At 68.4% G+C, this 114,764-nt stretch carries 107 protein-coding genes and 2 pseudogenes (2 of these 109 cut by a window edge); 32 read left to right on the forward strand and 77 right to left on the reverse strand.

Translation table 11 applies throughout. The annotated features are described in order from the left end of the window. The 6 genes in view from AC0VYP_RS18645 to AC0VYP_RS18670 are tightly spaced (at most 27 nt apart) and all read right to left on the reverse strand, a layout consistent with a single transcriptional unit that may run on beyond the window. On the reverse strand, positions 1-447 hold the start of the coding sequence (locus AC0VYP_RS18645) for an adenine deaminase C-terminal domain-containing protein (RefSeq protein WP_475470967.1). It extends 1,257 nt beyond the left edge of the window; the window shows 447 of its 1,704 coding nt (coding positions 1-447); it begins with the start codon at positions 445-447; the stop codon falls past the left edge of the window. A 17-nt stretch (positions 448-464) separates the two neighbouring features. Then, complete coding sequence (locus tag AC0VYP_RS18650) at positions 465-1,427, reverse strand: nucleoside hydrolase (protein WP_475470969.1); 963 nt, start codon at positions 1,425-1,427, stop codon at positions 465-467. Then, positions 1,424-2,470 (reverse strand): ABC transporter substrate-binding protein, encoded by a 1,047-nt coding sequence (locus AC0VYP_RS18655; protein WP_475470971.1) that lies wholly within the window; start codon positions 2,468-2,470, stop codon positions 1,424-1,426. The genes AC0VYP_RS18650 and AC0VYP_RS18655 overlap by 4 nt, the downstream gene beginning before the upstream one ends. Beyond that, on the reverse strand, positions 2,467-3,489 hold the full coding sequence (locus tag AC0VYP_RS18660) for an ABC transporter ATP-binding protein (RefSeq protein WP_285757363.1): 1,023 nt from the start codon (positions 3,487-3,489) through the stop codon (positions 2,467-2,469). The genes AC0VYP_RS18655 and AC0VYP_RS18660 overlap by 4 nt, the downstream gene beginning before the upstream one ends. 27 nt (positions 3,490-3,516) lie before the next feature. Continuing rightward, positions 3,517-4,305, reverse strand: coding sequence for an ABC transporter permease (locus tag AC0VYP_RS18665; RefSeq protein WP_285757364.1), 789 nt, complete (start codon positions 4,303-4,305; stop codon positions 3,517-3,519). Continuing rightward, a complete protein-coding gene (locus tag AC0VYP_RS18670) occupies positions 4,302-5,129 on the reverse strand; it encodes an ABC transporter permease (protein ID WP_475470974.1) in 828 nt (275 codons plus the stop codon). The genes AC0VYP_RS18665 and AC0VYP_RS18670 overlap by 4 nt, the downstream gene beginning before the upstream one ends. A gap of 188 nt (positions 5,130-5,317) precedes the next feature. On the opposite strand from AC0VYP_RS18670, the gene AC0VYP_RS18675 reads away from it, so the two are divergent. After that, positions 5,318-6,394 (forward strand): LacI family DNA-binding transcriptional regulator, encoded by a 1,077-nt coding sequence (locus AC0VYP_RS18675; protein ID WP_285757366.1) that lies wholly within the window; start codon positions 5,318-5,320, stop codon positions 6,392-6,394. Here AC0VYP_RS18675 and AC0VYP_RS18680 read toward each other — a convergent pair. Continuing rightward, complete coding sequence (locus AC0VYP_RS18680) at positions 6,323-7,615, reverse strand: hypothetical protein (RefSeq protein WP_285757367.1); 1,293 nt, start codon at positions 7,613-7,615, stop codon at positions 6,323-6,325. The genes AC0VYP_RS18675 and AC0VYP_RS18680 overlap by 72 nt on opposite strands. Here AC0VYP_RS18680 and AC0VYP_RS18685 point away from each other — a divergent pair. After that, a complete protein-coding gene (locus tag AC0VYP_RS18685) occupies positions 7,614-8,393 on the forward strand; it encodes a hypothetical protein (RefSeq protein WP_475470976.1) in 780 nt (259 codons plus the stop codon). The genes AC0VYP_RS18680 and AC0VYP_RS18685 overlap by 2 nt on opposite strands. Here AC0VYP_RS18685 and AC0VYP_RS18690 read toward each other — a convergent pair. Both AC0VYP_RS18690 and AC0VYP_RS18695 read right to left on the reverse strand, forming a co-directional pair. Continuing rightward, a complete protein-coding gene (locus tag AC0VYP_RS18690) occupies positions 8,348-10,291 on the reverse strand; it encodes an ABC transporter ATP-binding protein (RefSeq protein ID WP_285757369.1) in 1,944 nt (647 codons plus the stop codon). The two genes, AC0VYP_RS18685 and AC0VYP_RS18690, sit on opposite strands and share 46 nt — an antisense overlap. A 234-nt stretch (positions 10,292-10,525) precedes the next feature. Next, positions 10,526-11,062 carry an NUDIX hydrolase family protein gene (locus AC0VYP_RS18695; protein ID WP_285757370.1) on the reverse strand — a complete coding sequence of 179 codons (537 nt, stop codon included), beginning with the start codon at positions 11,060-11,062 and terminating at the stop codon, positions 10,526-10,528. 507 nt (positions 11,063-11,569) lie between these two features. On the opposite strand from AC0VYP_RS18695, the gene AC0VYP_RS18700 reads away from it, so the two are divergent. Together AC0VYP_RS18700 and AC0VYP_RS18705 are read left to right on the forward strand one after the other, a co-directional pair. Continuing rightward, complete coding sequence (locus AC0VYP_RS18700) at positions 11,570-11,980, forward strand: hypothetical protein (protein WP_285757371.1); 411 nt, start codon at positions 11,570-11,572, stop codon at positions 11,978-11,980. A 114-nt stretch (positions 11,981-12,094) separates the two neighbouring features. Beyond that, positions 12,095-13,375 (forward strand): helix-turn-helix domain-containing protein, encoded by a 1,281-nt coding sequence (locus tag AC0VYP_RS18705; protein ID WP_475470979.1) that lies wholly within the window; start codon positions 12,095-12,097, stop codon positions 13,373-13,375. Between the two features lie 41 nt (positions 13,376-13,416). On the opposite strand, the gene AC0VYP_RS18710 is transcribed toward AC0VYP_RS18705, so the two are convergent. Genes AC0VYP_RS18710 through AC0VYP_RS18720 form a run of 3 tightly spaced genes read right to left on the reverse strand, consistent with a single transcriptional unit; the run spans position 13,417 to position 17,448 of the window. Further along, complete coding sequence (locus tag AC0VYP_RS18710) at positions 13,417-14,607, reverse strand: hypothetical protein (RefSeq protein WP_475470981.1); 1,191 nt, start codon at positions 14,605-14,607, stop codon at positions 13,417-13,419. A gap of 1 nt (position 14,608) precedes the next feature. Beyond that, a complete protein-coding gene (locus tag AC0VYP_RS18715; protein WP_285757374.1) occupies positions 14,609-16,675 on the reverse strand; it encodes a hypothetical protein in 2,067 nt (688 codons plus the stop codon). Then, on the reverse strand, positions 16,672-17,448 hold the full coding sequence (locus AC0VYP_RS18720; RefSeq protein ID WP_475470983.1) for a toll/interleukin-1 receptor domain-containing protein: 777 nt from the start codon (positions 17,446-17,448) through the stop codon (positions 16,672-16,674). The genes AC0VYP_RS18715 and AC0VYP_RS18720 overlap by 4 nt, the downstream gene beginning before the upstream one ends. Before the next feature lie 632 nt (positions 17,449-18,080). Here AC0VYP_RS18720 and AC0VYP_RS18725 point away from each other — a divergent pair. Continuing rightward, the gene (locus tag AC0VYP_RS18725) at positions 18,081-19,637 is read left to right on the forward strand and encodes a hypothetical protein (RefSeq protein WP_475470985.1); all 1,557 of its coding nucleotides are present in this window, start codon (positions 18,081-18,083) and stop codon (positions 19,635-19,637) included. Next, positions 19,634-20,023: a hypothetical protein gene (locus tag AC0VYP_RS18730; RefSeq protein ID WP_475470987.1), complete on the forward strand. Its 390-nt coding sequence runs from the start codon at positions 19,634-19,636 to the stop codon at positions 20,021-20,023. The genes AC0VYP_RS18725 and AC0VYP_RS18730 overlap by 4 nt, the downstream gene beginning before the upstream one ends. A gap of 497 nt (positions 20,024-20,520) precedes the next feature. Here the strand turns inward: AC0VYP_RS18730 and AC0VYP_RS18735 are convergent, their stop codons facing one another. From AC0VYP_RS18735 to AC0VYP_RS18775, 9 genes are all read right to left on the reverse strand, one after another. Then, the gene (locus AC0VYP_RS18735) at positions 20,521-21,768 is read right to left on the reverse strand and encodes a serine/threonine-protein kinase (protein WP_285757378.1); all 1,248 of its coding nucleotides are present in this window, start codon (positions 21,766-21,768) and stop codon (positions 20,521-20,523) included. Between the two features lie 160 nt (positions 21,769-21,928). Further along, positions 21,929-24,064 carry an ATP-binding protein gene (locus tag AC0VYP_RS18740; protein ID WP_475470989.1) on the reverse strand — a complete coding sequence of 712 codons (2,136 nt, stop codon included), beginning with the start codon at positions 24,062-24,064 and terminating at the stop codon, positions 21,929-21,931. A 19-nt stretch (positions 24,065-24,083) separates the two neighbouring features. Next, on the reverse strand, positions 24,084-24,662 hold the full coding sequence (locus tag AC0VYP_RS18745) for a DUF6879 family protein (protein ID WP_475470991.1): 579 nt from the start codon (positions 24,660-24,662) through the stop codon (positions 24,084-24,086). Positions 24,663-24,679: 17 nt separating this feature from the next. Next, a complete protein-coding gene (locus tag AC0VYP_RS18750) occupies positions 24,680-24,901 on the reverse strand; it encodes a hypothetical protein (protein WP_285757381.1) in 222 nt (73 codons plus the stop codon). Positions 24,902-25,564: 663 nt separating this feature from the next. After that, a complete protein-coding gene (locus tag AC0VYP_RS18755; protein ID WP_475470993.1) occupies positions 25,565-25,891 on the reverse strand; it encodes an SEC-C domain-containing protein in 327 nt (108 codons plus the stop codon). Next, the gene (locus AC0VYP_RS18760; RefSeq protein WP_475470994.1) at positions 25,867-26,478 is read right to left on the reverse strand and encodes a hypothetical protein; all 612 of its coding nucleotides are present in this window, start codon (positions 26,476-26,478) and stop codon (positions 25,867-25,869) included. The genes AC0VYP_RS18755 and AC0VYP_RS18760 overlap by 25 nt, the downstream gene beginning before the upstream one ends. Positions 26,479-26,613: 135 nt before the next feature. Further along, a complete protein-coding gene (locus tag AC0VYP_RS18765; RefSeq protein WP_475470996.1) occupies positions 26,614-27,525 on the reverse strand; it encodes a methionyl-tRNA formyltransferase in 912 nt (303 codons plus the stop codon). A 48-nt stretch (positions 27,526-27,573) separates the two neighbouring features. Next, positions 27,574-28,101 carry a DUF6879 family protein gene (locus AC0VYP_RS18770; protein ID WP_475470998.1) on the reverse strand — a complete coding sequence of 176 codons (528 nt, stop codon included), beginning with the start codon at positions 28,099-28,101 and terminating at the stop codon, positions 27,574-27,576. Further along, positions 28,088-28,303, reverse strand: a complete 216-nt coding sequence (locus AC0VYP_RS18775; RefSeq protein WP_475470999.1) for a hypothetical protein — start codon at positions 28,301-28,303, stop codon at positions 28,088-28,090. Before AC0VYP_RS18775 ends, AC0VYP_RS18770 begins: the two co-directional genes overlap by 14 nt. Positions 28,304-28,542: 239 nt before the next feature. Between AC0VYP_RS18775 and AC0VYP_RS18780 the strand changes: the two genes are divergently transcribed. From AC0VYP_RS18780 to AC0VYP_RS18805, 6 genes are all read left to right on the forward strand, one after another. Beyond that, the gene (locus tag AC0VYP_RS18780) at positions 28,543-30,990 is read left to right on the forward strand and encodes an ATP-binding protein (protein ID WP_475471001.1); all 2,448 of its coding nucleotides are present in this window, start codon (positions 28,543-28,545) and stop codon (positions 30,988-30,990) included. Positions 30,991-31,398: 408 nt separating this feature from the next. Beyond that, a complete protein-coding gene (locus AC0VYP_RS18785) occupies positions 31,399-32,208 on the forward strand; it encodes a sigma factor-like helix-turn-helix DNA-binding protein (protein WP_475471003.1) in 810 nt (269 codons plus the stop codon). Positions 32,209-32,735: 527 nt separating this feature from the next. Continuing rightward, on the forward strand, positions 32,736-32,975 hold the full coding sequence (locus AC0VYP_RS18790) for a hypothetical protein (RefSeq protein WP_475471004.1): 240 nt from the start codon (positions 32,736-32,738) through the stop codon (positions 32,973-32,975). A 482-nt stretch (positions 32,976-33,457) separates the two neighbouring features. Next, on the forward strand, positions 33,458-33,916 hold the full coding sequence (locus AC0VYP_RS18795; protein WP_475471005.1) for a hypothetical protein: 459 nt from the start codon (positions 33,458-33,460) through the stop codon (positions 33,914-33,916). 498 nt (positions 33,917-34,414) lie between these two features. Further along, positions 34,415-35,164, forward strand: a complete 750-nt coding sequence (locus AC0VYP_RS18800; protein ID WP_475471007.1) for a hypothetical protein — start codon at positions 34,415-34,417, stop codon at positions 35,162-35,164. Positions 35,165-35,377: 213 nt separating this feature from the next. Then, positions 35,378-36,850 carry a nitronate monooxygenase gene (locus AC0VYP_RS18805; protein WP_285757387.1) on the forward strand — a complete coding sequence of 491 codons (1,473 nt, stop codon included), beginning with the start codon at positions 35,378-35,380 and terminating at the stop codon, positions 36,848-36,850. 315 nt (positions 36,851-37,165) lie between these two features. Here the strand turns inward: AC0VYP_RS18805 and AC0VYP_RS18810 are convergent, their stop codons facing one another. Then, positions 37,166-37,624, reverse strand: a complete 459-nt coding sequence (locus AC0VYP_RS18810; RefSeq protein WP_475471009.1) for a DIP1984 family protein — start codon at positions 37,622-37,624, stop codon at positions 37,166-37,168. A 360-nt stretch (positions 37,625-37,984) separates the two neighbouring features. On the opposite strand from AC0VYP_RS18810, the gene AC0VYP_RS18815 reads away from it, so the two are divergent. Next, positions 37,985-38,782, forward strand: a complete 798-nt coding sequence (locus AC0VYP_RS18815) for a type I restriction enzyme HsdR N-terminal domain-containing protein (RefSeq protein ID WP_475471011.1) — start codon at positions 37,985-37,987, stop codon at positions 38,780-38,782. A gap of 30 nt (positions 38,783-38,812) precedes the next feature. Here the strand turns inward: AC0VYP_RS18815 and AC0VYP_RS18820 are convergent, their stop codons facing one another. From AC0VYP_RS18820 to AC0VYP_RS18830, 3 genes are all read right to left on the reverse strand, one after another. Beyond that, positions 38,813-39,607 (reverse strand): SDR family NAD(P)-dependent oxidoreductase, encoded by a 795-nt coding sequence (locus AC0VYP_RS18820; RefSeq protein ID WP_285757390.1) that lies wholly within the window; start codon positions 39,605-39,607, stop codon positions 38,813-38,815. A 70-nt stretch (positions 39,608-39,677) separates the two neighbouring features. Further along, entirely contained in the window at positions 39,678-41,405 is a 1,728-nt protein-coding gene (locus AC0VYP_RS18825) for a hypothetical protein (RefSeq protein WP_475471013.1), read from the reverse strand. 265 nt (positions 41,406-41,670) lie between these two features. Beyond that, the gene (locus tag AC0VYP_RS18830; protein ID WP_285757392.1) at positions 41,671-42,096 is read right to left on the reverse strand and encodes an OsmC family protein; all 426 of its coding nucleotides are present in this window, start codon (positions 42,094-42,096) and stop codon (positions 41,671-41,673) included. 271 nt (positions 42,097-42,367) lie between these two features. On the opposite strand from AC0VYP_RS18830, the gene AC0VYP_RS18835 reads away from it, so the two are divergent. Further along, positions 42,368-42,739, forward strand: a complete 372-nt coding sequence (locus tag AC0VYP_RS18835) for a hypothetical protein (RefSeq protein ID WP_475471015.1) — start codon at positions 42,368-42,370, stop codon at positions 42,737-42,739. A gap of 75 nt (positions 42,740-42,814) precedes the next feature. Here the strand turns inward: AC0VYP_RS18835 and AC0VYP_RS18840 are convergent, their stop codons facing one another. Further along, a complete protein-coding gene (locus tag AC0VYP_RS18840; protein WP_475471017.1) occupies positions 42,815-43,933 on the reverse strand; it encodes a chitinase in 1,119 nt (372 codons plus the stop codon). Positions 43,934-44,154: 221 nt separating this feature from the next. Further along, entirely contained in the window at positions 44,155-44,493 is a 339-nt protein-coding gene (locus AC0VYP_RS18845; RefSeq protein ID WP_285757395.1) for a nucleotide pyrophosphohydrolase, read from the reverse strand. Between the two features lie 301 nt (positions 44,494-44,794). On the opposite strand from AC0VYP_RS18845, the gene AC0VYP_RS18850 reads away from it, so the two are divergent. Next, positions 44,795-46,027 carry an MFS transporter gene (locus AC0VYP_RS18850; RefSeq protein WP_475471019.1) on the forward strand — a complete coding sequence of 411 codons (1,233 nt, stop codon included), beginning with the start codon at positions 44,795-44,797 and terminating at the stop codon, positions 46,025-46,027. Here AC0VYP_RS18850 and AC0VYP_RS18855 read toward each other — a convergent pair. Beyond that, a complete protein-coding gene (locus AC0VYP_RS18855; RefSeq protein WP_285757397.1) occupies positions 46,007-46,708 on the reverse strand; it encodes a GntR family transcriptional regulator in 702 nt (233 codons plus the stop codon). The genes AC0VYP_RS18850 and AC0VYP_RS18855 overlap by 21 nt on opposite strands. Before the next feature lie 294 nt (positions 46,709-47,002). On the opposite strand from AC0VYP_RS18855, the gene AC0VYP_RS18860 reads away from it, so the two are divergent. The 4 genes from AC0VYP_RS18860 to AC0VYP_RS18875 all read left to right on the forward strand — a co-directional run bounded on the left by AC0VYP_RS18860 (position 47,003) and on the right by AC0VYP_RS18875 (position 49,927). Beyond that, positions 47,003-47,386 carry an LURP-one-related family protein gene (locus tag AC0VYP_RS18860; protein WP_475471021.1) on the forward strand — a complete coding sequence of 128 codons (384 nt, stop codon included), beginning with the start codon at positions 47,003-47,005 and terminating at the stop codon, positions 47,384-47,386. A 155-nt stretch (positions 47,387-47,541) separates the two neighbouring features. Then, entirely contained in the window at positions 47,542-48,009 is a 468-nt protein-coding gene (locus AC0VYP_RS18865) for a hypothetical protein (protein ID WP_475471023.1), read from the forward strand. 153 nt (positions 48,010-48,162) lie between these two features. After that, positions 48,163-49,254: a PI-PLC domain-containing protein gene (locus tag AC0VYP_RS18870; protein ID WP_285757400.1), complete on the forward strand. Its 1,092-nt coding sequence runs from the start codon at positions 48,163-48,165 to the stop codon at positions 49,252-49,254. A 142-nt stretch (positions 49,255-49,396) separates the two neighbouring features. Next, positions 49,397-49,927, forward strand: a complete 531-nt coding sequence (locus AC0VYP_RS18875) for a phospholipase (protein WP_285757401.1) — start codon at positions 49,397-49,399, stop codon at positions 49,925-49,927. A 52-nt stretch (positions 49,928-49,979) separates the two neighbouring features. On the opposite strand, the gene AC0VYP_RS18880 is transcribed toward AC0VYP_RS18875, so the two are convergent. Both AC0VYP_RS18880 and AC0VYP_RS18885 read right to left on the reverse strand, forming a co-directional pair. Beyond that, positions 49,980-50,633, reverse strand: coding sequence for a YceI family protein (locus AC0VYP_RS18880; protein WP_475471025.1), 654 nt, complete (start codon positions 50,631-50,633; stop codon positions 49,980-49,982). A gap of 182 nt (positions 50,634-50,815) precedes the next feature. Next, the gene (locus tag AC0VYP_RS18885; RefSeq protein ID WP_285757403.1) at positions 50,816-51,697 is read right to left on the reverse strand and encodes an Fpg/Nei family DNA glycosylase; all 882 of its coding nucleotides are present in this window, start codon (positions 51,695-51,697) and stop codon (positions 50,816-50,818) included. Positions 51,698-51,947: 250 nt separating this feature from the next. Here AC0VYP_RS18885 and AC0VYP_RS18890 point away from each other — a divergent pair, with 250 nt between their 5' ends. The 3 genes from AC0VYP_RS18890 (at position 51,948) to AC0VYP_RS18900 (ending at position 53,999) form a co-directional block, all read left to right on the forward strand. Beyond that, the gene (locus AC0VYP_RS18890) at positions 51,948-52,709 is read left to right on the forward strand and encodes a DeoR/GlpR family DNA-binding transcription regulator (RefSeq protein ID WP_475471026.1); all 762 of its coding nucleotides are present in this window, start codon (positions 51,948-51,950) and stop codon (positions 52,707-52,709) included. Then, on the forward strand, positions 52,706-53,656 hold the full coding sequence (pfkB, locus tag AC0VYP_RS18895; protein WP_475471028.1) for a 1-phosphofructokinase: 951 nt from the start codon (positions 52,706-52,708) through the stop codon (positions 53,654-53,656). The genes AC0VYP_RS18890 and pfkB overlap by 4 nt, the downstream gene beginning before the upstream one ends. Positions 53,657-53,729: 73 nt before the next feature. Further along, the gene (locus AC0VYP_RS18900; protein WP_285757406.1) at positions 53,730-53,999 is read left to right on the forward strand and encodes an HPr family phosphocarrier protein; all 270 of its coding nucleotides are present in this window, start codon (positions 53,730-53,732) and stop codon (positions 53,997-53,999) included. A 22-nt stretch (positions 54,000-54,021) separates the two neighbouring features. On the opposite strand, the gene AC0VYP_RS18905 is transcribed toward AC0VYP_RS18900, so the two are convergent. The 4 genes from AC0VYP_RS18905 to AC0VYP_RS18920 form a co-directional block, all read right to left on the reverse strand. Beyond that, complete coding sequence (locus AC0VYP_RS18905) at positions 54,022-57,987, reverse strand: hypothetical protein (RefSeq protein ID WP_475471029.1); 3,966 nt, start codon at positions 57,985-57,987, stop codon at positions 54,022-54,024. 314 nt (positions 57,988-58,301) lie between these two features. Beyond that, on the reverse strand, positions 58,302-58,673 hold the full coding sequence (locus tag AC0VYP_RS18910) for a hypothetical protein (RefSeq protein ID WP_475471031.1): 372 nt from the start codon (positions 58,671-58,673) through the stop codon (positions 58,302-58,304). Between the two features lie 107 nt (positions 58,674-58,780). Beyond that, on the reverse strand, positions 58,781-59,200 hold the full coding sequence (locus AC0VYP_RS18915) for a hypothetical protein (RefSeq protein WP_285757409.1): 420 nt from the start codon (positions 59,198-59,200) through the stop codon (positions 58,781-58,783). 852 nt (positions 59,201-60,052) lie between these two features. Continuing rightward, a complete protein-coding gene (locus AC0VYP_RS18920) occupies positions 60,053-61,576 on the reverse strand; it encodes a PucR family transcriptional regulator ligand-binding domain-containing protein (protein ID WP_475471033.1) in 1,524 nt (507 codons plus the stop codon). A gap of 179 nt (positions 61,577-61,755) precedes the next feature. Between AC0VYP_RS18920 and gabT the strand changes: the two genes are divergently transcribed. Beyond that, a complete protein-coding gene (gene gabT / locus AC0VYP_RS18925; protein WP_285757410.1) occupies positions 61,756-63,102 on the forward strand; it encodes a 4-aminobutyrate--2-oxoglutarate transaminase in 1,347 nt (448 codons plus the stop codon). A 624-nt stretch (positions 63,103-63,726) separates the two neighbouring features. On the opposite strand, the gene AC0VYP_RS18930 is transcribed toward gabT, so the two are convergent. Together AC0VYP_RS18930 and AC0VYP_RS18935 are read right to left on the reverse strand one after the other, a co-directional pair. Further along, positions 63,727-64,656 carry an amidohydrolase family protein gene (locus AC0VYP_RS18930; protein ID WP_475471034.1) on the reverse strand — a complete coding sequence of 310 codons (930 nt, stop codon included), beginning with the start codon at positions 64,654-64,656 and terminating at the stop codon, positions 63,727-63,729. A gap of 41 nt (positions 64,657-64,697) precedes the next feature. Continuing rightward, positions 64,698-65,441 carry an SDR family oxidoreductase gene (locus AC0VYP_RS18935; protein ID WP_285757412.1) on the reverse strand — a complete coding sequence of 248 codons (744 nt, stop codon included), beginning with the start codon at positions 65,439-65,441 and terminating at the stop codon, positions 64,698-64,700. Positions 65,442-65,643: 202 nt separating this feature from the next. On the opposite strand from AC0VYP_RS18935, the gene AC0VYP_RS18940 reads away from it, so the two are divergent. Both AC0VYP_RS18940 and AC0VYP_RS18945 read left to right on the forward strand, forming a co-directional pair. Beyond that, a complete protein-coding gene (locus AC0VYP_RS18940) occupies positions 65,644-66,573 on the forward strand; it encodes a LysR family transcriptional regulator (protein WP_475471036.1) in 930 nt (309 codons plus the stop codon). An 883-nt stretch (positions 66,574-67,456) separates the two neighbouring features. After that, positions 67,457-67,702: a hypothetical protein gene (locus tag AC0VYP_RS18945; RefSeq protein WP_285757414.1), complete on the forward strand. Its 246-nt coding sequence runs from the start codon at positions 67,457-67,459 to the stop codon at positions 67,700-67,702. A 317-nt stretch (positions 67,703-68,019) separates the two neighbouring features. Here the strand turns inward: AC0VYP_RS18945 and AC0VYP_RS18950 are convergent, their stop codons facing one another. Both AC0VYP_RS18950 and AC0VYP_RS18955 read right to left on the reverse strand, forming a co-directional pair. Next, entirely contained in the window at positions 68,020-69,522 is a 1,503-nt protein-coding gene (locus AC0VYP_RS18950; RefSeq protein ID WP_285757415.1) for a CoA-acylating methylmalonate-semialdehyde dehydrogenase, read from the reverse strand. 106 nt (positions 69,523-69,628) lie between these two features. Then, the gene (locus AC0VYP_RS18955; RefSeq protein ID WP_475474291.1) at positions 69,629-70,921 is read right to left on the reverse strand and encodes an aspartate aminotransferase family protein; all 1,293 of its coding nucleotides are present in this window, start codon (positions 70,919-70,921) and stop codon (positions 69,629-69,631) included. A gap of 171 nt (positions 70,922-71,092) precedes the next feature. Between AC0VYP_RS18955 and AC0VYP_RS18960 the strand changes: the two genes are divergently transcribed. Continuing rightward, positions 71,093-72,703: a PucR family transcriptional regulator gene (locus tag AC0VYP_RS18960; protein ID WP_475471038.1), complete on the forward strand. Its 1,611-nt coding sequence runs from the start codon at positions 71,093-71,095 to the stop codon at positions 72,701-72,703. A 119-nt stretch (positions 72,704-72,822) separates the two neighbouring features. Further along, positions 72,823-73,320 (forward strand): annotated as a pseudogene (locus AC0VYP_RS18965) (Lrp/AsnC family transcriptional regulator). Between the two features lie 36 nt (positions 73,321-73,356). Here the strand turns inward: AC0VYP_RS18965 and AC0VYP_RS18970 are convergent. Together AC0VYP_RS18970 and rlmN are read right to left on the reverse strand one after the other, a co-directional pair. Beyond that, complete coding sequence (locus tag AC0VYP_RS18970) at positions 73,357-73,824, reverse strand: VTT domain-containing protein (RefSeq protein WP_285757419.1); 468 nt, start codon at positions 73,822-73,824, stop codon at positions 73,357-73,359. A 33-nt stretch (positions 73,825-73,857) separates the two neighbouring features. Further along, entirely contained in the window at positions 73,858-74,955 is a 1,098-nt protein-coding gene (rlmN, locus tag AC0VYP_RS18975) for a dual-specificity RNA methyltransferase RlmN (protein WP_285757420.1), read from the reverse strand. A gap of 195 nt (positions 74,956-75,150) precedes the next feature. Between rlmN and AC0VYP_RS18980 the strand changes: the two genes are divergently transcribed. Together AC0VYP_RS18980 and AC0VYP_RS18985 are read left to right on the forward strand one after the other, a co-directional pair. Further along, positions 75,151-76,236 (forward strand): suppressor of fused domain protein, encoded by a 1,086-nt coding sequence (locus AC0VYP_RS18980; RefSeq protein WP_285757421.1) that lies wholly within the window; start codon positions 75,151-75,153, stop codon positions 76,234-76,236. Between the two features lie 94 nt (positions 76,237-76,330). After that, positions 76,331-76,723 (forward strand): hypothetical protein, encoded by a 393-nt coding sequence (locus AC0VYP_RS18985; protein WP_475471040.1) that lies wholly within the window; start codon positions 76,331-76,333, stop codon positions 76,721-76,723. 175 nt (positions 76,724-76,898) lie between these two features. Here the strand turns inward: AC0VYP_RS18985 and AC0VYP_RS18990 are convergent, their stop codons facing one another. From AC0VYP_RS18990 to AC0VYP_RS19015, 6 genes are all read right to left on the reverse strand, one after another. Next, positions 76,899-77,840 (reverse strand): phosphatidate cytidylyltransferase, encoded by a 942-nt coding sequence (locus AC0VYP_RS18990; protein WP_475471041.1) that lies wholly within the window; start codon positions 77,838-77,840, stop codon positions 76,899-76,901. 3 nt (positions 77,841-77,843) lie between these two features. Beyond that, positions 77,844-78,401 carry a ribosome recycling factor gene (gene frr, locus AC0VYP_RS18995; protein WP_285757423.1) on the reverse strand — a complete coding sequence of 186 codons (558 nt, stop codon included), beginning with the start codon at positions 78,399-78,401 and terminating at the stop codon, positions 77,844-77,846. Between the two features lie 53 nt (positions 78,402-78,454). Continuing rightward, positions 78,455-79,222 carry a UMP kinase gene (gene pyrH, locus AC0VYP_RS19000; RefSeq protein ID WP_432707417.1) on the reverse strand — a complete coding sequence of 256 codons (768 nt, stop codon included), beginning with the start codon at positions 79,220-79,222 and terminating at the stop codon, positions 78,455-78,457. Positions 79,223-79,358: 136 nt separating this feature from the next. Beyond that, positions 79,359-80,195 carry a translation elongation factor Ts gene (gene tsf, locus AC0VYP_RS19005; protein ID WP_475471043.1) on the reverse strand — a complete coding sequence of 279 codons (837 nt, stop codon included), beginning with the start codon at positions 80,193-80,195 and terminating at the stop codon, positions 79,359-79,361. Between the two features lie 47 nt (positions 80,196-80,242). Continuing rightward, positions 80,243-81,163, reverse strand: a complete 921-nt coding sequence (gene rpsB, locus AC0VYP_RS19010) for a 30S ribosomal protein S2 (RefSeq protein WP_285757425.1) — start codon at positions 81,161-81,163, stop codon at positions 80,243-80,245. A 374-nt stretch (positions 81,164-81,537) separates the two neighbouring features. After that, positions 81,538-81,768 carry a hypothetical protein gene (locus tag AC0VYP_RS19015; RefSeq protein ID WP_285757426.1) on the reverse strand — a complete coding sequence of 77 codons (231 nt, stop codon included), beginning with the start codon at positions 81,766-81,768 and terminating at the stop codon, positions 81,538-81,540. Here AC0VYP_RS19015 and AC0VYP_RS19020 point away from each other — a divergent pair. Continuing rightward, positions 81,697-81,873: pseudogene (locus AC0VYP_RS19020) on the forward strand (M23 family metallopeptidase); the annotation flags it as partial. The gene AC0VYP_RS19015 and the pseudogene AC0VYP_RS19020 overlap by 72 nt on opposite strands. A gap of 114 nt (positions 81,874-81,987) precedes the next feature. Here AC0VYP_RS19020 and AC0VYP_RS19025 read toward each other — a convergent pair. The 29 genes from AC0VYP_RS19025 to recG form a co-directional block, all read right to left on the reverse strand. Then, positions 81,988-82,863, reverse strand: coding sequence for a tyrosine recombinase XerC (locus tag AC0VYP_RS19025; RefSeq protein ID WP_475471045.1), 876 nt, complete (start codon positions 82,861-82,863; stop codon positions 81,988-81,990). Between the two features lie 168 nt (positions 82,864-83,031). Then, complete coding sequence (locus AC0VYP_RS19030) at positions 83,032-83,394, reverse strand: RidA family protein (protein WP_285757428.1); 363 nt, start codon at positions 83,392-83,394, stop codon at positions 83,032-83,034. Between the two features lie 175 nt (positions 83,395-83,569). After that, complete coding sequence (gene dprA / locus AC0VYP_RS19035) at positions 83,570-84,739, reverse strand: DNA-processing protein DprA (protein WP_432707418.1); 1,170 nt, start codon at positions 84,737-84,739, stop codon at positions 83,570-83,572. After that, the gene (locus tag AC0VYP_RS19040) at positions 84,736-86,265 is read right to left on the reverse strand and encodes a YifB family Mg chelatase-like AAA ATPase (protein ID WP_475471047.1); all 1,530 of its coding nucleotides are present in this window, start codon (positions 86,263-86,265) and stop codon (positions 84,736-84,738) included. The genes dprA and AC0VYP_RS19040 overlap by 4 nt, the downstream gene beginning before the upstream one ends. Beyond that, entirely contained in the window at positions 86,266-86,643 is a 378-nt protein-coding gene (locus AC0VYP_RS19045; protein WP_475471049.1) for a YraN family protein, read from the reverse strand. A 138-nt stretch (positions 86,644-86,781) separates the two neighbouring features. Beyond that, positions 86,782-87,162 (reverse strand): hypothetical protein, encoded by a 381-nt coding sequence (locus AC0VYP_RS19050; protein WP_285757431.1) that lies wholly within the window; start codon positions 87,160-87,162, stop codon positions 86,782-86,784. 85 nt (positions 87,163-87,247) lie between these two features. After that, on the reverse strand, positions 87,248-87,580 hold the full coding sequence (locus tag AC0VYP_RS19055) for a DUF2469 domain-containing protein (protein ID WP_285757432.1): 333 nt from the start codon (positions 87,578-87,580) through the stop codon (positions 87,248-87,250). A gap of 116 nt (positions 87,581-87,696) precedes the next feature. Continuing rightward, a complete protein-coding gene (gene lepB, locus AC0VYP_RS19060) occupies positions 87,697-88,704 on the reverse strand; it encodes a signal peptidase I (protein ID WP_432707419.1) in 1,008 nt (335 codons plus the stop codon). A gap of 74 nt (positions 88,705-88,778) precedes the next feature. Further along, on the reverse strand, positions 88,779-89,138 hold the full coding sequence (gene rplS, locus AC0VYP_RS19065; protein WP_285757434.1) for a 50S ribosomal protein L19: 360 nt from the start codon (positions 89,136-89,138) through the stop codon (positions 88,779-88,781). A gap of 152 nt (positions 89,139-89,290) precedes the next feature. After that, the gene (gene trmD / locus AC0VYP_RS19070) at positions 89,291-90,079 is read right to left on the reverse strand and encodes a tRNA (guanosine(37)-N1)-methyltransferase TrmD (RefSeq protein WP_285757435.1); all 789 of its coding nucleotides are present in this window, start codon (positions 90,077-90,079) and stop codon (positions 89,291-89,293) included. Positions 90,080-90,104: 25 nt separating this feature from the next. Further along, on the reverse strand, positions 90,105-90,617 hold the full coding sequence (rimM, locus tag AC0VYP_RS19075) for a ribosome maturation factor RimM (RefSeq protein ID WP_285757436.1): 513 nt from the start codon (positions 90,615-90,617) through the stop codon (positions 90,105-90,107). Between the two features lie 139 nt (positions 90,618-90,756). Continuing rightward, positions 90,757-90,999 (reverse strand): RNA-binding protein, encoded by a 243-nt coding sequence (locus tag AC0VYP_RS19080; RefSeq protein ID WP_285757437.1) that lies wholly within the window; start codon positions 90,997-90,999, stop codon positions 90,757-90,759. Between the two features lies 1 nt (position 91,000). Further along, the gene (gene rpsP / locus AC0VYP_RS19085; RefSeq protein WP_475471053.1) at positions 91,001-91,453 is read right to left on the reverse strand and encodes a 30S ribosomal protein S16; all 453 of its coding nucleotides are present in this window, start codon (positions 91,451-91,453) and stop codon (positions 91,001-91,003) included. A gap of 270 nt (positions 91,454-91,723) precedes the next feature. Then, the gene (ffh, locus tag AC0VYP_RS19090) at positions 91,724-93,331 is read right to left on the reverse strand and encodes a signal recognition particle protein (protein WP_475471055.1); all 1,608 of its coding nucleotides are present in this window, start codon (positions 93,329-93,331) and stop codon (positions 91,724-91,726) included. A 123-nt stretch (positions 93,332-93,454) separates the two neighbouring features. Continuing rightward, positions 93,455-94,654, reverse strand: a complete 1,200-nt coding sequence (locus AC0VYP_RS19095; protein WP_475471056.1) for a LolA-like protein — start codon at positions 94,652-94,654, stop codon at positions 93,455-93,457. 346 nt (positions 94,655-95,000) lie between these two features. After that, positions 95,001-96,320, reverse strand: coding sequence for an ammonium transporter (locus AC0VYP_RS19100; protein WP_475471058.1), 1,320 nt, complete (start codon positions 96,318-96,320; stop codon positions 95,001-95,003). A 461-nt stretch (positions 96,321-96,781) separates the two neighbouring features. Then, positions 96,782-97,966, reverse strand: coding sequence for a signal recognition particle-docking protein FtsY (ftsY, locus tag AC0VYP_RS19105; RefSeq protein WP_475471059.1), 1,185 nt, complete (start codon positions 97,964-97,966; stop codon positions 96,782-96,784). 236 nt (positions 97,967-98,202) lie between these two features. Next, complete coding sequence (locus tag AC0VYP_RS19110; protein ID WP_475471061.1) at positions 98,203-99,249, reverse strand: FecCD family ABC transporter permease; 1,047 nt, start codon at positions 99,247-99,249, stop codon at positions 98,203-98,205. Positions 99,250-99,254: 5 nt separating this feature from the next. Next, positions 99,255-100,193 (reverse strand): ABC transporter substrate-binding protein, encoded by a 939-nt coding sequence (locus AC0VYP_RS19115; protein ID WP_285757443.1) that lies wholly within the window; start codon positions 100,191-100,193, stop codon positions 99,255-99,257. Between the two features lie 306 nt (positions 100,194-100,499). Next, positions 100,500-104,057, reverse strand: a complete 3,558-nt coding sequence (gene smc / locus AC0VYP_RS19120) for a chromosome segregation protein SMC (protein WP_475471063.1) — start codon at positions 104,055-104,057, stop codon at positions 100,500-100,502. 424 nt (positions 104,058-104,481) lie between these two features. Beyond that, the gene (locus AC0VYP_RS19125; protein WP_285757445.1) at positions 104,482-104,673 is read right to left on the reverse strand and encodes a hypothetical protein; all 192 of its coding nucleotides are present in this window, start codon (positions 104,671-104,673) and stop codon (positions 104,482-104,484) included. A gap of 373 nt (positions 104,674-105,046) precedes the next feature. After that, positions 105,047-105,322: an acylphosphatase gene (locus AC0VYP_RS19130; RefSeq protein ID WP_285757446.1), complete on the reverse strand. Its 276-nt coding sequence runs from the start codon at positions 105,320-105,322 to the stop codon at positions 105,047-105,049. Between the two features lie 28 nt (positions 105,323-105,350). After that, positions 105,351-106,238 (reverse strand): bifunctional DNA-formamidopyrimidine glycosylase/DNA-(apurinic or apyrimidinic site) lyase, encoded by an 888-nt coding sequence (mutM, locus tag AC0VYP_RS19135; RefSeq protein WP_285757447.1) that lies wholly within the window; start codon positions 106,236-106,238, stop codon positions 105,351-105,353. Positions 106,239-106,289: 51 nt separating this feature from the next. Then, positions 106,290-107,015 carry a ribonuclease III gene (rnc, locus tag AC0VYP_RS19140; RefSeq protein WP_475471066.1) on the reverse strand — a complete coding sequence of 242 codons (726 nt, stop codon included), beginning with the start codon at positions 107,013-107,015 and terminating at the stop codon, positions 106,290-106,292. A gap of 294 nt (positions 107,016-107,309) precedes the next feature. Next, complete coding sequence (rpmF, locus tag AC0VYP_RS19145; RefSeq protein WP_285757449.1) at positions 107,310-107,489, reverse strand: 50S ribosomal protein L32; 180 nt, start codon at positions 107,487-107,489, stop codon at positions 107,310-107,312. A 194-nt stretch (positions 107,490-107,683) separates the two neighbouring features. Further along, positions 107,684-108,238: a YceD family protein gene (locus AC0VYP_RS19150; protein WP_475471068.1), complete on the reverse strand. Its 555-nt coding sequence runs from the start codon at positions 108,236-108,238 to the stop codon at positions 107,684-107,686. A 255-nt stretch (positions 108,239-108,493) separates the two neighbouring features. Beyond that, positions 108,494-108,982, reverse strand: coding sequence for a pantetheine-phosphate adenylyltransferase (gene coaD, locus AC0VYP_RS19155; RefSeq protein WP_475471070.1), 489 nt, complete (start codon positions 108,980-108,982; stop codon positions 108,494-108,496). 87 nt (positions 108,983-109,069) lie between these two features. After that, positions 109,070-109,651 carry a 16S rRNA (guanine(966)-N(2))-methyltransferase RsmD gene (gene rsmD / locus AC0VYP_RS19160; protein WP_475471072.1) on the reverse strand — a complete coding sequence of 194 codons (582 nt, stop codon included), beginning with the start codon at positions 109,649-109,651 and terminating at the stop codon, positions 109,070-109,072. A 116-nt stretch (positions 109,652-109,767) separates the two neighbouring features. Next, the gene (recG, locus tag AC0VYP_RS19165; RefSeq protein WP_475471074.1) at positions 109,768-111,957 is read right to left on the reverse strand and encodes an ATP-dependent DNA helicase RecG; all 2,190 of its coding nucleotides are present in this window, start codon (positions 111,955-111,957) and stop codon (positions 109,768-109,770) included. A 391-nt stretch (positions 111,958-112,348) separates the two neighbouring features. Here recG and rpmB point away from each other — a divergent pair, with 391 nt between their 5' ends. Further along, complete coding sequence (gene rpmB, locus AC0VYP_RS19170; protein WP_475471076.1) at positions 112,349-112,534, forward strand: 50S ribosomal protein L28; 186 nt, start codon at positions 112,349-112,351, stop codon at positions 112,532-112,534. A gap of 171 nt (positions 112,535-112,705) precedes the next feature. On the opposite strand, the gene AC0VYP_RS19175 is transcribed toward rpmB, so the two are convergent. Together AC0VYP_RS19175 and AC0VYP_RS19180 are read right to left on the reverse strand one after the other, a co-directional pair. Further along, entirely contained in the window at positions 112,706-113,455 is a 750-nt protein-coding gene (locus AC0VYP_RS19175) for a cellulose binding domain-containing protein (protein WP_285757455.1), read from the reverse strand. 151 nt (positions 113,456-113,606) lie between these two features. Further along, positions 113,607-114,578, reverse strand: coding sequence for a thiamine-phosphate kinase (locus AC0VYP_RS19180; RefSeq protein WP_285757456.1), 972 nt, complete (start codon positions 114,576-114,578; stop codon positions 113,607-113,609). Between the two features lie 148 nt (positions 114,579-114,726). Here AC0VYP_RS19180 and AC0VYP_RS19185 point away from each other — a divergent pair, with 148 nt between their 5' ends. Continuing rightward, positions 114,727-114,764, forward strand: the beginning of a protein-coding gene (locus AC0VYP_RS19185) for an Lrp/AsnC family transcriptional regulator (RefSeq protein ID WP_285757457.1). It continues 196 nt past the right edge of the window; only the first 38 of its 234 coding nucleotides appear in the window; its start codon is at positions 114,727-114,729; its stop codon lies off the right edge, out of view.

A 114,764-nucleotide genomic window follows, 5' to 3' on the forward strand; every position in this document is an offset into this window, starting at 1 on the left:
CGCGATATCGGCGGCGTCGAGGCGGGCCCCGGCAGTCTCGAACCCGTCGAGGGCGGGAACGCAGGACGGGACGGCCCAGCGCATCGTCTGCGCGGTGTCGCGCCCCTGCTCGATCATCCATGCCTGGGCGTCGCGTCCGGCGACGTTGACGATCTCGTGGGCGTCGGCCAGGACGGTCGTGGTGCCGCGCGGCAGGGTCACCCGGGCGAATTCACGGGGGGCCAGCAGCGAGCTCTCGATGTGCATGTGTGCGTCAACGTAACCGGGCGCGACGAGCAGTCCGGTCGCGTCGATCACCTCGGCCGCCGTGACCGGGGTTCCCGGTTCCAGCACGGCCCGGATCGCGTCGCCGGTGATGGCGACGTCGGCGGCCCAGACCTCTCCGGTCTGCACCGACACCACGCTGCCGCCGCTGATGAGCAGGTTGACGGGGTCGGACGGGTTCATGTGGGGTTCCTCGTTCGTCATGGTCGGTCGGCGGTGGGCCGGGTGCGGGCGTAGGCGGCGAGCCGTTCGGTGAGCAGCCGGGTGAAACCGTCGGCGTCCACCGTGCGGGCGACGCGCACGTCGCGCGCACGGCCGGGGGTGCGCAGGTCGGCGACGAGGGCGCCGCGCGTCACCTCGCCCGCGCATTCCACGGTGGCCGTACCGCTGTCGTAGCCGAGAAGCCCGGGGTGGGTGACCGCGGCGACCGCCAGCGCGTCGTGGACGGGGACGGCCGCGACGCCGAAACGGTCCTGGTAGCGCTGCACGAAACCGCGCAACAGGGTTCCGGCCGCACCGGCGGCACCGGGCAGTGCCGCCAGTCGTTCGGCCGGCTCCAACGGAAACAGCGCCGCTCGGGTGACGTCCAGTCCCACGACGCGCACCGCCAGGCCCGATTCCAGGACCCGGCGGGCCGCCTCGGGGTCGGCGAAGAAGTTGAACTCGGCGGCGGGGGTGACGTTGCCCTGGCAGCGGGCGGCCCCGCCCATGACGACGATGCCGCGCAGCGCGGGGCCCGCCTCGGGGTGCCGGGCCACCATCGCGGCGACGTTGGACAGCGGCCCCAGGGCGACCAGGGTCAGTTCGCCGGGGGCGGCCAGGATCTGCTCGGCCAGCCAGTTGACGGCGTGTTCCCGGCCGGGGGCACGTAGGGAGCCGGGCAGGTCGAGCCCGCCCAGGCCCCCTGCTCCGTGCATCGGCTCGTCGGGGATGCGGGCCGTGCGGGCGATCGGCCCGGCGAGGCCGGCGACCAGGGGCAGGTCCGCGGGCGCGCCGGCCAGGTCCAGCACCTGGGCGGCGTTGCGGGTGACCTGGTCCAGTCCGGCGTTGCCGGCGACCGTGGTCACCCCGCGCACATCGAGCTCGGGAGAGGCCAGGGCGTAGAGCAGGGCGAGGGCGTCGTTGACTCCGGGGTCGCAGTCGATGACAACGGGAATGCTCATCTGGCCACCTGCTCGACGAAGCGGTCCAGCCAGGCCGAGCGCTCGGTGGCGATGAGTTCGAGGTCGCCCTGGTGGTAGCCGTTGCCGGCCGGGTCCACGGCGGCGTCCCCGGAAACCTCGGTCATGAGGTCGGTGACCTCGGCGTCGGGATGGACCGGTTTGTCGTAGATGACCCGTGCGACCTCCGACTGCACGTCCGGGTCGAGCAGGAAGTCCACGAACTTCTCGGCACCGGCCCGGTTGGGGGCTCCCGCGACGATCTGGGCGGTGTTGGCCGTCATGACCCGGCCTTCCTCCGGAACCGCGAAACCGATGGGCTGCCCCGCCTCGACCGCGTTCATGGCGAAGTTGTCCAGGCCGGGGGCCATTGCGATCTCGCCACGCTCCAGAAGGCTGGTGAGTTCGGTGGACCCCGTGTAGAACTGCAGCGCGTCGGGCCCGATCTCGGCGAGCCGGTCGAAACCGGTGTCGGCGTCCGTGGGGCCCGATCCGTACGCTTCCCCGGTGGCCAGGACGAGCATGGGGCCGGCCGACACCGAGATGTCGGGCAGCGCGAACCCGCCGGGCAGATCCGACTGGTAGAGGGCGTCCCACGAGGCGGGTTCCTCGGTGACCATGTCGGTCCGATACATCATGCCCAGGAGCTGGAACGTGTAGGCCGGCCCGTAGCCGTCGGGGTCCAGCGCCCAGGGGCGGATCTGGTCCAGGGTGGGGACCGCGGCCGGATCGACCTGTTGGAACAGCTCCATCTGCTTGCCGATCTCGGCGTAGTAGTCGGAGATGAGGACGACGTCGGTATCGGGGTTGTCCTTCTTGATCCGCAGTTTGGTGAGCCGGGTGGCGTTGTTCCCCGTGTCCAGGACGACCTTGATTCCGGTCTCCTGTTCGAAGGGTTGACCGATGACCTGCATGAACTCTTCGGTGGCGAAGGCGAAGGTGCTCACCACGAGGGTGGTGGTGTCGTTCTGCCGGGTGGCCGCGCAGGAGGTCAGGGCCATGACCGCGGCCAGGGTTACCGCTGCTGCGGCGACCGCGCGTCTCATCGGGCACCGGCCGGGGTGTGCGCGTCGGCCAGCTCCACGAGGCGGTGGCGGGGCAGCAGTATGCGCACCGCCTCACCGGGCCGGAAGTCGTCGCCGGGGTGTACGCAGTTCAGGCGGCCACCCGCCGTGTCCACGCCGATCAGGCAGTGGCTGCCCTGGTAGGTGACATCGGCGACGGTGCCCGCCAGCTCCACGGAGTCGGTGGCGGCCTCCTCACCGGTGACGGCCGCGGTCAGCCGGACGTGCTCGGGGCGGATCGTCACCGGTCCGAAGCCGGGAACCTCGGGGAAGTTGTCGTATCCGAGGAATTGGGCGACGAAGCGATTGGCGGGCGCGGGAAAGACCGTACGCGGGTCGCCCTGCTGCTCCAGCCGTCCGCCGTTGAGGATGACCATCGTGTCGGAGAGCTGAAGCGCCTCGTCCTGGTCGTGGGTGACCAGGATCGCGGTCAGTCCGGTTTCGCGCTGCACGCGCAGCAGTTCCTGGCGCATCTGCACGCGCAGGCGGGCGTCGAGGTTGGACAGCGGTTCGTCCAGCAGCAGCACCGACGGTTCGATGGCGACGGCGCGGGCCAGGGCCACCCGCTGCTGCTGACCGCCCGACAGCTCGCCGGGCTTGCGGTCGGCGGCGTGGGACAGCCCCACGAGTTCCAGTGCCTCACCGGCACGTTTCCTGACCTCGGCCGCGGGCCGCCTGCGGGCCCGCAGGCCGAAGCCGACGTTGTCGGTGAGCGTCATGTGCGGGAACAGGGCGTAGGACTGGAAGACCATGCCGATGTTGCGGCGCTCGGGCGGGGTGTCGGTGGCGTCCGTCCCTTCCAGCAGGATGCGCCCGGACGTGGGACGGATGAACCCGGCGATCATCCGCAGGGTCGTGGTCTTGCCGCAGCCGCTGGGGCCCAGCAGGGTGGTGAAGGTGCCGCGGCGTACCGCGAGGTCGAGGTCGCTGACGGCGGCGACGCCGTTGGCCGCGCTTCCGAAACGGTGGCCCACCCCGTCGAGTTGGACTACAGGTGTCATTTCTCGATGTCTCCTTGAACCCGGCCGCTAGCGGCCGAAGACCTTGTTGAATCCGACGAGGCGCTCGGTGAGTAGGGCTACCGCGACGCTGAGCGCCAACAGGACGACGCTGACCGCGGCGACCACCGGATCGAACGAGGACTGCACGTAGTTGAGCATCTCCACCGGGAGGGTGGCCACGCCCGGCCCGGTCAGCAGCAGCGACAGCGGAACGTTGTTGAGCGAGGTGATGAAGGCCAGGATCGTGGCGGAGATGATTCCCGGGCGCATGACCGGGACCGTCACCGAGAAGAAGGTACGTACCGGTCCCGCGCCCAGGCCGCGGGCGGCCTCCTCCAGGCGGGGGTCGGCCAGGGCGAGCGAGGCCCCAACGACGCGCACCGTGTAAGGCAGCAGCAGGACGGTGTGCCCGATGACCAGGGTCCCCAGGGCCGTGATGTTGAAGCCCACCATGAGCTGCTGGAACAGGGCCAGGCCCAGCACCAGTTCGGGAACGATGATCGGGGTCATGAACAGGTTCTCGATGAACGCCTTGCCCGGGACGGCCCCGCGTTGCAGCGCCAGCGTCGCGGGGATTCCCAGGGCCAGGGCCGCGGCGGTGGAGAGCACCGCGACGACGAGGCTGGTCCCCAGGGAGTCGATGAAGGGCCGGTACTCCAGGGCCGCGGCGAACCACCGCAGGGACAGTCCTTCGGGCGGGAAGGTCAGCGTGCTGCCCGCGGTGAAGGCGACTCCCAGCAGGATCACCACCGGACCGAGCATGATGACGAAGGCGATCGCGCTGAGCAGGGACAGCAAGGGGCGTCTGAGGATCATGAGGTGGTGCTCCCTCGCTTGCTCAACCGGCCCGACAGTGCGGCCACGACGAGCACCAGGACCGTCATGACCAGGGCGACGGCGCTGGCCGCGGGCCAGTCGAGGCTGACGTTGACCCGGCTGTAGAGCAGGGTGGACAGGATGCGCTCGCGGGAACCGCCGAGCAGTTGGGGGGTGGTGAAGGCGGTGACGGCTCCGGCGAAGACCAGGGTGCAGCCCACCAGTGCCCCTGGCAGAGCGAGAGGGAACACGACCTGGCGAAAGACCCTGGACGGCCCGGCTCCCAGGCCGCGGGCGGCATCCTCCAGGCGGGGGTCCTGCTGGGACAGGCTGGAGTAGCTGGACAGGATCATCAGGGGCAGGAACAACTGGACCAGGCCGAGCACGATCGCGGTCTCGGTGTAGAGCAGTTGGACGGGGCCCAGGCCCAACGCCTGGGAAGCGGTGCTGAGCACCCCGTTGCCGCCGAGGACGACGATCCATCCGTAAGTGCGCACAACGGTGTTGAGCATGAGCGGAAAGATCGCCAGCGCCAGGAGTTTTCCGGACCATTGGGCGGGTGCGCGGGAGATCAGATAGGCCGTGGGAAAGCCCAGGACCAGGCAGATCAGTGTGGTCAGCACCGAGACCCGGATGGTGCGGGCGATCACCGGCAGCAGGTTGGGGTCGGTGAGCAGCGCCCCGGTCTCACGGACGACTGTGGCCGGATCCCCGTCCGGTGGGGCCGCCAGGGTGGCCGCCACCGGATAGAGGAAGGCGAACAGCAGCACGGCCAGACCGGGGAGCAGCAGTAGGCGCACGGTGTTGCGGCTGTTCAACTCCACCCCCGAAAGGTCGGCGTCCGGCCATGCCGGTACGCAGGATTACAAACTATGTCGGCTTTGAACAGGTCTAATACCTGCAAACGCTTCTGCAAGCGCTTGCAGCATCGTAGCCTTTGCTCGGACATGTCGGCCAGACAGGGTGTGTTAAGAAGCGGTGAAGCCATCCGGCACCGAGGAACGGAGACACAGTGGCGGGACTAGAGGACGTGGCCCGGATCGCCGGTGTGTCGGCCTCGACGGTGTCACGGGCCATGAGCCGGCCCGGCATGGTGGCGCCCACCACTCTGGAACGGGTGCGCACCGCCGCCGAACAGGCGGGGTTTCGGGCCAACCCGGCTGCGCGGGCACTGACCACCGGACGCACCGGATTCCTGGCGATGCTCGTTCCCAGCATCGACAACCCCTTCTACGCGGGCAGCATCGCCGGTGCACAGGCCGCGGCCGAGGCGAGCGGCCGATGGCTGATCATCGCGGTAACCGACGGCAGCGCCGAGCGCGAGGCCGCCGCGCTGCGCGACCTGGAGAGCCAGGTGGACGGCTTCGTCCTGTTGATGCCGCTCGCCGGGGCAGGGGAACTGAAGCGGGTGCACGAGCGCAAACCGGTGGTCGTCATCAACCGCAAAGTGCCCGGCCTGACCTCGTTCACCGTGGACACCCCGGGCGGCCTGGCCCGGATCTACGACCGGCTGGTCGAACTCGGCCACACCCGGGTCGCCTATCTCGCGGGACCGCCGGGTTCGTGGATGGACCGGCGTCGGCGCCAGGTCCTGTCCGAGCACTCCGACCGTCCCGGCCTGAGCGTACGGGTCCTGGGGCCCATGCCCCCGGAGTTCAGCGAGGGCGCCTCCCACGCCGACGCCGTCCTGGACTCCGGCTGCACAGCAGCCCTGGCCTACAACAGCTCGGTCCTGCTGGGCCTCGTCTTCGAACTGGGACGCCGCGGGGTACGGGTGCCCGACGACCTCAGTGTGGCCGCCGCCGACGACATGGCCTTCGCCGACCTCCCCGGTTCCCCGTTGACCGCGGTCGGCGTACCGGTGGCCGACCTCGGCCGGCGGGCGGTGGCGGCACTGGACGACCTCATCGGCGCCGCCCCGGGCAGTCCACGACCGGCCAGCCGGATGCTGTCCACCACGGTCCGGCTGACCGGGTCGTTGGCCGCGCCGCGCCTGCGGCGGGTGCGCTCCGCCGGGTCAACGGCGCCCGAACAGGAAGCGCACCATCCCTCTTCGCAGCGGGAGCTCGGCTCCGGTGAAGACGCGTAGTTCCCCACGGTGGGCGGGAAGCCGGTGGGCCTCCAGCAACGTGTGCAGGCCGGGCGCGCAGTCCCACTTCGCAGCGGACAGTCCGGCGATGGCCGACAGCACCGTTCGCTGGTCGTCGGTGAGACTGCTGTAGGGCGACGGCGCCCAGGAGGTCGCACCGGGCCGACCGAAGACCGCGGCCAACAGGCTCTCGGCGGCCGGTTCGACGTCCCAGTTGCGGGCGAAGAAATCGGTGCAGGCGGCAATACGTGCCTTATCCAGAGCGGGGCCCATCCCGGACAGGGCCAGCCAACCCAGTTCCTCGGCGCTGGAGTCGGCGAAGGAGGGCCAGCCCCGCCACAACCGCGCGTCCTCGGTCGGCAGGCGGGTTCCGATCACCCGCAGGGCCTTGTCGGGAATCTCGGCACCACGCATGCAGCCCAGCGCGAGGGCCGCGGCGAAGTCCGCATCGTCGGTGGCGTCCAGCAACAGCACCAGGTGACGGGCCGTGGCGACGTCGTCGGGGCGGGCGACCCTGCCCAGGGCGTAGACCGCGGAGCGCAGAGGGGCGGCCGTCCCGGGCTCGCACACCCGGCGCAGCGGGCCCACCAGCGTCCCGGCGTCCTCACCGAACCACGACAGAACCCAGGCGGCCAGGTCGGCGACCCGGTGGCCGGCGAACTCCCCCCGCTCCTCCAGCAGCGGGAACAAGCCGGGCAGTAGCGGCCGCAGCGCCTCGTGGGCAGCCAGCTCGGCTCTGAGGATTTCGGGCCCGCGCTCCAGAGCCAACGCGTCCAGCCGGGTGTGTGCGATGCGACGGGCCTGCTCGTCCTGGGCCGCCGCCAGCCACGCACGGTAGTGCTCCCGGGCCCTGTCCGCCCCGACCTGGGCGATCCACGCCATCTCGTCACGCCACAACAGCGGGTCGCGCCGCCGCGGAAGGTGGTCGGCGGGGGCGGTGTCGAGGAGCTCGTGCAGGCACAGCAGCGCGGCGAACCGACCCGGAACTCCTGGGTCGGCGGCCATCCGGGCGAGAACCGGTGCCAGCCCCGGAGCAGCGGTGAAATACGGGCCGGGGAAGGACAGCAGGAGCTCGAAGTCGCCGATGACATGGCTGTCCTCGTCGGCGACGGCGACCTCCTCCAGCATCCGCGGGATCTGCTCGCCCGAGCCGGGGGCGAGCGCCTCCCAGTCAACGTCGGCGGCTTCTGGGGCGTGGGAGTTGCCGGAATGCTCTGGCATGGGGCCATTATCCGCGGGACGGGTCCGCGCGGCCCGGCTGTCGGGAGTGGTGGCCGGTTCGGGCCACTGGCCCGTTGTCCACCGGGAGGAGGCATGGCGACCGCGCCGGTTCGCCTACAGTCGTGCGGATTTGGTTGATTCGAGCGAAACCGGAGGCCCCATGGACGGCGCGGTTCTCGGCCTGTTGACAGCACTCACCGGTATCGCCGGCACCCTGGCTTCGGCCTTCATGGTCCAGCGCGGAGCGGAGCGGAGCAAAGCCCGCGAACTCGAGCACGCCGAACGCATGCGGGCGGAGGAGCGTCGGCACGCCGACGAGCGGACCGCGCTCGACACAAGGCGATCGTGCTATGTCGCTCTCAACACCGCGGCCAGGTATTACCACATCGTCCTGACCGACTGTCGTCACGCGCTCCAGGCAGATCTCATGACCGAGGAGCTCCGGTCACGGCTCGACGAGGCACGCGTCAACCACAGGGCGCAGCACGCCGAAGCGCAGATGGTGCTCCCCGACACCGTTCTGGGAGCGGCAGGGGGCGTCAACCGCGGTTTGAACTCGGTGTACGGAATCGTGAAGCGCCTGGACTCCGGCTCTCACCCAGCGGGGGAATCAGTCCTCGACGTCGAACACGGACTGAGCGGCGCGTGGGGGCACTTGGTGGCCATGCGCACCGTGATGCGCGCCGACCTGGGCATTTCGGAGAGCGGCGGCAAACCTGCCGACGAGGTTGTTCAAAGAGAGGCCGACTCCTCCACTTCTCCTGAGCCTCCCCGGTAGGCCTCGGCCTGGATCGAGTACAGCTCCGCGTACAGGCCGTGCACGGACATGAGCTGATCGTGGGTGCCCTCCTCGACCACACGACCCCGGTCGAGGACGTAGACGCGGTCGGCCATGCGCACGCTCGCCAGGCGGTGGGTGATGAGCACGACTGCGCTGCGAGTGCGCCGGGCGTGCTCGTGGATCGAGGCGAAGAGCCGCTGTTCGGCACGGGCGTCCAGAGCGGCGGTCGGCTCGTCGCAGATCAACAGGGGCGCGTCCCGGTAGAAGCCGCGAGCGGCGGCGACCCGCTGCCATTGCCCGCCGGAGAGCTCCTGCCCCTCGGCGAACCGGCGGTCCAGGAGGGTGTCCCAGCCGTGCGGCAGTTCGTCGACGATCTCCCGGGCGCCGGAGACCCTCGCCGCCTCGTCGAGCCGTCCGGGATCGTCGGGGCTGCTCATCGTGACGTTGCGGCGGGCGGAGAAGGGCCAGTGCGTGTGGTCCTGGGCGATGATCGCGATGCGCCCGCGCAGCGCGTGGGCGTCCACTCCGGCGAGGTCGGTCCCGTCCCAGCACACCCGGCCCCGGACAGGGGTGTAGAGGCCGGCCAGGAGCTTGGACAGGGTGGTCTTGCCCGACCCGTTCTCCCCGACCAGCGCGATCGTCTCGCCGCGCCCCACCCGCAGGCTCACTCCGTCCAGGGCGTGGTCGTCCTTGCCCGGGTAGCCGAACACCACGTCCTCGACGGTGATCGACTCGACCGCGTCGGGCGGGGCGGCGAGGCCGCTCGGTGGCAGCCACGCCTTCGCGCGGTCGCAGAAGTCCAGGAAGTCACGGAAGTACAGTCCCGACTCGTAAGCGCTGTTGACGGCCATGAGGGTGGTCGCGAGCGCGGACTGGCCGGTGCGAATCGCGATGACCGCCGCTCCGGCGACCGCCAGCGGCATCATGTCGTTGACCAGCAGCAGGCCCAGGACAACGTAGGTGAGCAGGGTGGCCGTGCCGCCCAGGGCCTCCCCGGCCAGGCGCACCAGCGCCTGGCGGCGGGCGAGGACGAGCTGCACGTCGCGCTCGTGGCCGGCGATCGCGTCGAACTCCGCCAGGAGCGGACCGCGCATCGTGAAGGAACGGACCTCGGCGCAGGAGGCGCGCGAGGTCATCAGGTCGTCGAGCATCCCCTTGCGGCGGCGGCTCTCGGTGATCGCGAGGATCCAGGCATAGCGCATCCGCGCCGCAAGGGACGCGGCCCACCCCTCGGGCAGGACGGTGAGCAACAGGAGCGGGATGAGCAGCGGGTGCAGTATGCCCAGCACACCAGCTGCGGCGATGATCCCGATCAGCCCGGTGAGGATGTCGATGGAGTAGGTGACGACCCGCTTGGCCTCGTCCGCCCCGCGGATCGTGGCGCGAAACATCCGGTCGTGGAAGTCGTTGTCGTCGAAGGCCAGGACCCGGACTCCGGTGGCGAGTTCAGCCAGGCGCAGCTCCGAGACCCGTTCCACCTGCGGCTCCAATCTGGCCTGGGCCCAGCCGGCCGCGGCCGAGAGCGCCCCGCGCATGAGCGCGGCCCCACCCACCACCGCCAGGGCGGGCAGCGCGGCCAGGACCCGGTCGGTGGTCGGGCCCGCGGTCAACAGCTCTTCCAGGACGCCCGCCGTACCCACCAGGACCACGGCGGTGAAGACACCGGCGGCCACGTTGAACACCGCGGTGGCCAGCAGGTCGCGGGGGGACGCCCGCCACGCCAGGCCGACGGCCTGGGCCAGCAGGCCGGGAAGCCGCCAGGCCACGCTCCGCCAACCGGCCTGGGCCGCCTCCTCCTCGTAGCGGCGCCATTTGGGCGGCGCCAGCGGGGGCAGCGTCAACCCGGTGGCCGCGCCCGCCCGCCCCTCCTCATCCTTGGTCGCCTTCACTCGCACGTGCGCCTCCAGCGTGGTCGGGGATCGCCCCGATCATCACCGAGGACAGCGGTGGAACGCACCGGGCTGTCCGCCTCCGGCCGTGTTGCGGCCACGCCGAATCACCCGGATCACCACCGGGTATGCACCTCGGCCACGTGTCCGGACCCCACACGGTACGGTGCTGCCGGTCCGCACTCTCCCCCCGCGGACCGGCCGTGAGCGGCCCCGCCGAAACCGTCAACGGAGCCGCGCTCAGGGCAGTTGGCCGACGTAGGCCAACGCCTGACGCAACAGCACCCCCTGGCCGCCGGTCATCTCCGCCTGGACCTCGGGGCTGGCGGCCTCCTCGACGCTGAACCAGACCAGGTCCAGCGCGTCCTGACGGGGCTGGCAGTCGCCCGCCACCGGCACGACGTAGGCCAGCGACACCGCGTGCTGGCGGGGATCGTGGAACTTCGTCACCCCCGGCGTCGGGAAGTACTCGGCGATGGTGAACGGCTGCGGCGAGACGGGGATCTGCGGGAGCGCCATCGGACCGAGGTCCTTCTCCAGATGGCGCAGCAGGGCGTCCCGGATGCGCTCGTGGTAGAGCACCCGGCCCGAGACCAGCGCACGGCTGATCGACCCGTCGGGCGCCACGCGCAACAGCAGGCCGACGTGGGTCACCGCCCCCGAGTCGTCGGTGCGCACCGGTACCGCGTCAACATAGAGGATCGGCAGCCGCCCGCGGACCGCTTCGAGCTCGTCACGGGAGAACCACTCGGGCGTGGTGTCGGTCGTTTCGGTCATTTGGCCGTTGTACCCCATGAGGCTGTTGTGGCACCTACGGGCCCCTATCGGTTCGTACCGGGAGGTTGATCTGCGTCACGCCGGAGCAGGCGGGAAGGCGGGCGATGGTGCCGCCTGGACGTCCGGTTCGGCGGCTGGGACGGGACTTCGGGCGCAGGCCCGGCACGAAGGGAGCAGCAGCCGCCGGTGCGGGCCGACCGTGTCACCGGCCTCCCGCGTGGAAGTGCTCGCCCGCCCCGTCCGATGCCCCTGCCGGCTGACACGAATCGAACGGTCGGGCCACGCTGTGCCCGACCGTCAACCGACCCGCTCGCCGCATTGCCCCGGCCGGACAACGGGCGACACACGGCCGCCCCGTACCGGAGCCGCCAGGACAGCCCTTTCATTCCCACCAGTCACTCCCGCCCCGTCGGCACCAAAAAGCCGTCGATTCACCAGGAAAACGAGAATCAAGCGGCAACGGCCAACGATTGTCCGGCCGCCGGTCCACGGAGAAGAATTTTCTCCATGGCGAAGAAAAGAAAAAAGAGCGCCCTTTGGCGCTATTGGGGATATCTGCCCTTCACCGGTGCACTGCTGGGCTGGCTCAACCCCGAGATCGGCCCGGCCGTGGTCATGGGGCTGGCCGCTGTCTCGACCGTCTATTTCCTCTTCCAGGCCCCGACCCCCTGCGGCGCACCCAATCGGAAGGCCGGCCAGAGCTGCCGCAACAACGCGTCGGGGCTCCTGCTCGGCTGCTACCTCCAGGACCACAAGTGGCGCAGGGCGGGAATGCTGGCGCACCGCCACCGGTGGGCGGAACTCGCGGCGTCCTTCGGCGGAGGATGGCGAACCGCGCTGCCCGTCCTCGCCGAGACGGCGACGGTCGTCTCCGGCATCTCGGCTGCCATCGTCTACTTCGTGCCCCAAGCAAAATAATCGGTTTCGCGTATTCGGGCTCCACGGGCGGCAATGATTGCGAAGGGCGCGAAGAACTGCTTACGGGGAGCCTTTTCACTGTTCAACCGGAAAACCACACGGCGAGGAATGACAATGAGCGACGAAACCAGTTCCTTCGGCACCGAACTCCGCCGGCAGCGCGTCGCGGCGGGGCTGTCCCTTTCCGGGCTCGCCGAGGCCACGCACTACAGCAAGAGCCACCTCAGCAAGGTGGAGACCGGCCGCAAAGCTCCTTCCGGCCCTCTGGCCCGGGCCTGTGACACGGCACTGGGCGCCGGAGGGCGGTTGACAGCCCTGGTCGAGACATCCGGGCGGCGGGCCGCCCCGTCCTCGCCCGAGCCCCCCGGGCACGGCGGACCGTGGACGGCGACGCACGGATTCCCGGCGGCCTCCCTTCCGGGCGCGGCTGCCATCGGCGCGCAGGCGCTACTGGGAACGGGACTGACGGGGAGGGGCCGCGAGCCGTCCTTGCACTCGGCCGACACGCTCAGGGTGTACCGCACGATGTTCGACCACCTTCGGCTCCTCGGCCAGCAGACCAGTCCCGCCACGGTGCTGCCCAGCGTCGTCGCACAGACGCACGCGCTCTCCCTCCTCGCCAAGAACTCCGGCCCCGAGTTGGGCACGGCCGCCCTCATGCTCGCCGCCAGGCACGCCGAGTACAGCGGGTGGATGGCCCAGGAGGCGGGCGACGATCCCGCGGCACTGTGGTGGACCGACCAGGCGGTGGAGATGGCGACGGCATCGGGTGACGGCCGACTGCACGCCTACGCCCTCATCAGGCGCGCCTGCATCGCCATGTACGCCCACGACGGGCTGACGACCATCGAACTGGGGCGGCGCGCGCGGGCCGCCGCCACAGCATCGCCCCGGGTGCGGGCCATAGCCGCCGAACGAGAAGCGCAGGGCCACGCACTGGTGGGCGACTATGACAGCTGCCGACGTGCACTGGACCACGCGGCCACGGCCGCAGAAGGGGATACCGGGGAGGAGGAAGACGCCCCGGTCCTCGGATCATCGACGGTGCGCAACCGGCTCTCCGTCGTCACCGGCTGGTGCATGTACGACGTGGGGCGCCCGGCAGAAGCCGCAGCCGTACTGGAACCGGCCCTGGACCAGATCCCGATGGGCGCGGTACGCGCACGGACCAGGTTCGGAATGCGGCTGGCCCTGGCCCACGCGGGGAGCGGCAGCATCGACCGTGCCTGCGATCTGGCCCACGGGCTGCTCGACGGGGTGGACGCGATCGACTCGGCGACCGTCGCACACGACGTGCGGCAGCTCTCCCGTACCCTCGCCCGCTGGCACACCGATCCGGCGGTGCGGGGGCTCACGCCACGCCTGGCGCGGGCCCTGAACCGGTCGCCCAGGTGAAGCCGTGGGGCGGGGATCGCTCCCCGCCCCACCGTCCGCGGCTAGACGGAAGGGCCGGGTTCCCTGGGATTGTCCCGCCCGGGTTGCTCCGGAACGCTCCCGCTGTCCGGAGCATCGACCGCTGTGTCGTCCTCGTCGTCAACGGCATCGAAAAGGCCGGGCTCTTGTTCGGTGGAAAGTTCGGCCGCCTGGTATTTCTCGCGGAGCTGCCTGGCGAGGTCGGGCTGCCCGTAGACGCTCAACAGACCGGCGAACCGGTCGGTGAAGCCGTCCCGGTCCATCTCGTCCCCGTCTGCCCCGACCTTGTCAACGATCGCGCTGGCGTGGTCCATAACGCTCCAGGACACCCGGGGCGCCTCCTCCCGCGCCAACCACGCGGGGACCGACGCGTCGGCGGGCGACCAGTCCGGGTGCTCCCGCACCGCGTTTGCGCGGAACTCCTCCAGTCGCGCCGAACTGTTCGCGGCAGCCGAGAGTTCACCGAGGATGTCAACCATCTTCACGGTCTCCTCGACCTTCGAGGGGTCCTTGGCGAACCACCACGCGACCGCGTTCTCCTGAGAGGCCAGGACATCACCGCCGTAGTAGGCGCGCTGATCGCGCTCGTGCTCGCGCGTGTGCTTCCAGACGTCGCGTTCCTTGCGGACATCGGCAAACCAGCGCAGCCGCTCGACGTCCCTCTCCGGAAGGACGAGAGCGACATTCTCCGCCCATGCCTCGCACTGGCCGCGGGAGTCGCCCGCCGGCTCACCGAGCAGGGCGGCGAGGCGACGTTCGGCCAGCTCCGGCAGATCGGGCGACAGCGTGGCCGCGAGCTGCGCGGCGCGGCCGAGGACCAGTTCGGCGGCGAGCGCCGCCAGGTTCCGGTGGGCATCCCCCGGAGCAATGCGTTCCTTGTGACAGACGGTCGCCGAGAAGACGAAGACGTAGTCCTCCTGCGCGCTGGGCAGACCGATCTCCCTCATCTGCTTCCGGTGCACCGGATCGGGCTCCGGCAGCGAAACAGCGACGGGGACCGCCTCCACCGGCTCCGGCTCGATATCGAATTGACTCCGCGGTTCCATGTCCGGATCGCCGAGAACCCCGGTTGCCACGACGGTAAGGCCGATCACGACCAGGGCGATCGGGGCCCAGAGCAGGGTCCACCAGGCGAGGAAGAACGCCATGACCAGAGGGACGAGTACGGCGCTGAGCGCCAGCACCACCAGTCCGACCGTTTTCTTCGTTTCCATGTCAACCCACCTCCGCGTTCTCGCGCGCGCTGCTCGTGGGCAGCGGCGCCAATCCCTGCGCCCTGTCAACGCGCTCGATCAGTTCGGCCACGGCGCGGACCCGCTCGCCCTTGTTCGAGTGTTCCGAGGCCAGCGCCCAGCGGCGCGCGACGGCATAGAGGCGGTTGACACGCTCCGCCTCCTGGCCGGCTTCGACGAGTACGTCGAGGAGAAGGCCCGCCGCGCCGTCGGCGGCGCACGCCTCCAGGAAGCGTTCGGTGTAGTGGCGCAAAGCCTCGTCGTCACCCAACGCCGCGGCGATCCCTCTGACCGCATCGGCGCGGACCCGCTGCTCGGTGGCAAACGGGCCGCCTCTGCCCCGGGCGAGCATCCGATCGGGCCGGGTCAACGGCACCAACAGTTCGAGGTCGGCCTGCCGGTGCGCACCGTCGATCGCGGCGGCGATCCGGTTGAGCAGCAGGCGGTACAGGCCCGGTTTCTCCGTGAGCTCCAGGAGCGCGGACACCGCCGACTCCCGGACCTTTGGGTCTTTGTTCCTGGCAAGGTGGTGAAGTCGCACCAGCGCTTCGTCGGGCCAGCGAGAAGCGATCGCGTCCGCCGAGACACCGATAAGGACTTGGGCCAGCTCCGGAGCGAGTGCTTTCTCTGTGGCCCAGGCGTAAACCCGGCGACGCGCGGCCCAACCCGCTTCGGAGTCGGTGAGAAGTCTGGCTAATACGTGGGCGGCCTGTGGAGCAAGGGACTGGCCCCGTCCCTGGCCGACGGCCCAACGCCTTACTTGACCGAAGAGGTCGTCGAGAAATCCGAGACGCAGACATTGGCCGGCGAAACGTTCCGCCACCGCGTCACGATCAGTGGGTGTCAGGCGAGCAACACGTATACACCGATCCACCCACCGTTGGAACACCGGTGTGAGGTCGGGATGACCGTCCCAAAAGCATTCCAGGACAGCCTCGGCGTAACCGAGCCGGGTGAACTCCACGGTCCGATCCGACCGTATCCGTACGTCGAGCGCCACGAGCTGATCAGGAAACAGCCGCCGCTCCAGCGGCGGGGTGTCCGGTACCGGTGTTCGAAGAAATCCCATCAACTCGTGTGCGGCCGCGAAGACCGTCTCGATGTTGCCGCCGTTGAGTAACGCCGCCGACAACAGCACCGCGCGTTCCCAGCTGCTGGCCAGGCCGGCGATCGCCCTTGCTGCCTCACCTCTGCGTTCGGACAGCGCGTCCAACGCGTCGGTGAGCCAACCCTTGGTTCCGGCATTTGGTGCGGCCAGGCAGGCATCGTGAACGAGGCGCGCCAGGTGCGCTACCTCGCCGAGCCGGGCCTCAACCGCCCACTTGGCGACCGGGTGGGATCTCAGCTGTCCGCTGTCGAAGTCGGTGCCGTGGCTGCGCAGATGGCGTTCCAGCACTCGAACCCCGTCCGGGCGCCCCAACCGGGCCACCAGGTGACGGAACTCGTCGGCCACCTCGTAGTCCTGATCATGGGGGATCACGACGACGAGGTAGGCGTCATTGACCCGCAGAGCGTCACGATAGGTCTCCAACCGCGGCTGGATCCCGGAAAATGCGCCCTGCTGATCGCCTGACAAATCGAGCAGGAGGCGGTCGCCCTGACGCAGGGTCTCCGTGTCGAGGACACGCTCCGGCTCGGCAAATCCTGCGGCGCTGTCCTCGGGGAGTTCCCGGAACCCGGCGTCGGAATCGCCTACCGACTCCAGCAGCACCACCGCCGCGGTACGCCGACCGCTTCCGGGTGTTCCGGAGAGGACGACCAAGCGATTCTTCAACAGGATCGAGCGCGCTGTGAGATAGCCGGCAGGTGCGACGAAGTAGGTACTACTGCGGTAACGCTGATCCTGGGTGATCAGACGCAGAGGTTTGTTCCTGCGTACCCGACCATTGACTTCCCTGTAGGAACCACTCAGGCCCAGGAGCTGGAAGGTGTTGTACTGGTCGCCGCTGCCGGTGTGCGCTGGGCCGTCAACCGCCCCGACCGAGGTCATGACGCTCTCGTAGAGCTGCCTGTCGGGGCCGGTCCCGTCTTCGGTCTGCTCAGTGCTCACCGCGTACCGCCGTCGCGCGGCTGCGGGGCGGAAGCGTGGTGCATGCCCCCGTGGTTGTCGCCGGCCACGTAGTTGACGCCGCCGCTCCCGGTGAACTGCGGACCGTTCACCTGCGTTCCGCTTCCGGTGTGCAGGGGGCCGTTCGCGGTACCGATGACGGTGCCGTGGTTGATCCCCACATCACCGGTGCCGCCCGAGCGGTTGTCGATCGAGTCGCGCCCCTGTTTCCCGCTTCCGTGCAGGTCGCGGATCGTGTTCCGATCACCGCGGCCGTCGGATCCGCTATCGGTGCCAGAACTGCGGTCCACCAGGCCCGGTACCGCCTCGGCGACCTTCTCCACGAGCCGTTCGATGTCGGCGTCGGCGTTGCGGTGGCTGAACCTGACGTACTGGCATTTCCTCAACGGCTCCAGGTCCTCGGGGAGGCCGTGTCTCGGCAGGCGCTGCTGCGCACCGATGAACACCGGGACCACCCGGATCCCGTAGGCGAACGCCTCGACGATCTCCCGTCGCGTCCAGTCGCCGGGGTCGTCGAGGGCTCGGCCCCCACGGCCGTCGCCCGCGTCGAACCAGGCCGGACCGATGACGGCCAGCAGCAGATCGCTGCGGCGCACAGCGTTCAGGAGCTCACGCTCGAAATCGTCTCCCGGCCGGATCGACTTGCTGGCGCGAAAGATCTCCCGGGTGCCGAAACGGTGGGAAAGCTCCCGGTCGATGAGGGTGGCGCTGGCCTCCTCGTCCCCGGTCCGGTAGTTGATGAACACTCGGGACACAGCGGTCCCTCCTCTTCTTCGTCGAGACTGCCCGCGGTGGGGCCGGTCCGGCGTGCCCGGGCCTTCCCACCCAACGACACACCCGTGGAACAGCAGAGCCCCGGTGAAACCGTTGTCGGAAAAGCTGCGGTCTTTCAGGCACGGCAATGGCTTTCGGAAGCGGCTCGCGTTGCGGGGAAACGGTCCGCACGCCGTCGGGTCTCACGTTGACAGAAATTGGGAGAAGCACGAACCGGTTTCCCGCACCCTTGTCGATGGCCAACAGGAAACCGCGAAAATCTCCGACTCGATCAACGCATCCCTTCTATATTCACCATTCAGGAAGCACGAAAGCATCTCTGAATCCAGACGAAACGCCCGAAGGCCGCACAGGACGGCGGACGGTCGCCCGTGAACAGGACGGACGCTTCGCAAACGCTCCCTCGAACGGACCGGAACATCCTTGATTCTCCTCCCCGATCCGGTCAATTTTTTCCTCCCACCGACCAGACTCAACGATCGCAAAAGAAACGCTCACTCAAGCAACGATAAAACACCGAAAAGAAGCCAAGAAAGTCGAGTTACTGATGAATCCCCCTCTTTTTTCCACAAGGCGTTCTCCCACCCCCCATCAGACACGTTGACACGACGAGGTGACGCCGCTGCTGTGCGCGACGGCCTTCGCCCGCCCGGACCGGCTCTCGAAAGCGGCCAAGTGGTCGCGTGAACAGGCGCTGCACGCCGCGGAGAAAGTGGGGGACAGGATGCGCGGCAGGTACCGCCTGTTCGCCGTCCTGCGCCCCAAACCGGAACCGGAATTCTCTGTCGGCGACGAACGGACCCGCGACCCCGGGGTCGTGATCGGCGACGCCTACGCTCGGTGGGTCCTGCGCCGGGTGGCGGGGGCCGATCGCCCGGTGCCCGTCATCGGGTTCGACCAGGCCGAGGTTGTCAACGCCTGCCGTCACGGCGCAGCGCTCGGCCGGCAACGCCGACTGTTGATCACGTGTGTTCCGGTCCTGTGCTCAATTGCCCCGGCCGTCGGTGCACTCACCCTTCCCTGGACCGGTGCCGTCCTCCTCGTACTGCTGTGGGCCGTGTTCTTCTCCGACCGGGTCCGGGCCCAGTACGCGGCGCACACCCTGCTGAAGGACTTCGGTTCACGTACTCCGGCGGTTCTCGGTCCGCCCCCGGACAACGGGGTGTCGGCGCTTCCCTACGCGCTGGAGAAGAAGGACAACGGCTACCGGCGGGAGAGCCGGTTCGTCGGCGCCGGCCTGGAGGTGTGGCGGCCGTTGACCATCGCCGTTGACGTCACGAAAGGGCTCCGGGGCCCCAGCCCGCACGACCCCCGCTCCGAGTACACCGAATCCGCGCTCACCGCACTGCTCGACCGGTTCTCCGGCGGCACGACGCTGGAGCCCAAGGATTTCACCCTCACCGAGCTGTACGAGCACGTGGCCCGTGACCTCGCCCGCACGGTGGCCTCCCCGGACAACCCCGCCGACCATCGGGGCGTGGACGTCATCGGCATCTGGGGAACATCCCACGCCGCGTGGGGGGACATCGACGACACGGCCTGGGACGACATGCCCCCGGTGACGGAAGGGCTCGCCCCCGGAGACACCGCCCCCGACAGCAGGATGGCCCGCCCCTATCTGTGGGCGCGCGTCACCAGTTGGTCGGGCTCCCTCACCGTCTCGGTCCTCGTGCGTTTCGTGCGCCGGGAAGAGTACGTGCGCGTCGTGGTGATCCCACAGGTGGTGGCGCCTGTCGTCAACGAGGTCTCCGCCCCGGACGCCGGTTCCCCGTCGCGGCTGCCGTGGCTGGTGACCGCGGCCGCGCAGGCCATTGGAGACGTGGTGGCGCTGGGCGGCAGCCTGGTCGTCCGGCGACCGCCAAGCGCCCCGGAGATCGACTCCGGGGCCGGGCCCGTGAGTCTGCGCGAGGCGTACAGCAAGCGCCGGGTCGAGGACATGCACATGAAGGACGACACCGACTTCCAGGCCGCGACGCTCCAGCGAAGGGTCTTCGCGTCAGTGGACCGGTTCCTTCAGGAGCACGACATCGACGTCGAGGACTACCGGCAGGCGACAACGAACGCGATCGTCAACTTCGGGGTGATCGGCGACAAATTCACCGGACCCGTGCAGAACAACGCGATGGGCGACAACAACACCCAGCACAACCAGCAGGGAGAGGCCGCGTGAAGCCACACCTCGGAGGGGTCGGCGTCAACCACGGCGTGGTGGCCGGCACCGTCAACGGGGCCGTGCAGAACAACCCGTTCGCGCATGGAAGCACCCAGGTCAACCAGGCGGCCGGCGATCCGACCGCGATCCTGACGGCTGCCCGCACGCAGGCCGGGCACGTTCGCGACGCACTGCGCCGACTGGCCGCGGACGGCGACCGCGACGCCTGCCTGGCCCTCGACGATCTCGCGGAGGTGACGGCCCGGCTCACCCCGCCCGTGACCGACCACGGGGCGCTGCACGCGGGACTCGACCGGCTCGTGCGGCGGTGCGCCGTACTGCCGACCGGGGTCGATGCCCTCGGACCGCTACGGGAGGCGGTGGAGGCGGCCGTGCAGGGGTGACGGGCGGACGGCGGACGGTTTCTCCCCCGGCCGTTGGCCTCGCCCCGGTTTCCTGCCCGTCCTGGAACGACCGCTCGTTGTCCGCTTGCCCGGGCCGGCCTTCAAGGCATCGGTGACCTGGGGAACCGTTTTTGCGACCAGGCGGCACGATCACAGCCGCCATCATGGCGTGGTCGGAGCAGGTCCCAGGTTCAGCGGGCCGTCGGGCCGACCCGACCGCGTCGATGTCGCGTTCTTGGAGTCGCGGCAGGAGACCGCGGATACGGGCGTCAGCTTCTTCCCGAACACCGCCTTCATCAAATTTGATGATGAGACCCAGTCCTGATTCACACCACTCCGTTTAGTTGTCAATCAGCGACGAAGCACTCACGCTGAGCTCAAAAATCGCCCGGCCCGAGACTCACTGAACCCCCTCAAAACACACAAAAGCAATAGGCCGCATTCTGGCAGCTTCGGTGCCCTCATCGGGCGAGAGCAGCGGGGAAAGCCGGGCTCCGTCAGAACCGGGAGTCGCGGGCGTAGGCCAGGCGCAACCGGCGGGCGACGTTGCGTGCCCCCGCCGCCCCTGGATGCGACGAGGGGTGGGACTGCCGGGGGCGCCCCGTCCCCTCGGCGGACACCGCTTCCGGGTCCGCCCCGCCGGGCGGGGCGCTCTCGGCGTGGGCGAAGGACAGGGTTGCCTGCGCGGGCGGGAGACCGCCCAGGGGCAGCGTCTCCTGCACGGTGTCCCAGGGCAGAACGGTGTCCCAGGGCAGGATGGTGGAGGGCGCGGCGGGTTCCGTGTCGTCCGGGTCAGCTTCGTCGGCTGCTCCGGTTTCGCGGTCAACGGCGTCCGGCGCCTCGGGGAAGGTCTGGCCGGGGGTGTGGACGTCGGTCGCGGTGGCGGCGACGAGCCGGTAGCGCGCCTCCTGCGGGGTGAGTCCGGCCGCGGCGACGAGCCCCAGTAGTTCGTCGGCCGTCTCGCTCAACGAGGGGCGCCGCGCCGGTTCGTGGTCCAGCATCCGGGCCAGCAGCGGGCGCAGCGCGGCGGGCGCCCCGGTGAGGTCGGGAGCGGTGTCCGGTGTGCCGATCTTGTAGATGAGGGCGATCTGGGTGGCCGCGCTGTAGGGGAACCGTCCGGTGACCGCGAAGTGCAGGCAGACACCGAGGGCGTAGACGTCGGCGGCCGGAGTGAGCTTTTCTCCGTTGACCTGCTCGGGGGCCATGCAGATGGGCGTTCCCACCGGTGCGCCCGTGTGGGTGAGTTTGGCCTTGCGCTCGGCGAGCACCGCCAGACCGAAGTCGATGATCGTCGGGCCGTCCGGAGCGAGCATGATGTTGGCCGGTTTGAGGTCGCGGTGCAGCATCTTCTCCTGGTGCAGCACCCGCAGCCCTTCCACGAGAAGCGCGCCGAGACTGGCCGCCAACTCGACCGTCAGCACCCCCCGCCGGTCAACCTGCTGTTGCAGGGACCTTCCGGGGACGTAGGCCATGGCGAGCCACGGCGTCCGGGCCAACGGATCGGCGTCGATCAGTCCGGCGACGTTGGGCCCGTAGACCTTCTTCATCGCCTCGACCTCCTGCGCGAACCGCGCACGGATCTTGTCCCCGCCGAGACCGTCCCTGATGACCTTGATCGCCACCAGCTGCCCGGCGGGCGACTCCCCGAAGTAGACCTGCCCCATGCCACCGGTTCCGAGCCGGCCCCGCAGCGTGAAGCGCCCGATGGCCGTCGGATCGTCGGGGGCGAGATCGAGGAAGGTCATGGTCTCCAGCCTTGCGGTCCGGTGGGGCGACCGCGTCGTCGGGCCGCGCGGGCGCGGCGCACGCCCAGGGCATTCCTACCAGAGGCGCAAAGCGGGTGCGGCCCGTCGCGGCCGCATCGGGCCGCCCGGCCCTTCGGCGCCCGGCCAGGGCACCGCACCTCTACCGCACGTCCGCGTCGAGCGCCTCCGCGCGCTCCCTGAGGTCGGCGCCCTGTTCGTCGCCGAGGTCGTCCAGGAGTTCCACGGCCGCCCGCAGGTGTCCGCGCGCCTCATCGGTGCGGCCGAGCCCGGCGCAGGCCTCGGCGGTGCCGATGAGCGCGCGGGCCTCGTTGCGGCGGTCACCGAAGGAACGGAAGGCCGAGAGGGAGTGGGCGAGGTGGTCCAGGACCTCGCCCCAGCGTTGGTCGGCGGCCAGGGCGCGGGCCATCGCGCAGCCGCCCCACGCCACGCTCCAGGCGTCGCCGACCTCGCGGAACAACCCGACGGCGCGCGCGTAGCCCGCGACCGCGCCGCCGGTGTCCGAGAGCGCGAGACGGCAGTCGCCCAAGGTGAGCAGCGCCATGCCCGCGCCCCGACGCTCCCCGCCCGACGCGAACACGTCGAGCGCGCGTTGCGCGATATGGGCCGCTTCGGCGTGGTCCCCGCGCTCGTGCAGCAGGACGGCGGTCTGGCGCAGCGCGAAACCCTCCACCCAGCGGTCCCCCGAACGCGCGCCGCCCTCGGCAGCCGCCCGGTAGTCCCCCAGGGCCTCCTCCGTACGTGTGAGCAGCCAGTTGACGTCGCCCAGGCCGAGCCGGTTGCAGGCCAGGCCGTGCTGGTCCCCGACCGCCTCGGCGGCGGTGACCCCCAGCACGTGGACGTCGCGCCACTGGGTCCAGTGTCCGCGCATCTCGAAGAACCCGTACATGACGGCGGGGAGGCGCCAGGCGAGGTCGTGGAACCCGTTGTCCAGGGCTGTGCGAACGGCGGCCACGAGGTTCTCGCGCTCCGTCTCGAACCAGTCCATGGCCTCATCCACGCCGTCGAACCCGAGGGGGCGCCAAGTCCCCTCGTTCTGCGGCAGCGGCACCCGGTGGAAGGCGGGCAGGATGACGCGGTGCCCGCCTTCCACGGTGCCCAGATACCAGACCAGGACGGCGCGCAGCGCCCTTTCGCGATCGTGTGGCTCCTCGTCCAGTTCGGCGCGCTCGGCCGCGTACAGGCGCAGCAGGTCGTGCAGCCGGTAGCGGTCGGCCGTGGTCTCGGTGACGAGGTGCACCCGCACCAGCCGGTCCAGCAGCCGTCCGGCCGTGGGCACGTCCACCTCGGCGAGCGCGGCGCAGGCGTGGACACCGGCCTCCGGCCCGGGGTGGAGGCCGAGCCGGCGGAACAGCCGCGCCGCGTCGGGGTCGAGGTCGCGGTAGGAGGCGGCGAAGACCGCGCGCACGTCACTCAACTCGTCGTCCTCCGTTCGCAGTGCGTCGAGCCGCCGCCGCTGGTCGTCGAGTTCGGCTGCGAAGCGGGCGAGCGAGCGACCGGGGCGGGCGGTGAGTCGCTCGGCGGTGATGCGCAGTGCCAGGGGCAGGAACGCGCAGTGCCGGGCGAGTCGGAGCGCCGCGTTCACATCGGCGTCGATTCGATCGGCCCCGGCCACGTGCCGCAGCAACGCGAGGGACTCCTCGGGGGAAAGGATGTCGAGCACCATTCGGCGAGCCCCTTCCCGTGTGACGAGACCGGCCAGACTGCTCCTGCTGGTGACGATCACCAGACATCCGGGCGAGGCCGGGAGTAGCGGACGGACCTGGTCGGCGCTGGCCGCGTTGTCGATGAGAACGAGAACGCGGCGCCCGGCCAGGAGCGACCGGTACAGCGCGGCACGACCACCGAGGTCGGCCGGTATCCGTTCGGGTGCCACGTCCAGACAGCGCAGGAGCGAGTCCAACGCCTGGGCGGCCTCGACCCGTGGCCCGGGACCGTAACCGCGCATGTCGATGTAGAGGTCGCCGCCGGTGAAGTGGGAGCGCGCGGTGTGGGCCCAGGAGACCGCGAGCGCTGTCTTGCCGACCCCCGGAGTGCCCGCGATGGCGGAGATGGCGGAACCGCGCGGCGCCTCGTTCCCGCCCTCTCCCTCCTGCCGGACGAGCGCGTCGAGCAGGGCGATCTGAACACTGCGGTTGACGAACCCGCGGGTCGCGAGTGGAAGCTGTCGGGGCACCACGACCACGGATTCCGGTGCCCCCAGGTGGATCCCACCGTGGACGACTCCGGCCTGGACCACCGTCCCATCAGCGTCGCCGTGGATCGTGTTGTCGGTCATGGGGTGCTGCTCCGGGCGTTCAGACAGGGGAGGACGCCGGTCTGCGCATCAGGTCGTCGAACCCCGCCGCGTAGTCGGCGAAGGGAACGGACAGGTGGACGGCGTGGTCGCGCGCGGCGTTGGCGGCGACAACCTGGGCGGGATCGGCCACGATCTCGGCCCGGACGAACGCATCATCATCGGCGTAGTCCATGCGCACCAGGAGTGCGGAGTCGAAGAGCCAGTAGTCGAAGCGAGGCATACCCTGCGGCCAGGTTCCTTCGGGCACGGCGACGACACGTACGTCCTCCCCGGCTGCCACCGTGTGCCGGTAACACCACGCGCATTCGAACCGCACGTAGTCCGACAGCGGTTCGGTGACGACGTGCACCCGGTGGAAACGTTTGCCGACGGCGGTGGCCGCCTCGACCCGCTCCGCCCATTCGGCGATTCCGGGAAACGCGCCGCGCGCCTGGCCGGAGCGGAACCGGGCGAACTCCTCCATCTCGTAGGAGACCCCGTACCCCTGCCGGGCTTCGAGGCGATAGGCAGTGTGCGAGAAATCGTCGAACAGTCCCTGGAAACCAGGATCGTCCAGCGACTCGAATACGGTGGCCAATGCCGCTCTCTCCTTGTTTACCCTTGTTGACGGGCCCGGTAGCGCTCGACGGCCCCGATCAGCACCTCGGGAGCGATCCGCACAGCGGTCTCACCGGGCAGCGGGTTCTCCAGCGCGGCGAGGTCGTCCGAGCCGAGCTGGACCCCCTGGACGACCAGCTCACCGGTGTCGGCGAGGTAGACGCTTGGGCACCCCGAGGCGCCCGACCCGCCGTCCTTGAAGAGCATCGTGAGTTCCATCCGGTCCTCTTTTCAGTTGTGTGGTGATCCCGGGCCTATGCCATTCCCGAAACCTGGACGAGGCTAACGGAAACCGCGTAAGAAAAGGACGCTGAGCGACTTCCGAACCGAGTCCGCGCTCATGAATATCCAGGATTGCGCACGACAGACGCGCCCAGCTCCGCCGTCATGTCTTCTTCGGAGTCAAGACATCGATCTGGAAACGCACTGGGCCCTCATCCTCATGACCCAAAACGCCATTCGGGTACGGATATCGCGCGACCGAAACTCAATGACGCGATGGGGAGCACGACCGTGAGCAAGGCTCTCCGCTCCGGTTATCATCACCCCGCTGCACCTGCCTCTTGCGCTCCACCCATTGGTCGGACGTCGATCCCTTCTTCGATAACGCCCCGCCCATCCTTTCCGGCTTCACCATCCCGCGCGGATTAAGGACAAAGCTGCTCGAAATCTGCGTCACGCCTCGATCGACGCGGAAAACGCCAAAGAATCCGATGCGCACTGGCCACTACACTGCGCACGCGGGAAACTGAAGGCACCCGCATCCCGGCGACCTCGTGGAGGGCGACGGGGCGCAGCCGCCCCTCCAGCCCTCTCGGTACCGGCTCCCGAACGGCTGCCCCGAAGAGCCGAGGCAGGGCCGTCCCGGAAGAACTCCTAGGGTCAACCACAGCATTTCTTGTACTTGCGGCCGGACGCGCACCAGCACGACTGGTTGCTCTCGGGCGGCCACACCGGGAAGTCCCCGCCACGCTCGTACACGGTGAGAGTGGCCTCGGACCGGACGTCGGTGGTGAGGGTGTCGATCCCGTGCTCGACGGCGTACTCGTGGATCTTCGCCATGGTCATCGGGACGTCCTCACCCCGGGAGAAATCGGTATCGCGGCGCATCCGCCACCGGTCCAACTCGACCTCGCGGAAGTAGAGGTCGGGCGTCAGGAACACGTCGTCGCCCATTCCGAGGATCAGCCCCTCGGCGTGCGCGGCCATGACGTCGGCCCGGACGATGTGCGACAGGACGGGGCGCCGAGGCCGGACGGCCTCGTCGTCCCACACCTGTTCGGGCCCCACGCCTGGTCGGGGCCGTCCGGCGCCGGCCCCATCCGCGCGCGCAGCCCCGACCGCCATCTGGCGGCCAGCAGGTCCGCCATGTTGCCGATGTCCGTGATGTCGTCCCCCTGGGCGAGCACATCCGCGAGCCCTCGATCGGACCAGCGCAGCGCCTGCCGCAACTCGCCCCGTTCATCCAGGAACTCCGCGACCAGCGCAGCCACATCCCGCATCTCGGCTCCCAGATCCCCCATCCGGTCGAGAAGGGCGTCGGCCTCCTCGTCGCGTCCGAGGGCGTACAGGCTCTCCAGCCGGTGGAGGTAGGCGTACCCAACGTCCGTGGTCCCGGTGTGCTCCTCGATGATCCGGTCGGTCAACGCGATGGCCGACTCGAACAGTCCGATCGACTGCAATTTTCCCGCTGTCTCCACCATGATCTCGGCGGCGGACTCGGGGTACTGCCCGGCCTCGCGTTCCATGTCCCGCAGGAGAGTGGCGTCTTGCTTGTCGTCGGCTCGCTGTCGCATGACCACAGGCCAACGAGGGCGGGCGAGCCCGTGTCCGGCTTCGGGCGAAGCCCCTCGTACGCGTCGCGTGCAGGCGGGTGGAACCACCCGACGGTCTTTGCCGGCCAGGCACCGGGCCGGGCGACCACACCGGGGTCAGTGGGATGACGCAACCGTGCCGTCGGCCTGTTCGTCGGCTTTGCCGTCCTCGTGCGGAGGCCGCGCCGTGACGAACTCCGTGATCCACAGCCGTTTTCCGTCACCGCAGGTGACGGGGAGTCCGTCGGCCGGTTCGAGGCTGGTGCGCTTCACGTGCAGCCAGGTGTCTCCGACCTCGGCGACCGGACGGTCAGGCGAACGCATGAAGCGATGGGTCCGGACCTGGTCGTGGATGGTGCGGGCGTCGTCGGACCAGCGGACGACGGAGAACGCGTCTTCCATGAACCCGGCGTAGCCGGCCCTGGAGTGGTCCTGCGGCTCGCCCGCGTGACCGGCTGTTACCCGGTCCAGCGCTGTACTCAGCAATTCGTGGACGACGGGCATCGCCTCCGCGCAGTAGGCCGCCCAGCTGATGTCGTTGACGAGGGGAACGCCGCCGCGCTGGGCGAGAATGTTGCCGGTGTCGAAATCGGCGTCCATCCGGTGCACGGTGATGCCGCCGGTCGGGTCGCCGTTGCGAATAGCCCACAGCAGTGGGGCCGGTCCGCGATATTCGGGCAGCATCGAGACATGGATGTTGAGCGCGCCGAGTCGTGGAATCTCCAGCACGTTCGGCGGAAGTTTCCACGCGAAACCGAAGACCACCAAAAGGTCGATCCGGTAACTCTTCAGCAGTGAAGCAAGGCCGCTCATGCTCCCGGGGAGGAGGAGGTCCATTCCCGGGGGGACGGAATCGAGAATCGACGCCGCCGTCTCACCGGCGTCGTCGAGATTCGGTCCACCGGAACGCAGGGAACGGCCGTAGAAATAGGCGACCGGAAGATGGCCGGAATCCGTGCACGCCGCATGGATCGTGGAGAATTCGGCGGGCCCCGAAGAAATCACACCGATACGAAGAGGGGACGACATCTCTCTTTTTCCGTACAGAAATGACAGTGGTGGAATTCGGCCCGATCGTCAGGTCACGGTGTACTCGCCGTGCGGGATCCCCAACGCCCAGACCGATTCGAACGCATCGGTACACAGTTGGGCCACCCGGGGATCAGTGCTCAGTTCGTTGCCGATCCAGCCGCCGTCCCCGGTGAAATGGTTGAACAGCACGGTGGTGCCGTCGAAGATCCAGCAGTCGTTGCCCGGCAGCGCCAGGCCCGAGGCGCGGGTGCGGGGCAGCCAGCGGACGTCTTCCCCGGCCGCGATGTTCTGGGGCGTTCCCTCGTGTTCGAACCGGATGTACTCGGTGACCGGTTCGGAGACGATTCGCGCCCGGCGCAGCCGTACCCCGCGTGCCGAAGTGGCCCGCATCAGGTCGAGCCAGCCGGCCTTGCTCTCGGCGTCCTGCTCGGGGCCCCACGCGCCGGCCCGCCACTTCTCGATGTCGGCCCGCTCCTCCGCCACCGCGTAGTGATCGCGCATTTCCAGGTGGCAGGCCGATTCACGACAGGTGGTGAAAAGCCGGGCCCAGCCTTGCGCGTCAAGCGACTCCATTCACATCATCCTTCGGCATGTGGGAGAACAGGGAGGCAGGAACGCGGACGACCGTTTCTCCGTCGGGGATTGTCATCTGTGCGAGATCGGCCGGATCGCTGACCAGGTAGCCCTGCACGATGAAATCGCCGCTTTCCTCGTCTCTGTACAATCGTGGCGAACCGCCTTGACCGGTGGCACCACCGACAAAAGCAATTTTCATGATCGTCTCTCACTATCCGATTTTCCCGGGTCTTCCCACGGTATTACAACAGGAAAACTCGGTCAATCTCCGACCACCCTACCGTTCGGGCCGCCGTCGTAGAGTGTGAATCCTGTATCCCCCGGCCACGATGGGCCAAAAAAGCCACGTGCCCATCCCTCCGATGGATTTCCCGATTCGACACATCTGCTTCAGGGGTCCTCCGGCCGACGATGCGAAACAGGTGAAAGGGAGAGGACGTGACAAAGAGGCGCGGCGGTCCCGAATCCGAACCGGTTCCCGATGCCGGTGCGGCCGCGACGAACGACCTCTCGGGCTCGGCCGACAATGTGGTCCAAGCCGGTGAGATCCGTGGTGGCGTGCACTTCCACTCCGCAGTGCCCGTCCCCAGGAACCGCCCGGCGCAACTGCCGGGCGACGTTCACGGGTTCGTCAACCGCGCCAACGAACTGAGGTCGCTGGACGCCCTGGTGAAGAAGCCATCTGGCACCTGTGACCCCGCATCATGCATCGCCGTCGTCGTCGGCACGGCCGGTGTGGGCAAGACGTCGCTCGTCATCCACTGGGCGCATCGGGTCAAGGATCGCTTTCCTGACGGGCAGTTGTACGTCAACCTGCACGGATACGCTCCAGGACCGCCAGTGGCCGCCACCGATGTCCTCGGCCGGTTCCTGCACGCATTGGAGGTGCCGGTGGAACGCGTCCCCGCCGGCGAGGAGCCACGCGCGGAGCTTTTTCGTTCGGTGACGGCCGGGCGCCGCGTACTCATCGTTTTGGACAACTCGGCCGTAGCAGGCCAGATCCGGCCACTCCTTCCCGGTTCCCCGGACTGCCTGGTGGTCATTACGAGCCGCACGCGGATGTCGGGTTTGGTGATCCGGGAAGGGGCACATCGTGTAAGTGTGGAAACGCTTTCGCTGGCCGAATCCGTGCGGTTGCTGCGCACAGTCATTTCCCACTACCGCACCGATGACGACGACACGGAGCTGGCCGAGCTGGCACGCCTGTGCGCCCGGCTGCCGCTGGCCCTTCGGATCGTGGCCGAACGGGCATCGGCACGGCCCCGCATGCCGTTACGGGACCTGATCACCGACCTGCGCGACGAGTCCGGGCTATGGGACGCACTGTCGGCGGACGGGGAGGGTGAGGAAGCCGACGCGGTACGTGCGGTGTTCGCCTGGTCCTACCGCGCGCTCGCCCCCCACGCCGCACGGATGTTCCGGCTGTTGGGGCTGCACCCCGGGCCTGATCTCGGGGTGGAGGCAGCCGCAGCCCTCATGGCGACCACGCCGGTCCGTGCCAGACGCCACCTCGACACCCTGGCAGGCGCGCATCTGCTGCAAGAGTGCGGTCACGACCGCTACCAGTTCCACGATCTGCTCCGTGCCTACGCAGTCGATCAAGCCCAGCGTGAGGAACCGGCAGAGGACCGGGACGCCGCGCTGGGACGTGTCCTCGGCTGGTATCTGCACTCCGCTGCCGCCGCCGCCCGAGCCGGCTCGTGCATGTACACGATGCCGCTGGTCCTGGAACCGGTGGACGACCGCGTCGAGCCGATGGCCTTCGCGGACGGGAAGGCGGCGATCGCCTGGTACGAGACCGAGCGCGACAACCTCACCAGCGCGGTCCGCGTCGCCGGTGCCGCCGGGATGGACCGGATCGCCTGGCAGGTCCCCGCCGTCCTGACGATGGTCATCGCGGACCGGGAGCCGGCCGACACCTGGCTGCCGATCCAGCGAGCGGCCCTTGAGTCCGCCCGCCGGGCAGGAGACCGGTACGGGGAGGCGATCACCCTGGACAACCTCGGCATCGCCCACCGGCACCTGTACCGACTGACCGAGGCCGCGGAATGCTTCGACGACGCGCTGAGGATCTTCCGGGAACTCGGGGACGTGTTCGGGCACGCCCGAGCCGCCAACGGCCTTGGCGTGACCCACATGTTCGCGCACCGCCTCGACGACGCCACGGCCTGTTTCGAGCGGGCGCTGGAGCAGGTGCGCACACTCGGTGATCCGGTCTTCATCGGCGCCTTCACCCGCAACCTCGGATGGGCGTCCCTCGAACGCGGGGACCTCGACGGGGCCGAAGCGCTGCTGAACCGTTCGGCCGCCGTCCTGGCCGATGCGCGAGAACCGCTGGAGCAGGCCGAAGCACTGACCCTTCTGGCCGCCGTGCACCGGGAAGCGGGACGGCTGGAAGCGGCGAACCGGATGGCGGAGCGGGCGTTGGCCCTCGCGGGCGAGGCCGACGGCACACTGTTCGCTTCCCTCGCCCTCCTGGAACTGGGCCGCATCGCCCTCGCCCGAGGGGAAGGTGTGGAAGCGCTCGGCCATCTCCACCAGGCCGCGGCCCTGTTCCAGCGGGTCGGCCGCCCCGATCTTCAGGCAGCCGCCTGGGACGCGACCGGCGAGGCGTACCTGCTGGTCGGGCGCGTCGAGGACGCCGAAGCGTTTCATCGGCAGGCGTCCTTCGCGTTTCGCGGCAGGGACGACCGCTGGTCCCTGGCGCTCTCCCTGGCCCGCCTGTCGGTGGCGCTGACCAGGCGGGGGTCACTGTCCGAGGCACGGGAACACCGACGTGAGGCCGTTCGACTGCTCGCGGAGTTCCCGGGAACGGCGGCACGGGCGAAGCGGTTCGAGGTGGAGGCCACCCAAGCGGGACCTGAGACTTCCGGGCCCGAGCGCTGACTCCCGGCTCATGACCGGGACCGCAGACCCCGGACGCCTCGACGAGGCGATGTCCGCACGGGCCGGCGGGTGGAGCATGGCGGCCCGGTCCCGGAGCGCCGTTCCGGCGTACCCCGGGGGCAACCGGCAGAACCGATCGCACCCTTGAGGATCTCCTGTCGTTTGAGGCGCCCCTGATCCACCCCTGACCCACCACCGTTTCCACTCATTCCCCTTCCCCGCAGCGCACCGAAGGCGCGGTATCCGCGACGAGAAGCACCGGGCGAGCCTCCACGCAGCGCACCAGCGCGTCAGCCGTCTCCCGCCGCTCGCCCCGTGCGGAGCCACCGGTTCCCCGGCACCGGGTTCCGACAAACGCTCCCCCGCCCCCTTGCAATAGAGCCACCGAACGCCGAAAGCGCCTTCGCCATGCCCTTCTCCGGCTCCGCCGACGCCCGACACGAACCCCTCCGGTACGGGTTCAGCCGACACGACATCGACGACCTCGCCGCGCTGGCCGCGTTGACCGCCCAATGGCCCGGCCACCTGGACTGGTCCACCCGGGCCGAGACGGCGTGGTCCGCCATCGCCGAACACCTCTACGCACGCGACGAGGCCCCCTCGCGGCGGGACCTCGTCGTCGCCGGGTGGGCCGCCATCGGCGACCACGCGCGCCGGGACAACTCGTTCCGGGGCCGCGCCTGGGGCTACGGGCGCGGGGCGACACCCAACTTCGCACGGTTCTGGACCGTGTCCGCCGGCCCTTCACCCGAACCGGAGAACCTGGTCGTGGAGCGAACCGCCCTCGGCCAGATCTGGGCCGCGCTGCCCCAACAGCACCGCCGCGTCCTGCTCGCCCTCGCCCAACACCACCACTACGCCGAGGCCGCCGCTGCCCTGGGCATGACGCAGGGCAGCTACTACTCACTGGTCTCGCGGGCCCGCAAGGCGTTCCTCGCGCTGTGGCACGAGGGCGAGACGCCGTCTCGCCCCTGGGGCAACGACGTGCGCGGGAAAGGGCCGAGGGCCAAGAACGTCACCGTGATCGCGGTGCGCCAACGCCTGCGCGACCGCCGCCCCGCCGACAAACCCAACGGCAGCCGCGCCGGACGCGACATCGGCGTGCCCGACAGCGTGCTCGCCGACCGCTACCGGGCGGGCGAGTCCCTGTCCGCCATCGGCGCGAGCGTGGGCCTCGGCCCCAACGCGGTGGCCGCCCGCGTCCGAAAGCAGCGGTGAGGGCGCGGCGAAAGGGCAGGCGAAGGCCATGGGCCAAGTGGAAGATTGTGGGCAGGGGCATTCACAGGATGCAGGCCGCTGCCCCTCCGTTCACCCTGACCAGAACCCCGACACCGCCACCAGCACATGTGGCGACGCATCAGCGAAGCGAACCCGGCACGTGCCACCGAGGGGAACACCGACCGCGACGCGGTGCGGCGCTGCGATACCTGCGACTCCTGAGGCGGCCCGGCCTTACCGCACGATGCTCTGTCCCGCTCGCGTCGGCCGCTGCGAGCCGGTACAGCACCGGTGATCTCGCGGCGTGAACGGGTCCTGGACGCGCCCCCGATCCGGGAACAACCCCCGAAAGCGTTCGGCGTATGAATCGGCATATAAAGGGGTGTCTTCAGCGGTACATCCGGGCCATCGACGTCGCCGATGTCGCGGGAAACACAGCGCAACCCTGCTCCGAACCGGCCCAGCGTCTTACTCAGCCCAGTCCCGACCGCCCTCGCGGCCCCTGCCGCACGAGGAAAGGATCTCCCGTGGCAATCCTCGTCGCCTTCGCCAGAACGGACGAGACCCCCGGCACCGTCTCCTACGCGTGCGGCTACAGCGGGAACCCTGCGGAGCACCGCTTCATCGTCAACACACGGACCGTGGAACTGCGGCGGACGGAGCCCGATGAGGAGGTTCCGCATGCGGTTCGCTGTGCCTGGACCACGGTGGTGCGCGTGTTCCGCGCGACCGGAACCTGGCCCGCGAGCGGCTCCTACTGCGCCTGACCGCTCCCCTCGGTGGACACGGACCTTCTACGCGGACCTGAGCGGTCTCCGAACCGCTCGGCGGCTTCCCTCTTGGCCGCGCCCCCGTTTCCGCTGGACGGCCGGAAGCGGTCACATCGTCTCTTTCACCGAGAGCCCGCAAAGCTTCTTGGCGAGCCGGTAGTCCGGTCGTCCCTCAAGCGGGGACGGGGGTTCCGCCGACTCGCGCGAACGCTATCCGAATGTCTCCCTGCGAACGGTTCCGCCGCAGGTCGGACAGGCAGGACCGGAGTCTGCGGCCCGACAGGCGATCGTCATAGCGCACCGATGAAAGTCCACCGGGTTCACCGTAAAGGAGAAAAGGGGTGACCGAATACGTCGGTGGCGGCCTTTTTCAGATGGAATGTTCGGGAAAGCCCGCCACCCGTTGTCAGATTGACGTGAATCATCCCCTAACGGTCGGATTCCGGTCGTTCGCCCCCAACAGAAAGCGACCCCTCGCGATGTCCTCTGTCGAACTCGACCACCCTGAATCGACGAACTCACCTGCTCCCTCGCCCGAGAACGACGCCGAGCTCACCGCCTTCCTGGAGGACCAGGAGTCGGAGTGGCTGGCGGAGCAGCTGATGCGGATCGCGGAGGAGGACCCAGTGGTCCGGGCGAGGCTGGCCGCGGCTGCGGGGTTCGACTCCGTGGTAGATGACACGCGCGACCTGTTGACCGGCGCGGTCCTCGCCCACCTTCCCGGTCTCTCGGAGGAGGGCGGCCCAAGCGGCGCCCCCGCTCGGCTCGACCGCACCCTGGAGACCCTGGACGACCTCGTCAACAACGGATACGCCGCCGAGGTACACGAACTCGCACGGGAGGCCCTGGAGCTCTACGCGAAGACCCACGGCGAGGACGAGAGCGAGCAATCGGAGCGTCTGCGCGGGTTCGCCGCCGTGACGGAGGCCGGGGTGTAGGTGCCCCTGATCCTCCTTCCTGGCCCCGCTGCTCCCGGGCCGCGCGGCACTACTGCTCGGCGTGCTCACGGCACCGGCGCGGGGACGCCTCGTCGGCCACCGGCCTGGTGGCCGACGAGGCGTCCCGGACGGCCGTGCTCGGTGCAGCGGTCGGAGGCTCCGCAGCGGACAGACCGGCCCCCGCGAACTGTCGGCCCCGCAGTCAGACGAGGAGACGGGGAGGAGGGGCGGGCCGTCTGCGCGCGAACGACGGACGCCCCGGCGGGAAAGGTCCGGCAGAAGGCTGTGGCAGCAGAGCGGACCGAGGATCGGCTATTCGGAACGGCCGGTGAATCCGCAAACGCTTCGGCATCCTTCGGACCTCGAAAAACAGCACCCGGGTTGCTTTGCGCGGCTTTGCCAGATACCCACCCGGGAGTTATCGTCTTGCTCCGATGGCGCATTCTTCTCGGTGTGCGCGGTGATCCGAAAACGCATAGAACGGGGTTCACCAAACCGATGGACGCGGACGTGACCCAGATCCTGTCCAGGCCGGGCGAATTCGTCAACCCCTGGGAATCCGACGTCCCCCTGTGGGAGTCGGGCGCACGCAACCGGCTGTCGGCGACGGTGGACCGACTGGCCGGCCCGATCGCCGACCTGGAGGAACGCGACGCCAACGAGGGCGACACCCGTTTCCTGGTCACCGATTTCCTCAGCGACGGTCTCGGCTACAGCAAGTACGAGGACCTCACGACCGAGTACCGCACCAAGGGCGAATCGGTTGACTACGGGTTGAAGATCGGTGACTCGGTCTTCGCCCTCGTCGAGGTGAAGCGGGCCGCCCAGAACCTCGACGCGCGCAACCTGCGCCAGGTGCGCCTCAGCGCGGAGAACGAGGGCGTGCAGTGGCTGGTGCTCACCAACGGCCGGGTCTGGCAGGTGCACCACTTGGCCGAAGGGGCCGCGGGCACCGAACTGGTCCTGGAGGTGGACCTGCTCGGCGACGCCGAGAAGGCCGAGAAGCTGGACGGCCTGTTCCACCTGAGCAAGGCCGCGGTCGAGCACGGTCGGCTGGAGAACCTGCGCAAGTGGCGCGAGGCGCTGACCGGGGCTCCACTGGCCGCCGCGGTGTGCAGCGAGGCGGTGGTCGAGGCCGTGCGCGCGGAGGTCCGTCGGCGCACGGGCCACACCGGGCACGCCGGCGACGTCGAGGACGTCCTGCGGGGCCTGCGCGAAGAGGTGGTGGCCAAGGGGCTGCTGGACTGACCGCGCAGCGGCGCGGGCCTCGTCGGCGGGGTGCGCGCCGCCTCCAGACCGGACCGGAAACGCCCGGCCTCGCGTTCAGTCATCCCCTCTCGGGACCTTTTCCGGCCGAGAGGGGTCGTTCGGCCACGCGTAAGAACCTCGTCGGGGTGTGGACTGGGGTTCGGGCTCCCGCAGCGGAACCCCTACAGCTAAAGCGACCGGAAAGGCCGACGGATGACCGTCACCGAACACCCCATCGCCGAGCACGCGCCCGGTGCGGACCGGGGCGTCCTTCCCCGTGTGATCCAGGGCGGGATGGGGGTGGGGGTGTCCGGCCACCGGTTGGCCGCCGCCGTGGCGCGGACCGGTCAGCTCGGTGTCGTCTCCGGTGTGGCGCTGGACCTGCTCCTGGCCCGCAGGCTCCAGCGCGGGGACGCCGACGGCTCGCTGCGTCGGGCCCTGTCGCGTTTTCCCGACCAGGGGATGGTCCGGCGCGCCCTGGACCGTTACCTCGTTCCCGGCGGCATCACGGCCGGGACGCCTTTTCGCCCGGTGCCCCGCCTGGGGTTGCGGGACAACCGACAGCGGACGGAGCTGACCGTCCTGGGCAACTTCGTGGAGGTGTTCCTGGCCAAGGAGGGCCACACCGGTCCGGTGGGGATCAACTACCTGGAGAAGATCCAGTTGGCCACACCGGCCGCGACCTACGGCGCGATGCTGGCGGGGGTGGACTACGTGCTGATGGGCGCGGGCATCCCCGCGGAGATCCCGGCGCTGCTGGACGCGCTGGCCGAGCACCGGCCCGGCGAGGTGTCGGTGACCGTGGAGGGCTCGGCGGCGGGGCAGCGCCATACGGCGTCCCTTGATCCGGCCGAGTTGCTGTCCGGAGCGCACGCGCCGTTGTACCGGCCCCGCTTCCTGGCGATCGTCTCCGCCTCGGTCCTGGCGCAGTACCTGCACCGCTCCCCCGCGACACGTCCGGACGGCTTCGTCGTCGAAGGCCCGTTGGCGGGCGGGCACAGTGCCCCGCCGCGGGGCAGGATGCGCCTGGACGACTGCGGCGAGCCGGTCTACGGCGTCCGTGACGCGGTGGACTCGGCCACGATCGCGGCGCTGGGCCTGCCGTTCTGGCTCGCGGGCGGCTGCGCGACCCCGGAGGCCCTGGCCCGCGCCGAGGCGGAGGGCGCGACCGGGATCCAGGCGGGCACGGTGTTCGCGCTGTGCGCGGAGTCGGGTCTGGAGCCGGCCGTCAAACGGCGCCTGTTGGCCCAGGCGACCGATGGTTCCCTGCGGGTACGCAACGACCCCCTGGCGTCGCCGACGGGCTTCCCGTTCAAGGTCGCCGACGGACCGGGGAGCCCCGCGTTGCGGAGCCTGGAGGAGCGTCCGCGACTGTGCGACCTCGGCTACCTGCGCACGCCCTACCTGAAGGGGAACGGCGCGGTCGGCTACCGCTGCCCGGCCGAGCCGGTGGACGACTACGTCCGCAAGGGCGGCGCGGTCGAGGACACCGAGGGCAGGCACTGCCTGTGCAACGGGCTGCTGTCGGCGATCGGCCTGGGCCAGACCCGCGCCGACGGCTACGCCGAGCCTCCGCTGGTCACGCTCGGCCAGACCCTGGACTTCCTCGCGCGGCTGCGGGAGCGCCACCCCGACGGCTACACGGCGGGGCAGGTGGTGGAGCACCTGCTGGGCGAGCGATGGTGACCCTGCGGGTGGGGACGGCGCGTCCCCAGCGGGTGCGCGGTGGGTGCCCCGAGGTCTCGGGGCACCCACCGGCGGGGCGCCGAATCCCCGTTCCCGCCCTCGGTGCGCGTCCCGGGTCAGCACGCGGTGGTGAAACAGTTCACGGTGCGTGATGCGCATGTGCGCGGTGACGGGCTGCGCCGTATCCGGTCGATCCGGTGATGGGTCGGCCCGTTGACCCTCAGGAGGGTGCCGCTGTTGCCCCTGCGGCACGGTAGGGGTTGTGCTCGCCCCCGGGAGGGTGCGTACCTACCTGCTCGGCACCTCGGTTCGATCCTAGTTGACGAGTTGGGTCGCCCAGTTGGCTTCCTGCACCCTGTTGTCCAGCTCGCGCAGCTCCCGGGCGTGCTCGTCGGCGTCTGCGCGCAGTTGGCGGACGTCGATCGCGGAGATCGTGCGAATTTCGCTGCGACCGTAGCGGGCGGACCGTGCGGTGCCCGCATCGGCCAGTTCGACACGCAGCCGGTGCCGCAGCCGCAGGGCGTCGCGCCGGGCCAGGGCGTCGGTCAGGGTGGAACCGTCGGAGAACCGGGTGGCCAGATTGGTGGCGTTGATCCGGCGCACCAGTGTCTCGAACTCCTGTGCCAAGGCCGTGTGCTCGGCGAGGAGTTCGTTGGGGTCCTCCGCGGGTTCGGTCCCCTCCTGGTAGTGGGCGTTGGCGAGCGCACGCTTGGAGACCTCCGCCATGTGGGTGGCCAGGTGGGCCCGGCGGGAAAGAGCCTCGGCAAGGCGCATGTGCTGTCTCCTTCGCGAACGGGGAAAGGACGATCCTATTACCCCGGACCGGTGGCCGCAGCGGGGGCCGTCGGGCCGCCCGCCGGGAGGACCTGCTGTTCTCGACGGGCTCCGCCGTCCCTGTCCTGCGTCTGGGTGCGGGCACTCCACCGGCGCGGCGTCCACCACTCGAACAGCAAAGCCCTCGATTGGCCACATAGAACCAGATAAAGGACGAATTCTGATCGCTTTGAGCGACGCGAAGAACACCCACTGTTTACTTCGGGAATTCTCTTTCCCTTTTTCGCCATTCCTGTTCCAAAAAGCTTTCCCAGCGGTTAGCGTTTCTTCCGAAAGACGCCATATCCGACCGGAGGACGCATGAGCGAACAGACGTTGAGCACATCAGGCGCCACAGGCGATTCCCCCGAGAACGGTAATGGCGTCATCGTCAAAATGAATGAAAACCCCGGGACGAAAAAATCGTCCACGCCTCGTGCGACCCCCAAGTGGGAGACCGCGGCTCGCGACAGGGTCAAGGCTGCGATCAGGCGCTACTCCAAGCCCCTGGCCGACCTGGTGGCACGCGACGCCAACGAGGGCGACACCCGACTCCTGGTCACCGATTTCCTGTGCGACGGCCTCGGATATGACAAATACGAGGACCTTACGACCGAATACCAGGTCAAAGGCGAATTCGCGGACTACGGCATCCGCATCGACAAGCAACTGGTCGCTTTCATCGAGGTGAAACGCTGCAGCCAGAAGCTCAACGTCCGGCACTTGCGCCAAGTACAGATGTACGCGGTGAACGAGGGCGTGGAATGGATGGTGCTGACCAACGGCCAGGTCTGGCAGGTCTACCACATGACCGGTGGGCTGCCGGTGACGGTCAACCTGGTCTTCGACGTGGACCTGCTCGCGGAGGGCAGTGCCGCCTCGAAGGTGGATTCGCTGTTCTATCTCAGCAAGGACGCGTTCAAGCGCAGACTGATCGACGACCTGTGGAAGGCCCGCGCAGCGACCTCCGGGCGATCGCTGGCACAGGTACTCCAGAGCGACGCGGTCGTTGACGCCATCCGCAAAGAGGTCCGCCGCCAGACCGGGCACAACGCCGAGGGCAAGGAGATCTGCCGCATCCTGCGCGAAGAGGTCATCGGCACCGACCTGTTGACCTGACGTCTTCCTCCGGCCGGCTCCTGTCCCGGACTACCGCGCCAGGTAGCCGCCGTCGATCGGGTAGTAGGCGCCGGTGACGAAACTGGCGGAGTCGCTGGCCAGCCAGCCGACCAGTTCCGCCACCTCGGCGGAGGTGCCGAGCCGGCCGATCGGGTGTTGGGAGATCAGCGCGTGCATCGCGTCCTGGCCGAGGTTGGCGTCCAGCAGTGGGGTCCGGATGAAACCCGGCCCGACGGCGTTGACCCGGATGCCCTGCCCCGAGTACTCCAGCGCCGCGTTCTGGGTGAGCCCCACGACCCCGTGTTTGGCGGCGGCGTAGGCACTGGACATCGGAAAGCCCACCGCTCCCAGCACCGACGCCATGTTGATGATCGAACCGCCCGCACCGCTGTCGAGCATCACCCGCACGGCGGCCCGGGTGCAGTAGAAGACCCCGTCCAGGTTGACACCGAGCACCCTGCGCCAACTGTCGGTGCTGTAGTCGCCCACGGGGAGGGCCTCTCCCCCGATTCCGGCGTTGTTGACGATGACGTGCAGCCCGCCGAACCGCTGGACCGCCTCGGCGACCATGGCGTCCACCGAATCGGGGTCGGCGGTGTCCACCCGGGTGGTGTGCGTCTGCCCGGGAAGGCCGGCGGCCGCGCTCGCGGCGGCGTCCGCGTCGATGTCGGCGAGGACGACCCTGGCACCGGAGGCCGCGAGCACCCGGGCGCACTCCAGGCCGATCCCCGACCCTGCACCGGTGACGATCGCGACCTTGTCGTCGAGTTCGTAGTTCACCATGACGTAGTCCCCCTTGCGCGGCTGTTTCCGCCAGGTAAGCACGGAAGTCTCCGAACAGGGGGAACACGGCTCCGCGTGTCGGTGCGGCCGGCTCGGTGCGAGCACAGCAGGGCTAGCTCCGCTGTCGGCGGTTCCACTCCTCGACCGCCGCGCGGGTGCGCTGCGCGCCGCTGCGGATGCTCACGACGGTGTCGATGTCGTCGGCGGTGCGGTTGCGTTCCTTGAGTTTCTCGTACTCGCGCAGGTGCCGCTGGAGTTTCCGGGGCGGGTTGACGACGGCGGGGGCAGCGGCAGCCAGCTCTTCGCCGAGGCTGGTGATGAGGTTCTCGTTCTCGCTCCTGATCGCGGTGACGCGCTGGGCCTCCTCGGCCCGCATCTGCTCCATGAGCGCTTCGTCCTGGCGCTCGTGGATACGTCGGCGGCGCGCCTGACGCAGGCGCAGCGCGCTCAGGAGCAGTAGCGGGGCCCCCAGGGCCAGTGAGGCGACGACCGCCGCGACGACCCAGCCGGCACCGCTCGTTTGCGGGTCGTCCGCCGGCTGCTGTCCCGTCGGGGTGTGCGCAGGCTCGGCCCCCAGTTGTTCCAGCAGCCCCGACAGGGAGGCCGCCGTTCCGTCGGGGCTGCGGCCGAAGAAGGCCGCGGTGTCCAAGTCATAGGCGCCGCTGGGCCCCGCGCCGCCGACCAGGCTGCCGTGGACGGACTCGTCACGGATCTCTCCCAGACCGTCCACCCCGTAGACCACTACCGGCTGGTCGAGGTCGCGGGCGACGGCCGCGGCGACGGCCGGTTCTCCGGCGTTGACCGCTCCGGCCTCGAAGCCTGCGGCCCCTCTGGGGAGGACGGCGACACGCACGGGTTCGTCGAGCTCGGCGAGTGCCGTGTCGATCCGGTCGCGGGCGGCCTCGTCCACGTCGTGGACGGCGAGCGGATGCAGGTAGAGGTGGGAGTCCGCGAGCCCCCGGGCCGCACTGTCCAGTACGTCGCCGCCGGCGAGCGCGGCGAATTCGGTGAGCAGCGGCTCGACGTCGTCGGCGTCGAGCACGGAACCGCCCGACAGCGCGGAGCCCAGTTCTGCGGGGTCGGGACCGGTGCTCCCGCTGGCGGGGACCGGCCGGAAGCCGTTGTGCTCCCAGACGAGGAGGAGCGCGGTCCCGCTCGGCTCCAGGGGGTCCAGCAGCGCCTCGGCGAACGCGTCGTTGTCCCTGGCCGTGGCGGGCAGGACGGCCACGCGTGCGCTGTTGATGCCGTTGTAGCGCTGGGCGATGCGTTCGGCGTCGATACCGGGCAGCGCGGCGACAGCAGGATGGATGTAGACGGTCTCGGTGTCGGCGGCCTCGCGTACCGCAGGCAGGAGGTCGTCGTCGAGCACGTCGGGCAGTGCGATGAGCTGCGCACCGGTACCACCGGGATAGAAGGTGAAGTGGTGGTCGAGGTCGTCCGGATCCGTCCCGCCGCCGACCACCTGCCATGCCGTCCGGATCGTGGTGGCCCCGGTCGGGGACCGCTCCTCGGTGGTCACCACGTACACCCCGGGATCACCGATCTTCTCGGCGAGGTCGGTGACGAGGACGGATGCGTCGCCTCGGCCCAGGAGCGCGGCCCGGACGGGGGTCCGGGCATCGGCGAGCCTGGCCGCGGCGAGCTCGCGGATGCCGGGATCGAGTTCGGTGGCGTCCGCCGTGTAGAGACCGGGATCGTCGAGCGCGGCGACGGCCTGGTCGAGGACGGCGTCGGCAGAGGCGGCCTGGACCGGAGCGCTCAGGAACGTCCCCCCTGCCACGAGCAGCAGCGCCAGAAGCCGTGCGCCGGCTCGCTGTCGGTCACCTCGCTGATACGCCACTCGACTTCTCCTCTGCCGCCCGCTCTCTCGCGCGGATCACGGGGAACATCCCTCGCAGAGTGGATCATAGGATGCCGAAACAGCAGGGCGCCGACCGGAGGGTGAATCCCGGGCGGTGGAGGATTCCGGCAGCCGACGCGTATCGGGGCGCATCGCGCGGTGAACCTCCCGCACCGCGCGGCCGGAGCGGCGCGGTGCGGGGCGAAGAAGACGACCGCCGGGCAAGGGTGGCTTTCCGACGGCCGCCGGTCAGGGAAGGCTGAGCCTAGTCGAGCGCGGCGTCCAGGGTGATCGTGGTACCGGAGAGAGCCTGACTGACCGGGCAACCGGTCTTGGCGTTCTCTGCCGCTTTGGCGAAGTCGTCAGCGGACAGCCCCGGGACCTGTGCGCGCACGGTCAGGTGGATGCCCTTGATGCCCTCACCGGGCTGGAAGGTCACCTCGGCCTGGGTGGTGACACGGGTGGGCGGGGTGCCGCCCTGGGACAGGGCGTGGCTGAGGGCCATGGAGAAGCAGGACGAGTGGGCCGCCCCGATGAGTTCCTCGGGGCTCGTGAGGCCCCCGTGGGACTCCGCGCGGGCCTTCCAGTTGATGGGCTGGTCGGGCAGCCCCGAGGAGTCGAAGGAGACCGTGCCCTTCCCCTCGGTGAGGCTGCCTTCCCACTGGGTGTGCGCGGTGGAGACGATCGGCATGAGGACTCCTGAGAGTTTCGTTGCTTGTGCATTGTCGGCAGGTCGCCCGCTCGGCGTGCTCTCGAAGCGGGCACGGCAACGATCATGCCCGTTTCGCGGCCACTCATCCACCAACGGGGTGGGTCGCGTGTCCGTGGTGACCGTGAACCCCGTTGTTCGACGGGGTCCGCACACCTGCTGGAGGAGGTGGGCGAACCGCTCACGTGGTGAGTGGCACGATAGCGGGACGGATGGCCGTCCGGCCGCCGTTTCCACGAGACGAGGACGACCTATGAGCCAATCCAGCCCCGCCGTCCCGGCTGAGATCGCGTCCGCGGGCGGTGTCCTGGACTCCGTCGCCGCCCGGTTGGGTGCGGGGGCGTCGGTGTCGGCGGTGTACGGCGACCCCGTGGAGTGCGAGGGTGTCACGGTGATCCCCGTGGCCCGAACCGGTTACCGGTTCGACGGTGCCGCGAACCGGGGGCGGGCCCGCGGAAGGGCGTGGGCGGCGCCCGCCGGCTACATCCGGGTCAAGGATGGCGAGGCGCACTTCACCCCTATTCGCCCTCCGGTGAAATCCCTGGTCGTACCGCTGGTGCTGCCGCTCGCGCTGATCGGGTGCTGTACCGCGGCGGGCATCGTGCGCATGGTCACCCGGCGCTGAGGCGTGGGCGGCCGGGCGTGTCCGTAGTGGACCGGCCCGGTCGCCCGCACCTGCGGACGTGAATACGCAGGGTCCTCAGCGAAGGTAGGCGCCGTGCTCCCTGGCGAACTCGTCGCCGTTGAAGCGGTCCCAGTTGATCGACCACGACATCAGGCCGCGCAGCTCGGGATAGGTCTCCTGGGGCTGGTAGCCGCCGCAGCCGGCCCCTTGCGTCAAGCAGTCCAGGGCTGTGTGCACCTGCGCAACCGGGGTGTGGCCGTTGCCCGCGTTGATGCTGGCGGGCAGGCCGATGGCCACCTGGTCCGGGCGCAGCGGCGGGAAGAACCGTTCGGGGTCGCCCGCGACGGCGAACCCTGCCAGCACCATGTCCGCCATGGCCACGTGGAAGTCTGCCGTGGCCATGGAGTGGTAGGCGCCGTCCAGGCCCATGACGGGACCGGAGTTGTAGTGCTGGACGTGCAGCATGGCGAGGTCGTCGCGCATGGCGTGGATGACGGGGAGATACGCTCCCGCCCGGGGGTCGGCGCCGCCCCATTGGCCGCTGCCGTAGAACTGGTGGCCGACCTGGACGAAGAAGGTCTCGGGAGCCATGGTCAACACGAAGTCGTCGCCGTAGCGCTCGACGAGACCGTCGAGTGCGGCGATCAGGTTGGTGATGACCGGGGTGGTCGGTGCTCGGAAGTCGGTGTCCCCGGTGTCGAGGAAGAGGGAGTGGCCCTCGAAGTTGACGTCGAGGCCGTCGAGGCCGTACTCGTCGATGATGGCGGAGGCCGAGGAGACAAAGGCGTCACGGGCAGCGGGCGTCTCCAACGAGACCTGGCCGTTCTGGCCGCCGACGGACAGCAGGACCTTCTTGCCCGCGTCCTGTTTGGCGCGGATCTGGGCGATGAACTCGGCTTTGTCCGGCACACCGGGGCACTCACTGGCGGGGCACAGCTCGAACTCCAGTTGGCCGGAGGTCGCGGAGGTGGGCTCGGCGAAGGCCAGGTTGATGACGTCCCACTCGTCGGGGACGTCTGCCATGTTGACCCAACCGGACCCGTTGGCGAAACTGGCGTGCAGGTAGCCCACGAGGGCCTTGGGCGGGATAGCGGCGGCATTCGCCGCGTCGGCCGCGGCCGGGGACGCGGACAGGGAGAGCCCCAGGGTGGCCGTGGCGAGCAGGGCGGCACCGCGGAGGAGGGGACTGCGCATTTTCTCGGTCTCCTTCGGTGGGCGAAGCGGGGGGCCGGTGGACGCACCACGCGAGTTGGCCCTGCTCGGCCGCACGCCCCAGCCAAAAAGGAAACATTCCTTACATATTGACCGAAAGTAGCTTCGCCATGGCGCATTGTCAACGGCCGAGGCCGCCGCCCCTGCGGCCATAAGGATTCGGCGGGGTCGTGAAACACCTTCCCGCCCCCTGGGCGAAGAGGTCAGTGCCGCCCCGGCACCTCCCGGACCGCCTCGGGGAAGCGCCCCTCGTTGATCGCGACCTTCTCGCGCAGGGCGGCGTCGAGATCGACGTCGAGGACGTCGGCCAGGCGCAGCAGATAGCTGAGCACGTCGGCCATCTCGTGGCGCACCGCGGTCGCCTTGGCCGGGTCCTCCATCACTCTCGCCGACTCCTCGGAAGTGAGCCACTGGAACTCCGCGGCCAGCTCACCCGCCTCACCGGTCAGTGCCATCGCAAGGTTCTTGGGCGTATGGAAGGGCTCCCAGTCGCGCCGGGCGGCGAAATCGGCCAGAAGGTCCTGCAGGCTCGGGATACTCACCCGCTACACCTACCACCACCGCCACCGGCGTCGTCGCACAGCCATCCCGGAAACCGACGCGGCTCCCCTGCACACCGCCTTCGGTATCCCTTTGCGTATACCGAGGTTGACTCCGTCTCTGCACACGAGGCCGCCGAACAGGGCAGGAAAAGGGGGCGGAGACCCCCATTCGCACCAGAACGTCCTGCGCATGACGAGCACACTTATTTCATCGGAAAGAGCTTGGTGTATACATTTATGCATACGAAAATTGACCGATCTTGACCGCTTCTCCCACCCCCGCGGTCGCGAAAAGGACAGCGTGCACCCGCCACCCGCCTCACCGACGTCTCGCAACTGGTTCCCTTGGCTGCTGGTAGCAGTCGTCCTCCTCCAGACCGCGCACAACCTCGCGCGACCGTTGATGTCCTACCTGGCGATCTCGCTGGGCGCCGGCGAGGTCGCGATCGGACTGCTCACCGTCGCCTACTCACTGGTGGCGGTCCTGGCAGCGGTGCCTCTGGGACGCTTCACCGACCGCTATCCCAGCTCGTCCCTGGTCCTGGGCGCGGGGATCGCGCTGCTGGCCGCCGCCGCCGCGATCCTGGCCGTGGCACCCTCGCTGTGGGTGCTGGCGTTGGGCGGCAGCCTCCTGGGGCTCGGCCACCTCGTCTTCATCATCGCCGGCCAGGGGTTGATCGCCCGGCAATCGCCCGAGCACCTGCTGGACCGCGACTTCGGTTGGTTCACCGCGGCCGTCGCAGTGGGCCAGATGATCGGCCCCGGGGTCGCCGGACTGCTGTTGGGAGACGCCTCCGGCACCGGGCTCACCGACCCCAGTCGGGCGGCACTGTGGATCGCCGTGGCCACGGCCCTGCTGGCCGCGCCCTGCCTGTTGGGCATCGCCGCGCGGCTCGCGCCGAACCGCACCGCGGGTGCGAGCACCGTGGGCACCCAGCCCAAGGTGAGTCTGCCCTCCATCCTGCGCCGTCCGGGGATCCCGTCCGGGCTCCTGGTGAGCATGGCGCTGCTGGCCTCGGTGGACATCCTGGTCGCCTACCTCCCGCTGATCGCCGAACAGCGCGGGATCGCCCCGGTCGTCGCGGGGGCGCTGCTGAGCCTGCGCGCGGTGGCCGCGATCGCGTCGCGCCTGCTCCTTCCCCTGCTGTTGCGCCGTTGGACCAGGCGCACCCTCATCATGCTCAGCGCGGGCGGGGCGGCGCTCGCACTGGCCTGCGTGCCGCTGCCCCAGGCCAACCCGGTGACCATGGGTGCGGCGCTGCTGGTCGGTGGCTTCCTGTTGGGGCTCGGGCAACCCTTGACGATGACCAGCGTGGTACGAGCGGTCCCCGCCTCAGCCCGCAGTACCGCGCTGGCGATCCGGTTGACCAGTAACCGGTTCGGACTGGTGGCGATGCCGGCGGGGGCGGCGCTGATCGCCGGGACCGGCGGTGCCGCCGGGGCCGTGTGGTTCACCTGCGCGGTCCTGGCGCTGGCCGGCGGCGCGGCCGTGCGCACCCCACCGGACCGGGGGTCAACCGCCGACAGCGCGTGAACCGGTGGCGGAGTCCGCACCGAGCAGCACGGAACCCGCCACCTCCTCGACCAGTGCGGCCAGGATCGCGTCCAAGCTGATCCGGATGTGCTCGGCCACCGCGCGGGCCGCACCGTTCTCGTCGTGTTCCCTGATGGCCGCGCAGATGGCCATGTGCTCGGCAGCGGCGTCGAAGGCACGGTCGGGGGTGCGCCGGACGAGACGGCGCAGCCGCACCTGGTGTCCACCGAGTTCGTGCAGCGCGGTACGCAGATAGGAGTTGCGGGTGGCCTCCGCGACGGCGTCGTCGAACTCCTGGCTGAGCGCGTAGTAGGCGGTGAGGTCGCCGACCTCTTCCCTCGGCGTCTCGGCGACCACGCGCAGGCGCTCGTGGAGGTCGGTGAAGACCTCGGGCGAGCCGTTGCGCGCGGCGAGCCGGGTGGCGTAGATCTCCAGCGCCTCACGCATCTGGAACAGCTCCGCAACACCTTCGACCGAGACCTCGGTGACCACCAGTCCGCGCCCCGGCAGCGGGCGCACCAGCCCCTCCCGGACCAGCCTGGCCAACGCCTCCCGGATCGGTGTGCGGGAGGCGCCGACCCTTGAGGCGATCTCGACCTCGGTCAGCAGCGATCCGGGGGCGAGCCGCCAGGAGACGATCTCCTCCTTGAGCGTCTCGTACACCCGCGTGCCCTGGCGCAAGTCGGCTCTCCCCGCCGTCTGGCCCCCCTCAACCGTTAGCACGCTGATGGGAGCGGTCGTATCCGCTCATGCTATTGGCGGGAGCGCACCGAATGTATACATACGGTCTCTTCCAGAACCCCCGCGCGGGTTGGGGCGTCGCACCAAGCCGATCCGCCCGTTGGTCAACCAGTACCAGCTCCACGCCGTGCTCCCCGACGGCAGCGAGGGCCAACCGCCGGCGTTCGCCCAGCAGCAGCGGATGGTCTCAAAGAGCAGGTCACCCTCTACACCGACGGCAGCAAGCGGTGCCCGGTGTTGGGCTTCAAGGCGCACGATGTCATCGACCTGGGTGCCGTTTACGACGTGACCGACCACGCCGGCGCCACGGTCGGCCTGTTTCGCAAGGACTTCAAGCAGTCACTGCTGCGGTTGACCCGGCATGTCGAGCAGCCGGACCTCGGCCGGGTCACCGGCCAGGAGCGCAATGCCGCGATCGGGGTACTGCGCCGCTTCATCGAGGCGTTGTCCTTCGTTCCGTACCGCTTCGCCTTCACCCTGGACGGGCAGACCGTGTTCTTTGTTGACAAGCAGTGGGGGTTGCGCGATCGGTACACCATCGATATCCACCGCCCAGGCGTGGGCCGTCGCCTGGCCATCGCCATGGCGGTGGCACTGGACGCGCTCCAGGGCCGTTAGCGGACCGGCCGTGCCGAGCAGCGCAGAGGGCGCCCCGGACGGTTCTGTCCACGACGCCACCCGCTCTCCATCCCCACCGTCCGGTCCGCTGACGCACCGGTGGGAGCATGGTGCGGTGCCCGGCACCGGCCGGGCGGCAGTCGAGAGGCAAGACCGTGGACGTTCAGGAGTTGGCCGACCGGGTTCGGGCCGCTAGTTACGGGCCGGCCAGCGCGGAGGCGGTGGAGCGACAGCTCACCGCGATCGCGGCCCGGCTCACCGAGTACGCCGAGGACTTCGGGTACTCCCCGGATCTGCTCGGGGAGGAACAGGCCGAGGCCCTGGAGGAGGTCTACCTCTCTGAACGCGACGTCCCCGAAGTGGACGCCGAACTCATCCGGGAGCTCCACGAATCGCACGAGGCGGGCGCGATCCCGCACAACGACGACATGGCGGTCCTGGCCGTCAACCCGGCCTACTGGGACGGTTACGCGGTCTTGAGCGCCGCGGACGCCCAGTACAAGGGGCTCCACGCCGTCTACCAGGCGACCGGACTGGCCGAGCGTCTGGCCGGGGCCGAGCTGACCGAGGAGTTGGCCGAAGAGATCGCCTGGGAGGTCACCAGCGAGGTCTCCCCGCGCTGACGGGCCCGCAGCGATCGGGACGCGGGTGACGGAGCGGCGAAAGTCGTACGGGCTCTTCCCCCTGCACGACAGCGATGGCACCATGAGTTACCAGACGATTCCTTTACGTGCTCGACCGCCATCCTCCCACCCCCGCCTTCCCAGCACCGCGCCGTGGCCAACGCCCGCGCGCCGGCTGCCCCTTTCCTGCTGCTCGGCGGGGCCTTCCCCAAGGAGCTCCCCTTGCCCGCGCGCCCCGCTGCACGCCTCCTCGTCGGCGGCCTGACCGTTGCCGCGCTGCTCGCACCTGGTGCGACCGCTCATGCCGACGGCTCCGCCGACGACGCCGCCTCCGCGACAACGACAGTGGGCCTTCACAACGCCTACGAGAAAGCCAAGTTCGACTACCTCGCCGACGCACTGGACTCCGGCTCGGGACTGGTGGAGATCGACGTATGGACCGATGACCTGATCGGCGCATGGCGGGTCAACCACGACCTGGTGGGCCAACAGAACAATTGTGTCGGCGCCACCGATCCGGCCGGACTCCGCTCGGGGAACGCCAACGGTAATCTGCGGGCCTGCCTGACCGACATGCGCACCTGGCACGAAGCGACCCCCGATCACCAGGCCGTCGTGGTCAAGGTCGAGATGAAGGACGGGTTCTACGGCCGGGGCGGACTGGGTCCCGCCGAATTCGACGACCTGGTGGCCGCGACGCTCGGCGACGCCGTCTATCGACCGGCGGACCTGCTGGGCGACCACCCCGATCTGGATTCCGCGGCCCGATCGGGCGACTGGGACTCCCTGGCCGGCCGGTTCCTGATCGAACTGGTCCCGGGAACCTTCGAGCAGAGAAACCCTTTCGACACCCTGTGGACCGACGAGGAGTACGGGCGGCATCTGCGCGATCTTTCCGAAAACGGCACGCTCGGCTCCGCAACGGCCTTTCCCGCTGTCCTGGGTGCAGCGTCGGGCGACCCGCGCACCCGCTACCCCGAGGACCTCAGGCCGTGGTTCGTGGTCTTCGACGGCAGCGCGACCAGCTATCTGAACGGAATCGACACCGGCTGGTACGTCGAGAACAACTACTTGCTGGTCATGACGGGCGCACACAGTGTGTCACCGGAGATCAGCGCGACCGGTCCGAGCGAGCAGGAGGCAGCGGACCGCGTGGCACTGCTGGCAGCGGCCGGGGCGACCACCGTGACCAGCGACTGGTCCGATCTCCCCACGGTGCTGGGTTCGGTGCTCCCCCGCGGCTAGGACCGCCGGGAGCAGCAGAACTATCCGTAACGCTACCAATTCGTTACCCTCTGTTTCGAGTGAGGCTCTTTCGTCAATCCGACCCCATCGTTTATTACTCAGGAGTTAAGTCTTTTACTTCTCAGCGAAAGGCCGACCGCACATGCGTCTCCCCGCTCGACGCCTGGCGCAGGCCGTGATCAGCATGATCGCGGCCTGTCTGCTGACCCTCGCCGGAATGGGCGTCGCCCACGCCGCGCTCCCCCCGCAGCAACTGCGCGACGTCACCGACCAGTACCTCTTCCAGGCCTCGCTGTCCTCGTTCAGCCAGACCCGGGCGCAGCGGCCCTACGCAGACCAGTTGGACTGGAGTTCCGACGCCTGCTCGTGGTCGCCGGACGCCCCGCTGGGCTACGACTTCACCAGTAGCTGCCACCGCCACGACTTCGGTTACCGCAACTACAAGCTGCAGTCGCGTTTCAGCGAGGCCAACCGCCTGCGCATCGACGACAAGTTCCGCGCGGACCTGTACTCGGTCTGCGGCTCCAACTCCGTGTGCCGGGGTGTGGCCAACATCTACTACCAGGCGGTCCGCCAGTTCGGCGCATCCAGTGCCACCACGGCCGAGGCACTGCAGAAGGCCGAGGTCCAGCACCAGGTGCAGGAGTACGTGGCGCTGCGCACCGCGGAATAGAAGACACCGTTCGGGGGCGGGGCACGGTTTGTGTGCCCCGCCCCCGCTGTCGTTATCTCCGTTGTGCGCGGCGGGGCGAGAGGAAGCGCTCGGTGAAGAACCTGATGTCGGTGTTGATCATGGCCACCTCCAGGTTGATCTCCACCCGGCGGCCGATGAACAGTTTGGCCCCGGGCAGGGGGCCCATCGCATCCAGGCCGAAATCGAACCGGTCGAGAGTGGCCGTCGCGGAGAAGCAGGCAAGTTCGGCATCGCCGAAAGGATAGGGACACTGTCCGAGGAACCTGCCCCGCAGCGGGACCGGGAGAGTGACGTCCCTGACCGTGAGATCGCCGTGAAACGTCCAGAGCCCGTCGTCAACCGTGGGCTCGACCCGGTGACCGTGCCAGCTCAGGACCGGGAAGCGCCCCACGTCCAGGAACTCGGGCGACTTGAGGTGGTCGTCGCGACGGGTGATTCCGGTGTCGATGGCCGTGGCGTCGATGGTGACGCTGGCCGAACTCTCCTCTGGCTTGTCTGCGACCCACACCACGCCCGACAGGTTGTTGAACCGCCCCCGGACCCGGGCGAGGCCCTGCATCCCCGCGGCGAAACCGACGCTGGAGTGCACCGGATCGATGTACCAGGTGTCGGCCTGGGGCACCGACCGTTCGCCGATCGGCTGGAGCAGGTGCAGGCGACCCCCGTCTCTCTCCTCGATGTCCATTTCGCGGCCTTTCCAGGTCGGTTCCGGACGCGTCCGATCAGACACGCGCGACGCAGGAGAACACCGTAACCACCCGGTTACCGACACCGCACCTTGTCTCCCAAACCCGGGCATAAAGTCGCACGCCACTGCCGACTTGGACAGCTAAATTTGATCCGACGAACCGAATCACACGTGGCCGTCTACTGAGACTGACATTGCGGACACCAATAAAGGGTCCGGCCGGCTAGTTCTTCCGCCTTGATCGGCGTACTACAGATCCGGCACGGTTCGCCCGTTCGGTAGCAGACGTAGAAGGCATCGGAGCGGGGTACCGGCCGGGCCGTGGGTTGGGCACGGTGCTCCGGGCGCGTGGTGATGATGCGACCGTCCCGGACGCCGTCCTCCAACAGGGCGGTCAGATCCGCCCACAGCACCTCCCACTCGGTGAGGTCCACGGCGCGTCCGGGACGATGCGGCTCGATTCCGGAGCGAAACAGCGACTCGGCCCGGTAGATGTTGCCGATCCCGGCGATGACGTCCTGACGCATCAGGAGGGCGGCGATCGTGGTCCGCGACTTGGCGACCACCGACCATGCCCGCTCGGGATCGGCGTCGTCGCGCAAGGGATCGGGCCCCAGGCGATCCTGGACGGCCTCCTTGCCCGAAACGTCGATCACTTCACAGGCGGCAGGCCCGCGCAGATCCGCCCATCCGCTGCGTCCGACGAAGCGGACGCGCACCGCCCCGGTCGGCGACGGGGCGACGACGAACCCGTCCGCCCCGCGCTCCAGGCGCTTGGGTTCGCTGTTCCCCTGCCGGGGCGCACCGAGACTGTGCTCGCCCTCGGAGTCACCGAACGTCCAGGCACCGTAGAGGCCCAAATGGACGCGCAGCCACGCCCCGGAGTCGAAACCGAGGAAGAGGTGCTTGCCGTGCGCTTCCGCAACCGCGAGCACCCGGTTGTCGATCAGACGGGCCCCGTCCGCGAACCGTCCTTGCGGGCTGCTCACCCGCAACCGTTGGCCGCCGTAGGTCTTCGCAAAATGGGTCGCCAGCCGATGCAGTGTGTGGCCTTCGGGCACCGCGTTCCTCTCCCCCCGTGCCGCCGGGTGTCGCCGGTGACGTCTGGCACTCTACCGAGGCGTCCGACCAGCGAAGAACACCCCTGAAGCCGACACGAAACCGGCCTTCCGTGACCTCGGGAAGCATAAAAATAGTGAAGTTTTTTCCGCTACGCACGTCTTTTTCCTTGACAAACCCACAGAACCAGACATATTCAAATAGAAACAAACACGAAACGAACCCGAACTCACACGAAGGTGGGTACGCGCCATGCACGCGGCCGAGCGTCACCAGCGAATTCTGACGCGCGCCCGCGAGGAAGGACGGGTCGAGGTCAAAGACCTGGCGTCGCGGCTGTCGGTCACTCCCGAGACCATCCGGCGCGACCTGACCTCCCTTGACCGGCGCGGCCTGCTGCACCGGCTGCACGGCGGCGCAGTACCGACCGGTCAATTACCCGCAAATCCGGGAGTCGGCGGACGCGAGGAGACGCGCTCCGCAGAAAAGGGGCGCATCGCCAGGGCTGCCCTGGCCCAGGTCCCCGACAACGGCACGGTCATCCTCGACTCGGGGACGACCACCGGGCGTATCGCCGACCTGCTCCCCGCCGACCGCGAGTTGACCGTGGTCACCCACTCCGTCCCAATCGCAGCCAAACTGGCCCGCAACCCTGCCATCACACTCCACCTTCTCGGCGGCCGGGTGCACGGGCGCACAATGGCTGCCGTAGGACCGTGGGCCTTCGGTGCGCTCGACGGCCTGTTCGTCAACACGGCGTTCATCGGGGCGGACGCGATCTGTGCAACCCGAGGGCTGAGCACCGCGGAAGCGGACGAGGCCCAGATCAAACGGGCACTGATCACGGCCGCGCGACGCACCGTTCTGCTGGCCGATCGGACCAAGTTCGGTCGGACGGAATCCGCATATTTTTCCCCCATCGAAGACATCGACCTCGTCATCTGCGACTCGGGCCTGGACACCGGGGTGGCGGAGGAGATCGAGGCGGCCGGACCACGAATCGAGTTCGCATGATCTTGACCGTCACCCCCAACCCCAGCGTCAACCGAACCCTGGAGATCTCCGCCCTGGAGCGCGGCGAGGTGCTGCGGGCACGTGTCGCCCGGGCCGACCCGGGCGGGAAAGGGGTCAACGTCTCACGTGCGCTGTGCGGAGCCGGCGTGGAGACCACCGCGATCCTCCCCGTCGGCGGCACCGAGGGAGCCCAGCTCACCGCACTGCTGACCGAACGTCAGGTGCCGGCCGTCGCCGTCCCCATCTCCGGATCGACCCGCAGCAACATCACCGTTACCGAGGCAGACGGCACCACGACGAAGCTCAACGTCACCGGTCCCACGCTCAGCGAGGAAGAGACTGCTGCGCTGCTGGCCGCGGTGGACGCCGAACTCGCCCGCGGCCCGCGCTGGCTGGTGGCCGCAGGCAGTCTTCCCTCCGGTGCGCACTCCGACTTCTACGTGCGTCTGGCCGAACGGGCAGCAGCACACGGTGTGCCCATCGCCCTGGACACCTCCGAGGCCCCGCTGGAAAGCGCTGCCAAGCACGGGACGCTGTCCCTGCTCAAGCCCAACCACGAGGAACTGTCCGACCTCCTCGGCCGCCCCCTGCCCACGCTCGGCGACGTCGTCACCGGCGCACGCGAGGTCCTGAACTGGGGCAACGAAGCAGCACTCGTGACCCTGGGCGGACACGGCGCGCTGCTGGTGCTCAAGGACCAGTGCTGGCTGGCCAAGGGGCCCTCGGTCGTGCCCCGCAGCACCGTGGGCGCGGGCGACTGCTCCCTTGCCGGCTACCTCTCAGCCGTCAACGCAGCCCCTGAGGACCGGCTGCGCAACGCGGTTGCCTGGGGCACGGCAGCGGTTGCCCTGCCCGGTACGACCGTGCCCACCGCATCCGAGGTGGACCCCGGTGCCGTGCAGGTCAGCACCGACCCCGATCCCGATCTGGTGGTGCGGGAACTCTGACCGCACCCGCCCCGACGACCAACGGCCCGGCACCCGCCGATGCCTGATCCCCCCACTCACACCAAGGAGAACAATGCCGCAGCGAACCGCCACGATCGGAGCGTCCGTCGGTCTGCACGCCCGCCCCGCCACCCTCTTCGTGCAGGCGGCCACGGCCACCGGACTGCCCGTCACCATCGCCAAGGAGGGCGGCGACCCTGTTGACGCCCGCAGCCTGCTGTCCGTCATGGCCCTGGGCGTCGGCAGCGGTGCCAAGGTCGTGCTGAGCGCCGAGGGAGACGACGCCGACGCCAAGCTCGACGAGCTCGCCCAGCTCCTGGAGACCGACCTGGACGCGGTCTAACCCCCGGGCCGGTCCCGTTCCTTCAGGAACGGGACCGGCCCGGAGTGCAGTTCTCGGCAAGGACGATCTCCTTCGCCAGGGCTTCGGGCTCGTGCAGGCAGCGCCAGACCGGAGCGCGGCGCACCGGCAGCCCCGAGAGCTCGCGCAACCGCCGCTGACGCTTGGCCAGGCCACGCAGTTCCCGACCGTCCCGGGAGCCGTCCAACAGCACCAGGACGGTGCCGTCGGGAGTGCGCACCCGGAGGTTGACACGATGGCCGTGCACAAAGGACCCGACCACGACCTCGTCCGCCATCCCCTGCAAGATCTGGATCAGGTCGGCGAGTGTTTCCGGGGGACGCTCGTGCTGCACGTCCGCGACGATCCCGGCCAGATCGGCCAGCACTCCGCCCCGCCACAGCCAAGACGCACGGTCGCCCACCACCACGATCCGAGATGCGGCCGTGCCCAGTAACGCAGTCCACTGCTCGACGACGGCCGATGCCGGCGTCAACGGACCGCCGTCGGGACAACTCCCGGACAGGACCGGGGAAACCACCACGGCGTCGTAGACGCGGGAGCCGAAGGCGGATGCGGCCGCGACATGGACCTCGCGGGTGAACCGCGAGCACCCCACCAGTTGGCGCAGCAGGGTGCACTGCGCGCGCGACCCGGCGGCAACCCCCAGGGTCGCGTCCACCGGCAGCAGGGTGTCCAGTTCCTGGAGCACGCCTACCGCCCGACGGGCCTCCTCCCTGTTGACGTAGGACTCGCCGATCGTCCTCTCGCACTCCCCGGGAACATCGCGCCATTCCACCGCTTGCCCTCCGGCTGCGACGAGTGTGCGGGAATCGGTGAGAACCGTGAGCCGTCCGCCATAACAGCCGCGGTCGGCCGCGGCCGCGATCAGCGGATGGGAGCCTTCATGCTCGTCCAACCAGTGCACCCTGCCCCCCGCCCCGGCAGTCGCCCGGGCCAACGCACGGTAGGCGGAGCTTCCCGGCCCGCCGAGAGCGCGTTCGACCAGCCATCGTTCACCGAGCCCGGCGCGCTCGCGCCGGGTACGCTCCTCGTGCTCGGTCAGCGTCGGAAGAGGCGCCGGGCGGGCGGGATCACCGATGACCAGTGCGCGCTTGGCCCGATAGAGCAGCGGCACGACAGCGGCGACATCGGACAGGTCCGCCTCGTCGATGACCACCAGGTCGAACAGTCCCGGCTGCGGTGGCAGGCCGCGGGCCCGGCCGGTCTGCACCGCCCATGCCGGGACCGCGGTGAGCAATCGTTTGAAGCCCGACCAGGCCGTGTTTCCGGACTGCCAGTTCAAGCATTCCAGGCGGTTCAGGACCGCTTGCCGTCCTTGGGTCAGCCGGCGGCCCACCACCGCCGAAAGGTAGTCGGCGCTGGAGAGCCGGTGACACCCCGCGACCGCTTCCAGGTCACTGTAGAGGTCGTCCAACGACGTGGTCCGGTGGTAGCGGTCCAGGGTCGCGCGCCACACCCGCTCGATACGGGCGATCTCACACAGCCGCGCCAGACTGCGGGAGTCGGTGGACACACCGAGCCCGCGCCGGATGACCGAGCGCCGAAGCGGCCTGAGCAGCCCCCAACCCGCGGCACGCTCGCTTCGACGCAGCCAGTCCTGGGGGCGTCCGCCTCGAAACAACGTCTCGGGATCCCAGCCGGCGTCAACGACCCTGCCCCGTGCCGTGGCGAGGAGTGCGAGGTCGCGCTCGATCCTGGCCAGAGCGTCGATGGCGCGCCGGGCGTCACGGATGCCGGTCCAGTCGTCGCGCAGCCCCATCTCCTGCACGGTCGGAACTCCACCGCCGGCGGAACGGGAGAGCAACGTGTTGAGGACGGCGGATTCACGGCTGAGGTGGCCGGGTTCCCCCGTGCGCACCACCAGATGCTCTACTGTCCTTCCCGCTCGCACGACGAAGTCGTCAGCGGCCTGGGCCGTTGGAGCTGCGAAAAGCACGGCCTGTCCGGCTGCCACGGCCGTGTGCACCGCTGCAAGGGCGAGTTGGCCGGCGCCGGTTCCCGGCGGAGCTGCCACGACGGTGAGGCGGCGGTTCATCGCGGAGACCAGTACGCCGGTCTGGGCTTCGCTGAGCCCACCTGCGGCCAGGAGCAGAACCGGGTCGTCGAGCTCGGGGCGCTGCTCCCCGGCGAGGGCGGACAGCGCGGTACCGCGAAGACGTCCTGGGTCAACGCCCTCTCCGCAGGAACCGTCGAGATCGGCCAACAGGCCGGCATCGCCGGTGAGGTGGGAGCCGACCCTGAAGAGGATCGCGAGATTGTGCGCCCCGGAACGCGTGTCGTCAGGAGCCAGGGCGGCGGCGAGCCGCGACGGAAGGATGTCGTCCGCGCGTTCGATGTCCAGGTGGGCGAGCACCCGGCGGGTGGTGGCCGCGAGGTCGGGTACGCCTCTGGCGTCGCGCTGCTCGTGCCACCACTTGCGCAGACCGGTCAACTCGCTCTCGGTGTAGGCGGTGTCGGCCTCCAGCAGTGCCGGGTTGATCTCGGGGGGCGATACCGCGCGCAAGCGTTTGACGCCGTTGTCGTTGACGATCTCGGCGTCCACCACGAACAGGGGCGCGGCGGTGCGGTGGTCCGGATTCTCGGTGCGGACCACGACCAGGGGGTAGCCATAGCGCAGGGTCTCCCTGTTGACACCAGCAGTATGCGCGACCAGGAGCTCTTCGGGGGTTGCTTCGGGAGCCGAACCCGTACCGCTGATGAGCGTCTCGCGACCTGCCGGGCGAAACGCGTGTCCGTCCGGGACGGCGAGATCCACCAGGTGTTTCAGCACGGCGGTCCGGTCGAGCCCGTCCCGCAGATAGGTGAGGAGGGAGAGCCAGCGGGCGTTGGTGAAGGGGGCGTTGGGGTCCTCCCGGTCACCGCGCCTCGAGGTGGAACGCCCCCATCCCGAGGCCGGAGCGGCGTCCAGTTCGTGGTCGCGGCGCAATCGAAGCGCCCGCGCAGCCAACTCCGCACCGAAAGCGGTCACCTCGGTCTGGGGGTCGGGCCCGTGTCCGGGGAACACGCGGGGTCCGGCTGGATCGGTGCACCCGCCGTCGTCGAGTAGGTGGTCGGCGACTGAGACGGTCTCCTCGGCCAGCACGGTGCCGCAGCCCACGGAACGCAGCTCAACCCGAAGGCGCTCGCGCAGTTCGCCACGGTCGCGGCACTCACCGAGCAGCCCTGCCGTGACCACCGCGACCTCTGCGAGGAAGTCGGCCTCCGGGCCGCGGGCAGCGCTCAGGGGAGCCGCGGGCCGTTGTTGGACGGGAAGAGAACCGGGAACAGACCGGATGAGTCCGACCGGGGGGACCTCGGTGATGAATACCGGGCTCCGCCCGCCCGCGGCATGTTCGGCTAACAATCGCTCCTTGAGATCGTCACTGTCGATCCAGCCGTCCCCGTCGCGGTCACGGGCGGTTCCGCCCAGGGCTGCGGCGACGACCTGGGCGAAAGAGGCATCGGTTTCTCCTGCCGATGATCCGTTTCCGGCACTGCCGGCGAACACCACGCACGAGGCGATCGGGAGACATCTGCGCAGGTCGAGTTCGGGAACGGTCTCGGCACGCCCATCGGGGCCGTCGTCGAACCATCCGCTGTACTGGCAGTCCAGGAGCAGCAGGACGGAACGCGCGGATCCGCGCTCGATCGCCTCGGCCAGGACGTCGAGGGCGACTCCCGCTGTCTCCGGCCGGCGACCGCTGCCAGCGGCGAAGAAGTGCAGTGAGCCCTCGCCGTTCTTGACGATGCGCCCGCTCAACGCCAGAAGAAGCGTGTCGTCGGGACCCGCTGTGGCGAAGAAGATGCGCAACTCGTTCACGAGTCTGGACCGCGAGGGGTCCAGGAGGGTGCGAACGTCGCCGAAGTCCGCACCGACCAAGGCGGACCGCAGCGTCCGGCTGCGCGACCGTGCGTGGTCGGGGCCGCCGGTGGCCTGATTAGTGCCCTCAACGGCGACCAATAGCGCCCGGCGCTCCCCGGATCTCATGGGCGGGCCTCCCCGCCGTGGTCCGGGATGGACGTTCTGTCCGCCGCTACCATGTCGCACCTCTCACTCAACCGAAACCGATCGCAAAATTCAGTGATCGATTGATCACGGAAAGCAACCAATTTCATTGTCGCGATCCGGGATACGGCAGGTGAGAGGTATGGAGAAGACGGCAAGGATCCGACCGGGATCGGCCACTACCTGCGAGAGCGGCATAAACCTGCTAGGCACTCACCTCCGAGATGTCTCTCATGCAATTGCACGGGCGATTGGCACGCAACGGCGCCAACCGCCCCACGACGGAGGAGGCATGATCAGACCTCCAGGGTCTCCTCGATACCGCGCAGCCGGTGGCGAGCCATCGCAAGGTTCGACCGACCACGGTCCAACACCATGTAGATGAAGAGCCCCTGCCCCTTACGACTCGCCAGTGGCCGGATGATGTGGTACTGGGAACCCAGCGTGATCAGGATGTCCTCGATCGAATCATTCAGCCCGAGTTGGTCGATGGTGCGCATCTTGGCCCGGACCACCTCGGTGTTTCCGGCCGCGGCCAGTGTGAGGTCCAGCGCCTTACTGGTGGTCAGCGACCCCAGCGACATACCGCTTCCGTAGTTGACGATCGAGGCACCCACCGCCCCGTCGATGGCCATCATTTCCTTGAGTCCGCTGTCCAGGTTCGCCATGTCGAGTCCTTCGAAAATTGAGGTCGATTCAGCAGGTTCCGGGGAGTCACCGTGAGGCTCCGGCCGCTTGGTCAGCAGCTTCTCGATACGGCGGAGAAGCCGCATATTCAGGTCGCCTCGGCTCTCACGCCGAGACGGGTACCGCGCTGGGACACCGGCGGCGCGTAGAGCGACCGCTTCAATGCCCCCAGCACGCGGTGCAGGGTGTGCGCGTCAGGTCGGGTCCGGTCACGAACCGGACTGTGCGCCAATCGTTGGACATCGTTGCAGCGCCGCGGAAGTACCGGCGCGGCTTCCGCCTCGGCGACGGCGGTGACCCCGCGCACCAGCCGCCCCAGCGCACGCTGGGCAAGGGCGAGGTTGCCGGTGTCGCGCTCAAGTCGCAGCAACAGAAAACCGCGGTCACCCCCGGGGACTCGGGTGATCGCTGCGATCAGGTATCCCTGACGGGCAGTGAGCACCACGTCCTCCAACTGCGTGGCGAAATCACCCGAGGCAGTTTCTGGGTTCTCGACGATGGCGCGCACGAGACCCTCGATTTCCCCGGCACCCCACCGCGAAACCTCGGATTCGTGGCCGAATTCGGCCACGACGCGACCAGTCGCACATTCCACTAGAGACACACTGCGCGCACCGGGTATGTCCAGTATTCCCTTCATGTCGTCGTTGATCGCGAGCACCGTGTTCCTTCGCTGTTTCCGAACGACGGCTCGCTCCAAAATGCCGGAGAGCCGTTGCAAACGTCATCACTTCGGGACAGCAGCGAGAGTATTCCGATTCCGGGAATCGCGCAGGGGTTCGACCAAAAAAGCAATTCAACGCCGCAGCGTAACCATCAGATCACGCAATGGAGTAAATCCGGCTCACGATACAGAAATGACGGCCTCCGCCACCGCCGGCACCATCCGACATATCAGACCATGATCACCAAACGAGACGTATATCTCCCCGGAGGCCGGCCTCGAACACCCATCCACGGCACCCGAAAAACCATCAAAAGAGACGCTTTGAGCTGTGGATACTCAAAAACACCGAGCATCCCCCTCCGGAACCGGCCATCCAACTCGACTCCACTCGCTCCGCTCGCCCCAAAGTAGGGCACTTGCTTACAGAAAACCTGATCCTTCCACTATCCGGAAGACATTAAATCGAGTAATCAGCAGACCGTAACCTATAATTCACGTCCGCCGAAGAGAGGGCGAGCACTCGTATCGAATGCACCGGAGAGCATCAGACTGACGAAAAAGTTTCAAATGAATACCGTCAGGGATACTGGTAACCACAGCAATTACGAACCTCACTGCGAACATCCCCTGAACCTGACCGGCAATTGCCCCACAGGACACATGGAGCACCTGGCCAGAGCATCGAAAAGCGTCTCACTCGTTATCGAGGCCGGATTTTTTCGAGAGAGCCGTGGCACCCGGTGGTTTTTTCAGGACCAGCGGAATCTCTCTTTCCAGCATGCGCAAAGCCAACCAGAGCTCGGCCCGGTAATCGGGGTCGTTGAGGTCCCCGGGAAGAAGTTCGCGGATTCGCGTGAGCCGGTAGCGCAAGGTGTGCCGGTGGACTCCCAGCGCCTCGGCCGCGGCGTCCCATCTTCCCGACGCAGCCAAATAGGCACGCAAAGAGGCCAGGAGGTCGATGGCTGAGCGGTGCACGAGCAACGGACGGAGCAGACCGTGCGCCAACCGGCTTCCCGACGGGGTGTCGAGCAGGCCGAGGAAACCGCCTGGCAGGTCCCCGTGGCGCACGAGTGCGCGCTCCTCGCTGCGCGCGAGGTCGAAGGCGCGTGCGGCCTGGGCCCTCGCGGCCGGAAGCTCGTCGAGGCCCGCGGGTTCGCCCGCTCCGACCGGCCCCCCCGTGAGCTCGGCCAGTACCCCCGCGGGGTCGGCCCCGGCTCCGCCGACGACCACGAAACACTCGTTGACCACACCGGTCAGACAGTCGTGGAAACGAGGGTCTCCGGACAACGGGGCAGCACTTCTATCGGTCAGCGCAACCGTCACAGGCTCTCGCGGGAGGGCCGAACGCAGTCCAGCAGTCCCTGGATCGTTTATCGCCACAGCTCCGTTGAGCAACGCCTCCAGGACGCCCTGGTGCATCTCCAACGCGCCGGGCAGACTGCGCTCCAGTTCCAGGGAAAGCAGGGAGATGGCCCCGTTGACGAGCATGCGCTCCTCGGCCCCCAGGGCTCGGGGCCCGCCCACGGCGATGAAGCCGTGAATACGTCCCGCCACTCCCAACGGCTGTATCGAGACGGTTTGGCCGTCCTGGGACAATGAAGCGCTGGCGGGCTGGCGGGCAGCACCGAGCCTGCGCACTTCCGCGGTCAACCCCGCCCAGCGCGAAACCGCGTCGGGCGGCCTGGCGTGTCGGGGAGCTCCGTCCGGAGCCAGCAACAGCACCCAGCCGTCCAGCTCCGCACCCAGCCGGTCCACCACGGCCTCGGCTCCGCGCAAGGCCGCCTGGGTGAGCTGACGCTGTGCATCGAACGCTCTGCTCAATCCCTCGTACTCGTCTTTGGCCAAAAGCCGGGAAACCTCCTTCCCCACAGCGATGAAGGGGGTCTCCCGTGGAACAGCGATCAGCGGCAGTCCGAGGCGAGCCGCCGCGTTGACCAGCGCTTCCGGCACCTCCTCGTGGGCCACGCCGCAGCCGAAGCCCAGTCCGGCCACCCCGCGGTCGAGGAGACGGCGCACGTAGTCGTGGGCGGTGTCGTCTTCCTGCGGCCAACGCACCCCGGTCGTGAGAACGAGTTCGCCGCCCTCCAGATAGGGGGTGGGATCGGTGAGCTCGCTGACCGCCACCCAGCGCACGGTGTTGTCGAGATGGCCGTCCCCGCTGAGCAGCCGAAGGCGCAGACGTGGGGTCCGCAGGATCGCACCCAGGGTGGGCGGCACAGTGGGCTCCTCGTGTCAGGCGGGCGGGGCAATCAATCTGCCAAAACGGCTAACAACTCCACGAAATCCTATCCATCCCGGCAATAAGCCAGACCTGTCCCACACCGTAGTGTCAGGGCTGATCAGCACGGTCGTAGCGCATGCGCCGGGCCCGGTTCACGAGGGAGGAACACAGCATCATGGCCACCAGCAACGCGGGGCTTCCGCAAAAACGCCGGATCGTCACCGAGATCCCCGGCCCGAAGTCGAAGGCGCTTCAGGAGCGTCGCAGCAGAGCTGTCGCCAAGGGTGTGGGAAGTGTCCTGCCGGTCTACGTGGAGCGGGCCGACCGCGGCATCGTCCAGGACATCGATGGCAACGCGTTCATCGACTTCGGCTCGGGCATCGCGGTGACGAACGTGGGCAATGCCAACCCCGAAGTGGTGGCGCGAGCAAGCGAGCAACTCGCCAGGTTCACGCACACCTGTTTCATGGTCAATCCCTATGAGGGCTACGTGGAGGTCTGCGAGGCCCTCAACCGGATCAGTCCGGGCACCCACGAGAAGCGCTCGATCCTGCTGAACTCCGGCGCCGAGGCGGTGGAGAACGCGGTCAAGATCGCGCGCAACGCCACCGGACGCCAGGCGGTCGTGGTGTTCGACCACGCCTACCACGGACGAACCAACCTGACGATGGCACTGACCGCGAAGAACATGCCGTACAAGCAGGGCTTCGGTCCGTTCGCGGGCGAGGTCTACCGGATGCCGATGGCCTACCCGTTCCGCTGGCCGACCGGGCCCGAGAATTGCGGCCCAGAGGCCGCGGCGCAGGCCATCGACCAGATCACCAAGCAGATCGGCGCGGAGAACGTGGCCGCTGTGCTCATCGAACCGATCCAGGGCGAGGGCGGTTTCATCGAGCCGGGGGCGGGATTCCTGCCCGCGATCGTCGAGTTCTGTCGGGCCAATGGGATCGTGTTCGTCGCCGACGAGGTACAGACCGGGTTCGCGCGTACCGGTGACCTCTTCGCGTGCGAGCACGAGGACGTCGTCCCCGACCTGATCTGCACGGCGAAGGGCATCGCCGGTGGTCTTCCCCTGGCTGCGGTGACCGGACGCTCCGAGCTGATGGACGCCGTGCACGGAGGCGGCTTGGGCGGTACCTACGGCGGAAACCCTGCGGCATGTGCGGCCGCACTCGCCTCCCTGGAGACGATCGAGAACGACAGGCTCACCGAGCGGGCCCGCGCCATCGGCGCGACCATGCTGTCGCGTCTGCGTGCACTGGCCGAACGCCATGATGTGATCGGCGACGTGCGCGGACGCGGTGCGATGATCGCGATCGAGCTGGTGGCGGGCAACGGTGACCGGACACCCAACCCGACCGTACTGGCCGAGGTCCTGAAGCACTGCCACGCAAACGGCCTCATCCTGCTCAGCGCCGGCACCTACGGCAACGTGCTGCGGATGCTGCCGCCCCTGGTGATCAGCGACGAACTGCTGGACGAAGGTCTTTCGGTCATCGAGGATGCCTTCGCGCGACTGTAACGCGCCGACTGCCATGCGGGGTGCGGGGAAAGGGACCGGGATCGGTCCCTGCGGGGTGGGGCGCCGGAAGGGGGCGCCCCACCCCGTCACGCGTTCCGGGGCAACCCTGGTGGATGAGGCTTCGCGGTCTGCCTTGCGAGCTCGTGAACGGCGAACGGTGGGACCTCGGGCCTTGGGTGGTTGATCATTGTCGGGTGGTGGGGAATGGATCTCGTGCGGTGGTCATCGGCAACCGCCGGAGTTCGCGTCAGCTGCGGCCAGGTGGCGCATGGCCCTGAGCCCTTTCCGGCCCACGCTGTCGCGTGGTGAGGGGCGAGGACGGCCTTCACCAGCTCGGTGACGGGGTCGGAAAGGGCTCGGTGTGCGTTGGGCTTCACGGGCGTTCTCGGGAGAGCCCGCGGTCGCTGTTCGGACCGACACCATGAGCGGTACGGGCGGACATGCCCCGAGGCGCTTGTCCTTGGTCCAGCCCGTCGGCGTTCAGCGGGAGCGGCTGCGCCGAACGATCCGCCCCGCGCTCATACGAGATGCTCTACCGGGGGCGGCCTTCGACATCGGGCTGTCCACCGGTCACCGAAGCCGACTCTGTCTGCCGCGTGTCCGATGACCATCGAGTTCGCCGGTCTACCGCCCCATCGCCGCCCCTCTGGGTCCCACGTCCGCACGCCGTCCGTCGGCAGCAGGAAGCGGTGCTGGTGGCCAGCTCATGACCTGGCGCGTGGTACCACCGAGCAGCGCGGTTTTGTCCGATTTGGACAGCTCGGGCTGGTCGAGCAGGTAGTGCAGGCCTTGGGCGTAGGAGTGATAACCCGGATACATCGGTACGGGGTCGAAGCCGTGCAACCGTCCGAGAACCCGGTGCTGGTCGGTCGCCCACATGCATCGGTCGGCACCGAACGCGCCGAGAACCCGCAGCAGGTGAGGCCAGATGTCGGGGTACGGGTACGCCTTGGTGGACAGTGTCGGTGCGCCGGAGAGTTTGACGAAGACGTTCGGTAGTTCTGCGAGGGCCAGCAAGTGGCCGAGGTCGCGCCACGGAGGGTCGTCGGCCGGGATCAGTGGCGGCTGGTTCAGCCCCATGTGGTCGATTATCAAAGGGAGTTCGGGATGCGAGCGTGCCACTGTCGCGATGTCGGGGAGTACGCCTGACGCCAGGAGACAGACCGGCATCCGGTGCTGTTCAGCGGCGATCAGTAGTTGCTCGTAGGCCCCGGCCCGCAGGCGTTCGACGGCATCAGGGGGAAAGGCGAGGTTGACCCGAAGCCCCAGGACGCCTGGTTCCTTGCCTGCACGGGCCACCTGATCGGCGATGTCGGGTGAGGTCTCGTCGAGGGTCAGTACGGTGGCGAGGCGCCCGGGGTGCCGGGCGACGGCGGCCTCACACCACTCTGCGGGGGCGATTTCCGGATGGCTGACGAGAATGGCCGCGTTGACGCCTGCTGCGTCCATCTGCGCGAGAACGATCTCAGTCAGCAGGGAGGGGTAGGACTCCTCTCCGTGTGTCCAATCCGACCAGGGATGTGGCAGATGCAGTTGTGCGTCGATGATGTCCATGCAAGACCTGTTCCTGTGGTGTCGATCAAGGGGAGAGGTGTTCAGGCCGCGATTCCGCTGCCTCCGCCGACGACGATGTTCTGGCCGGTTACGTAGCCGGAGGAGCCGGAGGCGAGGAATGCCACGACTTCGGCGATCTCGCGAGCCGACCCCATACGCCCGAAGGGGATCCGCGCGGCCATGGCTTCGGTCGCCTCGGCGAGCGCTTCGGGGGGCAGGCCCGACTTCGACCAGATCGGAGTTTCGACGGCCCCCGGGCTCACCGCGTTGACGCGTATGCGCCTGGGCGCCAGTTCGATTGCCAGTGAAGGGACCATCGCGAGCAGGGCCCCTCTGCTCGCGGCGGTGATGCTGCCGCCCGCGATGCCGCGAATCGCGCCGATACCCACGGTGAAGACGACCGAGGAGCCGTCTCGGAGCAACGGCAGTGTCTTCTGGAGTGTGAAGAACTGTCCCCTCGCGTTGGTCGCGAACACGTCATCGTAGGTAGCCTCATCGACCGCCTCCAGCGGCGCGGCGCGGCTGATGCCGGCGTTCAGGAAAAGGACGTCGAGTTGGCCGAAGCGAGTGCGGACCTCGGAGGCGAGGTGGTCGGTGTCAGAGGTGGAGCGCGAGTCTGCCCGGAGGATGATGACGCCTGCGGGCAGCTCCTTCCTGGCGGCCGCAAGGGTGTCCGGGTTCTGTCCGGTGACCATCACCCGGTACCCCTGCTGGTGCAGCAGCTCCGCCGACGCCTTACCGATTCCGCTGGTGCCTCCGGTGATCAGAGCGGTGGGCAAGGGCATGGGGATACTCCGATCGGACGGTGAACCAGAATGTGGAGGAACGCGGCCCCGGGGATCGCCGGGCTGCCGAATCCCATCCTGCGTCCACCGTCTGTCCCCTGGCCAATGAATGTTCCGCGCTAAGCGATACTCAAGGCGCATCACCTCACGTCAAGTGCATGATCCGCGCACTTCTCCCCTTTCTCGGGGGTTAGGCTCAGATATGCCTGACGTGCCACCGACACCCCCCGACCTGGATCTGAAGTTGGTCCGCTGTTTCACCGTTGTCGTCGAGCACCGCCACTTCGGTCGCGCCGCAGATGTCCTGCACACCACTCAGCCGTCGCTGAGCCGCCAGATCCTGCGTCTCGAGCGGCAGATGGGGACGCGTCTGCTCGACCGCTCCCCACGAGGCACAGAGCTGACCGAGGCCGGTGAGGCATTCCTCCCGCTCGCTCTGATGCTGCTGGCCTCCGCCACCCGGGCTGTGACACACGCCCGGGGCGCGGCCAGGCCCAGGCGCTTCACCGTCGGCTACACCACCAACCTCATCGTCACCCCGGCCGTCATCGAACTGCGCCGCCGCACCCCCTCCGTGGAAGTACGCGCCGCGCACCTGCCGTGGAACCAACCGCGTGAGGCACTGCTCGACAACCGGGTGGACGTGGTTGTGGCCCGGCTGCCGCTGCGCGCCGAGGGCCTGACCGTGACCGTCCTGAGCGAGGAGGACCGGGCCATCGTGGTCCCCCTCGGCCATCGCCTGGCCGGCCGGAGTTTTGTGACTCTCGACGACATAGCCGACGAACCCATCCCTCGGACGCCCGACCCGGGCTGGAATGCCTTCTGGCGCATCGACCCCCGGCCCGACGGACGCCCCGCACCCGACGGACCGCTCATCGACGACGTCGAGGACAAGATCGAACACGTCGCCGCCGGACAGGCTGTCGCGATCGTCCCCGTCGGCGAATACCTCAGCCGCCTGCGTCCCGGACTCACCACCGTGCCACTGAAGGGAATCGCGCCCAGTCAGGTGGTTCTGGCTACTCGCGCAGACAACCGCGACCGGTTGGTGGCGGCGTTCCGGGAACTTGCCGAGCGGCACCTCGCCCGGTCACCCCGAGGCTCCGAATGGGCACCGACACTCAGCCAGTAGACATCTCGGCCCACTCAATGCGCTTCCTGAAGCTGAAGCAGATCTCACGATGGGGTAGCCCTCGGTCGGAGCCACTTCGGAATCGGACTCCTCGCCCCCGGGGGGACCGAAACGGTCGAGGCATCCGACGCCCGGCGCTGTCCGTGCCCGTCGTCGTGGCCGACACCCTCACGCCTTTTCCGGGCACCGCCGGAGTCAACCCCGGGACCACGCCTCGGTGTGCGCGAACCTGGCCCGTTCCCTGCCCAGCAGTGCGTCGGAACCCGTGGGGACGGCTACTGGCCCGGCCGAGGCCCTCCTCACCCTTCGCTCACCTGTCCTTCTGCTTTGGCGAGGGCAGGGCAAAGACGGCTTTCTGCTGTGGGACACCGGTTGCCGAAGCCGCACCGCCGTGGGATTCGGCTAGCCGACGGACTGCGGCCGGCCCAAAGCCGGTGCCGCCCGTCGAAGGTCGCGGACGTAATGCATCAGCCCGCGCCACATGCTGGAGGCCATCGGTGACGTGCCGGAGCAGCACGGCTTCTTTTCGGCAGGGCCACGGTGAACGCCTCGTCGAAGGTGGTCGGGCCGTCCTGGGCGCCCTCGGGCAAGATGCGGATGGCGCTGATCGGGGTGCGGAGTTCCTGCGCGATGCCGTTAGGGACAGCAATGCCATTGCCATCGAGCTAAATATCCGACATGTCGCCCAGTTTACGAAGTCAATAGTTGATTTTTCACTTTCTCGCTACTTAGAGTTATTGACGCTAAGCTGCGAGTGACAAAAATTGACTTCAGCTATTCCGGAAGCGCTTCGCATCTGCTTCAATAAAGAGCCGATAACTATTGGCCCGCCAGACTGTCCTAAACCACGGGGGGAGCAGGGACGTTGAGCGGTCTGAGCATTATGTGCGATCGCAGCACACCTGACGCCGGAACCGGCGACGACAACTACATCTTCGATCCAGGGTCACTGACAACCGCGCAGATCATGGGGGATGCCTGCGCGATCTGCTACGTGAAATGGCCACGTCCGCGCGATCCGGTGGGCGCACTTCCCGACGGCACCGAGGTCTACGGGTGCGCGGAATGTGCGCACTACATGACCGGGCACGACGCGGCCATGTTCGATCACGCCTTCGCTGCGCACTGAGGGTCGCCGTCCGATTGCCCCGAGCAACCGGACGGTTCGGTGCCATGCGCGTCAGGCGTTACAACCGAGAGGGGTGCTCCGGGTCCAGGGGGAGTGAGGACCCGGAGCACCCCTTATAGACGCGCCCGCTTCCAGGGGGGAGGAGGGGAAATGAGCGCGCCGCCCCGTTCGTGATCCCGTGCGGGTCACGGGTGCCGGTCGCGGCGGCCGCCACAAGCCGGTCAACCGAGCACTACGATACTCCGTGTAGTAACGAGAGAACCGTAAGTAGGCCAACTCCGCGCTAATTCGTGCGGTGCGGCCCTTCCACGCCGGATTCAGCTACTGGTGGGGAAGCCCAGGTTCACTCCGCGATGGCTCGGGTCCACCCAGCGTGCCGTTACCGCCTTGGTCCGGGTATAGAAGTGCACGCCCTCCACTCCGTGGGCGTGACTGTCGCCGAACAGCGACTTCTTCCATCCACCGAACGAGTAGTAGGCCATGGGCACCGGGATCGGGACGTTGATGCCGACCATGCCCACCTCGACCTCGTTCTGGAAACGGCGGGCCGCTCCGCCGTCGTTGGTGAAGATCGCCGTCCCGTTTCCGTAAGGGCTGTCGTTGACGAGCCGGATGGCCTCTGCGTAGGAGCCCACCCGCAGCAATGACAGCACCGGACCGAAGATCTCGTCGGTGTAGCAACTCATCTTCGGTGTGACGTGGTCCAGCAGTGAAGGCCCCAACCAGAAACCGGCCGCCTCTTTGCCCAGGAAGGGGTGCGTCCGCCCGTCGATGGCAAGGGTGGCCCCCTGCCGCACACCCGTCTCCAGATAGGAGGCGACCCGGTCCCGATGCGCGGCGGTGATCAAAGGGCCCATGTCACTGCGCTCGTCGTCCCCCGGCCCGACTCTCAGCCGCGCCACCCTCTCCTGGATGCGCTCCAGCAGGTCGTCCGCAATGCCCCCGACAGCGACGATCGCCGAAATCGCCATGCACCGCTCCCCCGCCGAACCGAAGCCCGCCGAGACGGCGGCGTCGGCGGCCAGGTCGAGGTCGGCGTCGGGGAGAACCACCATGTGGTTCTTCGCACCGCCCAGTGCCTGGACCCGCTTTCCGGTAGCGGCCGCGGTGCTGTAGACGTATTGCGCGATCGGGGTGGAGCCCACGAAACTGACCGCTTTGACATCGTCGTGGGCCAGCAACCCGTCCACCGCTTCCTTGTCACCGTGCACGACGTTGAACACCCCGTCGGGCAGGCCTGCCTCCGCCCACAACTCGGCGATGCGCACAGCGGCGGAGGGGTCTTTCTCGCTGGGTTTGAGGACGAAGGTGTTGCCACAGGCGATGGCGACGGGAAACATCCACATCGGGACCATGACGGGGAAATTGAAGGGCGAGATCGCGGCCACCACCCCGAGCGGCTGCAGGATGGAGTAGGCGTCCACCCTGCTGGAGACGTTCTCCGAGTACCCTCCCTTGAGCAAGTGGGGAATGCCGCAGGCGAACTCCACCACTTCCAGGCCCCGGGCAACCTCACCGGCCGCGTCGGAGACGACCTTGCCGTGCTCGTCGCTGATAAGGCGGGCGAGTTCGTCGCCGGCGGCGTGCAGCAGTTCACGGAACCGGAACAGTACGGCGGCGCGCTTGGCCAGAGAGGTGTCGCGCCAAGCGGGGAAGGCCGCGCGAGCAGCGGCGACAGCCGCCTCCACCTCGACGGGACCGGCAAGATCGACGGTGCCGCTGACTCTTCCGGTGGCGGGATTGTAGATGTCCCCTCGACGCCGGGGCTCGCCGGTCCAGGGCTTGTTGTCGATCCAGTGGGTCACATGCTTGGTACTCAACAGGGTTGGTCCTTACTGCTTGCTGGGGGTGCGGTCCCGGCGGCCCTGCGGGCAGACCGATCGGAGCGGTCGGCACAGGGGCGGACCGCCATACGGGCAGCCGGGGTCAGCCGGCCGCGGAGTCAACGCCGGTGATCGCCTCGACCAGGATGGCCGCGCCTTCGGCTGCCTCCTCGGCGCTGAGAGTGAGCGGAGGTGCCATACGCAGTGTGTGGCCGTGCAGCCCCCCCTTGCCCACGAGCAGCCCGAGCCGACGGGTGCGCTCCAAAACAGCGGCGGCCAGCGTCGGGCTGGGCGCACCGCTGCCCGGATCCACCATGTCCACGGCGAACATCAGGCCACGACCGCGCACCGCGCCTACCGAGGACAGTTCGGCGAGCGGAGCGAGGCGTTCGAGGACGAGTGCGCCCTGACGCGCGGCGTTGGCCTGGAGGTCGTGGTCCAGGAGATAGTCCAAAGTGGCGTTGGCCGCAGCGGTGGAGACGGGGTTGCCCCCGAAGGTGGCCACGCCGTTGGCGGTGAGGCCGTCCATCAGGTCCCCGCGGGCCACCACTCCGCCAATGGCGAAACCGTTGCCCAGGCCCTTGGCGAAGGTCATCGCATCCGGCGCGACCCCGTGGTTCTCGATTCCCCAGAAGTTTGACCCGGTGCGCCCCCACCCGGTCTGCACCTCATCGGCGACGAAGAGGATTCCGTGCTCGTCCAAGACCTCTTTGTAGGCGGCCAGCAGACCGTCGGGAGCAGTGGCGAAGCCGCCGACTCCCTGGACCGGCTCGGCGATCAGACAGGCGACATCCGGTGCGGTGGCAGTGGCCAGCACGTCTCGGAGGTCGGCGACGCACGCCTCCACGTACGCGGCGTCGGAGAGGGCGGCGAAAGCCGGGCGGTCCCGATCCGTGCCGTGCAGATAGTGAACGTTGAGAGGGGACAGCGAGGAGTTCTTCCAGCCGCGGTTCCCGGTCACGGCGATCGTGCCGTAGGAGCGGCCGTGGTAGCTGTTGCGCATCGCAAGGACCTGGTCGGTGCCCCGTGCACAGGTAGCCAGTAGCAGCGCGGTCTCGTTGGCCTCGGTACCGGAATTGGTGAAGAAGACCTTGGCATCGGGGATCGCGGAGAGCCGGGCGATCTTCTCCGCCAGCTCCACCTGGCCACGCAGGAGGTACAGGGTGGAGGTGTGCACGACACCTCGGGCGAGCTGTGCCTCCACCGCCTCCCGAACCTCTGCGACGTCGTAGCCGAGTGTGTTGGTGACGATCCCGGCGAAGAAGTCGAGGTAGGTTTTGCCCTCGGCGTTGACGACCCGGTTTCCCTTGCCGCTGACGATCTCGATGGGCGTTTCGTAGTAGAGGGACAACCACGAGGGCATGACTGCGCGGTGCCGCGCGAGCAGATCCGACATGGTCCTAAGTCTCATCCCTGAGTCTTCTCCTGACCAGCGCCAGGCTGTTGACATCGCGGCAGCGGAATTTACATCATGTAAATACTGGGGATCATGCTGTAAGCCACAAGGCTGGTCGCGCCCGCTTGCAATAGCCCCGAGCTGGTGTGATGAGCTTTGTACACTCGGCCCGTGCTTCCTACACTCGCCGACGTCCTGGACCTGCCAGCCCTGCAACGTGCCCGGCCGAAGGTCGTGGTGGGCATCGATCTCCTCGACGTGGCCGTGCGCTGGGTACACATCGCCGAGGTCACCGATCTCGCCCACCTTCTTCGCGGTGGCGAGCTCGTCCTGACCACGGGCATCGCGATGCCCGACGACGACCAGGCACTGCGCCGCTACGTCACCGACCTGGCGTCCGTCGGCGTGAGCGGCATCGCCGTGGAACTCGGCCGCAAGTACCACACGCGTCTCCCCGACGCCCTGCTGGACGCGGCACGGGAGGTCGGCATGCCGGTCATCTCGCTGGACCGGGAGGCCCGGTTCGTGGAGATCACCGAGGCGGTGCACAGCCGGGTGGTCAGCGAACAGTTGGAAGAGCTGCGCGAATCGGAGCGGCTGCACGAGGTGTTCACCGAGTTGTCGGTTGAAGGGGCCCGGCCCGACCAGGTACTGCGTGAAGCAGCCCAGTTGTCGGGCTGCCCGGTGGTACTGGAGAACCTGACCCACCAGATGCTGGGCTGCGACCTCAACGGCGAGGATCCCGGAATCCTGCTCACCGCTTGGGAGAACCGGTCCCGGGCGGTACGCACCAGCACGCGCACCGTGCACGACCCGGCGACCGGCTGGTTGGTCACCACAGTGGGCGCGCGGGGGCAGGACTGGGGACGGCTCATCCTGATCTGCGGCGCCTCCCCCACCCGACGCCAGACGGTCCTGGTGGAACGGGCCGCGACCACACTGGCCCTGGGCCGGCTGCTGGAGCGGCACCAGGAGAGCCTGGAACGCCAGACGCACCGTACGATCATCGCCGGAATCGTGGACCGTGCCTATTCAGATCCGGAAGAAGCCCTGGTCAGAGCGCGAGCTGTCGGAGTCCCCCTGAACGGGCGCAATCTGGTCGGGCTGGTCCTTCGACTGCGCGAAGCCGGAACGGGGTTGGCCACCCAGGCCAGACTCGCCGACACGGCTGAGGCCGCCGCCCGCGCCTGCCGGGATCTGCGCCTGCCCGCGCTGGTGGGTTCGCTGGACGACGTCCGGGTCGGCATCTTGTTGGAGGTCCCCCCGAAGGAGGGGTTGGACGAATGCCTGGACCGGCTCGCCGCCCTCCTGCGGGAGCGTGTCGGGGCCGGCTCGGTGATCGCGGTGGGTTCACGCACGGAGAACATCCGGCAGGTCCGACGGTCGTTCCTGGAAGCCCGGCAGGTCGGTGACGTCGCACTGCGCCAGACCGACGATCGGCTCTACTACCGGCTTCCCGACCTGCACGTCCGGGGGCTGCTGCACCTGTTCCGCGACGACGAGCGCCTTCAGGTGTACGTGGAGCGCGAACTGGGACCACTCCTTGCCTACGACGCACGGCACGATGTGGATCTCACCGAGATGCTGCGGCACTACCTGGAGTCGGGACGCAACAAGGCACTGGCCTCCTCGCGGGCACACCTGTCCCGGCCCGCGTTCTACGAGCGGCTGCGGCGGATCTCGCACGTGTTGGACGTCAACCTGGAGTCGGTGGAGGCGTGCCTGTCGCTGCACGTGGCGCTTCTCGCCCTGGACTCCATCCGGGATCGATTGCCCGGATGAAGGCCACTCAGGCTACGGTTACTCAAGGCTGGAGTAGTTTTGAATTCGTTGTCGAAGATGCATCAGACAACCAATTCATGAAAATTTGTCCAGAATAGTGACTAGAAGCGAGGGAACAGGTGGCCGATCAGGCTGAGACAGCGCCCCCCACACGCCGTAACGGGGGGAGCGGCATCGTTCTCGACGACACGGCCAAGCGGATCATCGAGCAGCTCCAGCAGGACGGACGCCGTTCGTACGCGGCGATCGGCAAGGCCGTGGGACTGTCCGAAGCAGCGGTACGCCAACGGGTCCAGCGCCTGTTGGAGGGCGGTGTGGTTCAGGTGGTCGGCGTGACCGATCCGATGATGCTGGGCTTCAGTTGACAGGCCATGATCGGTATCCGATGCAGCGGCGACCTCAACATCGTCGCCGACCAGATCTCCGAGCTGGTGGGCATCGAATACGTGGTCATCACAGCCGGTTCCCTCGACCTGCTGGTGGAGGTCGTGGCGGAGGACGACGACCAGCTGCTGGAGATACTCAGTCGGATCAGGGCTGTTCCCACGGTCACCAGTACCGAAAGTTTCCTGTACCTGAAACTGCGCAAGCAGACCTACGCCTGGGGAACCCGCTAGCCGGTCGGGCATTCAGGCCGGTACTGTTCCCCGGCCCTACATCAACCCGGCGGCCACACCGGGGGCGTAGACGAGGACGGCGAAACGTGCAGTGCGGGTCACCATGGTGACCACGACGAACGCCGCCAGTGGCATCCGTACCGTTCCGGCCAGTACCGAGACGACCATGAACGGCGGGACACTGGCGAAGGAACTCAGCGCCACCAGACCGGCGGTCCACAACGGGCGCCCCTCCGCCTTCTGACGCAGGCTCGCGACCCGCTCCGACCACCGGCCCGGCTTCTCGGTCTTGCGACGCAGCCAGCCGACGGTGAGCACACCGCGACCGGCATAGTAGTAGGGCACCTTGCCGAGTGTCTGCCCCGCCGCGGCAGCCACCGCCATGGGCAGCAGCCAACCGTCCTCCAACAGTGCGGCCGCACCGACGAGGTAGACCTCGATGTTGAGAAACGGCAGCAGTGACGCGGCCAACGCGACCAGAAATGCGAACAGGGTCTCGGTCACGGGAAGGCCCTTTCGCGCCGGGCGCGGCCGGGATCAGTTCTCGGCGGCGGCGAGCTGACCGCAGGCTCCGTCGATCTCCTGGCCGCGCGTATCGCGTACCGTCACCGAAACGCCGTGCGCCTGGATGCGGCGAACGAACTCTCGCTCGTCCTCGGGCCGCGATGCCGTCCACTTGGACCCCGGGGTGGGGTTGAGGGGGATCAGGTTGACGTGCGCGAGCCGGCCCGCCAGCAACTTGCCCAAGAGGTCGGCACGCCATGCCTGGTCGTTGATGTCACGGATGAGGGCGTATTCGATGGAGACGCGCCGACCGGTGGTGTCGGAGTAGCGCCATGCGGCGTCCAGCACTTCGCGGACGTTCCACCGGTTGTTGACCGGAACGAGTTCGTCGCGCAGCTCGTCGTCGGGGGCGTGCAGCGAAACCGCCAGGCGCACCTGGAGACGTTCGGCGATGAGCTTGTCGATCGCGGGCACCAGGCCGACCGTGGAGACGGTGACTCCGCGCTGGGAAATCCCCAGACCGCCGGGAACCGGGTCGGTGATACGCCGTACCGACTCAAGGACGCGCTTGTAGTTGGCGAGGGGCTCGCCCATACCCATGAAGACGATGTTGCTGATGCGACCCGGACCGCCGGCGATCTCACCGCGCTCCAGGTCGCGCGCGACCGAGACGATCTGGTCCACGATCTCGCCGGTGGAGAGGTTGCGGGTGAGGCCGTTCTGGCCAGTGGCGCAGAAGGGGCAGTTCATGCCGCACCCGGCCTGTGAGGACACGCACAGCGTGACGCGATCGGGATAGCGCATCAGGACCGATTCGAACAGCACGTTGTCAAAGGCCCGCCACAACGTCTTGCGGGTCATGCCGTTGTCGCAGGTGATGTGACGCACGACGGTCAACAGGCGCGGCAGCAGCGCCTCCCCCAAGCGTTCACGGGACTCGACGGGAAGGTCGGTCATCTGCGCGGTGTCGGACTCCAGGTGCCCGAAGTAGTGCTGGGCCAATTGTTTGGCCCGGAACGGCTTCTCGCCGAGCTCGGTCACGACGGCCGCGCGCTCCTCGGGGCCGAGGTCGGCAAGGTGGCGGGGCGGCTTGGCCCGTCGCGGTCCAACGAAAGTGAGCTCAGCAGGCATGAAGGGATCCAAGATCGCGGTGAAGGGGCTATAGGGCGGTTTGGGCAGCGGCGGAGAGGCCGTTCGCGGTACTTTAGGGCCCACTACGACGTTTTTCCGGGTAAGCGGAGGTGCCGCCCATACTGGCACCGGCGTCCATACTATGCGGCGCCTGGCAGGTACCGTGCGGGTGACGACGAACGACGAGGAGTCACGGTGGCCCCAACGCGTATTCTCCTCGACGAGATCAGCCCCTACCTCAGTCGCCGGGTCATCGTGGAGTACGACACCCAGACCACCGCGGCCTATCTACTGGACCCGCGCGGGGAGGTTCGGGTTCCGGTCTGGCTGGCCAACCACACCCTGGCCCCCGACAGCAGCGACCCCTCCGGGCTGTACGCCGGCAGGGCCCCGCTGATGCCGGCGAACTACACCAAACACCCCCAGGGACGTTCGGCGTTGAACGCCGAGCGCCTCCGGGCCGTGTGGTTCGAGGAGGGGGACGGAGTCGCGTTGCTGGACGACGACGGCCTGTTGGCGGTCATCCCGGGATGGGCCGAGGCCGACCGCGGCCTGCCCGGTTACTCACGCGAGGCGATAGGACGCAGTTCCTACGCCTGGGCGCTGGACGACGTGGCCGGGCAGTTGTGGCCGCGCGTGGTGCACGCGGAGGCGTACTGGTCCTGGCGCGCGGCCTCCGGGGCGTGGCGCAGCGTGCAGCGCTCGGTGTTCAACCACCTGAACCAGGGCGTCGGCCCTCCCGGACACTACTGGGACGTCTCCGACGGCCACGACCCGCTGATCCGCGTCTCCGAACGTCCGCCGACGCCGGACCGGCCCTACACCGTGCTGAGCACAGTGGGCATGTGCGGGCAGCGCATGCCCACCCTGGACCGGTACATGGCCGACACCTCCGCCTATGCCCGGATCGAACTGGCGCTGGCCACGACCACGCCACCACACGTCGCCGCCCGGATCTTCCGCTGGTTGGGCACCTTCCCGTGGCGCGCGGTCACCTGGTTCGGTCCCGGGCACAGCGTGAAGTGGATGGAGGCCGGAGAGGACTCCCCGCTGCGCGGCAACCACACCGCGGTACTCCTGGTGTCCGATCCCGCCGTACTGTCCGGACCGAGCTGGGCCCCGCCACCGGACCTCTCGGGATTGTCCTTCCACGGCGACCCGGTCAACTGGCTGTGGGTCGTCCCCATCACCCGGCCCGAGCACCTGTTCGCCAAGGAGCACGACGCCGAGACCCTGGTGGCCAAACTCGCTGCCGAGGGCCGCAGCTGGATCCTGGGCTAAGGGCCCGGACGGACACCCCGGCTTCAGCGTCCGGGACTCCCCCTGCCATGGCTAACCTGGGAGCCTGTCCACCACCGCGCAAACGAACCGAAAGGTGACCGGCGTGTTCCCCTTGCTCGAACGCGGCACCCACGCCTATCTGAGCACCCTGCTGCGCCTGGCCCAACAGGAAGGGCTGCTGACCTTTCACGAGGGCCACGGCCGGGAGACCTACCGGGTCACCACCCGAGAGGGGCGCCCGGTGACGCTGCCCCCGGAGCAGGTGGTGGCCTTCTGCGAAGGTTTGTGTGCAGCGCACGCCGCCGCAACCGACGAACATCTGGGATCGCTGGTTCGCGCACTCGACGAGGGCGTGGGAACGACGCCGTGCTCGACCTGTCAGGCCCCCAACCCCAAGCACGCCCTGCGCTGCCGCATCTGCGGACAACGCCTGGAGGAACCCGCAGCCGTCACCGAGAGCTCTGCACGGCCCGATTCCTCCGGCTGACTCCTCGGACGCTGTCCCTCGCCGGGAGGCTCGGTACGGCTCGGCACATCACACAGCAGGACGTCCGGACGGTATCAACTCGACGCAGTGCCGGTGTTTTTACCGTGCTCCCTTCGGATACCAGAATCAAGAAGGGGCGGGTGGGCATGCACCACCCGCCCCTTCCAAGGATTGCTCAACCGCTGACCGGGACCAGCAGCGCGAGAACGACCCAGGCGACCGGACCTGCGATGAGCAGGGAGTCCACCCGGTCCAGCAGTCCTCCGTGCCCCGGCATGAACCGGCCCATGTCCTTGATGCCGAAATCACGCTTGACCAGGGACTCGATCAAGTCGCCCACGGTCGCGGCGAGGACCACCGCCGCCCCCAGGACGATTCCCACCCACACCGGCCCGTCCAGCATGAAGTGGACGGTAAGGGCACCCGCGGTCATGCAGGCCAGCACCGATCCGGTGAAGCCCTCCCACGTCTTGTTCGGGCTGATGACCGGTGCCATCTTGTGCCGACCGAACAGGATTCCGGCGAAGTACCCACCGATGTCGCTGCTGATCGTCACGATGATGAACGCCATGAGCCGCTGCTGGCCGTCCTCCGGGGCAGCCAGCAGCAACAGCCAGGTGCTGAGCAGGAACGGCAGGTAGAGCAAGGTGAAGAGATTGGCAGCCGAGTCGCGGACGTAACCGCTGGCTCCGCCGCGCAACCGCCAGGACAGGGTGATGATGGCGGTGAGCGCCAGCGATCCGACCAGCCAGACCGGACCGCCGAAGAACGCGGCCGCCTGTATCACCAGGCCGCCCGCGATGACGGGGATCGGCGACATCTCGATGCCCCGCGCGGTGAAGGCCCGGCGCAGTTCCCGGACGCCCAGAAGCACGGCGATCGAGGTGATCAGGATGAACGCCGGCGGGAACGGCAGGATGGCCAACAGCACGATCGCGCCCAGCGCAACCCCGCTGCCGATTGCCAGCGGAAGGTTGCGCCCGGTGCGTACGGGCTGGCCGTCGGGCTTGTGCAGAGCGAACCGCTTGGCGCCGTCCTCGGGGGGAGCGGCGCCGGTGCCACCCGGTTGGGGTGTATCGCCGGGAACGATGCCCTCGGTCGCCTCAGAGTTGGACAAGAATCAGACCTCGAGCAGTTCTGCTTCCTTGTGCTTCAGCAGCTCGTCGATCGACGCGACGTACTTCTGGGTGAGCTCTTCGAGCTCATCCTGGGCGCGTCGGCCGTCGTCCTCGCCGACCTCGCCGGCCTTGACGGCCTTGTCGAAGGTGTCTTTGGCATGCCGACGCACATTGCGGATGGAGACCTTACCGTCCTCGGCCTTGGTCCGCACGACCTTGACGTACTCCTTGCGGCGCTCCTCCGAGAGGTCGGGGAACACCACCCGGATGATATTGCCGTCGTTGGCGGGGTTGACGCCGAGGTCGCTGTTGCGGATCGCCTTCTCGATGGCCTGCACCGAACCCTTGTCGAACGGCGAGATGACCACCATGCGCGGCTCCGGAACCTGGAAGGAGGCCAGCTGGTTGATCGGGGTCATCGTGCCGTAGTACTCGGCGGCGATCCGGTTGAAGGTGGCCGGGCCGGGACGCCCGGTACGGATCGAGGCGAAGTCCTCCTTGGCGACAAGGACGGCCTTCTCCATCTTCTCCTCGGCTTCGAGGAGGGTCTCTTCGATCATTTCGGGCTCCCGTGTGTCGCTTACCGGCGTTGGTGGAGACTGGGCGACGCGTGTCAGGCGTCAGCGGGACACACAATCGTGCCGATCTTCTCCCCCTTCACGGCGCGGACAATATTGCCCTGCCCCATGAGGTCGAAAACCACGATCGGCAGACCGTTGTCCATGCACAGGCTCACCGCGGTGGCGTCCATGACCTTGAGTCCGCGGGTGAGCACTTCGTTGTAGTCGAGACGGTCGAACTTCTTGGCGCCCGCATCCTTGCGCGGGTCGGCGTCGTAGACCCCGTCAACCTGGGTTCCCTTGAGCACGGCCTGCGCACCGATCTCCAGCGCGCGCTGAGCGGCCGCGGTGTCGGTGGAGAAGAACGGGGCTCCGAGGCCGCCACCGAAAATCACGACGCGGCCCTTCTCCAGGTGGCGGATGGCCCGTCGCGGAATGTATGCCTCGGCGACCTGGCTCATGTGGATCGCGGTCTGAACCCGGGTGTCAACGCCGAGACGCTCCAGGAAGTCCTGGAGAGCGAGGCAGTTGATGACGGTGCCGAGCATGCCCATGTAGTCGGCACGGCCGCGCTCCATACCGCCCTCGGACATCTGCGCGCCGCGGAGCATGTTGCCGCCGCCGATGACCACGGCCACCTGGATGCCCTTGGCGACCGCCTCCGCGATCGCGTCCGCGACGTAGCGGACCACATCCGGAGAGATGCCGAGCTGCTCGTCGCCGGCGAACGCCTCGCCCGACAGCTTGAGGACGACTCGCCCCCAGCCGGTGTCGTACATGGCAGGTCCGTCTGCTGCGCCCTGCTCGCCGTTGTCCGGCATCGCGCGGCCTCCTTCTGTTCCCCGGGTGGTACTCCTGCGCGGGTCCGCCCGGATCTCGGAAGGACCTCGCACGGTCCAGATTCAGCGGAGGTGCCGGGGAATCGTTCCCCGGCACCCCAGCATCATGTCAAACGTTCTAGCTCTGGCCGACCTTGAACCGGACGAAGCTGCGCACGGAGACGCCCGCCTCGTCCACGATCTTCTGGACGGTCTTCTTGTTCTCCTTGACGAACGGCTGGCCGAGCAGCGTCACGTCCTTGAAGAAGCCGTTGACGCGTCCGTCGATGATCTTGGGCAGTGCCTGCTCGGGCTTGCCCTCCTCACGGGCGGTGGCCTCGGCGATACGGCGCTCGTTCTCGACGATCTCGGCAGGAACGTCGTCCTTGCTCACGTACTTCGGCGCGAGCGCGGCGATCTGCTGCGCGAGGTCCTTGGCGACGTCGGCGTCCGCCTTGTCCAGCTCGACCAGCACACCCAGGGTGGGAGGCAGGTCGGGGTCGGACTTGTGCATGTAGCTGGCCACGTACTCGCCGTCGATCTTGGCGAAGCGACGGATCTCCAGCTTCTCCCCGATCACCGCGCTGTTCTCCTCGATGACCTTGGCGACGGTCTTGCCGTCGGCGTAGTCGGAGGCGAGCAGGGCGTTGACATCGACAGGAGAGGTCCGGGCGATGAAGGAAGCGAGGTCGGCGGCGAGCGCCTGGAACTTGTCGTTCTTGGCGACGAAGTCGGTCTCGCAGTTGAGCTCCAGCAGAACGGCGGAGGTCTCGCCGTCGGCCTGGAGGACGACAAGGCCGTTGCCGGCGGTGCGCTCGGCACGCTTGCCGACGTCCTTGGCACCCTTGATGCGCAGTGCCTCGACGGCCTTGTCGAAGTCGCCTTCTGCTTCCTCGAGGGCCTTCTTGCACGCCATCATGCCGGCGCCGGTGAGGTCGCGCAGCTTCTTGACGTCGGCGGCGGTGTAGTTCGCCATAACTGTTCTCTATCCGTAGGAGTGGATCGGCGGGGAAGAGGAGAGCTCTAGGCTTCCTTGGACTCGGCCTCGGCGGGGGCCTCGGTCGCGGCCGCAGGCTCCTCAGTGGCCGGCTCCTCGGCGGGGGTCTCCTCAGCCACGGGCTCCGCGGCGGGGGTCTCCTCGGACTCCGCAGCGGGGGCCTCGGCCGGAGCCTCGCTCTTGCCCTCCAGCAGCTCGCGCTCCCACTCGGCGAGCGGCTCCTCGGCGGCCTTCTGCTCGCCACTGGCGCCACCGGAGCGAACCAGCAGGCCCTCGGCGACGGCGTCGGCGACCACGCGGGTCAGCAGGCTGACGCTGCGGATCGCGTCGTCGTTGCCCGGGATCGGGAAGTCAACCTCGTCGGGGTCGCAGTTGGTGTCGAGGATCGCCACGACCGGGATGTTGAGCTTGCGAGCCTCGCTGATCGCGATGTGCTCCTTCTTGGTGTCCACGATCCAGACCGCGCTCGGCACGCGGGCCATGTCGCGGATACCACCGAGGGTGCGCTCCAGCTTCTCCTTCTCGCGACGCAGGCCCAGCAGTTCCTTCTTGGTGAGACCGGAGGCGGCGACGTCGTCGAAGTCAACCTCTTCCAGCTCCTTGAGGCGCTGGAGGCGCTTGTGCACGGTGGAGAAGTTGGTGAGCATGCCGCCCAGCCAGCGCTGGTTCACGAAGGGCATACCGACGCGGCGGGCCTGCTCGTCAATGGCTTCCTGAGCCTGCTTCTTCGTTCCGACGAAGAGGATGGTGCCGCCGTGGGCAACCGTCTCCTTGACGAACTCGAAGGCGCGGTCGATGTAGGCCAGCGACTTCTGCAGGTCGATGATGTAGATGCCGTTGCGCTCGGTGAAGATGAAGCGCTTCATCTTGGGGTTCCAACGACGGGTCTGGTGCCCGAAGTGGACGCCGCTTTCGAGCAGCTGACGGATCGTCACGACTGTGGCCATGACTCGGCCTTTCCTTGATGCGGTGGACGCGAGGCGCCCACCTCGGTTGTTCCTGACGTCCCGACCGGGCCGCCGCGCTTTTGCCCCCGGGTAGGGACTCGGCGCGGACCGTGAGCCCGGTCCTCCACTGGCGGAAGCAAGAGGACGCGCGAGATAGGTGGTCCAGTACTGGACCACGACAAGATTCTAACCGCCCGCGGGGCCAGCGGCGCCCCTGTCCGCGACCAGGGGCTGCGCAGACCTCGGAACGCGCTGGCGACCAGGGGCTTCACGGTTGTCCACAGCCACCGGATCAGACCGGACCGTGCCCGGCGAAGCCCCCCAGGATGGTCGCTATGAGATCCCTTCGCCTGCTGCTCCTGCTGGGGGCGCTGCTACTCGCGGCGCCCACGCCCGTCCTGGCCGACGAGGGCCCCTGGCATTCGCCTCTCCCAGGCGAGATCACCGTCCTTCGCGGCTTCGAACCGCCGGAACAGCGCTGGCTCGCCGGCCATCGCGGTGTCAACCTCGCGACGGCTCCGGGGACACGGGTACTGGCCGCGGGCGAAGGGCTGGTCGGGTTCGCCGGAGTGGTAGCGGGAGTTCCCGTGGTGACGGTCGTGCACGGGAGGCTGCGTACCACCTACCTTCCGGTGGACTCCGGTCTGCGACGCGGCGATCCGGTGGGGGCTGGAGCTCCCCTCGGCACGCTCTCTTCGGAGCCCCGCCACTGTCCGTTGCGCCCCTGCCTGCACTGGGGTCTGCTGCACGGGCGCGACTATCTCGATCCGCTGGCGCTGTTGGGCCGGGGCGGGATACGGCTGCTGCCGCTGTCGGACACGTTTTCAGGCCCTCGGATGGGCCTGGTTGTAGGTGCTGGTCAGCCGCTCGATGGAGACGTGCGTGTAGATCTGGGTGCTGGCCAACGAGGAGTGGCCGAGAATCTCCTGGACGCTGCGCAGATCGGCGCCACCGTTGAGCAGGTGGGTGGCTGCGCTGTGGCGCAGTCCGTGCGGACCGATGTCGGCACCGCGGACCACCGCCATCTGGTCGTGCACGTCACGGCGGGCGGTACGTGTGCCCAGCCGGGCTCCCCGTGCCCCCAGGAACAACGCGGGACCGCTCTCCGGCGTGGCCCACCGCGGACGTCCGGCGCCCAGCCAGCGTTCCAGTGCGACAACCGCGGGATGGCCGATCGGCACCACCCGCTCTTTGGCCCCTTTGCCCAGGACCCGCACAGTACGCCGCTCGCGGTCCAGGTCGTCCAGGTCCAAACCGCACAATTCAGCGACCCGGACGCCGGTGCCGTACAGGACCTCGACCACCGCACCCCGACGTAGGGCAGCCGGCGAATCGTCGCCGTCCGCCATGGTCATCGCGGTAACGGCTTGTCTCTCGTCAAGAACGACCGGTAGAACGCGTTGCTGCCGAGGTCCTGACAGCAACGGTCCGGGATCATCGGCGAGCCGACCGGTACGGCAGAGATAAGCCGTGAAGACACGGGTCGAGGCGATCCGGCGCGCAAGCGTGGCCCGGCTTACGCCGGTGCTGTGCTGGTCCCCGAGCCAACCGCGTATCGTCGGCAGATCGAGTTCGGAGAGAACAGCACCGGCCGTGCTCAGATGTTCCAGAAGCCCGCGCACATCGGCGAGGTAGGCCCGGACCGTATGCTCTGATCGCCCGAGTTCGATGGCGAGATGTCGCTCGAAGTCAGCGAGCACCTCAAGGGCTTCCCCGGATGGCGCGGATTCGGAATCGACCATAGAACCAGACTGCCCTGTTTTGCCCGACACCGAACCAGGACACGCTGCTCTTCGTCGACGACCACGACTTTCCCCACCAGAACCACCGGCCGACGGCAACCGCCCCGGCCGGTGTGGAGCCCACGGTCAGGGAGAAGGCGGCGGGAGAACCGCGACAGCGTCGATCTCCAGCAGGTAGCGAGAGTCGAGAAGGCCGCTCACCTCGACGAGTGTGGCGGCCGGGCGGGGATGGTGCACCAAGAACTCCGCGAGTACCGAGCGCAGGGCGGCGAGGTCGGCGATGTGACGCAGGTAGTACGTGAGCTTGACGATGTGACGACGGTCGGCACCATGGGGTTCGAGCGCAGCTTCGAGATTGCGCAGGACCTGACGGGCCTGGGCGATGGCATCGCCTTCGCGAACGCTCCCATCCTCCGCCTCGGGAACCTGTCCGGAAACGAAGATCAATGGTCCATCGGCGACCACCGCCGGGCTGTAGCTCTTGCTCATCGGCAATCGCGGCGCACGCGCCCCGGTCTGGGCAGGGAAACAGCGCCGCGCCTCCTTTCTCAGCTCCTTGCGGCTGGCTGCCGGCGCAGCACATGCGCCGGCAGCCAGCCGATGCAGTATGGGCTACCCGGCCGACACCGTCCTAGTCCCGGATGGCCCCCTGCCGGGGAGGAGATCACCGAACGTCTCTGCCCTGGCTTCCCCGGTGTTTTCGGGATCTGACACGCCAGCCCGCACCGACTCTCTCGACGTGCCCGGCGGCCGCGAGGAGGCCGAGCCCGCGCAACACAGCGTCGAGATCGAGACCGGTAGCGGAGGCAACCGCGACCGCGCCGGCCTCCTCGGTTGTGGACAGTGCGGCCACGAGGGTGCGAGCGGTTGCGTCGAGGTCGTCGTGCTCCAACAACGGCGCGTCGTCCGGACGCAGGTCTGCACCGATGTGACCGACCTGTTCGATGATGTCGTGGGCATCGGTGACGCACACTGCCTGCCAGTCGCGCAGCAGCCGGTGGCAGCCTGCCGACAGAGCGGAGGTGACCGGCCCGGGTACTGCCATCAATACACGGAGGAGGTCACGGGCATGTGTGGCGGTGTTGATGGCGCCGCTGCGTGTACCGGCCTCGACAACCACGGTGCCGGGGGTGAGGGCGGCGATGATCCGATTGCGTACGAGGAACGCTTTACGGGTGGGGACCGCCCCTGGCGGATGCTCGCTGACCAGGACCCCTCGCTCGGCGATATCGGTGAAAAGCCGATCGTGCCCGCGCGGGTATCCGACATCCAGGCCACAGGCCAGTACGACGACGGTGGCGCAGCTACCGGCCAACGCCCCCCGGTGGGCGGCGCCGTCGATTCCGTAGGCGCCTCCTGACACCACGCTCCACCCGCGCTCGGAGAGCGTGTGGGAGAGCTCTCCCGCAACGTGGAGGCCGTATGCGGTAGCGGCCCTTGCTCCGACTACCGCCACGGAGCGCAGGCAGGCATTGCGCAAGTCGTGCGCGCCTCGAACCCATAGCGCACAGGGACGGGTCGGGCCGAGTGATTCGAGTTGGCTGGGCCACTCAGGGTCGCTCGGGACCACCAATCGGATACCTGCCTCTGCCGCAAGGGTCAGCAGTACATCGGTGTCCACTTCCTTGGCCTTCGCCTGCCACCGCCGCAACCGCGCGGCCTTGGCGGGGTCATCGGCTGTCGAGAGGAGCGGGCTCCCGGCGCGCAGCGCCGACCAGATCAGTTCCGGTGGATGATGCTCCAGGAGTGTGCGCATCAGGGGATCCCCCGGCATGGCGATGGCGGTGAGCCCCGCCCTGGCCACGGCGTCGTCGGTGCAGGTTCCGGCGCTCACCGGGCCGTCCCCGACCAAAGCGTGAAGGCGTATCCGGTGTCCTCGGCGTTTGGGGCAGGGCGGTCGCCCAGATCCGCGATCGTCCAGGCCAATCGAATGATTCGGTCCGCTCCTCGGGCGCTGACCTCGCCCCGATCCATTGCGCGCCCCAGGACACGCAGGGCTTCGGGCCGGAGCGGGAATCTTCGGCGTAGTTCGGCGCCCGGGATGCCGGCGTTGCAGGACCAGGGAGTACCGGAGAGCCGAGCGGCGGCGCGTTGCCGAGCGTGGAGGACCCTGGCCGCCACGACCTCGGAGGATTCGGCGCGGACACGGTCGGCCAGGAGCTCGGCCCGTGTCACCGGTGGCAGCTCGACGGTGAGGTTGACCCGGTCCAGCAACGGTCCGGAGAGCCTGGCGAGGTAGCGCCGGCGGGTGAGCGAGGAGCAGACACAGGCGGCCCCCGGCTTGCCGCAGGGGCAGGGGTTGGCCGCGAGCACCAGCTGGAAACGGGCGGGGAAGCGGGCGGTGGCCGCGGCCCGGGCGATCAGGATCTCGCCGCTCTCCAACGGCTGGCGCAGGGAATCGAGGACACCGCGGGGAAACTCCGGCGCCTCGTCGATGAACAGGATCCCGCAGTGGGAGAGGCTGACTGCGCCGGGGCGCAGTTGGCCGGCACCGCCTCCGACGATGGCCGCGCGGGTGGCCGTGTGGTGGGGATCGCAGAAGGGGGGCTCCGTGATCAGCGGCCTGCCGTGGGGCAGGGTGCCCGCGCAGGAGTGGATCGCGGTGACCTGGATGGAGTCCGCCGTACTGAGCCGGGGAAGGATGGTGGGCAACCGTTCTGCGAGCAGACTCTTGCCCGTGCCGGGCGGCCCCAACAAGAAGGTGTTGTGACCTCCCGCGGCAGCGATCTCGACCGCTTTGCGGGCGACGGGCTGCCCCAGGACGTCGGCGAGGTCGGGGCGGGGGCCGGGGGCCATGGGCTCCACCGGCCGGGGTTGTTCGTGGGGAAAGGACTCCGAGACATCGGGGCGGCCGCGTAATCGGGCGACGAGTTCGGCCAGGGAGCCCACTGCGACCACGTCGGCGTCGGCCACCAGTCCGGCCTCCTCCGCGTTTCCGCGTGCGACGACGACCGTACGTTGACCGCGGCCGGTCTCGGCAAGGACCATGGGCAGCACTCCCCTGATCGCGCGGGTCCGTCCGTCGAGGGCGAGTTCGGCCAGTAACACGGCGTCGTGGATGCCCTCGACCGGGATGGCCCCGTTGGCGGCGAGGACCGCGGCGGCGATGCTGAGGTCGAACCCGCTGCCGCGCTTGGGCAGGCTGGCCGGGGACAGGCTGATGGTGATGTGTTCTTCGGGCCATTGCTCGCCGCTGTTGAGTATGGCCGCGCGGATGCGGTCACGGGCCTCGCGCAACGCCGCGTCGGGCAGGCCGACGATGGTCAGTCCCGCCGGACCGTTGCCCAGGTGTGCCTCGACCTCGACGCCGTGGCCCTCCACTCCGAGAAGGGCCACGGCGTGGGTACGCGCCAGAGCCATCTAGGCCACCCCGCGCTGGTGGCGGACGAACCACCGTCCGCCGGGGCGCGCCAGCACCCCCAGGACGTTGACACGGATCCTGGCACGCATGTCGTGTCCTCGGGCCCACCGATGGCCGAGGCGGCGCAATCGCGCCCGTCTGCGGTCGTCCACGGCTTCGACAGGACCGCCGAACCGCGTACCGGTCCGGGTCTTGACCTCGACGACCACCAGTGTGGTCCCCCAGCGGGCGACGATATCGATCTCGCCGTCGGCACGACGCCAGTTGCGGTCGAGGACGCGCATCCCTGCACGCCTCAGATAGGCCGCTGCGACTTCCTCTCCACGCCGCCCCAGTTCGCGCCGGTGTCGGGCCTGCGCCTGTGCTCGGGTGAGCATGTGCACCACCTCCGGCTTCCACCATGCGGTGGCGCGGCAGGGGCACGGGACGACGACCGGGCGATCTGTGGACAACTATTCCACCGCAGGGAAAGCGGGACCACGCGTCGAGACCGTCACTGATCCGATCGGTACCGGTCAGGGGGTTTCGGAACCGTTGGCGGGCTGATCAGCCCGCGTGTCAACCTCGCCGTCGGGGCGGCCCCGAACAGAGTTGGCCACCTGGCTGAGTTGCCAGCCGTCGTCACCATCGGGATGGCTGCGGGCTGCTTGGACCCCGGGGGCGTCCAGAGGCGCGTCTGCCGCAGGGACTCCCGCGCGGATGCGGTTCAGCACCTGTTCGCCCTCACCGGGAACTTCCCCGCGTACCGGGGACTGCGCGGCGGCTCCGTGCGCACCGAGCTCTTCGTTACGGCGTACCGCTCGCTGGCCGGGGTCTGATTCGGGGGTGGCGGGCAGGGGCTCGGTGCGGGCCTGGTTGGTCCGGGCGGCGTCGGCTCCGGGCTGGTGGTCGTCCATGTTCCCTCCAAGGTCATCGGTCCTTGGGTACCGGACTACCCGGTCGGGGCCGTCTCCACCATCGGTCGCGCCGCCCGGGCCGCTCTCACTCCTCGGCCGGGGTGCTGCCGTCGGGAGGGATCTCCAGGTCGGCCTTGGTGATCTCCTCGACGTTGACGTCCTTGAAGGTCACCACACGGACGTTCTTCACGAACCGGGCCGGGCGGTACATGTCCCAGACCCATGCGTCCTGCATGGCGACCTCGAAGTACATCTCGCCGTTCTCGGTGGATCGCGGCTGGAGGTCCACGTGGTTGGTGAGATAGAACCTGCGTTCGGTCTCCACCACGTAACTGAACAACCCGACGACGTCACGGTATTCGCGATAGAGCTGGAGCTCCATCTCGGCTTCGTACTTCTCCAGGTCCTCAGAACTCATCGAACAGCTCGCTTTCGTCGTGCCTCTCCCCGTTTGCGGCCCGGCCCTGCGTGTTTCCGTGCGGGGCCAGGAACGCCCCCAGCACCCATGATGCGGTATGTGTCAACTACCCGCCGCTATTCTCGGCAAGTATCCGGATCTGTGCCGTCGGCGCGACGGCGGGACAGGTAGCCGCGACCGACCAGGTGAACGGGGACCGCGGCGAGGGCCCCGAGTGCCAACGGGGCAGCCGCAGCCGCGGCGGCGGCGGTCTTCTCGTTGAGTGCGGTGAACGTATCGGGGATGGGAAGTGTCGCGATCCGGTTCAGGGGCCAGACGATGACGAAGGCACGGCCCACGACGGACTCCTCGGGGACGCTGCCGCCACCGGTGTCGGCCTGGTGCATGCGGGAGTCGTAGGAGACCGCGCGATGGTCGCCCATGACCCACAGCCGGCCGTCGGGAACCGTGACCGGGCCGAACTCCTGGTGGGTCTCCAGGCTGCCCGGGTAGAGGTAGGTCTCGTCCAAGGGCGTGCCGTTGACCAGCACTCGGCCCTGCTCGTCACAGCACTCGACGGTGTCACCGGGAAGACCGATGACGCGCTTGATGTAGTCCTTGCCCGTGGGGGCCACACCGACCTGCTGCCCGACCCAGTTGAAGAACTTGGAGACGGGGTTGGTCGGCTCCTCGAGAACGACGGTGTTCTGTTCGTCCCAGGAGTCCCCGCCGTTGAAGACGATGACGTCGCCGCGCTTGATGTCGCGGAACTCGTAGACCAGTTTGTTGACCAAGACCCGGTCACCGACGAGGAGGGTGTCCTCCATCGACTTGGACGGGATGTAGAACGCTTGGACAACCCAGGTCTTGATGATGAACGCCAGTACCAAGGCGATCACGATCAGGATGGGGAGTTCTTTCCAGAACGACCCCTGCTTCTCTTCGCCCGTTTTCTTAGCACTCATGGTGGCGTCCGGGGTCTCCCCTGTGCTGGCCTGTTCGTCTCCTACAACAGCGCTGGCTCCCCCATGCGTGGACATGGGAGAGCCAGAGTCCTCGACCGGACCACCTGATTGCTCTCGGGTGGTCTCGGGGTCGGTGTCGCTGTTCTCGGTCGGGCGAGAAGGCAGATCGTCGTTGCTCATCGGCACTGAAGCCTAGCCCAGCCCGATGCCTTACACCGGTAAGACGCCTAACGCGCGAGACGCGAAAACAAAAACTAGCGCTTGACCGGCTCCCGGCGCTCGCGGATACGAGCGGCCTTGCCGCGCAGGTTGCGCAGGTAGTACAGCTTGGCGCGACGGACGCGACCGCGGGAGACCACCTCGATCTTCTCGATCACGGGGGTGTGCACCGGGAAGGTGCGCTCCACGCCGACGGCGTAGCTGATCTTGCGAACGGTGAAGGTCTCGCGGCTGCCCGAGCCCTGTCGCCGGATCACAACGCCCTTGAAGAGCTGGACCCGGGACCGGTTGCCCTCGGTGACCCGAACGTGAACGTTCAGAGTGTCGCCCGGACGGAAGTCGGGCACGTCGGAGCGCAGCTGGGCCTTCTCAAGCTCCTGAATGGCGGTGTGCATCTCAGCGGTTCCTCATCGAAAGCGCGCCGCGGCGACGGATAGCGCTCGCGCGGGCGGATCTGCTGGGTTCAAAACAAAGGCTGCCTCGTCAAGCGTGCGGCCACCGGGGGCCGACAGCCGCCAGCACAGGCCGACGGTCAGGGGCAACTCGTCTAGTCTGCCATAGATTCGGGGCCGACCTGTAACCGGCGTTCGGCGACGACCTCACGGTCACGACGGTCGAGTCTCTCAGGATCGAGGCGGTCCAGCAGTTCAGGGCGGTTGCGCGCGGTCTTTCTCAGCGCCTCGTCGCGTCGCCAGCGGTCCACCGCACCGTGGTTGCCCGACAGCAGGACCGGCGGGACCTCCTGGCCCCGCCAGGCCGGTGGCTTGGTGTAGACCGGCCCCTCGACCAGGTTGTCCATCAGCCCCGGCGCGAAAGAGTCCTGGGCCACGGAGTCGGCGTTGCCCAGGACACCGGGCAACAGCCGGGAGATCGCCTCAACCATGACCAAGGTGGCCGATTCCCCGCCGTTGAGCACGTAGTCGCCGATGCTGATCTCCTCGACCGGCATACGCAGTGCGGCATCAGCGGCGACACGGGAGTCGATGCCTTCGTAGCGGCCGCAGGCGAAGACCAGCCAGGGTTCACCGGCCAGGCGCCCCGCGTCGGCCTGAGTGAAAGGCAGCCCGCTGGGAGTGGGCAGGATCAACCGGGGCGACGCGGCAGGAACCGCGGCACTCACCGCGTCCAGGGCCTCCCCCCAGGGCTCGGGCTTCATCACCATGCCCGGACCACCGCCGTACGGACTGTCGTCCACGGTGTTGTGCCGGTCGTAGGTCCAGGAGCGCAGGTCGTGCAACCGGACATCGAGCAGACCCGAACGCCGTGCCTTCCCGATCAGGGAGAGTTCCAGCGGCGTGAAGTAGTCGGGGAAGATCGTGATGATGTCAATGCGCATGGGGACGTGAAAGCTTTCTCGCGGACTATTCGCCCAGGTCCAGCAGGCCCGGCGGTGGGTCAACCACGAGGCGTCCGGCCTCGGTGTCGATCTGGGGGACCAGTGCGCGGACAAACGGGATCAGGATCTCGGTGCCGCCTCCCCCCTTGACCACCAGGACGTCCTGGGCGTTGTGCAGGATGTCGGCGACCACGCCCACGGATTCTCCGTCAACGGTCTGAACCTTCAACCCGAGCAACTCGTGGTCGTGGAACTCGTCGGGGTCGTCAACGGGTGCGATATCGGCGGAGTCAACCAGTAGCGCGATTCCGCGCAGGGACTCGGCCTCGGTGCGGCCTTTGACGCCTTCAAAACGGACCAGCAGCCGACCGGAGTGCTCGCGCATGGCCCTGATCGTGAGCGGCCCGGCGCTCTCGGGGTCGGTGAGCAGCACGGCGCCAACCCCGAATCGCTCCCCCGGACTGTCGGTGCGCACGTCTACCGAGACCTCGCCACGGACACCGTGGGCGCGGCCGATCCGGCCGACGACGAGACGCAAGTGGTTCTCCTTGGGACGGGCAGCTAACTGACAAACGGGGGCGGATAACGACACCGCGCGGGCAGGGGATCCCTACCCGCGCGGATCGCGCGCACGACGAGGACACAGCCCGAGCGGGCTTGGGTCCACGCCGCGCGCGTCAGCGCACTTCGTGCAGATCCAGCAGATCGACGCGAACGTACCGACCGCCGGCGAGCGAACCGACAACGGTGCGCAGTGCCTTCGCGGTACGGCCGTTGCGGCCGATCACCTTCCCGAGATCATCGGGGTGGACCCGGACTTCGAGCACCTTGCCCTTGCGGAACCGCTTGGCCCGCACCTGGACGTCGTCAGGGCTCTCGACGATTCCCTTGACGAGGTGCTCAAGCGCCTCTTCCAACACGTCAGGCCTCGCCCTCGGACTTCTCCGCGGGAGCCTCGGCGGGCTTGTCCTCGGCGGCCGGCTTCTCAGCGGCCTTCTTGGACTTGCCCTTGCCCTCGGTACCCGGCAGGACAAGCTCCTTGAGCGCTGCCTGGAAGGCGGCCTCCTGGGCCTCCTTGTCCTTGGGCTCGGCGACCTTCAGCGGCCCCGGAGCCGGCAGGCCCTTGAACTTCTGCCAGTCACCGGTGAGCTTGAGGAGGTGCTGAACCGGACCGGTGGGCTGAGCACCCACGGACAGCCAGTACTGCGCCCGCTCGGAGTTCACCTCGATGAGGCTCGGCTCCTCCTTGGGGTGGTACTTGCCGATCTCCTCGATCGCCTTTCCGTCGCGCTTGGTGCGCGAGTCGGCGATGACGATGCGGTACTGCGGCGTACGGATCTTTCCCATACGCTTGAGCTTGATCTTGACAGCCACTGGTGTGGTCTCTCCCGTTAAGGCGGAATGTGCCCGGACCGCATGCACCGCGTGGGGTTGCGGAACAGCATTGGGGCGGGGACGTGGGCACGGGAGTTAGTTAGAGGGCTGACTCCGCGCGCCGTTAGTCAACACCCAATTGTGCCAGACGATCGGACGCACGGTGTGCGTCCGAGCCTGGCGTGGCGGAATGCGCGGCTGCGAGCAGCGCACACGCCCCGCCCCGAACGGGCACCCGGCCACGGACATGAGGCACGGGTCACCCGCCGGCTACTGCTTGGGCAGCTTGAAATCCGAGAGGTCGGGCATCTTTTTGCCACCGAGGCCCGGCGGAAGCCCGGGTGCCCCACCGCCGAAACCGGGGGGCAGCTGCGGACCCGACTGGTCGGGAGCCGGGCCCTCGGTACGCCGCTTCTCACGCTCGGCAGCCCGTTCGGCCTCCTGCTGCTTGGCCTTGAGGGGGTTGCCGCTGCGCTGCTTGTTCTTCTTGCCGTTCTTCTTGGCCGCGGCCTTGAGCGCCTTCTTGTTGCGCCCGCCCCCCATGCCCGGCATTCCCGGCATCCCGGGGATGCCGCCACCGCTCTTCATCTGACGCAGCATCTTCTGCGCCTCGAAGAACCGGGTGACCAGGCCGCTGACATCGCCCACCTGGGTGCCGGATCCGTTGGCGATCCGCAGCCGACGGGAACCGTTGATGAGTTTGGGGTTGGCACGCTCCGCCGGGGTCATCGACCGGATGACCGCGGTGATGCGATCCAGATCCTTGTCGTTGACGTTGTTGATCTGGTCACGCATCTGCCCCATACCGGGCATCATGCCCAGGAGGTTGCCGATCGGACCGAGCCTGCGAACCATCATCATCTGCTGGAGGAAGTCGTCCAGCGTGAAGTCGTCGTCGGAGGCCAGCGTACTGGCCATCTTCTCGACTTCCTCCTGCTCGAACGTGCGCTGCGCCTGCTCGATCAGGGTGAGCACGTCGCCCATGTCGAGGATGCGCGAAGCCATCCGGTCGGGGTGGAAGAGGTCGAAGTCCTCAAGCTTCTCGCCGGTCGAGGCGAACATGATCGGCCGACCGGTGATGTGACGGATCGACAGCGCGGCGCCACCACGGGCGTCACCGTCGAGCTTGGTGAGCGCGACCGCGTCGTAGCCGACCCCGTCGAGGAACGCCTGCGCGGTGTTGACCGCGTCCTGGCCGATCATGGCGTTGACGACGAAGAGGATCTCGTCGGGGGTGACCGCGTCGCGGATATCGGCTGCCTGGCGCATCAGCTCGGAGTCAACGCCGAGGCGGCCCGCGGTGTCGATGATGACGATGTTGTGGTTGTTGCGCCGGGCGTGTTCGATCGACTCGCGCGCCACCTCGACCGGGTCGCCCACACCGTTGCCGGGCTGGGGTGCGAACACCGGAACGCTCGCACGCTGGCCCATCACCTGCAACTGGGTGACGGCGTTGGGGCGCTGGAGGTCGGCCGCGACGAGGAGAGGAGTGTTGCGCTGGGCACCGAGCCACTTGGCGAGCTTGCCGGCCAGGGTGGTCTTGCCGGCGCCTTGGAGACCGGCGAGCATGATGACGGTCGGTGGGTTCTTCGCGAACCTGATCTCGCGGGTCTGACCGCCGAGGATCTCGACGAGCTCCTCGTTGACGATCTTGATGACCTGCTGCGCCGGGTTCAGCGCCTTGGCGACCTCTTCACCGCGCGCGCGCTCCTTGATCTGCGCGATGAACTCACGCACGACGGGCAGCGCGACGTCGGCTTCGAGCAGGGCGAGCCGGATCTCTCGCGCGGTCGCGTTGATGTCCTCCTCGGACAGACGGCCTTTGCCGCGCAGCGAGGAGAAGACCGTTGTGAGCCGGTCGGAAAGCGTCTCGAACACGGGTGGCCCTGTTCCGTAGTGTCTGCTGGATCGGTCTTCTAGGTTACCCGCCGGGAGTCCCAGGTGGGCCCTGCCCCGGGGCCGACCACGGGTGCGTGGTCGGCCCCGGGGCGTCCGGAGGCGTCAGTTGCCGGAGGGGCTGGCCTCGGGTGAAGCCTGGGCACCGCCTTCAAGTGTGGCCTCGCGCTGTTCCTTGACGAGCCCGACGATGGCGTCCTTCGCGTCGCCGGAGAGCGCGCGTGTGGACAACAGGCGGTTCCCGCTGACCTCGTAGCTCTGCGGGTTGGTGCTGGGAGCGAGCTCGTAGTCGGTGGAGCATGCGAGCTCGACGGTGCCACCGGCCTTGAGCGTGCCGGTCTTGCTGCACTTCTTCTCGCCGAGCTCCGAGTTGCTGAACGTGCCGTCCATCCGGACGAGAACGGTCGCCTCCCCGCTACCGCCGCCGACGTCCCTGACGGTCCCGGAGATCGTGCACTTACCACCGGTCTGGCAGCTCATCTCCCCCTCGTCCTCCCATTGGACCTCGATACGGGAGTCACGGGCCGAGCCGAGGTCGTCCTCAGCGATAGCCGCGAGGTCGTCGTAGACCTTCTCGACGGCGGCTGTGTCGGGGGCTGCGAAGTCGGCCTCGATGCGAGTGGCGAGTCCACCGTCCTCCGGGGCGAGCTCCTCGACCTGCATTCGGATCAGCGTGTGGGGTTCGTCCTTGGTGACCCAGACCTTTCCCCCGCTGAGGTTGACGCGGTAGGCGACGGTTCCGGCGAGTTTCTCCTCGACCGCTTCGGATTCTCCTTCCGGGGCCCGGGCCCGCAGGATGTCGGAGAGTGCGCTCGGCGTGAGCGCGCCTCCCGGGTCGAGGCCGAGTGCGCTGTGACCAACCCGCACCCAGTGGTCGGCGTAGGAGTCGGAGTCGGGGTTGAACACCCCCTGGTCCAGCCAGTAGCCGTCGCCGGCATCAATGAAGAGCTTGCGGTCAACCTCCATGTAGCGAGCGTCTCCGTCGGCCGTCTGGAAGGTGCCCAGCGCGGCTCCGGTGTCGGTAACGGTGAGGTCGGTCTGCACCGGTGCCTCTTCTTCGTCGCCCGCCGGGGCGAACTGGCCGGTGAGCTGTACCGCGGGGAGCTCGGCCAGCGCGTCGAGCGCGGACTCCAGGATCGGCCCCGCACTGACCGGGGTCGGCGAAGGGGACGGCTCCGGTCCGCCCGGACGCCAGTCACTGAGATCGATCGCGCACCCGGCGGCGCCGAGTACGAGTACAGCAGTTGCGGCCGCGGTAGCCGTGGTTCTAGTCGATCGCCGCGACCTGCGAAATGCCGGCGCCATTGTGCCTCCTGGCTCCCGCCAAGGGAAGTAAGGGATCTGTCGTCGAAAAGCTTGGACGCAGCGGAGTCGGATCCGGTTCTGAGACGGTGCGAAACGACCGCTCAGCCCGATGGCCGGCCCGGGAAGAAGAGGTCCCATCGGGCCGGCAAGCCCCGGATCTCCGTGTTGAGGCAACAGCCTACCGAACACCTCTGTCCCGGCTCGTTGTGCAAAAGACCAGAGAGGGAGAAATTACCCTTTTTTCCCATTACTCCGGACAGCAGTACGGGCCGGCGAGGATGATCCTCGCCGGCCCGACTGGCCCCCAACGCTTATGGTGCGGGGTGCGATTTCAACGCTGAAGCCGCTAGACCTGCACCTGCTTTGAGGGCTTCTCCTCGCCCGGAGGCGTCGGCGAGGAGAGCTCCTGCTCGTCCAGCTCCTCGAAGGCGTAGGCCGACTCGGAGTGGAGCTCGCTGTCGAGACCGTTGGTCTCGACGTGCTCGGGGATACGGAACCCGACGGCGAGGTCGATGACCTTGGCGATCAGCCAGGTGACCCCGAAGGAATAGACGATCGTGGCCACGACCGCGATCAACTGGACGACGAAGAACATCGGGCTGCCGCCGAAGAAGATGCCGTCGGGGCCACCGGTGACCGCCGAGGCGAACAGACCCAGGGCGAGCGAGCCGATGATGCCGCCGACCATGTGGATGCCGACCACGTCGAGCGCGTCGTCGTACTTGAACTTGAACTTCCAGCTGATGGCGTAGGCGCAGACACCACCGGAAAGCAGCCCGAGGACAACGGCCCACAGCGGGGTGACGTTGGCCGCGGCGGGCGTGATCGCGACGAGGCCGGCGATGGCACCGGAGGCGAAGCCGAGCGCGGTGACCTTGCCGTAGCGGATCCGCTCCACCAGCATCCACGCGCCGGTAGCGGCGGCGGTGCAGACCTGGGTGTTGACCAGGGCCAGGCCGGCGGTGGCGTCGGCGGCGTACGCGGAGCCCGCGTTGAAGCCGAACCAGCCGAACCACAGCAGGGCCGCGCCCAGCAGGACGAAGGGCAGGTTGTGCGGACGCATGGACTCGGAGCCGAAGCCCTTGCGGCGGCCGAGCACGAAGGTCAGAGCCAGGGCCGCGGCGCCGGCGTTGATGTGCACCGCGGTACCACCCGCGAAGTTGACGATGCCGACGCCGAACCAGGTTTCGAGCTGGTCGAACCAGCCACCGCCCCAGACCCAGCGGGCGACGGGGAAGTACACGACGAGCGCCCAGATCGGAACGAAGACCAGCCATGCACCGAACTTGGCACGGTCAGCGATCGCCCCGCTGATCAGCGCAACGGTGATGACCGCGAACATCATCTGGAAGCCGACGTTGACCAGGAGCGGGTAACCGCCCTCGGCGTCGATCTCTCCGATGAAGCCACCGGAGCCGAAGTCACCGAAGCCACCGATGAAGTGCGTGAGCGGACCGTAGCCCTCGCCGTAGGTGAGGGAGTAACCGACCAGCACCCACAGGACACTGACGATCGCGATGCTGGCGAAGCTCATCAGCATCATGTTCAGGACGCTCTTGGCCCGGGACATACCGCCGTAGAAGAAGGCGAGGCCAGGCGTCATGAGCATCACGAGTGCGGCGCTTATCAGCAGCCACGCAGTCGTTCCGGTATCGAGGTTTTCCACATCGCCTCCAGGGTCGTGCGGGGGATACGTACGGGAGTGAGTGGTTCGCTCGGGCGCACCGTTGGGCTCGACGACCAGCTTCCACGACCGAAAGCGTCAGCCAGGCGTGTTAATCGGTGCGACCTGCACTGTTGCCGCCAGGTAAAGACATCGGGCATGGCGTTACATGCGAATGAACGCGCAGGTCAGAGCTTGATCATCTGCCCTCGTTACCACAATGCGATCTATTGGTTTGCTTCGGCCGGAGTCTGCTTGGGGTTAAAACCTGATGAACACAGAGCACGCGCGGGGGTGAAGAGCGGCGGCGGGCACAAAACCCTGACCGATGTTCGGCTCCTGGGTTCTGTAGATCCGATGATGAACCGTCCATCGGATGAGTGGACATCGCGAAGGGCGGAAAACAGCGACGGCCCCCACCCCGGCGGTGCGCAAGGGTGGGGGCCGTCCGGATGGGACCGGGATCAGGAAAGTTCGAGGATCGCGTTGACGAACGTCTCGGGGTCGAAGGGGGCGAGGTCGTCGGGCCCCTCTCCCAGGCCGACCAGCTTGACCGGCACTCCGAGCTCGCGCTGCACCTGGATGACGATGCCCCCCTTGGCGGTGCCGTCCAGCTTGGTCAGGACGATGCCGGTGATGTTGACGACCTCGGCGAAGACCCGCGCCTGACGCAGTCCGTTCTGGCCGGTGGTGGCGTCCAGGACCAACAGGACCTCGTCGACTTGGGACCGCTTCTCGACGACGCGCTTGACCTTGCCGAGCTCGTCCATCAGGCCGGTTTTGGTGTGCAGCCGCCCGGCGGTGTCGATGATGACGGTGTCAACGCCGTCGGCGATCCCACGGGTCACCGCGTCGAAGGCGACACTGGCCGGGTCCGCGCCCTCTTCCTTGCGGATGACCGGGGCTCCCACGCGCTCTCCCCACGTCTGCAGCTGTTCGGCGGCGGCAGCGCGGAAAGTGTCAGCGGCACCCAGCACAGCGGTGTGGCCGTCGCCGATGATCACCCGTGCGAGCTTGCCCGTGGTGGTGGTCTTGCCGACCCCGTTGACGCCGACCACCATGATCACGGCGGGGCGGTCGCCGTGGGGCTCCGTGCGCACGGCACGGTCGAGGTCCGGGTTGATATGGGCGACGAGTTCCTCGCGCAACAGCGACCGGACGTCCCCGGGGGTGCGGGTGCCCAGGACCTTGACCTTGGTGCGCAGGCCCTCAACGATCTGGGAAGCGGAGGTGACACCGACGTCGGCGGTGATAAGGACCTCCTCGATCTCCTCCCAGACGTCCTCGTCGAGCTTGTCGCTGGACAACAGGGTCAGCAGCCCCCGCCCGAAGGCATTCTGCGACTGGGCCAGCCTGGCGCGCAGTCGGACCAGACGGCCGGCCGAAGGCGGCGGCGTCTCGATCTGCGGTGCGACCGGCTGGGCGGGCGCGGTCGGCGCGGCGGGCTCGGCGACTGCGGCGGTCGCTCCCCCGTCCTCGGCGGCACCCTCTTCGACGGTTGCGGGCGGCCGGCCCTCCTGGGTCTGGGGCTCCTCGACCTTGGGCCGCTCCTCGGTCTCCACCGAGTGCCGGGGGCGGATCAGAAACGCGCCACCGACGACCAACACGGCGATGACGAAGATGACAATGCCAACGATGGTGTATTCCATAGCGCCTCCAGTGTCTCAGAACCCGTGCTGGGAGCCGGCACCGCACACGAGCCTTCCCCTCGGCTCGTCGGCCGGCGGTGTGCGGACCAGACTGCAGCCGACGCCTCTCGGGCACGGGGCCGGTGCCCGACCCAAATGGTTGCGCCTCGATGTCTGGGAAGAGACTGCCCCATGGGCGCAGCGGGGAACCCCGGGGTTGCGACGAATCGCACCGAAAGGGCCGGCCCGCGCCGGGCTCAGACAGCGCTGTGTCGCGTGCTGCGCAGGATGAGGACGAAGAACGGCGCACCGACGAAGGCGGTGACAACGCCGATGGGGAGCTCGGCGGGCGCAATTACCGTACGGGCCACGATGTCGGCCGACACCATGAACGCGCCCCCGACGACAAGGGAGACCGGCAGGATCCGACGGTAGTTGGGACCGACCAGACGGCGCACGATGTGCGGGACCACGATCCCCACGAACCCGATGAGCCCGCTGACGCAGACGGCCGCTGCGGTGGCCAGGGAGGCGGCGGCGATCACGGTCAATCGCACGTGGGAAGGGTTGAGGCCCAGGCTGTTGGCCTTGTCGTCGCCGAGAGCGAGCAGGTCGAGGAAGTAGCCGCACGGCAACAGCACCAGCAGGGAGACCGCGGCGTAGGGCGCGATGAGCCACAGGTCGCTCCACCCGCCGCGCCCGAGGCCCCCCATGATCCATGCGTAGACGCGCTGGAGGTCTTGAAGTTCCAACTGCTGGATGAGTGTCTGCACAGCGGCCAGGAAGGAGGAGACCGCCACCCCGGCCAGGACGAGCGACGCCGACCCGCCACGCCCTGCGGTACTGCCGAGGAAGTAGGCGCCCATGACGCCGGTGAGCGCACCCACGAACGCCGCCATCGGGATCAGCGGCAGACCGAGGTTGACACCCTGACCGTAGATGATGACCACGGTCGCCCCAAGGCCGGCGCCGCCGGCAGCGCCCAGCAGATAGGGGTCGGCCAGCGGGTTGCGAAACACTCCCTGGTAGGCGGCTCCGGCGACTGCCAGGAGCGCGCCGACCACCGCGCCCATGACGACACGGGGCAACCGCAGTTGGAACAGGACCGCCTGCTGCCGCTCGCCGAGTGGCGACTGCACGTTCAGCCAGGGCACGTGGCTCAGTAGTTCGCGGACGATGTCGAGGGGGCCGATGCTTGCGGCGCCGGCCCCTACTCCGATGGTCATCGCGGCCAGCAGTACGGCCAGACCACCGAGGGTCCACAGCGGTCCGACCAGCACCGACCCCCGCAACACCGTCCGCATTGGGGCTACTGGCCCTTGGTGGCGTCGATGGCCTGGGCGACGTCCTCTGCGAAGTCGGCGACGCGCGGCCCCCAGCGCGAGGAGACGTCGGCGTCGAGTTCGATGACGTTGCCGTCCTCGACCGCGGTGACGGAGTCGAAGGCCGGACGCTCGGCGAAGTCCTGCGCACCGTCGGGGTAGGACAGGAAGACCAGGTCGGGGTTCTCCTCGACGATGTACTCCGCGGAGAGCTGCGGGTAACCGCCGGCGGTGTCCTCTGTGGCGTCGGCGATGTTGGTCAGCCCGAAGAGCGAGTAGACCTGGCCGATGAAGGTTTCGGAGGTCACCGAGTACATCGCGGCGTCGATCTCGTGGTAGTAGGTGAGATCGCTGGCGCCGCTCTCCTCCACCTCCGCGACGATGCCGTCGATTCGGGTTTTCAGCTGCTCCGCGGCCTTGGTGCCCTCGTCGCCGTTTCCGGTTGCCTCTCCGAGCAGCTCCAGCTGGGAGTAGGTGTCGTCCAGGCCGACAGCGGCGGGAAGAAGGAGGACCGGGATCTGCACGGCCTCCAACTGCGAGACGGTCTCTTCGCCGTCGTTTGCCATGACGACGAGATCGGGGTCGTACTCGGTGATCGCCTCGACGCTGGGGGTGAACCCGGACAGGTCGGTGGTGGGCGCCTCTTCGGGGTAGTTGGAATACTCGTCGGCTGCAACGACCTGGTCCCCCGCCCCGACGGCGAAGAGCATCTCGGTCGCCGAGGGCGACAGCGAAACGATGCGTTCGGGGGCGGCGTCCAGGGTGACCTCTCCGCGCGAGTCGGCGACGGTGAGCGGGAAGCCCTCACTGCCCTGCGCGGTGCCCCCGGTGTCGGGAACGGTGTCGTCCGGGTCGAGGCCGCCGCAGGCGGTGAGCGAAAGGGTAGCGAGCAGTGGCAGGGCCACCAGTCGGCGTGCGAGGCGCACTGGGCTCCTTAAAGCAGAAGGCAGGGAGAACGGAGCCCGTGACGGACCGCCCTTCCCACGAGGACAGCAGACGTCGGCATACGCGCGAGGCGACCTGGCTCTGCCCCGTTCTCCTGCGGAAGAGGGCGTCACAGTTGCGTAGACAGCGCCGGTTTGGACCGGACTTCGCTCGCACGCGGCCGTTGGTCCTGCCCCGACCCAGGTGGTCGGGGTGCAGGACAACCAGGCCACTCTAACCGGCCGCACCGGCCATCACCGCTTTATCCGACAAAAAGGACAAAGACCGATTCGTCGGCGTGCACCGCGCTAACTCGCCACGCGGGTGAGCTTCTGGCTGATCACCTGCGAGATCCCGTCCCCCTGCATCGTCACGCCGTACAGCGCGTCGGCCGCCTCCATCGTGCGCTTCTGGTGGGTGATGACGATGAGCTGGGAGGAACCACGAAGCTCCTCGAAGATGACCAACAGCCGCTGCAGGTTGGTGTCGTCCAACGCGGCCTCCACCTCGTCCATCACGTAGAAGGGCGATGGTCTGGCCTTGAAGATCGCAGCGAGGAAGGCGACCGCGGTCAACGAGCGCTCACCGCCCGACAGCAGCGAGAGTCGTTTGACCTTCTTGCCCGGCGGGCGTGCCTCGACCTCGATACCGGTGGTGAGCATGTCGTCGGGGTCGGTGAGGATGAGCCTGCCGTCGCCTCCTGGGAAGAGGCGGCCGAAGATCCCGGCGAACTCGCGCTCGACGTCCCCGTAGGCGGAGGTGAACACCTCCTGTACCCGATCGTCCACCTCCTTGACCACGGTGAGCAGGTCGCGACGGGTCTTCTTGAGGTCGTCGAGCTGGGTGGTGAGGAACGTGTGACGCTCTTCGAGCGCGGCGAACTCCTCAAGGGCCAGTGGGTTGATCTTGCCGAGCTGGTTGAGCTGGCGCTCGGCGGCTCGCGCGCGCTTCTCCTGGACCTCACGCACGTAGGGAACCGCGACCGCCTCCGCCTCCGGGGCGTCGGCCGGTGGCGGAACCGGCACACGCGGACCGTATTCGGCGATGAGCACGTCAACCTCGGTCCCGTGCTCTTCCAGGGAACGGGTCTCCAACTGCTCCAGACGCAACCTGCGCTCAGCCCTGGCGACCTCGCTCCCGTGCACCACGTTGAGCAGCTTCTCCAGTTCCACCGAGAGCTCGCGCACCCGGGCCCGGACGGTCTTGAACTCGGCGTCACGAGCCGCGCGCTCGTCCTCTGCCGCACGGCGCTCGGCGTCGGCGGCCGCCAAGGACAATGCGACGCGGGCCAGTGCCTGGGCTGCGCCCTCGGCAACGGCCTCCGCGACCAGTGCCTGCGCCCGGCGCTGCTCACGACGGCGCGCGGCCTGTTCGCGGGCCTGGCGTTCGGCGGCTGCCGCACGCTGGAGGGCCTCTGCCCGACCGGTGATCGAGCGGACACGCTCCTCGGATGTGCGCACCGTCAGACGCGCCTCCATCTCCACCGAGCGGAGGTGCGCGGCGCTGACGGCGAGCTCGTCCCGACGCGATGTGTCGGGGTCGTCGTCATCGACGGGCTCGGCCTCGGCCTGCTCAAGACGCTCCTCCATCGCGGCCAGCGCAAAAGCATCGGTCTCACGGCCCTGAGCGGCCTTACCTGCCGCAGCGACGTAACGATCGACCTCAAGGGCTGCGGCACGGGCCTGACCGCCGAGTTTTCCAACCTGCTGGGCGACCTCGTTGCGGCGCTTGTCGGCGGCGCGGCGCCTGGTACCGACCGCCTCGACGGCAGCGGCTGCCTGAGCACGCTCGGCCTTGGCGTCGGCGAGCGCCGCGGCAGCACGCTTGCAGGTCTCGGTCGCCACCGAAAGACGCTCGGCCGCTTCGTCCACGGCGGCCTGGACCTCAAGCAGACTGGGGGCGGCGCCGGACCCGCCGTACACGAACGCCGCGCCGAAAACGTCGCCCTCGGGAGTGATCGCGCGCAGCGTGGGATCTGTCTTGACAACGTGGCGCGCGGTGGCGGCATCCGGGACCAACGCCGTGCGCGCCAGCAGGAGGGTCAGCGCGGCGCGCAGGAAATCCGGCGGTGTGAGTGCGTCCAGAGCGTACCTGGCGCCCTGTGGCAGGGACGGCCAGTCTGCACGCGAACCCGCGGCTCCTTCCCCCGAGCCCGCGACAACGATTCCTGCCCGTCCGGCGTCACCCGCTTTGAGAAGCTCCAGTGCCGCAGCGGCGTCATCGTGCGCGTGCACGGCCACCGCGTCGGAGGCCTCCCCCAAGGCGGCAGCGATGGCGGTCTCGGCCCCCGACTCGACCTGGATGAGGGTGGGCAGCGAACCGATCAGCCCGTGCACCCGTTCGGAATCGGCCAGCAGGGCAGCGGCACCGTCTTTGGGGTCGAGGCCGAGTTCGAGGGCCTCTTTGCGGGCTTCGAGCGCGGCACGCTCCCGTTCGGCCGTGCGCTCGGCGTCTCGCAGGTCGTTCAGGCCGGCCTCCGCAGCGGCGAGCTCGTCCTTGGCTTCGCCGTGCACGGCGTCGAGTTCGGTGTCGCCCAGGTCCAGCCCCTCGGCCTCCGCCCTGGCTTCCTCGTAGTCGAGTTGCGCCGCAGCGGCACGCTCGCGGGCCTCCTCGGCAGCCTGGTCGAGACGCTCGGTCTCCGCCCGCCCGGCGTCCAGCCGGCTGCGCAGGGAGTTGACCTTGCCCCGCAGTTTGGCCAAGCCCTCCCGGCGGTCTGCCGCTGCGCGAGCGGCAGCGGTGATGCGCTGTTCCTCGCCCCGCAGCGCGGCCTCGGCCTCGGCCCGCTCAAAGACGGTTCCTTCCAGTTCGGAACGGGCGGCGTCCAACCGGGCCTCCAGCTCCTCCTCCTGGGCGCGGACTTCTTCGGCTTCCGCCTCCAGTTCCTCGGGGTCGCGGCCGCGGCGCTCGTCGTTCGTTCCCGAGGCGAGATTGCGGTGGCGCTCGGCGGCGAGACTGGCAATGGAGTTGAGCCGCTCCTTGAGCCCGGAGAGACCGTGGTAGGTCTCGGAAACCCTGGCCAGCAGGGGTGCGGCCTCTGCGGCGGCCTCGTCCAACACGGTTTCACGGGCCTGGGCCTCGTTGAGGGCGTCCTCGGCCCGGGCCCGACGCTCGCGCACCGCCGACTCGTCCGCCTCCTCCTTTGCAAGGTTCTCGCGCAGGGAGACGATGTCGTCGGCCAGCAGCCGAAGCCGGGAGTCGCGCAGGTCGGCCTGGATGACGGCTGCGCGCCTGGCAAGCTCGGCCTGACGGCCCAGCGGCTTGAGCTGGCGGCGCAGTTCAGTGGCGAGGTCGTTGACCCGGTCGAGATTGCCCTGCATCGCCGACAGTTTGCGCAGCGCTTTCTCCTTGCGCTTGCGGTGTTTGAGGATACCGGCGGCTTCCTCGATGAGCGCCCGGCGCTCTTCCGGTCCGGCATGCAAAACGGTGTCGAGCTGCCCCTGGCCGACAATGACGTGCATCTCGCGACCGATCCCGGAGTCGCTGAGCAGGTCCTGGAGATCCAGCAACCGGCAGGTGTCACCGTTGATGGCGTACTCGGAACCGCCGTTGCGGAACATGGTCCGCTTGATGGTGACCTCGGAGTAGTCGATGGGGAGCGCGCCGTCGGTGTTGTCGATGGTCAGACTGACCTCGGCCCGTCCCAGCGCGGCACGCGAGGAGGTACCGGCGAAGATGACGTCCTCCATCTTGCCCCCGCGCAGGGATTTTGCCCCCTGTTCCCCCATGACCCAGGCGAGGGCGTCCACGACATTGGACTTGCCCGACCCGTTGGGGCCGACCACGCAGGTAATGCCCGGCTCGAAACGAAGCGTGGTCGCCGAGGCGAAGGACTTGAACCCACGCAGCGTGAGATTTTTCAGATACACGGCTTCGCGGTCTCCCCTCGGCTGGCGATGCGGTCCGGAACTGCCGCCTTAAAGGGTCCCACGGTCTGTGCCCTGACGTGGCACGTTCCCCCTCGGGGCACGCCTGGACGCATCAGAGGGCGTGGCACGGAGGGGTCAAAGACAACGAGCGCGGTCGGGACGGCCTCATACGAAGCCGTTCCCCCACGCGCTCGTCAAAATATAGAGAGTGATCAGCCGGGCCGAATTCGCATGGAACGCAAATCCGAAGCCCCAGGAGGGTTGCCAAAAACAATCTCGGGGTAAACCCTCAATAAAATAGAAGAAAAGAATTGTGGTCGGGGGGAAATGCACCCGGCATCGACCTGAGGGACGCCGCGAGAAGAACACGGGCGTCCCTGGAATTCTTTACTGCGGGTGGTGACTGCGTGACACCGCCGAGCTACTACGCCAGGGCAGGTTCCCGCTCGGACGACAGGACCGCGACATCGGTAAGCGTCTCGGTCAACTGGTCGTTCTGGTTCTGGAGTCGGCCGACCTCGTTTTCAAGGTCGCGTACTCGCTTCTGCAGCCGTCGCATTTCCTGAACCATACGGGGGTCAGGGCCTCCGACGTGGCCAAACAGAGCCTTCGCCATGATACGGGTCCTCCACATTGAGCGACCGAACGGAAATTGAACGCCATGGTGAGACACGTCGTGAAGAGCTTGAGATTCAGCCACTTCAGCGCGGACGTGGATAGGCGCGTGATGTGCCTTCCAGAGTCTCACCATGGGAGCCGCCGGTCAAGAATTGGACGATAAAGGCCGGAAGCCAGCCTGAGAATGACCAGCAGGCGTTCCGGGCATGGGTGTGCCCGCGATAATCGCGTTCGGGTACCCCCGAGTGAAACGGCTTGAGTGCCGAAGCCCGCCACGCCGGAGTACGTGTCTAACCCCGACTGTGGCACGAGCGCCATCGCACACGAGACTGTATCCCGGCCCGCGAACCGCGTCGCTGCTCTTAGCATACTCACCGCTCGACGAATCCGGTGAAAGACCCCCTGTGTTCTCCCCAACGCGGGGCGACGAAATCCACCCGGCCGGGGGCGGATCCCCCCTGAAGCATCGCCAACAACCGCTCACAGTCCTGGCGTGTCCCCTCGGCGACGACTTCCACCCGGCCGTCCACCAGGTTGGTCGCGGCTCCGGTCAGGCCTAGTTCCAGGGCACGGGCCCGCACCCACCAGCGGAAGCCGACCCCCTGCACCCGCCCGCGCACCCAAGCGGTCATACGAATATCACCCATCGGATACCCCTCTGCGGTCCGTCCGAAATCACGTCTGGTGCTGTCCGTTCGGCGGGATCTGGCACGTCGGACAGCTGAACGAGGAGCGGTTCATGAACTCCTCCCGCCTGATGGGTGTCGAGCACCGACCGCACGGGCGGTCCTCCTGGCCATAGGCGTTGAGGCTTCGGTCGAAGTAGCCGCTCTGGCCGTTGACATTGACGTAGAGGCTGTCGAAGGACGTGCCGCCCTGTCCGAGCGCCTGGGTCATGACCGAACGCGCTGCGGCCAGCAGCTCGGCGATTCGGGGCGGAGCCAGCGTGTCGGTCGGCTCGGTCCCGTGCAGACGGGCGATCCACAACGCCTCGTCGGCGTAGATATTGCCGACCCCACTGATGAGCGACTGGTCCAGCAGGGCCCGCTTCACCTCGGTGCGCCTGCGGCGCACGGCGGCGACGAAAGCGTTGTCGTCGAAAGCGGGATCCAGCGGATCACGGGCGATGTGGCTGATGATCGGGGGCAGCCCCTCCCCTGTGTCGTCGAAGGCCAACCCGTCCACCAACAGGTGGCCGAAGGTTCGCTGATCGACGAAGCGCAGCTCCAGCGGACCGGCGTCGCTCTGGTCGGGAACCAATGGCAGGCGCACCCGCAGATGGCGCTCGTCGGTGGCGCCGACCGGTTGGATCAGCAACTGCCCGCTCATTCCCAAGTGGGCGAGCAGGGCGTCCCCGGAGTCCAGGGTGAGCCAGAGGTATTTGCCACGCCGTCGCGTGCCGGTGACGACCTGACCCCCCAGGCGCCCGGTGAAGTCGTCCTTTCCCGCGACGTGACGGCGGATCGCCCTCGCGTGCAGGACCTCGATCTCGCCGAATGTCCGGCCGGTGACCCATCGATCCAGTCCACGGCGGACCACCTCGACCTCGGGAAGCTCTGGCACGGGGTTCCTTTACGGTGTCGTCCGGGGACGCCCGGTCCCCGGGCCGGCTGGTCAGTCCTGGCCGGTGCGGCCGACCTCGGCCGCGGCGCGGATGGCCTTCCAAGCGGACTCGGCCGCCTGCTGCTCGGCCTCCTTCTTGCTGCGCCCAGCCCCTGAGCCGTAACTACGGCCGGCGACGCGGACGGTCGCACGGAAGTTCTTCTGGTGGTCGGGGCCGCTCTCCTCGACGTGGTACTCGGGCACCCCGAGGAGTTCGGCGGCGGTGAGCTCCTGGAGGGACGTCTTCCAGTCCAGTCCGGCCCCCAGCCCAGACGCCTTGGCGATCATGGGATCGAAGAGCCGGTGCACGAACTCCGAGGCGGAATCGAGTCCGCGGTCCAGGTAGACCGCACCGATCAGCGCCTCCAGGGTGTCGGCCAGGATCGAGGACTTGTCGCGTCCGCCTGTCCCTTCCTCCCCCCTGCCGAGTCGCACATAGCGGCCGATCCCCAGCCCGCGCGCCACGTCGGCGAGCGCGCGCATGTTGACCACGGCCGCACGCAACTTCGCCAACTGCCCTTCGGGCAGGTCCGGGTGCGTACGAAAGAGGGTGTCGGTGACAACCAGCCCAAGCACCGAGTCGCCCAGGAACTCCAGGCGCTCGTTGGTGGGAAGGCCGCCCTTCTCGTAGGCGTAGGAGCGGTGGGTGAGTGCCCGGGTGAGAATCTTGAGGTCGAGGTTGACCCCGACCGACTCCCGGAACTCACGCGCTTCGGACGCGGAGATCTGCGTTGCCATTCGGATTTTCACATCCCTGGTCGGCGTCGCACGGTGTCCCGGACAGGTTCGCGTTGGCTGGCCCGCGGGACGCCGAGCACGCTCGGATCGGATACGGCTGAACCGGAACCCTGCCGAGGTGATGCTCGAAGGCGTGGTGATCGTCGCGGAGCGCAATAAGCTCCCCGGCAGCCACCACGGCCTCGGGAGGTCACCAGGCCGAATTCGGACGTTCCCGCAGGACCGCCCGTTGGCGGCACACGGGTGAACGCGCGAAGGGCGGGCCCAAAAGCTGGACCCGCCGATCACACGTGCTTACGACGCCGGGTTGATGACCTGGCGGTTGTTGTAGGTACCGCACGTCGGGCAAGCGATGTGCTGGAGCTTGGGGTCGCGGCAGCGCGGGCAGTTGACCAGCGCAGGGCGCGACGCCTTCCACTGGGAACGGCGGGTGCGGGTGTTGCTCCGCGACATCTTCCGCTTCGGGACGGCCACTTCAATCCTCCTGGGTCCCCCCGCGCGCGCGGGAGCTCACTTTCCTGTCATCCTCGCGCACCGCGAGGAACACCGTGCCCGGTCCAGAGGCCCACCCGCTCATTTGACGGAGCGTGCGGACGCGTCCCGGTCCGGGAGCACAGACTTGCCGGGTCCGCCGGTGCGAGTCCGCCCGACGCCCCTTGGTTGTGGGTTCAGCGGTCGCCGGGCTCCTCGCCCAGCTTCCGCAGCGCCTCCCACCGGGGGTTGACGCGCTCGCCGTGACCGTGGCCGGGTTCGGCGTCAGCCAGTCGGACGCCGCAGTCCACACACAGACCGGGGCAGTCGTCCTGGCACAGCGGCGAGGACGGCAGTGCGAGCACCACCGCGTCGCGGACCACCGGCTCAAGGTCGATCAAGTCGCCCTCAAGATAGTAGTCCTCATCCTCACCCTCGGAATCCACCTCATCGGCACCCTGCCTGCCACTGGGCTCGTCCTCAGAGGGGTACTGGAAGAGTTCCTGGAAGTCCGCCTCGACCTCTTCGGTCAGCGGATCCAGGCAGCGGGAGCACTCCGCGGCGAGGGCCGTGCGCGCCTCACCGGTCACCAGCACGCCCTCCATGACCGCTTCGAGCCGGAAGTCCAGCTCGATTTCGGTTCCCTCGGGCACACCGGCCATCCCCACGGCCATGGAGGCGGGGGCGGACGCGGTGCGGACCTCGGTTCGCATCGAGCCGGCCTGACGGCCAAGCGGCCGGGTGTCGACCACGAACGGGGAACGGACATCTAGACGAGACAGAGTGATCGCGACTTTCGGTACGGCTCGCTCCCGCACGGAAGCGGGAACGACGGTATGAGATCGCGGCGACCGGTGTCCGGTGCCGCGGTACTGGCCCGTGGGCACAGTCAAGAAGCGATTTTAGCCACGAACATCCGCCAGACCCAAATCCACGAGAGCAAGCGATCCCTCTGACCAGGCTCCGGCCGAACACGGGAACGATGCGCCGGGCACCGAGGAACCGGACTAGCCCTCCTTCGCCTCCTCGTACTTGGCGCGCAAACGCTGCTCCACATAGGGAGTGACCAGGGTGCTGACGTCACCGCCGTGCTGGGCGACCTCGCGCACCAGGCTGGAGCTGAGGAACGAGTACTGCGGGTTGGCTGTCATGAACACCGTCTCCACACCGGAGAGCTGGTAGTTCATCTGCGCGATCTGGAGTTCGTAGTCGAAGTCGCTGACCGAGCGCAGGCTCCGCACAATCGTGTCCACATCGTTCTGCCGACAGAAGTCCACGAGCAGGCCGTCGAACTTGGCAACGCTGACGTTGGGAAATTCCTTGGTGGAGTCCGTGAGCATGGCGAGTTTCTCGTCCACGCTGAACAGGCCCCGCTTGTTGACGTTGTTCAGGACCGCGACCACGACCTCGTCGTTCTGGCGCGCTGCGCGCCCGATGATGTTGACGTGGCCGTGGGTGACGGGGTCGAAGGATCCGGGGCAGACGACGCGGCGCACGGGGATCGCTCCTCTCTTGCGGATTCCGGTGAACGTACCTGGGGTGCGAGTCAGGCCGTCCAGAATCATCGATCATCGCGCGAAATGTCAGACCTGATCGCGCAGACTCGCGGCGTGACCGTACCAAAGGGCGGCTTCGCCGTATTTACGCACCCTGTCCCCTTCATACCCATCGGGCCACAACAGGTCGGCCCCACGCGCGGGACGTTCGACCACGACCAGCGCATCGGACGCGAGCCACCCCCGCTCGTGCAGGGCGATCAGCAGTGCGGTGACCTGATCGTCGGTGACAGGGTAGGGCGGGTCTGCGACCACGAAGTCGTAACCGACGCCCCCCGGCCCCTTGTCCACCAACCGCTCGACCCGGTCGGCGACGAGGTGCGCGCCGGGCATGTCAACCGTCGAGATGTTGCGCCGGATCACGTCTGCCGCGCGACGGTCGGCTTCGACGAGCAGCACATGCTCCGCGCCGCGGGAGAGGGCCTCCAGACCGATCGCACCGGACCCGGCATAGAGGTCGAGAACCCTCAGACCGGCAAGCGATCCCAAATCCGACAGTGCCGAGGCGAACAACGCCTCCCGGGCCCGGTCGCTCGTGGGACGGGTGGTGCGTCCATCGGGAACAGCGAGCCTGCGCCCTCCTGCGGTACCGGCGATGATGCGGGTCATGACGGGTCGTGCGCTCCTGCCAAGCGGGGGTGTCGGGCGTCCACAACTGTATTGCCCCCGTCCCCCGCGGACGGGAAAGCTGCTTTCTCGCGCGAGGCTGAAGCGGGCCGGGAAGGTCAGGTTTTCTCCAGGTAATCCGCGCGCTCGCCGCTGAGCAGGTCGGCTAGCGCCTGGGCCAACGGCGGATGTCCCGACAGGTCGGGGTCGGCGTTGACGAAGGCCACCGCCTCGTCGCGGGCCTGACCGATGAGAGCCTCGTCGCGGAGGAGGGTGAGCATCCGCAACGAGGAACGGCGGCCCGACTGCGCGTCCCCCAGGACATCGCCCTCACGACGCTGTTCCAGGTCCACCCGTGACAGCTCGAATCCGTCGGTGGTGGCCGCTACCGCTGCCAGCCGCTCCCTCGCCGGGCTCTCCTGCGCGGCGTCGGTGATGAGCAGGCACAGACCGGGAAGCTTTCCCCGGCCGACCCTCCCGCGCAACTGGTGGAGCTGGGAGACACCGAACCGGTCTGCGTCCATGATGGCCATCACCGTGGCGTTGGGGACGTCAACGCCCACTTCGATGACAGTGGTCGCCACGAGGACGTCGAGCTCGCCGGCGGCGAAGCGGCGCATGACGGCGTCCTTGTCATCGGGGGCGAGCCTGCCGTGCAGGGCTGCCACCCGGAGACCGGCGAGCGGCCCCTCCGCCAAGCGGGCGGCCACGTCCAGTACGGCCAGCGGCGGACGGCGGGGGACGGCATCCTCCGCTTCGGGCTCGACGGCGGCGTCCTCGGCATCGTTGTCACCGTCGCCGATGCGCGGGCACACGACGTACGCCTGACGTCCTTGGCCGACCTCTTCGGCGATACGGTCCCAGGCCCGGGACAGGAAGTGCGGCTTGTCCTGGGCGGGGACGACATGGGTGGCCACAGGTGCGCGGCCTTCGGGCAGCTGGGTGAGCGCCACGACGTCGAGGTCGCCGTAGACGGTCATAGCGACCGTGCGGGGAATGGGCGTGGCGGTCATGACCAGGACGTGCGGACGGCCCTCGACCGACTTCTCCCGCAACGCGTCGCGCTGCTCGACTCCGAAGCGGTGCTGCTCGTCCACCACGACCAGACCGAGGTCGGCGAAGGAGACCTGTTCCTGAAGCAGGGCGTGCGTACCGATGACGATTCCAGCGGCGCCCGACGCCGCGTCGAGCAACGCCTCGCGTTTGGCCGCCGCCCCGAGCGACCCGGTGAGCAGGGCGAGGCGGGTCGCATGCTCCGCCCCGTCGAGCTGCCCCGCACGGGCGAGCCCCCCGAGCATGGCCCCAATGGAGCGGTGGTGCTGCTGGGCGAGCACCTCGGTGGGGGCGAGAAGGACCGCCTGGCCGCCCGCGTCCACCACCTGGAGCATGGCGCGCAGGGCGACGAGGGTCTTTCCCGCCCCGACGTCGCCCTGGAGCAGCCGGTGCATGGGGTGGGTGGAGGCCAGTCCGCCGGCGATGACGTCACCGACCTCGCGTTGGCCCTCTGTGAGGGTGAACGGCAGCGCCGCATCGAAGGCGTCCAACAGCCCTCCTGCGGAACGCGGGCGCGACCGTGCAGGATGGCCCTGAGCCGCACGGCGGCGCTGGGCCAGGGCGACCTGGAGCACGAACGCCTCGTCCCATTTGAGACGGTGACGGGCCTTGGCGATGTCGGCCGAGTCCGCGGGACGGTGTACGAGGCGGTAGGCCTGCTCGAGGCCGATGAGACGACGGCCCGCGCGCAAGGCCGGTGGGAGCGGATCGGGTACCTCGTCCAAAGGCCCGAGAACCGTGGCCACGGCCTGACCGATCCGCCATGAGGGCATCTTCTCCGAGGCCGGATAGATGGGGATCAGTTCTTCGGCGAACGCCTTGGCGCGTTCCTGCTCGGCACCTTCTGCCTCAGGGAAGAGCTCGTAATCGGGATGGGCAAGCTGGCGCTTGCCCCGGTAGGCCGAGACCTTGCCGGCGAAGAGGCCGCGTCGCCCGTAGGTGAGGCGCTGCTCGTGCCAGCCGACCTTGTGGAAAAAGGTCAGCGTAAGGTCGCCACGGCCGTCGGTGACCGTGACCTCGAACATTGACCCGCGACCGTTGCGCATCCGACGCTTGGCGGTTCTGCGCACCTCCGCGAGGACGGTGACCTGCTCCCCTTCGACCAGCCCTTCGAGGTCGGTGAGGTCTCCCCGGGTGCTGTACCGCCGCGGGTAATGGCGCAGCAGATCGCCGGCTGTGTGCAGGTCGAGTGCCGTTGCCAGGACCTTCGCAGTCTTGCCGAGCGTCTTGGTCAGCGGCTCGTCCAGGCTGGTCACGGGGCTTCCTCAACTCTTCCTAGCAGGCGGGTGCGAGCCGCCGTGTTCTGAGGGGCGCGGAGCGGTTCCGGCAACTGCTCCTGGGGAGTGCTGGCTGCTCCCGCGGCTCACTGTGGCATCTTACGGAGTCGGGCCGGGCTATACTGGGCGGAGCAATCATCGCGGGTCCGCTCTCGTAAGAATCGGCGGAACTCCGGTGGAACCGGAACTTCTTCGGTTTCACACCCTGCGTCCGTGATCCTCGGAACCATCGGCTCGTCGTGGCCTGGTCCTTTCTTCATGTACGCTTCGACGGTTGGCGATCCGCGCCGACCTGCCTGCTCACCAGACCTCTCTCGGGTCATTGACGTGCGCGCGAGCACACCGGCCCGAGCGCTTGAATGGAGTTACCGTGGCTTCCGTCTGTGACGTTTGCAGCAAGGGACCAGGGTTCGGGAACAATGTTTCCCACTCGCACCGCCGGACCCGTCGCCGCTGGAATCCCAACATCCAGACCGTGCGCACCCGCGTTGGTGGTACCCCCAAGCGCCTGAACGTGTGCACCTCCTGCCTCAAAGCGGGCAAGGTCAACCGCTAGCCCTCAGGGGTGGCAAGGTCCACGATTCAGTGAATCAGCGCGTTGAGCGCCGTGACGATCCGTCGCGGCGCTCATCGCTGTTTCCCGTGCACGCCCTCCCCTGTCGCGCGCCGGTGAATGCCCGGTGCACGGCAGCTCCGGTCCGGGCTCTGCTGTTGGGAGCGGTCCGGGCTAGAGGCCGCAGGAGCGTCCGTTCAGGGAGCAGGAACTCGGGGCCTGGGCGCTGCCTTCGGCGCTGAAGTTGACCACCGCCGACTCTCCGGGAGCGATCCCTCCCGTCCAGGAGGGCTGACGTACGACGATCCCCTCCCCAGTGCTCTCCCAGTCGCCGTTCCAGGCCGCGGTGATGTTGGCTCCGGAGAAACCGAGACGCAGTTCCCAGCCGTCGATGGCACTGGTGCCGTTGTTGACGATGGTGACCGAGCCCGTGAAGTTGTTGCTGGAGTGCGGGACCATGTCGTAGGAGACCTGGGTGCCACCGACCGCGACGGGCGGCTCGGGTGCGTCCTGCCGCTCGGGCTCGTCGGCACCCTCTTCCTCGGTTTCCCGCTCTTCGGCTTCGGGGCTCTGCGACACCTCGGCCGAGATCTCGGCCTGCAGGGAGGACCCGGGCTCCGGACCGCGCGAGGGCAGCGCCTCCGATCCCGGAGAGCCCCCGACCGCCCCCGATTCGGGGGCAGGCGCCCCCGGCCCGGAAGGAGACTCCGTGAAACGGAGGTAGATCTGGGTGGTGCTGTAGGCGAAGAGGATCAGGGTAACCGTGACACCGGAGAGCAGGAGTACCCGAAACGGGCGGGGCGGGGGGACCCGCTTGGGAACGGTACTCCCCAGAACCTGTCCGACCGTGGTCAGCGCGCCGCCGTCGGGCTGTTCCGCACGGTGCGCTCCACGCTGTGGCCGTTCAACCCCGTGCCGCCCCATAGCCGTACCTTTCCCGGTTCGCGCGCCATCGCGAGTCGCCGTCGCAGCCCCACCGCAAAAGCAGGGAGACGAGGGCAGAGCTTAGCGTGCCACACGCGGCAAAACCGGCATATTGTCTTCAGGTGACCGTGTCATGACCGAACGTGTCGAATCAAGACGTGACGGAGAAGTGGTCCCACCCCCTCGCGTCGGACGGGGCACCATCCACGACGACCCCCTCTCCTTCGGCCACCCGCCCGATCACCGTCCAGCCGGGAGGCAGTACCGTCCCCTCAGGGAAGGTCGCGGCAAGGGCGTGGTCCTCACCGCCGGCGAGCATCAGATCCACCGGGGCGCACTCGATGGCACCGAGCCGGGTCAGGGTCCGGACCGCATCGCTCAGGACCGCGGGGACGAGCAGCGCGGAACTTTGCAGTTCCACCCGGACGCGGGAGGCCGCGGCGATGTGTCCGAGATCCTGGACCAAGCCGTCGCTGACATCGAGCATGGCCGTGGCACCGAGTTCCGCGGCAGCAGGTCCCGCGGCGTAGGGCGGCGCGGGCCTGCGGTGGGCCGCACGGCACTCGGGGTGACCGACGGTGCTGTCGGCGAGGAACAGCGCGAGCCCCGCTGCGGAAAGACCGAGGTCGCCGATGACAGCGACGACGTCACCGGGGCGGGCCCCGTCTCGCCTCACCGCGGAAACACCTTGCAGGTCGCCCAGGGCCGTGATGGCCAAGGTGATGCTGTCGGAGCGCACGGTGTCCCCACCGGCCACGGTGGCACCGACAAGGGCGCACTCCGCACGTAGCCCTTCGGCGAACTCCTCGGCCCAGGAGACCGGAAGGCCGGCCGGGGCCGCGAAACCGAGCAGCAGTGCGGTGGGGCGGGCGCCCATGGCTGCGATATCGGCGAAGTTCTGCGCGGCTGCTTTGTGACCGATGTCGCGCGGACCGGACCAGTCCCGCCGAAAGTGCCGTCCCTCCACCAGCATGTCGGTGGTGGCCACCACTCTGCGATCGGGGGCCCGCACGATCGCGGCATCGTCGCCCGGGCCGAGGATTACGTCGTCTGTATGAGGGAATCTCGCGGTCATTCGGGCGATCAGCCCGAATTCACCGAGGTCCCCGATGGTGCTCAACACAGACCTCAGGGTACGGTGACGCTTCTGGCGCAGTGGTCTAGACCCACGCGGCATCACCCCGTCCGATGAGGCCCTGCCTCGCGGCTGCGGGCGGAGCCCGGTGGGAGGCCCACGCAGGATCGAACGCAATGTCGCAGAGGGGTTTTCCATGGTGCGTGCCTACATTTTGATCCAGACAGAGGTCGG

The organism is Nocardiopsis sp. iso_186, assembly GCF_056173365.1.

Bases quoted from the DNA above. Each gene is read 5' to 3' on its own strand.
- AC0VYP_RS18650 (WP_475470969.1), bottom strand. From the start codon at position 1,427: ATGAGCATTCCCGTTGTCATCGACTGCGACCCCGGAGTCAACGACGCC.
- rnc (WP_475471066.1), bottom strand. From the start codon at position 107,015: ATGGCAACGCAGATCTCCGCGTCCGAAGCGCGTGAGTTCCGGGAGTCG.
- AC0VYP_RS18940 (WP_475471036.1), top strand. From the start codon at position 65,644: ATGCCTGACGTGCCACCGACACCCCCCGACCTGGATCTGAAGTTGGTC.
- AC0VYP_RS19055 (WP_285757432.1), bottom strand. From the start codon at position 87,580: ATGAGTTCTGAGGACCTGGAGAAGTACGAAGCCGAGATGGAGCTCCAG.
- AC0VYP_RS18835 (WP_475471015.1), top strand. From the start codon at position 42,368: ATGAGCCAATCCAGCCCCGCCGTCCCGGCTGAGATCGCGTCCGCGGGC.
- AC0VYP_RS18910 (WP_475471031.1), bottom strand. From the start codon at position 58,673: ATGGCGAACCTGGACAGCGGACTCAAGGAAATGATGGCCATCGACGGG.
- AC0VYP_RS18710 (WP_475470981.1), bottom strand. From the start codon at position 14,607: ATGGAAACGAAGAAAACGGTCGGACTGGTGGTGCTGGCGCTCAGCGCC.
- trmD (WP_285757435.1), bottom strand. From the start codon at position 90,079: ATGCGCATTGACATCATCACGATCTTCCCCGACTACTTCACGCCGCTG.
- AC0VYP_RS18695 (WP_285757370.1), bottom strand. From the start codon at position 11,062: ATGACCGAAACGACCGACACCACGCCCGAGTGGTTCTCCCGTGACGAG.
- AC0VYP_RS18840 (WP_475471017.1), bottom strand. From the start codon at position 43,933: ATGCGCAGTCCCCTCCTCCGCGGTGCCGCCCTGCTCGCCACGGCCACC.
- pyrH (WP_432707417.1), bottom strand. From the start codon at position 79,222: ATGCCGGACAACGGCGAGCAGGGCGCAGCAGACGGACCTGCCATGTAC.
- AC0VYP_RS18765 (WP_475470996.1), bottom strand. From the start codon at position 27,525: ATGTCGTCCCCTCTTCGTATCGGTGTGATTTCTTCGGGGCCCGCCGAA.
- AC0VYP_RS18735 (WP_285757378.1), bottom strand. From the start codon at position 21,768: ATGACCTTCCTCGATCTCGCCCCCGACGATCCGACGGCCATCGGGCGC.
- AC0VYP_RS18900 (WP_285757406.1), top strand. From the start codon at position 53,730: ATGCCGCAGCGAACCGCCACGATCGGAGCGTCCGTCGGTCTGCACGCC.
- AC0VYP_RS18905 (WP_475471029.1), bottom strand. From the start codon at position 57,987: ATGAGATCCGGGGAGCGCCGGGCGCTATTGGTCGCCGTTGAGGGCACT.
- AC0VYP_RS18705 (WP_475470979.1), top strand. From the start codon at position 12,095: ATGAGCGACGAAACCAGTTCCTTCGGCACCGAACTCCGCCGGCAGCGC.
- AC0VYP_RS18795 (WP_475471005.1), top strand. From the start codon at position 33,458: ATGTCCTCTGTCGAACTCGACCACCCTGAATCGACGAACTCACCTGCT.
- AC0VYP_RS18740 (WP_475470989.1), bottom strand. From the start codon at position 24,064: ATGACCGACAACACGATCCACGGCGACGCTGATGGGACGGTGGTCCAG.
- AC0VYP_RS19125 (WP_285757445.1), bottom strand. From the start codon at position 104,673: ATGGCGAAGGCTCTGTTTGGCCACGTCGGAGGCCCTGACCCCCGTATG.
- AC0VYP_RS18685 (WP_475470976.1), top strand. From the start codon at position 7,614: ATGGGGCCATTATCCGCGGGACGGGTCCGCGCGGCCCGGCTGTCGGGA.
- AC0VYP_RS18815 (WP_475471011.1), top strand. From the start codon at position 37,985: ATGAGCGAACAGACGTTGAGCACATCAGGCGCCACAGGCGATTCCCCC.
- AC0VYP_RS18935 (WP_285757412.1), bottom strand. From the start codon at position 65,441: ATGCCCTTGCCCACCGCTCTGATCACCGGAGGCACCAGCGGAATCGGT.
- AC0VYP_RS19040 (WP_475471047.1), bottom strand. From the start codon at position 86,265: ATGGCTCTGGCGCGTACCCACGCCGTGGCCCTTCTCGGAGTGGAGGGC.
- AC0VYP_RS18810 (WP_475471009.1), bottom strand. From the start codon at position 37,624: ATGCGCCTTGCCGAGGCTCTTTCCCGCCGGGCCCACCTGGCCACCCAC.
- AC0VYP_RS19030 (WP_285757428.1), bottom strand. From the start codon at position 83,394: ATGAGCAAGAGCTACAGCCCGGCGGTGGTCGCCGATGGACCATTGATC.
- AC0VYP_RS18945 (WP_285757414.1), top strand. From the start codon at position 67,457: ATGTGCGATCGCAGCACACCTGACGCCGGAACCGGCGACGACAACTAC.
- rlmN (WP_285757420.1), bottom strand. From the start codon at position 74,955: ATGCCTGCTGAGCTCACTTTCGTTGGACCGCGACGGGCCAAGCCGCCC.
- AC0VYP_RS18875 (WP_285757401.1), top strand. From the start codon at position 49,397: ATGCGTCTCCCCGCTCGACGCCTGGCGCAGGCCGTGATCAGCATGATC.
- AC0VYP_RS18955 (WP_475474291.1), bottom strand. From the start codon at position 70,921: ATGTCGGATCTGCTCGCGCGGCACCGCGCAGTCATGCCCTCGTGGTTG.
- AC0VYP_RS18680 (WP_285757367.1), bottom strand. From the start codon at position 7,615: ATGCCAGAGCATTCCGGCAACTCCCACGCCCCAGAAGCCGCCGACGTT.
- AC0VYP_RS18755 (WP_475470993.1), bottom strand. From the start codon at position 25,891: ATGGCCGCGCACGCCGAGGGGCTGATCCTCGGAATGGGCGACGACGTG.
- AC0VYP_RS18785 (WP_475471003.1), top strand. From the start codon at position 31,399: ATGCCCTTCTCCGGCTCCGCCGACGCCCGACACGAACCCCTCCGGTAC.
- AC0VYP_RS18655 (WP_475470971.1), bottom strand. From the start codon at position 2,470: ATGAGACGCGCGGTCGCCGCAGCAGCGGTAACCCTGGCCGCGGTCATG.
- pfkB (WP_475471028.1), top strand. From the start codon at position 52,706: ATGATCTTGACCGTCACCCCCAACCCCAGCGTCAACCGAACCCTGGAG.
- tsf (WP_475471043.1), bottom strand. From the start codon at position 80,195: ATGGCGAACTACACCGCCGCCGACGTCAAGAAGCTGCGCGACCTCACC.
- AC0VYP_RS19110 (WP_475471061.1), bottom strand. From the start codon at position 99,249: ATGCGGACGGTGTTGCGGGGGTCGGTGCTGGTCGGACCGCTGTGGACC.
- AC0VYP_RS19050 (WP_285757431.1), bottom strand. From the start codon at position 87,162: ATGGACGACCACCAGCCCGGAGCCGACGCCGCCCGGACCAACCAGGCC.
- frr (WP_285757423.1), bottom strand. From the start codon at position 78,401: ATGATCGAAGAGACCCTCCTCGAAGCCGAGGAGAAGATGGAGAAGGCC.
- AC0VYP_RS19130 (WP_285757446.1), bottom strand. From the start codon at position 105,322: ATGGGTGATATTCGTATGACCGCTTGGGTGCGCGGGCGGGTGCAGGGG.
- rpsB (WP_285757425.1), bottom strand. From the start codon at position 81,163: ATGGCCACAGTCGTGACGATCCGTCAGCTGCTCGAAAGCGGCGTCCAC.
- AC0VYP_RS18775 (WP_475470999.1), bottom strand. From the start codon at position 28,303: ATGAAAATTGCTTTTGTCGGTGGTGCCACCGGTCAAGGCGGTTCGCCA.
- ftsY (WP_475471059.1), bottom strand. From the start codon at position 97,966: ATGGAATACACCATCGTTGGCATTGTCATCTTCGTCATCGCCGTGTTG.
- rsmD (WP_475471072.1), bottom strand. From the start codon at position 109,651: ATGACCCGCATCATCGCCGGTACCGCAGGAGGGCGCAGGCTCGCTGTT.
- AC0VYP_RS19095 (WP_475471056.1), bottom strand. From the start codon at position 94,654: ATGGCGCCGGCATTTCGCAGGTCGCGGCGATCGACTAGAACCACGGCT.
- AC0VYP_RS18700 (WP_285757371.1), top strand. From the start codon at position 11,570: ATGGCGAAGAAAAGAAAAAAGAGCGCCCTTTGGCGCTATTGGGGATAT.
- AC0VYP_RS18890 (WP_475471026.1), top strand. From the start codon at position 51,948: ATGCACGCGGCCGAGCGTCACCAGCGAATTCTGACGCGCGCCCGCGAG.
- AC0VYP_RS18660 (WP_285757363.1), bottom strand. From the start codon at position 3,489: ATGACACCTGTAGTCCAACTCGACGGGGTGGGCCACCGTTTCGGAAGC.
- AC0VYP_RS18665 (WP_285757364.1), bottom strand. From the start codon at position 4,305: ATGATCCTCAGACGCCCCTTGCTGTCCCTGCTCAGCGCGATCGCCTTC.
- AC0VYP_RS18750 (WP_285757381.1), bottom strand. From the start codon at position 24,901: ATGGAACTCACGATGCTCTTCAAGGACGGCGGGTCGGGCGCCTCGGGG.
- AC0VYP_RS18760 (WP_475470994.1), bottom strand. From the start codon at position 26,478: ATGCGACAGCGAGCCGACGACAAGCAAGACGCCACTCTCCTGCGGGAC.
- AC0VYP_RS18770 (WP_475470998.1), bottom strand. From the start codon at position 28,101: ATGGAGTCGCTTGACGCGCAAGGCTGGGCCCGGCTTTTCACCACCTGT.
- lepB (WP_432707419.1), bottom strand. From the start codon at position 88,704: ATGAGCAACGACGATCTGCCTTCTCGCCCGACCGAGAACAGCGACACC.
- AC0VYP_RS18880 (WP_475471025.1), bottom strand. From the start codon at position 50,633: ATGGACATCGAGGAGAGAGACGGGGGTCGCCTGCACCTGCTCCAGCCG.
- AC0VYP_RS18830 (WP_285757392.1), bottom strand. From the start codon at position 42,096: ATGCCGATCGTCTCCACCGCGCACACCCAGTGGGAAGGCAGCCTCACC.
- rplS (WP_285757434.1), bottom strand. From the start codon at position 89,138: ATGCACACCGCCATTCAGGAGCTTGAGAAGGCCCAGCTGCGCTCCGAC.
- AC0VYP_RS18800 (WP_475471007.1), top strand. From the start codon at position 34,415: ATGGACGCGGACGTGACCCAGATCCTGTCCAGGCCGGGCGAATTCGTC.
- AC0VYP_RS19175 (WP_285757455.1), bottom strand. From the start codon at position 113,455: ATGGGGCGGCACGGGGTTGAACGGCCACAGCGTGGAGCGCACCGTGCG.
- AC0VYP_RS18930 (WP_475471034.1), bottom strand. From the start codon at position 64,656: ATGGACATCATCGACGCACAACTGCATCTGCCACATCCCTGGTCGGAT.
- AC0VYP_RS19045 (WP_475471049.1), bottom strand. From the start codon at position 86,643: ATGCTCACCCGAGCACAGGCGCAGGCCCGACACCGGCGCGAACTGGGG.
- gabT (WP_285757410.1), top strand. From the start codon at position 61,756: ATGGCCACCAGCAACGCGGGGCTTCCGCAAAAACGCCGGATCGTCACC.
- AC0VYP_RS18805 (WP_285757387.1), top strand. From the start codon at position 35,378: ATGACCGTCACCGAACACCCCATCGCCGAGCACGCGCCCGGTGCGGAC.